This window comes from Pseudomonas yamanorum (genome assembly GCF_013386765.1).
GTDB lineage: Bacteria > Pseudomonadota > Gammaproteobacteria > Pseudomonadales > Pseudomonadaceae > Aquipseudomonas > Aquipseudomonas yamanorum_A.
The window spans coordinates 1-114274 of sequence record NZ_JACARE010000023.1 but is presented as its reverse complement, the minus strand read 5'-3'; the positions used below and the strand labels follow the sequence as shown (position 1 = coordinate 114274).

Sequence of the window (114274 nt, the reverse complement as noted above, 5' to 3'; positions counted from 1 at the left end):
AGGTATTCAATGACCCCGGTGGAGAGTTTGTCGTGGAGGTCGTGAAAGCAGGCGCCGTAGGGATGCAGGTCGGGCTCGACGCCTTTCCAGATGAAGTAGTCGTAGTCATAGGGCGTGGGTAATTCGTCCAGCAGCGTGAAACCCTCGGTGCCGGGCACGCAGTGGGCCACCCAGGTGACATCGGCATGCACCAAGCCGGTTGGTTGCAGCATCTCGCTGTGGTGCGAGACCACCCAGGGCGCGTGCGGGGTGTGGGCGTCCTTGCTGCCCACACGGCGCCCGGCGAGGCTGGCCATATAGTTGAGTTCACTACCGATCTGGTCGCCGCCGGCCACCGGCAGTTCAGCGGGGCACAGCGGCGTGAAACTCTTCTGGGCATCGACATCAAATGAGGCAACAGCGGTTTTCGGGACGGTCATTTTGGCGTTCTCCTCTGGCATGCGCACAAAAGCACAGGGCCGGCTGTAGGAGCAAGCTTGCTCGCGAAAAACCTGAGAGCACCGAGGAGTATCAGGCCTCCCGCGCTATCATTGACGACCACCGCAACGGACCAGTGCCATCAGTTCATCCAGTTACCACCGTCGACGTTATAGGTCTGTGCCACCACGTAATCGGCATCCTTTGACGCAAGAAAAACCGCCATCCCAGTCAAATCCTCAGCCGTGCCCATCCGCCCATAAGGCACCTCTGCCCCCACGCGCTTTTTCTTCTCACCCAGCGGTAGCCCTTCATGCCGGGCGAACATCGCATCCACCCCGTCCCAATGTTCACCGTCCACCACGCCCGGCGCGATGGCATTCACGTTGATGCCCTGCTTGATCAAATTCAGCCCCGCCGACTGCGTGAGGCTGATCACCGCCGCCTTGGTCGCGCAGTACACCGCCACCAGCGGCTCACCCCGGCGCCCGGCCTGGCTGGCCATGTTGATGATCTTGCCGCCATGGCCCTGCTTGATCATCTGCTTGGCAGCCGCCTGCAAGGTGAACAGCGTGCCGGCGACGTTGATCGAAAACAGCCGGTCAAAGCTGTCGCGGCTGATCTCGGTAATCGGGGCCAGGTCGAACAAGGCCGCGTTGTTGATCAGGATATCGAGCTTGCCGGCCTGCGCCACCACGGCGGCAATCGCGGCGTCGATGGAGGCCTGGTCGGTGACGTCCATCGCCACCGCGTAAGCCATCGGGCCCAGCTCGGCGGCGGTGGCCCGGGCCCGCTCCAGGTTGATGTCGGCGATGGCGACGGTGGCGCCTTCGTTGATGTAGGCCTGGGCAAACGCTCGGCCAATGCCCCGGGCGCTGCCGGTGACCAGCGCGCTTTTACCTTCCAGTCGTTTCATGAATACGGTGTCCATAAGGTGATTATTTCGGGTAGCCGGCGCGTTTCATTTCACGCTCGGTGGTGGACTGCGCCTCGGCCAGCGCCTTGTCGACGGTCATGCCGCCGGTGAGCGCCGCCGAAAACAGCTTGCCCACCGAGGTGCCGATGGCCTGGAACTCGGGGATCGTCACGTATTGGATGCCCACGTACGGCACGGGCTTGGCCGACGGGTGCGCAGGGTCGGCGTGTTGCATCATCTGCAAGGTCACCTTGGCGAACGGCGCCGCGGCCAGGTACGCCGCGTTGTAGGTGGACTGGCGCGTGCCCGGCGGCACGTTGGTGATGCCGTCCTTGTCCGCCACCAACTGGATGTATTCCTTGGAGGTGGCCCAGGTGATGAAGGCTTTGGCGGCGTCCTTGTGCTTGGAGGTGGCTGGGATCGCGAGGGACCAGGCGTACAGCCACGACGAGCCCTTGTCGGTGACCTCGGTGGGTGCGGCGGCAAAGCCCACGCTGTCGGCCACCTTGCTTTGGGTTTTGTCGGTGGTGAACGAGCCGGCGACGCTGGCGTCGACCCAGATCGCGCATTTGCCGCTGTTGAACAGCGCCAGGGTTTCGTTGAAACCGTTGCTGGAGACGCCCGGCGGGCCGTAGTTCTTCAGGGTGTTAACGTAGAAGTTGGCTGCCGCGGTCCACTCGGGGCTGGTCAGCTCGGGCTTCCATTGCTCGTCAAACCAGCGGGCGCCAAAGGCGTTGGCCATGGTGCTCAGCAGCGCGATGTTTTCACCCCAGCCAGCCTTGCCCCGCAGGCACATGCCGTATTGGTCCTTGGCGGGTTGGTTGAGCTTGGCGGCGAACTCGCCCAACTGGGTCCAGGTCGGATGCTCGGGCATCGTCAGGCCGGCCTGTTTGAACAGGTCGGTGCGGTAATAGGTGACGGTGCTTTCGCCATAGAACGGCAAGGCGTAGAGGGTGTTGTTCACCGACAGCCCCTGGCGCACGGCCGGGAAGATGTCGTCCACGTCGTAACCGGCAGGCAGTGGCGTGATCGGTTCCAGCCAGTGCTTGGCGCCCCACAGCGGGGTTTCGTAGGTGCCGATGGTCAGCACATCGAACTGGCCGCCCTGGGTGGCGATGTCGGTGGTGAGGCGTTGACGCAGGACGTTTTCTTCGAGCACCACCCAATTGAGTTTCACGTCGGGGTGTTGTTGCTCGAACACCTTGGACAGGCGTTGCATGCGGATCATGTCGCTGTTGTTGACGGTGGCGATGGTCACGGTTTCGGCCGCGTGGGCGGCGATTGCCAGCGTGAGGCCGGAGAGCAGGAACAGCGCTTTCGGAATCTTGAACATGGCGGTTTCCACTTATTGTTTTTGTTGTTGACGGCCCGATTACAGCAGCTTGCCCGGAACCGGACAAACGACTGGCGGATGCCCGGCTGATACTTTTTTAACCGCGCAGCCCAAATCAAAAAAGTATCAGTGGCGGGCAAAATCCGGGGTAGCGGCTGCCCGCGCAAAGGGCGTATTTTGGTCCCATTCCAAAAAGCCCAGAAGGGCCAAGCCCATGCCTGCAAGCCGCTCCGCCCTTTTCGAGCAACGCCCCGCCGAGCTGGAAGTGATTCTGGCCGAGCCCGAGCATGGCTTTCGCTGGTACGAACATGACTATCCATTCGAACTCGCGCGCTGGAACCATCACCCCGAATTCGAGATTCACCTGATCCGCCAGGGCAGCGGCAAGTTGGTGGCGGGCGACTATATCGGTGCGTTTGGCGCCGGCCATGTCGCACTGATCGGCCCCGACCTGCCCCACGACTGGATCGGCGACCTGGCGCCGGGCGAATACCTGACCGGGCGCGATGTGGTGTTGCAGTTCGACGGGGCCGCGCTGCTGGCCCTGCGCACCACCCTGCCCGAGCTGGGCGACCTGCAAAGCCTGTTTGACCGAGCCCGGCGCGGCCTGGAATTTACCGGCGAGACTGCCCTGAAGGCTGCGCAACTGCTGGAATCCATCGGCCCCGCCCAAGGCCTGGCGCGCCTGATCCTGTTCATCCAGTTGCTGCACACCTTGATGCAGGCGCCCTCCGGGGAAGCCCATTGCCTGGCCAGTGCCTGCTACACGCCGAGCCTGGATGCCCGCAGCTCGGAGCGAATCCACAAGGCTTTCGATTACCTGATGACGGAGTTGACCGGCGACCTGCGGCTGTCGGTGATCGCCCAGCGCCTGGACATGAGCGAGCCGGGCTTTTCGCGGTTCTTCAAGCGCGTCACCGGCCACGGCTTTATCGACCTTATGCGCAAGTTCCGGGTGCAGCGTGCCTGCCGCCTGTTACTGCAAAGCGAAATGTCCGTGGCGGATATCTGCTTTGAAGTGGGCTACGCCAACCTCTCCAACTTCAACCGGCACTTTCGTATCGAGATGAACCAGACTCCCAGCGAATATCGCCGGGAAACCGCAACGTATCTGTTCAACCGCAACGGTGATCAGGCGCTGCCGTTTACCAAGGCGCATTTCTGACCAAAAGGCCGACTATTTCCCACTTTTCTTAATTCGTTCATGCAATTGACACAAATTGGTACAACCTGTGCAAACGTTTGCGGAACGAACTTGGCAGCCAAGTTCACCTCAACCCGAAGAATCGGGCCACAACCGCGTACGAACAGGGATTTTCAATGCACCCCACTTCCAGACGACCCACGTCGGCCACTCCTTTTGCTGTTTCCCTGCTACTGGCTGCCGTTACGGGAGTACTCAGCGCACCCATTTTGGCGCAGCAAAAACCCGCCGATGACTCAGCACAGGGCGAAACCCTCGCCCCGCAAGACAGCCCCTCGAAAAAAGGCGTGTACCTCTCGGACTGGTTCAACCAGGACCTGACGGTAATCGGCAGCAAAGACATCAGCTTCGGCCCCAAACCCGCCGATGACGTTTACCTGGAATACGAATACTTTGGCCGCAAGGGCCCGTTCGAACTGTATGGCTACGTCGACATCCCGAAAATCTTCGGCATCGGCAACAGCAATGACAAAGGCGCCTGGGACCACGGCTCCCCGGTGTTCATGGAACACGAACCGCGTATCTCCATCGACTACCTCGCCGGTCGCAGCCTGGCCATCGGGCCGTTCAAGGAATGGTACGTGGCGTTCGACTGGATCTACGACCACGGCAGCAACAAGGCCAACCGCGCCAACACCTTGTACAGCGGCCTGGGCACCGACATCGAGACCCACTCGCGGGTCAACCTGTCGGCGAACTTCTATGGCCGCTACCAGTGGGAAAACTACGGCGCCAGCAACGAATATTCGTGGGACGGCTACCGGGCACAGATGAAATACATCGTGCCCATCGGCAGCTTCGACAACGGCGCGTCACTGACCTATATCGGCTTCACCAACTACGATTTCGGCTCGGACCTGCACAAAGACAACCCCGCGCGCACCGCCAACTCACTGGTTGCAACAAACGTGCTGTTGTATTCGTTCACTCACCTGCGCTTCACCCTGGTCGGCCGTTACTTCCATAACGGCGGCAACTGGGAAGACGGCAGCGAGCTGAACTTTGGCGACGGTAACTTCCGCGCCCGCTCCAACGGCTGGGGTTACTACGCCGGTGTGGGCTATCAATTCTGAGTGTGAACAAGGAGCAGTAGATGAAGACGTTTAGCCGCCTTTCCATCGCCATCGGCCTGGCCGCCGGGGCGCTGTTGCCGCAAGTCGTGTTGGCCGATACGCCGGCCCCGATCAAGCCCAAGGTGATGCTGATCACCATGTTCGCCCCCGAGGCGCAAAACTGGATCGATCGCCTGGAGCTTAAACAGGAAGTACGCGTACCGGGCCTGTCGGCCGAGTATCCGGTGATCCGCTGCAATACCCAGGACGTGTGCCTGCTGGTGACTGGCATGGGCCAGACCAACGCTGCCGCCTCGACCCTGGCACTGGCGTTGTCGCCCAAGTTCGACCTGCGCCAGAGCTACTTCCTGATTGCCGGGATTGCCGGGATCAACCCGCACCACGGCACCATCGGCACCGCCGCGTGGGCCCATTACCTGGTGGAGTTCGGCACCCAGTGGGAGCTGGATTCACGGGATGCGCCGAAGGATTGGCCGACCGGTTACATCGGCATCAATACCAAGGGGCCGAACGAGAAACCGCCGCTGGACTACAAGACCGAAGTCTTCGAGCTCAATCCCAAACTGCAGGCCAAGGCCTTTGCGCTGTCGCAGAAAGTCGAACTCAGCGAAAGCAAGGAGTCCGCGGCCTGGCGCAAACACTATCCGTACGCGCCGGCCAATCAGCCGCCGCAGGTCACCCGGTGCGACACCCTGGCGGGCAATACCTGGTTCTCCGGGACTCGCCTGAGTGAGCGCGCCGAGGTCTGGACCAAATTGCTGACGGACAATAAAGGCGTGTACTGCACCACCCAGCAGGAAGACAACTCCACCTATGAGGCGTTGTTGCGGGCCAGCCGTGAAGGTTTGGTGGATATCAATCGCCTGGCGGTGGTGCGGGCCGGTTCCGATTTTGATCGACCGTACCCGGGCTACAGCGAAGTGGATAACCTGTTGAAATACGCAGACCAGGGCGGTTTTGTGCCAGCACTGGAGAACCTGTACCGCACCGGTAACCCGCTGGTGCAGGCGATTCTGAAGAACTGGTCGGCGTGGGAGAAAGGCGTTCCGCAAGAGTAAAGACTGCGCAGCACGTCTGTAGGAGCAAGCTTGCTCGCGATGGTGGTTAACGATAACGCGGGGCATCGGGTACCCCGCGTCGTTCTCAGGCTTTTCGCGAGCAAGCTCGCTCCTACAGGGATTGATCAGGGCAGGAAGATAATCTTGTCTGCGCTGCCCTGGTTCACTTCCTCAAAGCACTGCACACCGTCGGCCAGGGACACTTCCCGCAAGCCGGTCGGCAACGGCAACAAATCCTCGTCAAAGAACCGCCCGAATTGCTCCAGCATCACGGCGCACTGTTCGCAGTTGTAGAGCAACGAATTGATCCCCACCACCGAACCGCCCTTGCGGTACAACGCCAGGGCCGGCAGTTGCACGTGCCCGTCCACCGGCGCGGCGATGATCGCGATACGACCGAAAGGCGCCAGCGCCGCCACGGCAGCCGGCAACCAGAAGCCGGTGGTGTCGAAAATCACATCGGCGCCCCCGCCGAACAAGGCATTGACCTGCCCGCCCAGCGCCTCCGGCTGCCCCAGTAAAATCCCCTCGAAACCCTGCTCGCGCAGTGCCTCGACCTGTTCCGGCCGACGCACGGCCCCCAACACCTGGGCCCCACGAATTTTCGCCAGGGCCAGGGCCGCACTGCCTACCGCCCCGTTGGCACCAATCACCAGCAAACGCGTACCTTTGCCGACACCGCTGCGCTCAAGGGCGTCCCACGCCGTGGTGTACGGCACGCCGAGGCTGGCGGCCTGGGCAAAGCTCAAATGGCTGGGCTTGTGGGCCACGCCCTTAGCCGACACGGTGAGGTACTGGGCGTGGGAACCGTCGGCAAAAAAGCCCAGGTCACGGCCGGTGCCCCAGACTTCCTGGCCGACCAGGTGCTGCGGGCCTTCAACCACGACCCCGGCAAAATCACGCCCGGGAATGCGTGGCAACGTGGTGTAAGGGAAACGCCCGAGTACGTTCTTGACGTCGCTGGGGTTCAGCCCGGCAGCCTTGATGTGCACCAGGACTTCACCCACTGCCGGCACCGGAGTGGGGACTTCGACGTAAGCAAGGGCAGCGAGATCGCCGGTGGCGGAAAATTGCAGTGCTTTCATGGCCAACATCCATCGAGGTTAAAAAGGGTTTCAGGACAACCAGCTGCTGATCAACTGCCGCCCCATGGGCCAGAGCTTCTCGCCCATCAACATGCCCATCAGCCCCACCAGGGCGATGGCGGGAGGCGCAGGCGAACGAAAGTCCAGGGCACCGTAAATCACGCCGACCAACAGGCCGATGGCCAAGGAAATCAGGTAATTCATGGAACGCTCCGCAGCAAGGGTTGATGCGGTCAGTGTAGGGGGCTCAAATCCGAAGCATCGGCCAAGTGCTTCAGGATTTCGGCCAAGCCTCAGACAGGATACTGCGACGGCGCCATCCCCAGTTCACGGCGAAACATGTCGCTGAAACTGCTGGGTGAATAACCCAGCGACCGGGCGATGGCACTGACCGACTGGCCCTGGATCAACTCGGCCACGGCGGTGGCCAGTTGCACCTGCCGACGCCACTCGGCAAAGCCCATGCCCAGGCTGTTCTGGAACAGCCGGGCCAGGGTGCGCACGCTGGCACCGGAGGCTTCGGCGTGCTGCTCGAAGGGAATGTCCAGGGACGGCGACGCCATCACCGCCTGGCACGCGCTCATCAGGCGGCGGTCGGCGCCCACGGGCAAGGCAATGCGAATCGGCGAACGCCGGGCCCGTTGCAGCTCCAGCAGGGCCAGGCCGACCACTGCCTCGTAGTAGGCCTGATCACCCTTGTCGCCCTGCTCTACCAACGCCACGATCAGTTCGCGCAGCAGCCCGCCGACCTCGATCACTTGCACCTGGCTGTCCAGGGTCGCGGCCAGTGCCGGGCGCAGGTAGATGTTGCGCATCTGCAGGTCGGACACCACGCGAATCCCGTGCTCCACACCCGGCGGCAGCCACACCGCGCGCTGGGGCGGCACCACCAGCGCTTCCTGGGGAGTCTCGACCCACATCACGCCACTCATCGCATACAGCAACTGGCCCCAATCATGTTGATGCGGCTCAACGTACAACCCACGCGGGTAGGTGCGCGCCAAGGGTTGCACGGGGACGGCGTGGTTACTGAGGTCGGGGGGCGCGGCAAGGGCCATGGAAGGCACATCGTTGAAGGATGGACAGCCATGGTAATGACCCGTGTCGGATAATCCGAGTGAATTTTTACCGCCTGGGGAGGGTCACTTAAAGACACAAGGAGGGTTAACGGATCCATGACTAACGCAAAACTTTTCGTGATCGACTACACGCTGCATGGCCAGCCCAAGTCATTCATCATCCGCCTGGAAAAACTCGACAACGCCGAAGCCTGGCATTGGGCAAGCTGCGACGCGGGCGTGGGTCGCATCGGGCGCTTTGCCCGGGAGCAGGTGAAGAAGACCAGCCAGCCCCAGGCCGAGAAATTCGGCATCGAAAACGTGCAATGGCGCCGCTCGGATGCGCGCTCCAGTGTCTGAAACCTGTAGGAGCGAGCTTGCTCGCGAAGGTCGTTAACGATGACGCGGGGCATCGGGTGCCCCGCGTCGCTCTCGGGTGTTTCGCGAGCAAGCTCGCTCCTACAGGAGGTGGCCTGCGTTAGCCATGGGCCGACTTGGCACATTCGCACCCGGTCGCCGAAGCACAAGGCTCACCATGGGCATGATGCTCGGCGCAGCCTTGGCAGCAATAGCCCTTACCATCCTTCATCACCGCGTTTTTCCCCAACTGGCAGTTGCAGTGAGGGCAGGCGCATGTTTTCTCTTGCATGGTCAGACTCCTTTTTCATGGTCGTCCAGGTGCGGCGAACGCCAGCACCTCAAGGAGTGACTATAGGCAATGATGCAAGGTTCAAAGGCCCGTCAGTCCGCCCGACGAGCGTTGCTGCGGTACATGAACACCAGGGCCAGCGCCAGGCAGAGCATCGCCACGATCCGGCTGCCGGACAGCTCGATGGCAGGGTTGCCGAGCCAGCCGAAGTTGTCGATCAGCATGCCCATGCCCAACTGGCCGACAATTACGGCCACCGTGGCCACCGCCGTGCCGACAATCGGTACCGCACCGACCATCACCATCATGTACACCACCCCGAACAACGCCCCGGTCAGTTGCCATTTCGGCACGTCCAGCAGGCTGACGGCATGGGCCGGTTCAAAGAACAGAATCAGCAAACCCGTACTGATTGCCCCCACCACAAACGTCAGCAGACTGCTGCGCAAAACGCCCACCGCCTGCCCGAGGCGGCCGTTGATGGCTGCCTGCACACTCAACACCGCACCGGCGGCCACCACCACTACCAACAATAGAATCAGATTCATCGCCTTAACCCCGTGCAATCAGAACAAGTGCCACCACAATCAACCCCAGTGCGATCCAACGCTCCACGTTGACCCGCTTGCGTGCAGTGCCGAACCAGCCAAAGTGGTCGATCAGCACGCTCTTGCCCACCTGGCCCGACAAGATCACGATCATGGTCATCGCGATGCCGATATGCGGTGTGGCCAGGGTCAGCACCACCACGTACATCGGCCCCAGGAAGCCACCAATCAATTGCCAGCGCGGCAGATCGGTCAACGCCGGGCCCTTTTGCGGACCGCTGAACAGCAGCAGCAAAAACAGGATCGCCGAGCCGACGCCGAAGATGCTCAAGGTCGCCCACAAATGCCCGACCTGCACACCCAGCGGGCCCAGCAACCCGGCCTCTACCGACAAGCCCATGCCGGCGAAAATCACCAGTGGCAGCAACAGCAACCGAAGAAACGTCTTGGGCCTGGCCTGAGCCACACCCGCCATTGAAGAAGCCTGCATACATCACCTGCGCGTTAGAGAGAGGAACAATGGCGCGCATTATCCGGTGGCACTGCTGTGCGATAAATGGGAGCATGCCGACAACACCTTTGCGTAAATCGCACAGAACGGAGTGATGATGCAGGGCTTGAACGAACTGAGTTTCAAGGCGCTTCGCCTGTTTGTCGCCGTGCTGGACTACGGCAGTTTCTCTGAAGTCGCACGCCGCGAGGGCCTGGCGCCCTCCTCCATTTCCCGGCAAATCCAACTGATGGAACAGGCCCTGGGCCAGCAGCTGTTGTATCGGCATACCCGTGCCGTCAGCCCTACCGAAGCCGGGCGCCTGCTGGGCCGTCATGCACGGTTGATGCTGGAGCAACTGGAAGCCGCCGGCCAGGCGCTGCAGGAACAGGAAAGCGAACCCAGTGGGCTGGTGCGCATCAACGCGCCCATGGTGTTTGGCCAGCGCCATCTGTCGCCGTGGCTGGGGGAGTTGTGCCGGCGTTATCCGAAGCTGCAACTGGATATCCAGCAAACCGACACCTACGTCGACCCGTTGCAAGACGGCACCGACCTGCTGTTTCGCATTGGCGTGCTGAACGATTCCGGCATGCAGGCGCGAATCTTCGCCCCCCAGCGCTTCCGCCTCGCCGCCAGTCCCGGCTATCTGGAGCGTTTCGGTACACCGCAACATCCCGACGAACTGGTCAACCACCAATGCCTGGCCTACAAGGGCGTTACCGGCCAGCAGCGCTGGTTCTTCCGCCGTGACCAGGGTGACTGGACGCCCTACAGCGTCAAAGGCCCGATCACCGGCAACCATGCCGACACCCTGACCCACGCCGCCGAACAAGGCCTTGGCCTGGTGGTGTTTCCATCGTGGCTGATCGGCGAAGGCCTGCGCGCCGGTACGCTGCAGGCGGTGCTGACCGACTATCAAGTGGCGACGACCCTGGAGCCGCAACAGATTGCCGCGTTGTGGCCGGGTAGTCGGCGGTTGTCGTTGAAGGTGCGCACCGTGATCGACTACTTCGTCGAGTGTTTTGGGACGGTGCCGTACTGGGACCGGTGAACGCTCAGTGCCCCTATTCGCCCCACCCTGTCAGAGAAAATTCTCCTTCGGGTAAGTCCAGTCTGTTTTTGCGAAACACTGGTCCAAAGTCTCTTGCACTCGGGCAGACTTCGATGAATTCCTTCAGGAGAGACGTCATGGATGCCAGTCATTACCCGTTCGGAAACACCCACTCACACGCGCAAAAATCACCCTCGACCAGCAGTCGGCTGACCTTTGCTTGGCTTCGAAATTTTGGCTATATTTGGCCAAAATCCGGGGAAGACCACATGATTACCGTACCGTTGGGCGAAGCAAAAAATAACCTGTCGAAACTGGTCGATGATGCCGCCGCCGGCCAAATCATCACCATCGCCAAGCATGGGCGCGCCATGGCCCGCCTTGTCCCCGTCGGGAAGCCGACAGGCCGGCGCATCGGCGCAATGAAAGGGAAACTGGTGCTACCGGATGACTTTGATGCGCCATTGCCAGACGACATGCTGGATGCGTTCGAGGGAAACCACCCATGAGGGTGTTGCTGGACACCCACATCCTGCTGTGGGCCCTGAGCGATGATCCAAAACTGTCCACCAAGGCCCGAAAGCTGATCGAGAACGCGGCAGAAATCTACGTCAGCGCTGCCACATTCTGGGAGCTGGCAATAAAGGTCGGGCTCGGCAAGCTCAACGTCAACCTGGAGGAAATTCGCGAATACTGCCTCGAAAGCGGTTACGTGGAATTACCCATCACCTCAGAACACGCCATCGCGGTGAAGGACCTCGAGCACCATCACCGGGACCCGTTTGACCGACTGATCATCGCGACGGCCATCATCGAACCGATGAAGCTGGTGACAGCCGATCCGATGGTGGCGAAATACACGTCATTGGCGGTTCTGACCTGAATGACCGGGTTCAAAAAAACACCCACTGCCCGATCAGCCAGGCATTTGCCGCGCTGATCACCACAAACAAGCCCCAAGCCAGCAGGCGCGTCGGCAAACGGTTAACGAACGGCCCCATCAGGCGCTTGTCACCCGTCATGCGGATCAGTGGGTACAGCGCAAACGGCAACTGCAGGCTCAACACCACCTGGCTGAGGATCAGCAACTTGCCGATGGCGTCGTCGCCCATCAGCCACACCCCGAGGAACGCCGGGATCAGCGCCAAGCCACGGGTGATCAGGCGCCGCTGCCAGCAGGGAATACGCAGGTTGAGGTAGCCCTCCATGATCACCTGCCCGGCGATGGTGCCGGTGAACGTCGAGCTCTGGCCGGACGCCAACAACGCAACACCGAACAGCACACTGGCGAAGGCGCCGCCCACCAGCGGGTCCAGCAAGTGGTAGGCGTCCTGGATTTCCACTACGTCCGTGTGACCGGTCTGGTGGAACGCCGCGGCGGCCAGTATCAGGATGGCCGCGTTGACCAGCAGGGCCAGGGCCAGGGAACCAATGGTGTCGATACGCGCCAGCTTGACCGCGTCCTGGCGGCTGGCCAGGTCCTTGCCGAACAGCCGGGTTTGCACAATGGAGGTGTGCAGGTACAGGTTATGGGGCATCACCGTGGCGCCCAGTATGCCGATGGCCAGGTACAACGGTGCGGCATCACTGATGGCCGACAGCGACGGCGTGAAACCACGGAACACGTCGGGCCAGTAAGGCTTGATCAGCACCAGCTCGATGAAGAAACACACGCCGATGGTCGCCACCAGCGCCAGCATGATCGCTTCCAGCCGGCGGAAACCGCGGTTTTGCAGGGCCAGGATCAACAGCGTATCGAAGGCGGTGATCACAATCCCGGTGGTCAGGGACACGCCCAGCAACAGGTGAAACGCCAGGGCGCAGCCGAGGACTTCGGCGAGGTCGGTGGCGATGATCGAGATTTCCGCGAGGACCCACTGCACGAACGACGAGCGCCGGCTGTAGCGCTCACGGCTCAATTGCGCCAGGTCCTTGCCGGTGGCGATGCCCAGCCGGGAGCACAGGCATTGCACCGCCATCCCGGCCAGGCTGGCCAACAGCACCACGAACAACAAGTTGTAGCCGTAGCGCGAACCGGCTTCGATGGCCGTGGCCCAGTTACCCGGGTCCATGTAGCCGATGGAAATCAGCAAGCCGGGGCCGGCAAATTTCAGTATGCGCTTGAAAAATGAAGCGCTGGGATCAACGACGATGGAGCCGGCGACTTCCGGCGGGCAGAACGGGGCGGTAGCGATTTTGGGCAGGCTGAATTTCACGCGGGGTACCAGGCATTCACACAAGACGTGAACGCAGCTTATCAGTCAGACGCGACGGTACGCATCACCGTCTCCCGGGGCAGATCAAACGCCTCTACCACCTGGACCACCAGATCCATCTCCTGGTTCAGCGCCTCGCGCTCCATGCGCTCTCGAATCACCCCGATCACCAGCACCGCCAAGGTAGTGATGGAGTACGCCGGGCCTGAAAATGCCCGCACCCCGGTCACCACCAGCATCGCGGCGGCCAGCGCCTGCCCAACCACCGGAATTGCCGAAGCAGCGCCCCGGCGCAGGATAAACCCGGTGAGCCCGGCCAGCGCGGTGCCACTCAGGGCGGTCGTCGCTGAACGCCCGACATCGAATCGATTGAAAAAGCCCTGCTCTTTCTGAGCTGCGGCCTTCAACTCGGCCTCGAACACTTGGCGATCGGCCTGGCTGAGCTTGTCCTTGTATTGCTCGATCAGCCGCTCGGCGACCTGCAGTTCCAGCTCCGCCAGTGCAACGGTCTCGATCGGCTCATCGAACTTGATGCCCACGCGCTGCGCCACATCCTGGGCGATTTCGCGATAGCTCACGCCATGGCCGCGGGCCAGGTTCATAAAGGTGTCGCCGCCCATGCGCTGCAACTCGATGGCCAGCTTCAACGGCTCACGCACCGTGGCATCGATAGACGCACTGCGCTTCTGCGCCATCAGCTCGGCGAAAAACTTCAACTCTTCCGGTCGCGCCTGCAGCAACAGCGGAAACAGGTCGACATCCTCTTCGGCAAACCGAACTTCGCTGCTGCGCTGATCGGCGCGGATCATGCCCCGGCGCTCCTGCAACAGGTCGGTGTACTGCACCACCGTCTTCAACTGCGGCCAGTAGGCGGCGTGGTCAAAGGTTGCCAAGTGGACATTCGCCACCTTGGCCTTGAGCGCAGGTGTTACCGGGATCGCATACCGGCCGATGCAGCGTTCAGTGTCGGGCTTGAGCGCCAGGGCCCAATCCTTGCTGGAGTGGCAATTGATCACGCGCCCCGTGAGTGGCGCCGACACCTGGTCCCACGGGCTGGACGTACAAATGGCGCCGCCCATCAACAACAGGTTGTTCAGCGGCAACTCACGGGCCACTTCAGGGCTGGCCAGCAGGCTCTTGACCAGGATCCGCGCGCCCAGGGAATGGCCGATCAGGTTGATCTGCCGCACCTTGATCGACTCGCCGTGCAGGTAGTTGGCCAGCTCGGGCAGCAGGCTTTTAGCCACCTCGTCCACCCGCGCCTCGACGCTCTTGTAGTGGTCAAGGAAATAGGCAATCGCCTTGCCCACCCCAATGGTCGCCGCCCCCAGGCTACCGCCGCCGAGCATCGAGGCGATCACGTCCTTGAACGGCGCAAACAGGTTTTCCAGGAAATGCCCGGCCGGCCAGAACAGCATCAGGTTGGTGGAGCCTTCGATGGTTGCCAGTTGCTGCGAAAAATTGCCCAACTGCTGCTGGTTGAAGAACGCCGAATAACCATGGACGTAGAGATTGAGCACCTCCCCCTGGGGCTCGCCACACAGCACAAACGTGGGCTTGCGGGTACGGTGCATTTCATCCCACTGGTGTTGCATGTGGCAGTGACTCCTGGTGACGACGGAGGGCGATAGTAACAAAGGGTGAGGCACGGGAATGTGAAAAACTGATACCCGGACTATCCACAGCCATGCACAGTGATGACAGAAAACACGGATTTTGTTCAGCTATTCAGTCCATTAGCCTTTGTCGGGTCAACTACTGGAACCGAGGAACACCATGAGCAAGCCCGAATTTTTCATCACCCCAGGTTATGGCGACATCGCACGCGAAACGCTGCATTACGCCCAAGCCGTAAAAATCGGCAACCGCGTTGAAACCTCAGGCCAGGGCGGCTGGGACGACGCATTCCAGATACCCGAGTCCCTCACCGACGAGATTGCCCTGGCCTTCCAGAACCTGGAACGCACCCTGGCGCAAGCCGGTGCCGGCTGGGAGCATGTGGTCCACGTCAACTCCTACCACGTGGGCGGTTTTCCTCCCGAAGTGAACCAGCAGATGGTCAAGTGGTACCGCCATTACATGCCCAATCACTCACCGATCTGGACCGAACTGGGGGTGGAGGCCCTGGGCCTGCCGGCGATGCGCATTGAAATCCGCGTGACGGCAATCATTGCCTGACGCCGAACCGCTCGATCACCCAGTCGATAAACACCTTCAACCGGGCGTTCTGATGCCGGTTGGGTGGGTAGATGATGTGCAGCGGCGTGGCGGGTCGGGTCCAGTCCGCCAACACCGGGACTAGCTGGCCGGTCTCAACGTAGTAGTCAACGATGGACTTGAAATGCTGCCCGACACCCAGGCCGGCGAGCAGCATTTCTTTAAGGCCATTGCCTTCGTTGGTCGAAAACGCACAGTTGCCTATTTCATGACGGGCGGCACCCTTCTCGAAAATCAACGGCTCCGGTTTACCCGACCCGGCAAAGAAATAGCCAGCCTTGAGGTGGTTTTGCTCGAGGTCTTCGGGAGAAGCGGGCGTGCCCATACGTTCCAGGTAGCCCGGTGCGGCGCAGGTGATGTACTCAAGGTCTGCGACCTTGCGACCAATCATGGCCATGTCATCCAGCTTGCCCACCCGCAGCACGCAATCCACCCCCTCCCCCACGATATTCACGGCGCGATCGCTGATGCCCAGGGCGATGGTGATGTCGGGATACTCACGATGAAAATCCACCAGCGCCGGGATCAGCAGGCAATTGGCAAAGGACGCCGGCGCATCCACCTTCAGGTGACCACCGGGCTTGAGCTTCTGCCCGCGCAGGGCGTTATCCAACTCGTCCAGTTCGGCCACCAGGCACAGCGCATGGTTGTAGTACGTAAGCCCTTCCGGAGTGGCCGCCAGCGCACGGGTAGTGCGATGCATCAGCTTGACGCCAAGGTGCTTCTCCAGGTCGGTGATGAGCTTGCTGACGGTGGAACGCGGCAGTGCCAGCTGGTCGGATGCGCGGCTGAAGGAGCCGGTTTCGACGACACGGACGAAGGCGCGCATGGCAAGGAGTTGGTTCACGATGATGTCCGATGGGGCGAGAACACCAAGTATTGTCCATAAATCTGCACAATGGCGACAACCGTTCACATAACAAAAAGCCCGGCGTATGGCCGGGCTTTGATGGAAAGAATGACTCAGTTGGCAAAGTTCTCAATCTTTACCTGGCCATCCGGAAACGTGGCGACAATCTCCAACTCTCCTCCCATGGCACGAATGAGGCACACAACCTCCCGTTCTTCCCTGGAAAGTGTTTGTAGGTTATTCCAGTATGATTATTAGCGGAGCGGAACGGGACGCAGAGCATCCTAGGCTGCATTCCTACGCAGAGGGTAGGAACGATCAAACTGCACGGTAGCGCCCATAAAAAAACCGCCCTTTCGGGCGGTTGAAGGGACCCGGCCTTGATCAGAAGCCGAGGGAGAAACTGATGGTCATCGCGTGGTCCTTGTCGTTGCGCGAGACTTGTCCGGAGTAACCCAGGCCAAGCTTGCCGTTGGGGCTGATCTGATAGTCGATGCCTGCTTCCAGCACGGCGCTGTCCTTGGCGATCGGTACGCCTTGGGTGCTGAATGAAGTTCCACCGCCGTTGATAAAGCTCAGGTCGGCATCCGGCTGGGTATCGCCGAAGGCATGACGCCAGCCGATGCTGCCCCGCGGGGTGATCTTCGAGCCGTTGCCCAGGGTGAGAGTCTGGCCGACACGCAGGCCCAACGTGGAGAAGGTAATGTCTTGATCGGCATCACCGCGCAGGGCCGCTGAGCCGCCCTTCTCCTTGATGGTGTCGCTGTCGTAGTTGACGTAGGCCAGGCCGGCGAACGGTTCCAGGGCAACACTGGCGGTTTGAATGGTGTAGCCGACTTCACCGAACACTTGCGCACTGCGAGCCTTGTAGTCGGCCTTCAGGCGTTGGCCTACATCACCAGCTGCCACATCGCGTTTGCTCTCGATGTCATGCCAGCTGTAGGCCACGCCCATACGTGCGGCAAAGGCTTCCTGCTGGTACGCGGTGTAGGCCATCAGGTGATAGCTGTCGACATCGGCGCTGGAGTTGCGGTGCTTGGCGTCGAGGTCGCTGCGGGTGTAGCCGGCGGCAACACCGGCGCGCCAGGCGTCGTCCAGTTGCTTGTCGGTGCCCAGCAGGAAGCCGCCGAGGTTGCGGTCCAGGTTGGCGGTGTTGCTGTCGCCGCCCATATGGCCCCAGGTGCCCAGGACACGTGCCCAGCCGACCATTTCGCCTTGGCAACCGGCGCTGCTCAACTGGTTTTCGCTCGGTGCCAGGCTGCTGCGTGGATCGTCCTGGCGGTAGCAACCCGGTTGGCGCAGGCGCTCATTGACCGCGTCACGGATGTAACGCGAGTCTTCGAGCAAAGCGCTGGCGGTGCTGGCGTGAATTTCCCCCGAGAGGTTATCGAAAGCGGCGCGGGCACTGGCTGCACTGCCGTTAAGCAGCGCGTTTTGCACCGCTGCACCGCCCACTGCTGCCCCGCTGCCCAGTGCCGCCGCGACCGCCCGCTGATTGCCGGTGGCTGCCACGCTGGCATAGCTGACGTTATTGCGGCTGACTGCCAGGGCGACCTCATTCGGGGTGTAGCTGAGGGCGGTATTGAGGAACGCCAGGTTCTCAAGGTTGGTGCTGGCAAACGTACCCGTTACCCCGCCACCCGCCGTCAATAAGGTGTAGGTGGTGGGGCCGGCATAAGGTGCCAGGTTAACCACGTTCAGCGTGCCCGCCAGGTTTGCCGTGCCGCCAACCGCCAGGGCGCCTGCGGCCGATGGAGTGATGACCAGGTTCAGCGCGCCATCGGCGGCATTGGTGAAGTTGCCGGCAACACTCAATTTGCCGCTGTCGGGCGTCACCGCACCGTGGTTGACCAGCGAGCCGACACTGCCATTACCTGTCAGCCCGGCACCGTTGGCCACGGTGACCTGCCCACCCAGGATGGCGTTGGGATTGGCCGCGTTGCCAACTTGCAACACGCCCTGATCCACCGCCACCGTTCCGCTGAACGACTGGTTGCCGGTGAGCAGCAGCGTCCCCGCGCCCTGCTTGACCAGCGCACCGGTGCCGCTCAGCACACCGTTGAATTGGCCACTGCTCAGTTGTGTGAACAGCAACCGCGCGTTGTTGAGGATATTGCCCCGCAGGCTGGTGGTGTTACCGGCCAGGGTCCCGCCACTGACGGTGGTGCCGCCGGTGTAGGTGTTGGCGCCCGTCAGCACCAGTGTGCCCGCATCCAGTTTGTTGATGCCGCCGGCGCCCACCAGTGGCGCATCAATCTGGGTGGTCACGCCGGCATTCACCCGCGCTGTGGCCAGGCTGCCGTCCGGAGCATTGGTCGGGCTCAGGCTGCCGCCTGCACCGGCCACCAGCGAGTAATTCGGGTCGAGGAATTGCACCCCGGTAAAGCCCTGGGTGCCCACCACTGTCACTGTCCCGCCCTGGCCGCCAAACACCGCGAACTGGTTGGTCGACGCCTCGCCCTGGGTGCCGTTCGGATCGGTCCAGTTGGTGCCTGGGCCCCACGTGCCGCTGCCGCCAGTGATGGTGCCATCAGGATTGGTGGTGCCGCCGTTCCAGAACTGGATTTGCCCCGGTGTGGTTTGCACCAACAGGTTGACCTGATTGGCCAGCGCCGTTTGCAAGGTCAGTGCCCCCGGCAGGATGCCCGACGGCAACGTGCCGTACGCCAGGCCGTTGTCGGTCAGGCTGCCGCCGTAGCGGAACAGCTGGTAAACCCCGGTACCGAAACCACCGGCGTCGGTAATGTTAAGTGTGCCGTCCAGGGTCAGGTTGCCCGCGACATTCACCACCGAGGTAGCAGCCCCCGGCGCGCCGAGGCTGAAGTCCAGGTTGGTGCCCGAGGACAGGTTGAGGCCGCCGACCGACAACGGCGTACCGCCGGTGCCTGCGGTCAGGGTCGAGCCGCTTGCCAGGGTCACCGTGCCCGCCAGTTGGCCTGAACCACCCAGGGACGCGCCACTGCCGACCAGCACGTTGGCACTGTTCAGGGTGCCGTTGACCAGCAGGCCGCCGGCATTGACGTTGGTATCGCCGGTAAAGGCGTTGTTGCCACTGAGCAGCAGGTCGCCCGTACCGTTTTTGTTCAGCACCCCGGCACCGGTGAGGTTGCCGGTGTAGGTGCCATCGGCCGCCTGTTCGAAGGTCAGGGTCGCATTGTTGGCGATCGCGCCCTGCAAGCTGCTGGTGTCACCCGTGGTGGTGCCGCCATTCAAGGTGGTGCCGCCGCTGTAGGTGTTGGCGCCGGTCAGCAGCAGTGCGCCGGTGCCGTTTTTCACCAGGCTGGCGGTGCCACTGATAACACCACCGAGGACGGTGTCTTGAGTCCCCGTGAGGGCCAGTTGCGCACCGAGGTTGATCGCGTTGTTGAGTTGCAGCGCCGCCGTGCTGTCGAGCACTGCATTGCCGGTAACGCCAAGGGTGCCGCTGCCCAGGGCATTGTTATTGCCGAGCACCAGCGTACCTGCCGCCAGCTGCGTCCCGCCGCTGTAGGTGTTGTTGCCATTGAGGGTCAGGCTGGCCGCGCCGCTCTTGACCAGGCTGCCGCTGCCACTGACCACGCCGCCCAGGGTCAAGGCGTTGGAACCGGCGACATTCAAGGCACCGTTCAGCACCACCGCATTGGCCAGGTTGACCGCTGTGTTGCTGTCCAGCGCCGTACCGTTGGCCGAGGTCAATACGCCGGTCCCCAGCGCACTGTCGTTGCCCACCACCAGCTTGCCGCCGTTGAGCGCCGTGCCGCCGGTGTAGCCATTGGTGCCATTGAGGACCAGGGTGCCGGTGTCGTATTTGCCCAGCGTACCGGCGCCGTTGATGGCCACACCGATTGTGGCGGTGTTGTTGGGGTCGACGCGAATTGCCGCATTCCCCGTGCCGCCATTGACCAGGTTCAACGCGCCTGCCGTGCCATTCACCAGGCTGTAGCCATCGGTGGCGAACTGCAGCCCGGTAATGCTCTGCGTGCCGTTGACCGTGACCGTGCCCGCCGTGCCCTGGAATACCGCAAAACTGTTGCCCCAGGCCTGGTTGACAGTGCCGTCCACACTGGTCCAGTTGGTGGTGCCGGTGCCCCAGGTGCCGCTGCCGCCGTTGATGCTGCCGTCGCCCACCAGTTGGCTGCCATCCCAGAACTGCACCGTGGTGTTCGGCGCCGTCACCAGCAGGTTGACTTGATTGGCCAGCGCCGTTTGCACTTGCAGATCCCCCGGCGTCACGCTGCCAGGCACGGTGCCGACCACCAGGCCGTTATCGGTCAAGCCGCCGGTGTAGTTGATGATGCGATACACACCGCTGCCAAAGCCGCCGATATCGCTGACGTTGAGGTTGCCGTCGAGGGTCAGGTTGCCGCCGACATTGATCAGCGCGTTGCCACCGCCGGCGACCGGTGTGCCCAACCCGACATCCAGGTTGGAATTACCCGACAGCACCAGCGAACCCACCGACAAGGTGCTGCCGGTCGCGCCCGCGAGGTGACCGCCATCAGCCACCGTGACGGCGCCTCCCAGGCTGCCAGTGCCCGTAAGCGTCGCGCCGCTGTTGACCGCGACGTTGCCGCTGGCCAGGGAGCCGCTGACATTCAGGGTGCCACCGTTGATGCTGGTGTCGCCGGCCAGGGTATTGATACCGCTGAGGGTCAACGTACCGGTGCCGAGTTTGCTCAGCTGCCCGGTACCGTCGAGCACACCGCCAAAGGTGCTGCTCAGGTTGCCACCGCCCAGGCTGAGGGTGTTCCCGGCGCCGATCAGTGCCGTGCCACTGCCGGTGAGGCTACCGAGGCTGCTGGAAGCGCCGAGGTTGAGTTGGGTACCGGTACCGAGGTTCAAGCCGGCGTTGTTGCCGAGGGCCGTGGCACTTGAGGTGGTCAGGCTGCCGCCCAGCACGTCGAAGTTGCCGCTGAAGGTGTTGTTGCCACCAAGGGTCAGGTCGGACGCGCCATTTTTCGTCAGGGTGCCCGCGCCATCCAGTACGCCGGTCAAGGTCAGGTTGTTGTTGCCGGCCACACTCAGGTTGTCGTTGACCGCGATGTTGTTGCCCAGCGCCAGCGCCGAACTGTTGTCCAGTGTGGAAGGCCCCGTCACCGTCAACGCCCCACTGCCGAGTGCTGCCGCGGTGCCGAGGGTCAGGGTGCCGGCGTTCAGGGTGGTACCGCCGGTATAGGTGTTGATGCCATTCAGTGTCAGGTTGGCGTTGCCATTTTTGCCCAAGCCTCCGGCGCCGCTGATCACACCCGCGAGCGTCAGGTTGTTGCTGCCGGCTACCGCCAGGTTCGCGTTGAGCACGACGTTATTGCCCAGGCTCACCACAGTACTGCTGTCCAGGCTGGAAGCGCCCCCCACCGTCAGGTTGCCCAGGCCCAGCGCCGAGTTGCTCCCGGCAGTCAAGGTGCCGGCGTTCAACGTGGTACCACCGAGAAAACTGTTGAAGCCGCTTAGCGTCAGGTTGGCCGCGCCGTTCTTGGTCAGGCCGCCCGCGCCGTTAACGACGCCGGCGAGGGTCAGGTCAGCCGTGCCGCCGATGCCCAGATTGCCCGCGAGGTTTACCGCGTTGTTAACGCTGACCGCAGAGGCCGCGTCCAGCGTGGTACCGCCCGCCACGTTAAGTGTGCCGCTGCCCAGTGCGGTATTGGACGCCAGGATCAGCCCGCCGGCATTCAGCGCCACCGGGCCGAGGAAGGCATTGTTGCCACCGAGGGTCAGGTTGGCTGCGCCGTTTTTCACCAGGCCACCGGTACCGGCAATCACGCCATTGAGGGTCAGCGCATTGCTGCCACCCACCGTCAGGTTGCCGCCCAGACTCACCCCGTTGGCCAGGGTGATGGCGGTGTTGCTGTCCAGCCTGGTGCCGGTCGAAGTGCTCAGTTGTCCGGTACCAAGGGCGGTGTTGCTGCCCACCACCAATGTACCGCCTTGCAGCTCGGTGCCTCCGGTGAAGGTGTTGGCGCCATTGAGCACCAGTGTGCCGCTGTCGAGTTTGGCCAGGGTACCAGTGCCGTCAATGCCAACGCCGAGGGTGGCGGTGGCGCCCGGGTCGACGCGAATCGCAGTGTTGCCGCCGGTGCCGTTCACCGCCGTCAACTGCCCTGCCGCTCCCGCCACCAGGTTGTAGCCATCGGTGACAAATTGCAGCCCGGTGAACGCTTGCGTGCCCGCCACCGTGACGGTGCCCGCCGCCCCCTGGAACACGCCGAAGTCGGCGGCCCACGGCTGGTTGACCAAGCCGTCGACCGAAGTCCAGTTGGTGCCGACCGCCGTCCAGGTGCCGGTGCCGCCGTCCACCACGCCGTTGGCGATGGTCTGGCTGCCGTCCCAGAAGCGGATGTTGGCGTTTGGTGCAGACACCAGCACGTTGACCTGATTGCCCACCGAGGTCTGCACCACCAGGTCGCCGAGGCCGAAGCCCACCGGCACACCGGTCACATTCAGCCCCAGGTCGGTAAGTGCACCGGTGTAGTTGATCAGGCGATACACGCCGACACCGAAGCCACCGGCATCGGTCACGTTGAGGTTGCCATCCAGGGTCAGGTTGCCGCCGACGTTGAGCAGTGAGTTGGTGGATGGCGCGCCGAGCGCCACGTCCAGGTTGCCGTTGCCGGCCATCACCAGCGAGCCGGCCGACAGCGTATTGCCGCTGCTCAGGGCCAGGTGGCCGCCGTTGTTGACGCTCAGCGTACCGAGCACCGAACCGGTACCAGTGAAGGTCCCGCCGGTATTGACGTTGACGTTGGCACTGCCCAGCGAGCCGCTGAGGTTCAGGGTGCCGGCATTCACGTTGGTGTCACCGGTGAGGCCATTGATGCCGGTGAGGTTGAGGGTACCGGTGCCGACCTTGGCCAGGGCACCGCTGCCGCTCAGGCCGCCGTCGAAGGTGCTGGTGGAATTGAGGCCACCCACCGACAGCGTGTTGCTCCCGCTGACCAGCACATCACCGCTGCCTGCAAGGGTCGCGAGGCTGGCATCACTGCCCATGATCAGCGACGCACCGGCGCTGACATTCGCGCCCGAGGTATTGCCCAACGCGCCTGCGCTGGCGGTGGTGACACTGCCGGACAGGACATTCAGGGCGCCGGTAAAGGTGTTGGTGCCGCTGAGCGTCAGGTCGGCCAGGCCATTTTTATTCAACGCAGCGGCGCCGCTGATCACGCCGCCGAGCGCCAGGTCATTGTTGCCGGCCACGTTCAAATCGGCATTGAGCACTATCCCGTTGTTCACGGTCATCGCCGCGCTGTTGTCCAGCGTCGAGGTGCCACCTACCGTCAGGCTGCCGGTGCCCAGCGCCGAGCCATTGCCCAGCGTCAGGGTGCCGGCGTTGAGGGTGCTGCCACCGCTATAGAGGTTGATACCGTTGAGGGTCAGGTTGGCCGCGCCGTTCTTGATCAGCTGGCCGCTGCCGCCGATGAGGCCGCCCAGCGTCAGGTCTTGGGTGCCGCCGACGGTGAGGTCGGCGTTGAGGGCGATGCTGTTGGCCAGCGCCACCGGGGCGTTGCTGTCCAGCGTCGCCGCGCCGTTGATTGCCAGGCTGCCGGTGCCGAGGGCCAGGTTGTTGCCGACGGTCAGGGTACCGGCATTCAATCCGGTGCCGTCGATAAACGTATTGGCGCCGTTGAGGATCAGGTTGGCCGCGCCGTTTTTCACCAGGTTACCGTTGCCGCTGATGACACCGCCCAAGGTCAGGTCGGCGCTACCGCCGATGGTCAGCGGGCCGGTCATGCTGATCTGGTTACCCAGGCTGACGGCGGTACTGGCGTCCAGGCTGGTATTGATCCCCGTACTCAGCACGCCCGAGCCCAACGCGTTATTGGCGCCGACGATAATCTTGCCGGTGTTGAGCGTCGTGTCGCCGAGGTAGTTGTTGGTCCCGTTGAGCGTCAGGTCGGCCGCGCCGTTCTTGGTCAAGCCACCGATGCCGTTGACGTTGCCGCCGAGGGTCAGTGCGTTGCTGCCCGCGATGGTCAGGTTGCCGCCGAGGTTGAGGGCATTGGCCAGGGTGATGGCAGCGTCGGCGTCCAGCGTGCTGCCGTTGGCCGCGTTCAACGCGCCCGTGCCCAGCGCGGTATTGGAACCGACAATCAAGGTTCCGGCATTGAGCGCCGTGGTGCCGGTATAGGTGTTGTTGCCATTGAGGGTCAGGCTCGAAGCGCCGGTCTTGATCAGGCCGCCGGTGCCGGCGATCACCCCACCGAGGGTCAACGGGTTGGCCCCGCCGGCAGTCAGGTTGGCATTGAGGTTGATCGCATTACTCAACACCAGCGCACCGGTGCCGTTGAGGCTGCTGGCGCCGCCCACGGTCAATGCTCCGGTGCCCAGCGCCGCGCCATTGCCCAACGTCAGGGTGCCGGCGTTAAGGGTACTGCCGCCGCTGTAGGTGTTCACACCGTTGAGGGTCAGGTTGGCCGCGCCGTTCTTGATCAACTGACCGGTGCCGGCCAGCACCCCACCCAGGGTCAAAGCGTTGCTGCCCGCCACGCTCAGGTCGGCATTCAGCGCAACGTTATTGCCCAGGGTCACATTGGTATTGCTGTCGAGGGTCGCGGCGCCGCTGACGGTCAGGTTGCCGACGCCCAGGGCTGCGTTATTGCCGGCGGTGAGCGTACCCGCGTTGAGTGTGACACCGCTGAGAAAGGTATTGGCACCATTGAGGATCAGCTTGGCCGTACCGTTCTTGGTCAGGCCTCCGCTGCCTCCGACCAGGCCGCCAAGGGTCAGGTCAGCGGTCCCGCCGATGTTCAGGTTACCGGTGATGTTGGCCGCATTGGCCAGGGTAACGGCAGTGCTTGCGTCCAGCGAGGTGCCGGCGGCGGTGTTCAAGGTTCCGCCCGCGCCCAGCGCGGTGTTGGACCCCACAATCAGCGAACCGGCGTTGAGTGAGGTGTTGCCGGTGTAGGTATTGGCGCCACCGAGGCTCAGTGCCGCCGTACCGTTCTTGATCAGGCCGGCGCCAAGACCGCTGACGATGCCATTGAGGCTCAGCGCCTGGGTGCCACCGATGATCAGGTCGGCGGCCATGTTGACAGCATTGGCCAGGGTCACCGCCGCCGTGGCGTCCAGCGTGGTGCCAGCGGCCGTATTGAGCGCGCCGGTCCCCAGTGCCGTGTTGCTGCCCACCTGCAGTGTGCCGGCATTGAGTGCGGTCGGCCCGAGTTGGGTGTTGTTGCCCGTCAGCGTCAGGGTCGCGCTGCCATTCTTGACCAGCCCGCTGGCCCCGGAGATCACGCCACCAAGGGTCAGGGCATTGCTGCCGAGCAGGGTCAAGTTACCGTTGAGCCCAATGTTGTTGGCGAGCGCCACGGCGCCGGTGCTGTCCAGGCTGGCAGCGGCGTTGACGTTCAGGGAACCGGAACCCAGGGAGTTGTTGTTGCTGACAATCAATGTGCCAGCGTTCAGATCGGTGCTGCCGGTGTAGCCGGTGTTGGCGGCGCTGAGGGTCAGGCTGCCACTGCCGTTCTTGGAGATCCCGCCGGCACCGCTGACGGCACCGGCCAGGGTGAGGCTGCCGACACCGCTGGTGCCAACGGCGGAATTCAGCACCAGCGCGTTGTTCAACGTGATGGTGCCCGGTGCCTGGAGCACCGTCGAGCCACCGACGGTCACGGTGCCGGTGCTGAAGGCCAGGTTATTGCCCAGTTGTACGGAGCCGCCATTGAGGCTGGTGTTGCCCAGGTAGGTGTTGGCGCCACTGAGCACCAACTGCCCGGTGCCGTTCTTGGTCAAGCCGCCCTGCCCCGAGACCACGTTGCCCAGGGTGATGGCATTGGTGCCTTGCAGGGTCAAGCCGCTGGCCCCAAGGTTGATCAGGTTGCTGAGGCTCAAGCCGCCGGTGCTCGCCTGCAGCGCGCCACCATTGGAGGTGAGTACGCCGCTGCCAAACGCCTGGCTATTGTTGAATTGGGCAACCCCGCCGTTGAGGGTCGTGCTGCCACTGACCACCGGCCCCTGGAGCGTCCAGGTGCCGCTGTTGAGCGTCAGGTTGTTGAAGTTGACGTAGTTGGCGCTGGACACCGTGCCCGTGCCGGACGTACCACCGCCGACCCCGATGGTGTTTTGCAGGATCAGCGAGTTGTTCCCGCCCGCGCCGCCATCCACCTGGCCCGTCGGCGCAAACGTCAGGTTGACACCGATGAGGCCACCAAGGCTGAGTCCGACGCCCCCCCCACTGGTGATGGTCGAACCGGTGACGGCGGTAAATGTGTTGCTGCTGGCGGCCCCCATGGAGACGCCGCCGGAAATGGCCCCCGTGTTGATGAAGGTGTTGCCGGTACTCGATGTTTCGAAGGCGACACGCCCGGTGAGCGTGCCATTGTTGACCATGTTGACTTGCGAGCCACCCTGTACAGCCACCACCGGAGTGTCTGAGGCAAACAGCGTCAGGTTAAGCAGTGCCGTGGAACCAATGGCACCATTGTTGGTGATGTTGGTGACCCCCCCGGCGCCATTGACCACGTCCATCGCCATGCCGGCAAGGGTCGTCAGGTTCAAACCCAACACATCACCGGTACCGCGAATGATCCCGGTCAAGGTGTTGTTGATGTTCACCGTCGAGGCGTTCCCGTTACCCACCATCAACCCGGTGCTCAACATCCCGAATGCCCCGAGCAGTGCAGGATCAACGGTGCCCGAGTTATTGAAGGTGAGGTTGTTGCCGATGAGATTGAGCGCCTGGCCGCCCAGGGTGGCATTCATCTGCGCACCGCTGTTGACGTTAACCGTCAGGTTGTTGACCGCGCTGGCAAAGGTATTCAAGAACAGCGGCAAAGTCGGCACGCCGGTGCACGTGACCGTGGCGCCGACCGAGGGACTTGCAGGCGTACAGGCAGCCAACGCGTCCGGGCTCGCCAAGCCAAGAACCAGGCCAGCAATACCCAGGCGAATAGCAAGATTCAGAGGAGAAATACGAGGTATAGCGGCAGTAGCAAGTCTTCTGTCCACGTGAAACTCCTTTGTGGTCAAAGCCTTTCATCCATGAATGCGTAGAAGCCCCAAATACAGATCCAAACACGCATCGACTTCGAAATACCTGACCGTGGTGACAACTGATCCTGTTTGTCAAAACGTTAGCCGGGTACATAAAAGCCATTGAAATAAATGGTATTAATACTTTCGCGATTGCCTCGTAAGAACCGGGCGCGCTCCAATGAACGCTGAAGCGAAAGCCTTCGACTCTGCAAAAATTCAGATTTCAAAACGTAAAAAAGCGCTCTAATAGCGCCCTGTGTTACCCCTGTAGGAGCGAGCTTGCTCGCGAAAAACGCTAAGGCACCGCGTGTATTCAGACAGTCAGCGTCATCGTTAACGACCCTCGCGAGCAAGCTCGCTCCTACAGTAAAACCTGTTGATTCAGCAAAAAGATCCTGGAGTCCCCAATGCCCCATGAAGGCAACCTGTTACAAGCGGCGGTTGTGTTCCTGTTCGCCGCCGTACTGACCGTGCCACTGGCCAAGCGCCTGCAACTGGGCGCCGTGCTGGGTTACTTGCTGGCCGGGGTGATCATCGGCCCGTCGGTGCTGGGCCTGGTGGGCAACCCGCAAAGCGTCAGCCAGTTTTCCGAGCTTGGGGTGGTGTTGCTGCTGTTCATCATTGGCCTGGAGTTATCGCCGAAACGCTTGTGGGTGATGCGCAAGGCGGTATTCGGTGTGGGTCTGGCGCAGGTGCTGTTGACGGGCACTGTGATCGGCGTGGTAGCGCTGTTCGTGTTTGGTCAATCCTGGAACAGCGCGATTGTGCTGGGCCTTGGCCTGGCGCTCTCCTCCACCGCATTCGGCCTGCAAAGCCTGGCCGAGCGCAAGGAACTCAACCAGCCCCACGGGCGCCTGGCCTTTGCCATCCTGTTGTTCCAGGACATCGCGGCCATCCCGCTGATTGCCATGGTGCCGCTGCTCGCCGGCAGCGATCACCCCACCACCACCTCCCAAGGCCTGCAACACGGCCTGGAAATATTGGGCAGTATCGCCGTGGTGATCATCGGCGGGCGCTATCTGTTGCGCCCGGTATTTCGCATCGTGGCCAAGACCGGCCTGCGGGAAGTCTCCACTGCTACGGCGTTGCTGGTAGTGATCGGCACTGCGTGGTTGATGGAGTTGGTGGGCGTGTCCATGGCCCTCGGCGCGTTCCTCGCAGGGCTGCTGCTGGCAGATTCCGAATACCGGCACGAGCTGGAGTCGCAGATCGAACCGTTCAAGGGCCTGCTGCTGGGGCTGTTTTTTATCAGCGTGGGCATGGGCGCCAATATCAGCCTGCTGTTCAGCGCGCCAGTGATCGTGCTGGGCCTGACCCTGCTGCTGATCGCCATCAAGCTGCCGCTGCTGTTTTGCGTGGGGCGCCTGGCCGGTGACCTGAACCGCGAAAGCGCACTGCGCCTGGGCGTGGTGCTGGCGGCCGGTGGTGAATTCGCCTTCGTGGTATTCAAGATCGGCCGCGACCAAGGGCTGTTCGAGCCGCACCTCTACGACATCCTGGTGCTGACCATCACCCTGTCCATGGCCGTGACGCCATTGCTGCTGTTGCTCTGCCCGAAGCTGTTCAAGCCCAAGGCCAAGCCGGTGGAAGTGCCCGAGGAATACCGCGCCATCGAAAGCGATGCGCCACGGGTGGTGATCGCCGGGATGGGCCGAATGGGGCAGATCGTGGCGCGGATCCTGCGGGCGCAGAATATCTCGTTTATCGCCCTCGACACCTCGGTGGAAACCATCGAGCTGACCCGCAGTTTCGGCGGCATGCCGGTGTTCTACGGCGACCCCCAGCGCCCGGAAATCCTCCACGCGGCGAAGGTCGACCAGGCCGAATTCTTCGTGATCGCCATGGACGACCCCGAAATCAACATCAAGACCGCCGAGTTGGTGCGCAGCCTCTACCCCCACATGAAAATCATCGCCCGCGCCCGTAACCGCCAACACGTGCACCGCCTGGTGGACCTCGACGCATCACCGGTGCGCGAGACGTTTTACTCCAGCCTGGAAATGAGCCGCCGCACCCTGGTGGGCCTTGGCTTGACCCAAGCCCAGGCCGATGCGCGCATCAGTCGCTTCAAAAACCATGACCTGCAATTGCTGGCGGCCCAACACGCGGTATACGACGATGCAGCCAAGGTGATGCAATCTGCCCAGGAAGCCCGGACAGAATTGGCGCGGTTGTTTGAGATGGACCGACTCGAGGAGGAGTCCGACAAGGTGTAGGGATGGAGATGAACGATCTTGCGAATTTTCTGACAGAATACGGCGCAATTTCGTTCATCCCTGGAGAGCTTCATGGCCACCCTCAGCAAGACCGCAGCCCTCTTGGCCCTCGCGCTGGCCGCCGGCTTCGGCGCCAGCCAAGTCCTCGCCGCCAGCAAGCCTGCAGCGCAGAAAACCGCCACCCAGACCATCTCCACCCTGGACGGCAAGTTCAGCTTCAACCTGCCAAAATCCTACCTGGCCGACCCGCTGCCAGCCGGTGATGCCGAACACGGCACCGCAGGCGCCACCGGCACGATGTACAGCGACCAGGCCACCAAAAGCGTGATCTTCGTTGTCGAAAAACCGAGTGCCGCCGGCCTGATCAAAGACAACGACCCGCAGTTCCTCGACGGCGCCGTGGCGGATTTCGTCAAGGAGCAAAGCGCTGCCCTGCCGGACTTCAAGAAAGGCGCCGAGAAGAAACTCACCGTCAAGGGCCTGGCCCTGCGCCAGGTGGACAGCACCGCGACCATGGGCGGCGGCAAGACACTGAGTTCCACCTTCCTCACCGGCTCCGGCAGCCACCAGCTGGTGGTGCAGGCGATTTCCCGGGCGGATGATGAGAAAGGCCATGCGCTGCTGGTGAAACAGATTATCGGCGGTAAATAACCCGATTTACCTGACAATAAAAATCTAATGTGGGAGCTGGCTTGCCTGCGATAGCGATTGACCAGTCACTGTTTTTGGCGACTGATACACCGCTATCGCAGGCAAGCCAGCTCCCACATTTTTATCGCAGGCTGTTTTCCAGCCAGTTTTTCAAGTCCAGCAATTCCGCCTCGCCGACGGTATGAATCATCCCGGGGTAGCCATGGAATTCCGGCTTGAGACCAATCCCCACCAACACCTCATTGGCCCGCGTGGCCGAGTAGTAAGGCAGCGCCTGGTCCAACGTCCCGTGGCCGATGAAAATCGCCAGCTTGCCCAGTCGCGCATCCGGCTTGAGCTCAGCCTTGAGCACCGGCAGCACGCTGCCACTCAATGCCGCAATCCCGCGCAGGGTTTCGGGGTGCCGTAATCCCACCTCATAGGACATGATTGCACCCTGGCTGAACCCCACCAGGAACACCCGCTCAGGTTGGGTGTGGTACTTGGTGGTGGCCTGTGCGACGAAGTCTTCGATCAGCTTGGCGCTGCTCTGCAGATCGGCGGTCTCGCCATCAAAGTCGCCGTCTCCCGGCTTCTTGCGAAACCAGCGATAACCGCCGCCTTCCACCGGCATCGGTGCCCGCGCAGACAGGTAGGTCCAGGTCGACGGCAAGCGGTCCTTGAGCCCGAACAAGTCCGCCTCATCACTGCCATAACCATGCAGGAAGATCACCAGTGGCTCGTTGCGCGCATCGCTCTGGGTCTGTTCCAGATACGGCAGCGGCAAGTCCGTATGCAATTCGGCTTCGGCATGGGCAGCACTGGCAAACAGCGCCAGCGTCAGGGCGATCAGTTTGAGCATGGGCATCAACCTCTAGGGTTTGCGTAACAGATAAGTGTCCATGATCCAGCCATTGGCCTGGCGCGCCGCCTTGCGCACCCGTTCGATCTCTTCGGCCACCTCGGCGACTTTGCCGCTGATCAGGATTTCATCCGGCGTGCCCAGGTAGGCGCCCCAGTAGATATCCAGGTCTTGATCGGCCACGGTGCGGTAGGAATCTTCGGCATCAAGCATGACAACCAGGGTATCGGCATCACTCGCCTGCCCCGCCGCCAACCGGCGCCCGGTGGTGATTTCGATGGAGCGCCCGATGCGGTTCAACGGCACCTTGTGCTGGGCCGCCAGGGCCTGGACGCTGGTAATCCCCGGGATCACCTCAAACTCGAACGTGCAACTGCCACTGGCGAGAATCGCCTGCAGGATCCGAATGGTGCTGTCGTACAGCGCCGGGTCGCCCCAGGCCAGGAACGCACCGACTTCGCCGTCAGCCATTTCTTCGTTGATCATCCGCTCGAAGGTCTGCTGCTTGTCGCGGTTCAGGTCCTTGACGGCGGTGGTGTAGTCGATGTCACCGCGCACCCGCTCGGGGCAATCGGCCTCGACAAAGCGGTAGGCATGATCGGTGATGTAGGTCTCGCAGATTTCCCGGCGCAGGTCGATCAGCTTGTCCTTGCTCTGGCCCTTGTCCATCAGGAAAAACACGTCGGTGCGGTTGAGCGCCTTGACCGCCTGCATCGTGATGTAGTCGGGGTTGCCGGCGCCAATGCCGATGATCAGGATGCGTTTCATGGGTAAGTCTTCATGGGTGTGCTCGGTGCGGGGAGCGGATTTTGCCATGTTCGGGGCGTCAGGCGTGAGTTTCCAGGCGCAGTCGCCAACGGCCGTTGAAGCGCAGTTCGGTGGATGACAGCGGCTCCACGTCGATCAGGTTGAACAGTGCGGGCGGGCATTGCATGACGTGCAACAGCGCCGCGCGGATGACGAATGGGTGGGTCACGGCCAGTACATGCCCGGGTGTTTGCTCAAGGGACTGCAACCACTGCCCTACCCGTTCACACAACTGCACCACCGACTCACCGCCGTGGGGCGCCGAGGTGCTGTCGGTCAGCCAGGCCTGCAGTGCCTGCGGTTCGGCCTGCTGGATCTCATCAATGGCCAGCCCTTGCCAGTGGCCGAAATCACAATCGCGCAGGGCTGTTTCAACCGAAGCGTCGGCGGCAAACAGCGTGGCCGTCTGCCGGGTTCGTGCCTCCGGGCCACACACCACAAGGGGCGCGCGCTTGAAACGCTGCGCCTGGGACAACGCGGCCTGCTGCCAGTCCATCTCCACCGGCTCATCCAGCGCAAAGCGTGCACGCTTCTGGGCACGGGTGCTGGCATGGGAAACTAGGGTCAAACGGGTGGCCTGCATGACAAATCGCTCTGGTTTTAAGGTGCAGTCAGCGTAGACTCGCGAAGTTGTTTCAATATGTTTCAACTATTCTGCAACAGGAAGCCGGTTCAATGCCGGCGCGGTCGCGCCACTGTATTCGGCCTGATAGCCGTAAGCCAGACCCTGTTTCAGCCAACTCGCTATCCATTTCGGGACGCGTCATCCCTGGAGGTTCTCATGGCTTATACCGCTGCAACTGATTCCGACGTTTCAATCCCGTCCATTCCCCTGGGCGAAATCCTGCCCTGGGCGATTTTCGGCGGCCTGCTGCTGTTGCTGGCGATTTACTTCGTCGGCGCCGAGCAAGGCGCAACCGCCGTGTTCAAAGGCATGTACGTGCATGAGTTTGTGCACGACGGTCGTCACCTGCTGGGTTTCCCCTGCCATTGATTGGAGCGTGACGACATGACAGGGCATTTACTCGTTCGCGGGATGCTGGTGGGCTTGCTCGCGGGCATCCTGGCCTTCGGTTTCGCCAAGACCTTTGGTGAGCCGCAGATCGACAAGGCCATCGCCTTCGAAGATCAGATGGCACAGATGCACGGCGACGCGCCGGAAGAAGAACTGGTGAGCCGCGAAGTACAAAGTACCTTTGGCCTGTTCACCGGTGTGGTGGTGTACAGCGTGTCCCTGGGCGGCATCTTCGCCCTGGTGTTCGCCTACTCCCTGGGCCGCATCGGCAAGGTTGGGCCCCGTGGCCTGGCGGCGCTGCTGGCCTTGGCGGCGTTTGTGACGATCATCGTGGTGCCCGGGCTGAAATACCCGGCCAACCCGCCATCGGTGGGTGACCCGGCGACCATCGCGCAACGCACCAAGCTGTTCTTCCTGATGCTGCTGGTGTCGGTGGCGGCTGCGGTGATTGCAATCAACGCTGCGCGCAAGTTGATTGCCAGTCGAGGCATATGGACCGGTGCGATTCTGGGTGTGGTGTTGTACATCGTGATCGTCTCGGTGGCCGGCAGCCTGTTCCCGACCATCAACGAAGTGCCGGAGCAATTCTCGGCCGTGTTGCTGTGGAAATTCCGCGTAGCCTCCCTGGGCATTCAACTGGTGCTGTGGACCACCCTGGGCCTGGTGTTCGGCGCCGTGGCCGAGCGCAAGCTGAGCCAGCCTCAGGCGCGCCTCAACTCCTGATGGCAGCGGTCGCCGCCGACGGATCGGCGGCTACCGGCAATCACACGCCTGGTCGCGCCAGGTAAAACACCTCGTAGCCGCTGCCCGGGTGATTCACATCCAGCGCCTTGCCCGACAAGGTAATCCGCACCAGCTTCCACGCCTGTACATCCAGCGCCAGAAACACCGCGAAGTTATCGCTGCTGTCCGCAATCTGCTGGTTGCGCGCCTTTTCTGCGGCCAGGACCTGCCCACGATCCGCTCCCGGCGCCAGCGCCCACTCCTCCCGATACAGGCTCAAGGCGGTTTGCGCCGGGCCTCGCTGCACATCCAGCGGCAACCAGGACTCAATGTGCGGCTGGCCAAAACTGTCGAGGACCTTCTGAAAGCGCTCGCCGAGTAAAAAGTCCGCAGCCTGCAACGGGTCCGACCAGAGATAAACCGACGAATACAGGTTGCCCACGCCCGGCGCCTGCCCTCGCTCCTGGGCGATAAACGCCTTGAACAGCAAACCCTCGGTGTGATCCCACAACGGCCCCAGGCGGGCGGCCCGCTCGCGGATGACACCCATGTCGTAATCGGCTGGCAAGCGGTGTGAATACTGTTTGGCAAACATCATGGCGCTCCTGTTCAGATGAGTGACCAGCTTGCGCAGCGGCCATGATTTCAGCAAGATATCACCCGATATAAGTGTGATAAGGAACTGAAATGAGCGACGCACTCAAACCGCTGGATATCGACACCGTGCATGCCTTTGTCCTGGTGGCTGATTTCGCCAGCTTCACCCGAGCGGCCCAGGCCCTGGATACTTCACAGGCCGCCATCAGCCTCAAGCTCAAGCGCCTGGAAGAGCGCCTCGGTTACCGCCTGCTGGTGCGCACGCCACGTCACGTACGGCTGTCGCCCCAGGGCGAGCAGTTCATCGTTGCCGCCCGTGCGCTGCTCAACGCTCACGAACGGGCATTGGGTGACATGGGCAACGGCGCACCGCGACGGCTGGTGATCGGCATCAGCGACCATGTGGCCGGGCCGGACCTGCCGCTGTGGCTCAGCCGCCTGGCGGCGTACGACCCGCTGGTGATCCTGGAGGTGCGGATTGCCTCGTCCCGGGACCTGGTCGCCGCGTTCGACCGCGACGAACTGGACGCCGTGATCGTGCGCAACGAAGGCGACCGCCAGGACGGTGAAGTGTTGGTGGTGGAGCGCTTTGGCTGGTTCGCCGCACCGACCTGGCAGCACACGCCCGGCGCGCCCCTGCGCATGGCGACCATGGCCTCGCCCTGCGGCGTGCGGCACCTGGCAGTGCGGGCGCTGGATGAGGCGCGGATTGACTGGACCGAAGTGTTTGTCGGCGGCGGCGTCATGGCCGTGGGTGCGGCAGTGAGTGCCGGCCTGGGCGTGGCCGCACTGGCCCGGCGGGTGGCACCCGCAGGTGCGGTAGACGTGAGTGAACAGTACGGATTACCGGCGTTGCCCGTCAGTGAAATCGTGCTGCATAGCCGGATCAGTGATGGCCGCTCTCGCGAGACGTTACGGGCCTTGAGTGCAACCTTCAGAGGGGTTCTGGAGCGCTAGGCTGCATCTGGTTATAGCGCCCGCGCACAAACCGCTCCAGTTCATCTCCTGGCAACGCCTTGCTGAAATACCAGCCCTGGATGATCAACTCCGAGCCCGATTGCAGAAACGCCAGTTGCTCGGCGGTTTCTACGCCTTCGACCACCACACCGAGGTTCAACGCCTCACAAAACCGCAGCATCCCGGTCAACACCTGGGCGCCCTTCGGATCATGCTGGGCCACCACGAAACTGCGATCGATCTTGATGAAATCCACCGGGAACTGATGCAGATAACTCAGCGCCGAAAACCCGGTGCCAAAGTCGTCGATGTAGACCTTGGCGCCAATCGCCTGCAGCTTCTCGATCATTTGCCGCGTGCCCTGGATATCTCCGATCAAGGCATCCTCGGTGATCTCCACCGAGATTTGTCCATGGGCCTGGGCCAGGATCTCCACCAGCCGGTCACCGTACGCCGGGGTGGTGAGCGTGGCGCTGGAGATATTGATCGTCATCGGCAACCCAAAGCCGACCTTCTGCCATTTCTGATACTGGCGCACCGCCTGGGACGCGACCCACACATCCACGTCGGGCATCAGCCGGGCATGAGCCAACCATTGCAGGAACTCCCACGGCGAATGCACCGTGCCCTCGGCATCCCGGGCGCGCATCAAGGCTTCGCAACCGGTGCAGAGCCCGGTCCGGGTCGAAATCTGCGGCTGGAATTCAAGGTAAAACTCATAGTCGCAGATCTGCTGGATGTGGCTCAACTCGCTGGCCTGGCGCGCCTGGGCCTTGTGGGAGGCCATCACCGGGTCCAGTTCCAGCAAGCGCCCTTTTTCTTCCAGGCCGCGAAAGGTCATGTCCAGCGACTTCAAATACACTGTGCCGCCTTCCGTAGCCTGGCGATGAATCGCCCGCACATAGGGCGCATAAATCAGCGTGCCAACCCCCAGCAACACCACCTGCAGCAACACCGCCGCCAGGTCACCATGGGTACTCAGGTAAGCGTTGAGCAACACCGGCGCGGTGAACGGCACGCTGACCACTGCGGGCGACACCCAGCCCAACTGCACCACCGTGATCGCCAGCATCGCGTTGGACGCCGGCACCAGCAGAAAGGGAATGAACAGGCGTGGGTTGAGGATAATCGGCAGGCCAAACAACAGCACTTCACTGACATTGAACAAGGACAGCGGCAGGCTGGCTATCGCCACCAATCGCATGGACTGGCTCCTGGAAAACACCAGGATCGCCAGCAGCAGGCTCAACGCACCGCCGGAGCCACCGATAAACGCAAAGCTGCCCAGCAAGCCGCCGTTCAACACATATTTGATCGGTTCGCCTGCCGCCAGCGCCGCGTTGTTGAGCACAACGGCCTGGTCCAGCACATCAAACAACGGCTGCATGGCGTAGACACCATGGATGCCGAAAAACCACAGCAGCGAATTCATCAGGGTCACAAACAGGCCGGTGCCATAGGGCGACTGCAGCGCATCGAGCACCTGTGGGCCCTGAAGCTGCGCCACCTGAGGAATCTGCAGCAGCAACGACAGCACAAGCACCAGCCCGAGCGCGGTGATCGCCCCCGGTACCACCATATTGATGGTGCCCTTGAGGTTGTGTCCCACCAGGTCTTCATTGACCAACCGGGTCCAGCGGCGCCGGTGCAGCCAGGCGATAACCGGCACGTTGAGCAGCGGCGAGGCAATCGCGATAAACAGCACGAAGGTCGCCGAGGCGCGGGGAAAATCCCGCAGCACATACGTCGCAATCACCACATGGGCCAGGCACAGAAACGCTACCGGCAACTGCGGCAGGCGGTATTGAATCGCGAGCATGTAACCGATGGAAGCGGCCACCAGCAACGGGATCACCGAGCTGATCTTATTGTGCAACCCGGCCAGGAAGGCCACCACCTGCGGGTCGAAACCCAGCACGCGGGCGCATTCGGACAAGATCAGGAAACCCGCCGACACCAACAGGCACGGCAGGATCCACAACAGCCCCTCGCGTATGGCCCGCAACGACTCGGTGCTGGCCAAAGCCGCCAGTCGCTGGGTGAAGAAAAGCTTGAACAGCGTTTGCGCCATCACCTGTCCCTCGGTCCCTGATGCCAGGGTCGCAAAATAACACCCGGCCGTAGCCTTTATCGCCGGGTTAACGCTACACGGCCTGATACCGCGAGCGAAAGGCTTTTGCTGCCACTGGCGCAATTATTCAGAATCCCCCCGTGGCGCTGCTTGTCGGTTGGAGCCGGTTGGCCCATCCTTTGGCACACTTGTCGTTATAGAAAGCCTTGATGAACAACCCGACTGATCAGCTCTTTTATCGTGGAGTAAACCTTTGTCCCAACCCGGCGAAAACCACCAGCTAGCCCTGGACAGATTCCTGACCGAGCACCCGGCCCTGGCCGCGGAACTGAATACGTTGAACCCCCTGGCGGCCCAGGCCAAAGGGGAAACACTCGAGCAGTATCGCGCCGAGCGGCTGCATGAAGCGTTTGAGGCCGAAGCCGAGCAGCAAGGGCTCTTCGCCTGGGAACTGACGCTGAAATTGACGGCGCATTCCCCTGCCGAGTTCGAGGCCCAGCGGCTGGAGGTGCACAAGGAAGTGGCGCAGATGGCAGGCCTGAGTTGGGCGGAGTATTGCCAGTTGCATGACTTGCCGGGTTAGAACCAGCGGCTCAGGCCCTGGCGGATATCGCCGATCACTGCCTGTAATTCATCAAGAGTGATGGTCCGGCGTTCAGGGTCTGGCGCCAAAGCCGTGCGTAAGGCAGGCCAGCAATGGCGAGGCAACTGCCGGGGGCGAGGCGGCCGCTCACCGGACGGGTGCCGTCCGTGTGCCAACTCGTAAAGCACACAGGCCACTGCGTAAAGATCGGTACTGGGCGACAGTGCGCCGCCGGCCAGCAACTCCGGTGCGGCGTACGTTGGCGTCCAGGCGTTGAAACGGCTGCGACTCAAGCCCGGCGGCCCCGCTGAAGCCTGGCCCAGGCCAAAATCAAACAGCCGCAATCCTGCCTCTTCCACCATGACATTGCCGGGTTTCACATCCCCGTGCAGCACCCCCTGCTGATGACAATGTCGCAATGCATCGAGCAGTTGCACGGCGATGCCTTGCAACTCTCGCCAGGGTAAGCCGCTCGGGCACTCCAGCAGCAACCGGTCCAGGGTCATGCCCTGGAGCAGCTCCATGGTGAAGAACGCCAGATGGGAGGGAGCGTCCACCTCAAACGAAAACACCCGCACCACCTGCTCATGCCGCAGGCTGCGCGTCAGGGCGAACTCGCTGTACAGCAGCACGTGGGCATCCGCAGACTCGCGGATGGCTTCGCCCAGTACCTTGATCGCCACACTGGAACGTGACTCGCCAAACTGTTCATGCAGCAGGTCCCGGGCGCGATAGACCACGCCCATGCCGCCAGCGCCCAGCACACGTTCGATCAGGTATCGCCCGGCCAGCAACTCGGGTGTGCTTCCACGCTGCAGGTTTGCCTGTGCCCTGGCAAAGGCAAAGTGAGTCACCTCACTCATGACTGCACCACCACAGCCGTCAGGTTGTCACCGGCGGTTCCCCGCAATACGCCTGCGAACAGTTGGTCCAGAATCCGCTGCGGGTTACCCAGGCTCAACGCCTGGCCCAATTCGCTATGGCTAAGCGCCTGGTACAGGCCATCGCTGCACAACAGAAAGACATCCCCCGCCAACGTCTCCAGCTCCAGTACCTGGGGACTCAAAGGAGCCCGTGAACCGATGGCCCGGGTCAAGGCCCGTGCATCAGGATGGGCCCTGGCCTGTTCCGGGTTTACCTGCTGGTCAATCAGTTGCTCGAACAACGAATGGTCCCGTGACAGCTGGTACAACATCTGCCCGCGCCACAGGTAACAACGGCTGTCACCGGCCCAGACACACGCGGCACGGTCGCCCTGGAGCAGCAATGCCACGACCGTGCTCCCCATGATGGCCTCGGCGCCGTGGGTGGCCAGTGTCAGCTCCTCCCCCAGCCGCCGGTTGAGCCATTGCAGGCAGCGGCGCGTCGCCTCGACCCGCTCGTCCAGGCTACCCTGGCCAGGCAACGACGCCAGGCTGTCGACCACCAACTGGCTGGCAACATCCCCCGCCTGGTGCCCGCCCATTCCGTCTGCCACAGCCCAGTAACCCTTCCAGGGGCAATCGAGAAAGGCGTCCTCGTTGCGCAACCGGACCTTTCCACGGTCTGTACGGCCAGCGCTGTGCCAGCGTTCGAGGGGTTGGGTCACAACTGCTCCGGCAGGCGGAAGGTACGCCACTGCGCCATCTGAAACGGGTTGGGCGTCCGCCGGCTGGTCAGCAGGTAGTTGGCGCGCAAGCCTGCCAGGTCAGCCTTGAGGATCAGCACATCCTGCCCGTCGGAAGCTTCGCTCTGCATCAGGTCGAACAAGCGGAACAGCGACCAGGCCCCGGTATTTTTTTCAAGCCCCAGCGCCCGCTCACTGCCCCGCTCCAGCACCAGGCTGCTGCGACCATTTTCCACCTCGGTTGGCCATTGCATCGCCATGGGCACGATTGGCCCATGGCGGTACTCGATTTGCTGGTCGCCAAAACGCAAGACCGCACGACTCACCGACGAGTCCAGGCTGTAGGGCGCCAACGTGAAACGAACCTGCAGGTCCCCCGGCTCATCGGCAAAGAAACCGCGCCTGATCACCTGCACCTTCTCTTGCTGATCGAGCAACGCCCGGGACATCGGCAAGCTTCGCCCGTCCAGGCTGCGCAGCCTGTAGCGGCCGGCATCACCGCTGACAAAAGGCCTTAGATAGCTGTCAAAAAATCGCGCCATGACCCCTTCCGGCTTGAAGAACTCCTGAAAATCATTGAGGGAAACGTCGCTGCTGGCATGGGCATTGAACGGAAAACGCTGCTTGATTGCCTTGGCGTAAAAACCATATACCTCGCTCTGATAGCACTGGTTCACATGGCGATAGGCCTGATCGAGCAGGCGACGCCAATGCTCGTCGGCCAGGCTTTCGAACCAGCCCGCCAACGGCAACGGCAACCGAGCAGCCACGTTCCGCAGGTTACCCAGGGCATCCTGCTGCCCCTGGATCCGGCGCTTGACCATCTCGAAGGCCACCGGCTCCGGCGAGCCGTCACGATTCAAGGTCGCCAGTTGCAGGTGCAAGTCGTTGAGTGCCTGCAACACCTGGGTCAACTCGGTGCCGGGGTTTTCCTGGCTGTCGAGCAACTGGTGCAAGGGTTCGAAGCGGCGTTGCATGGCGCGCCGTGCCGTGTCAGGCAATACATGGGTCAACCCGACTGCCGTCCGGGCAACCTGTACCCGCTCTGCCACAGGGCCGGGCAGTTTGGCAGCCACTTCATCCAGGCGCTCCGTGGCCGATGGCAAGCGCGTGTTATCACGCACCTGTTGTAACAACTGCAGCAACGGTGACTGGGCTGACGTCAGGCTGGCAAGTTGCTCGGCGCCCTGGCGGGAATTGTCAGTCTCCCGCAGGCTAATCCGCCCAAGCGCCTCGCTCCAGGCATTGGCATACTCGCTGAAATAGCGTTGCTCGAGTTCCACCATCAACCGCTGCAAGTCCATGGCGCTCAGGTCCGCACCCTCCCCCAGCACCCAGTTGTCCTGAACGATAGTGTTCACCAGGCGCGCGCCCTGCTCTTCGAAATGCCGCAGGTAGTTGCGGGTATAAAAACCCGGAATGGGACGGTCGCCCCCGTCAAACACCAGCCCCTGTGCAAGGCGGTAAGGCTCAAGAGCGCGGGCTTGCTCCCGCAGCACGCGGTACACCACATCGACCAATGACTCCCCTCGCAACACGTGCCGTGCCTGTGCCACCAGTTCGTTATCGAGCGACTGCACGAACGGCTGCTCAAGCAACCGTGCGAAGTGTTCATTCAAACGACTTTGCACAGAGGGCTCGCCGGCAAACCTTACAGACCAATGCCCCGCCACCCGCTCACGCAACCAGCCAACGTCTCGCCGCTCCCGCAGGTTAAGCATCAGGTAGGCGCGGAGGTTGTCCAGCAGCCGCTCGCGATCTTCCAGGCTGGCGCGCACCTGTTCCTGCAGCATCTCGTTGACCTGAGGCAACAGCAACTGCCCCAACGCCTGCTCATAGGCCTGCTCCAGCACTGGATGGCTGAGCGTGCCTTGATACAACCCCGCCCGTTCAACCAGCCGGGCTTCGCCCTGAACAGGAAAAACCCGCGTCGATGCCAGGCGCCTGTCCAGCAGGGGCAGGACCGCCAGGGTCGCGTCCAGGCCAGGTGGCGTGGTCGTTGGCTGCTGCACCAGTTCCCGCAGTTGCTCCAGACGTTGATGATTGGAAGAGTAACTGTGGGTCCAAAGCAAACCGGCCGCCCCGACCACCACCAGTGCACTCAGGCCCATCCCCCACTGGCGCCAGCGAATTCGACGCCGTTCCAGGCTATCGAGGCCCGCCAGGTCCGCTTCTGCCAGAATCAGGCTGAACAAGCCCTGGATAAAGCGTGGGCGAGGATCCAGTGCCTGTGGGCCACCGTCGGCACTGGTCAAGTAGAAGCCACGGAATCCGTTGGTGCGCTGATAACGCGGGCCGCAGAAAGCCACTTCGATGTACAGGCTCAGACGTTCGCCAATCCGGGCCGCCTGATGGGGGAAATCGAGCATCCGGCCCCGCAGGTCGCTGTTACGCTCCTGGTGCAGTCGCTGTACAAGCTCACCGCTCAGGCGCTGCAGCAGTGCTTCAAAGGCCTGGCGTACCTGGCCCATTTCAATACCGCCCTTGCCCGGAACGATGGGTTCGCCGAGCACCGCATCAGTGCCTTCACTCAGTGGACGGTCGAAGAATTCCGCAAACCCCGGCAGACGGTCGGCCTGGGTCACCACCAGGTAAATCGGCAGGTCCACATGCAGCGTCTGCCGGATTTCCTGCAGCCGGCTTTGGACTGCCCGCGCCTCATTCTCCAGATCACGCTCGCCGCCATGGAGCAAGGTATCCATCGAGAGAGCGACCACCACGCCATTGAGCGGACGTGTCCGGCGACGCGCCTTGAGCAGCCCCAACAGCGTCGACCAACCCGCGCCATCCACACCGCCGTCGGGCTGGGTAAGGTAGCGGCCCGCCGTGTCGAGCAACAGGCCGTCTTCGGCGAAATGCCAATCACAGTAGCCCGTCGTCGCCATCGGCTCGCCACGATCCTGGAGCAATTGCAACCCACTGGCGGCCAACAACCGGGACTTGCCGCTGCCCTCCTTGCCGATCAGCAGATACCACGGCAGCGCGTTGCGCCAACGCGGGCTGCGGTCGCCATAAATGCTCGAGTTTTTCAGGGTGTACAGGGCGTCCTTGAAACGACCGCGCAGTTGGCGCTGCTCGTTTTCGATCTGCCCTTTACCCGGGCGCTGCTCAACACTGTCGACGGTTTGTAGCCGGGTCATGCTGCGCCAATTGGCATACACCATCGCCAGGCCCCACAACAAAAACAGCCCGCTGATCGTCAGCAGCCGCGCCGCAGTTCCCTGCCAGAACCGATAGTCATCAACAGCCAGTAATGGCCCTAGGAACCACACGATCATCGCGATCGCGAGCACCAGCAACAGGCTCCAGACCCAAATCCTGGCCAGCACGGTGCCCGCGCTCCTGAAGAATGCGTTCATGAGTTGCTCCCTGCGTTAGAGGGGCGCCCGGGTAATGTCCGGCGCCGATAATTGATACCGTTGCAGCACCGTCTCGCGCTGCTCTCCCAACACCCAGGCAAACCCCGAATACAAGGCCAGCAGGCTGGCCACGACACACACTGCGATCCAGGTCGCCGGCACAACCCTCAGCCGTCTCTGGCGCTGCGCCCCCCGGCTGGGCGGCGGCGCGCACGCAGGCGGGGAATCGCCCCGCACATGCCGGATCTGCCGATACAGCGCATCCCGAACCTGCTCAAGCTGCAACAACCCACGCTCCATGACCCGGTACTTGCCCTCGAACCCCAGTGACAGGCACAGGTACATCAGCTCCAGCATCGCCAAGTGCTTGAAAGGGTCCCGCGACATTCGCTCAAGCAGCTGGAAAAACTTCTCGCCGCCGAAGGTTTCATTGTGAAAGCTGCTCAGCAGGCTCATCTTCGACCAATCGCTCTGGCTGCCCCATGAGGTGGTGAGTACCGCTTCGTCGATCACACTGCACAGTACATATCGCGCTGCCATGACCTCGCTGACCTGCGCGCCGTCGTGCCGGGCCCGGGTCTCGAAAAGCGTGACAGCGGATGACAGCCGTTCGTTGAGCCCGCGCAGGCTTTCCTGGGAGGTGCTGCGCTTGAGCTGCACCACCTCGGACAGCAGCGCCCAGGCAGGCGCAACCAAACTGTTCAAGCCAACGTTGAAATGCTCCGCGCCCTGCATTCGGGCGGCGTAAATCATCCGGTCTTCCAGTTGTTCGAAACGCGGTGGCGATGCGAAGTCAGTGACCGGCCCCTGCGCCGGCGTGCGCCCCTGTCGATCGAGCAGGATGGTTTTCTCGTCCTGCGGGTATTCCCTGTCCATGGTCTCAGTTCCTGATGGCCCAGAATTTCAGTTCCAGCTCGGCAAATTCGCCGCTGACATGGAAGGCAAACCCTCCCGATTGCTTCAACTGCTCAATGTCACGGGTACCGAGTTCGAGCATGAAATAGGTGTTTGCGGCATGAAACGGAATCTGCCGGGGAGCCACCGGCAGCGGCTTGACCCTGATGCCCGCCAACTGCAGGTTGACCAACTCGCGAATCCGCTCCACAGGGCCGACCTTGAGATGCGCCGGAAGCCGGTGGCGCAGCTCCTCGGAGTCACACTGGGCGCTGGCGGCCAGAATGAAGGTCGCCGCCCCCAACAGGTTGAGATCCCTGACCGGGCACACCAGTACCCCATACTGGCGAGGCTGTAGCACAAGCTCGACGGCGTGCTGCTCAAGCACCATCGACAGCAGGCTGCGAATCGGCTCCATCAATTCACGGAAGCTGGCCCCCTGTTCGCTGTGCCGGTAACACCCCTCGAAGTGCGCACGCTTGCTGTCGCTGGCAAACGTCGCCAGCTCACCCAGGATCGACAGCAGTGTTCGGTACAGGGTTTCCGGACTGACCTGGCTCAGGCCCAGGTAGTGACGCAAGACCAGTTCGCTGCGATTGATCAGTTGCAGCATCAGGAAGTCACCGACCTGCGCACCGGCTGCGGCGCCGTTAGTGCGGATCCGCTCGGCGATGGCATCCCCCCGGTAAGCGAGCAGGCTGATCACCTCCTTGAGGCAGGACAGCAGGTACCGCGAGCCCTGCAGGTGAATGAAGGTCGGGATGAAATCCGCGTCCAGGCTGACGCCCTCCTCGGTACAACCGAGCACTTGGGCAACCTTGAGCTTCACGTAATGCTGATCACTGTGCTGCTCCCCCAGCAGCAGGCGAAAATCCAGCTGCCCGCAATTGACCTGACGACGAGAATCCTCCCCGGCGTTGGAGTCACTGACGTCTACCGCCAGGGTCTTGTAACGCGCTACTACATCGACCTGCTCGGGTCGACGGGCTTCCACGCAGTTGCCGGTAGCCAGCGGCAAGGCCAGGTATACGGCCTGCTTCCCGGCATTTGCCGGAATCTCCAGTACCAGCGATTCCATGGCCCCGCCCAGTTCGAAAAGGCTGCCATCGGGCAATATCCCGCTGGCCTGGCTGATAACGACCTTGCCCATATTCAGGTATTGCACATCAATTTCCAGGGTCAGGAAGCCCCAGGCGTGGCGGCACAACAACTGAGTGCGGCGCATGAGTTGCTGATCGTGGTAACGGTCGTTTTGCTGAAAATGTTGAGGCCGCAGCAACATGCCTTCCTGCCAGATGACTTTTTGGCTGTGCATGTCAGTCGACCGCCTTGGCTGAGTGTGGATTCACCAGCCGGATACCGGCCTGATCAAGGACCAGTTCGGCGCGCGTCAATTGCTGCACCGTCACCGGCAACACGTAGCGCCATTGCGCGTGGGGCAAATCACGATAGGCCGCCAGCACGCCGACATAACGACTGCCCGGCTCAAGGCTGAGTTTGAGGGTGGTTTGATCCCCGGGGCGCAACTCCAACTCTTCGAGGTTCACCAGGTCTTTGGGCAGGGTCTGCGCCCCATGGCCGTAAAGGCTGAAAAAGTCTGCATTCTCAAAGGCCACGGGGTGTCGAAGCTCCATCAGGCGCACCACGATCGGCGACGGTCGGCCGTGAATATCCGGGTTGACTCGCTCGCTGGCGGTCAGCGTCAGGTCCAGCTTGGTCAGTGTCGAAAAGGGCGACAGGGAGCAACCACCCAGTAAACCGATCAGGGTGTACAACAATGCAACGGTGACTCGGGACATGAAGGTCATCCTGGATAACGGTGAAGGGTGGAGATCAGACGAATCTGCTCCTCGTAGGCCTTGGTGAAATCACTGCCCAACAAGCGTTCGCTCAGATGTTCGTCCTCAATCAGCGCCTCGTAGTGACGCTGATACGCCCGCCAGTGGGCGCCACCCCGGGGAATCAGCGGGGGCTTCGCCTGGCGCTCGAAGCACAGGAGCAAATGACTCGGTGCAAAGGCCGCCAGGGCTCCACGCACTGCTGCGCGGCAGGCCGCCAGCAACGCCACCTGGTGCGCCTGCAGGTCGCGGTAGGCCCGCGTGACCACCCTCTCGGCGGGCATCTGCCCCAACTGCCCGACGCCCAGCAGCAACCCCAGGGCCGCACCTGCATCAGCACTGTCGTTAAGCGGATCGGGACTCTGGAGCGCCGTGTGGGTGAGTGCCAGCTTCAGCTCATGCTTGAGCTCGTTGCGGGTGCTCAGGCTCTGTTGCAACCCTTCAGTCATTTGCCTGAGCAACCCGGCCGCCTTGATTGCCAGTACCTCTCTTCCCGGCCCGTCAAGGGTATCCAGGTCGATACCCAGGGCCTGGGCAAACGCCGACCAGAATGGCTCTGAACCTTGGTTTGAAAGCGCCGGCTCGGGGCCCGAGGCAGCCTTGCGCACGGGCTGGACGAGCCCGGGAACCTTCAAATGATCCCTGTCCGGCGGCCCGTGGTCCGTCCGCTGCATTGCTTCATGGGGGGGCATGCCCAGGGCGGCCAACTCTGGCGACTCGTCCTCGCGCTGCAGTTCGCGGGCCAATGCCCGCATCGGATCCAGGTCAAAAAATGCGCCATCGGGAATCAGCGTGTGCAATCCATCCTGGCCCGAAACCATCGCAGGGCTGACCAACCGTGCACGGATTTCCAGCGGCCCTAACTGAAATATCGCGCCGTCATCTATCGGATGCTCCTGGCCCTCCCGCAGACGCTCGCCACTGCCTGCCAGGCGGGTTCCATTGCTGCTGGTGTCCGTGAGGAAGTACCGGCCATCACGATAACTGATCACCGCATGACGACTGGAGACCTGACGGCTGGTGTCAGGAAGGCGCCAGTCACAACTGGCTCCCCGGCCGATGACGCCGCCGACACCGTTGAGCGTTTTGCGCAGGGCCGGCGCTGACGCTGCCTGCCCCGCAGGGCACACCTCTAACACGAGTTGCATATAGGGCTCCCGGGGGCTCACTGGCCACGACTGATGGACTGCGGATCACCCCGAGGGCGGTAGTCGCCGTCATCAAAGACGTGATTGGTGTTACAGCCACCCAGCACAAACAACACAAGCATCAGCGCTTGCCACTGACAAACAGGCATCAGGTATCTCCCGTTGAGGTAGGTGCGGAAGGTCGGCGGGACCTTCGCAGAATTTGAGGAACGCGCCATTCAGCACTCTCCCTTGGCGTCGCCAAAGGGAATGTCCAGGCGTGCAAGGCGGTACAGCAGCGTCCGCCGGGCAAGGCCCAGCTCGCGGGCAGTGCGGGTTCGATTGCCGCGGTTCTTGCGCAGGCAGTCGATGAGCACAACCCGCTCGACCCGCTCCATCCGCTGGCGCAGCGTCGCGTCAACCGCTGGCGCAGTGAGGCCGGACGACAACGACAGGTGCGCGGGCAGGATGACGTCGTCGTCGCACAGCAGCACCGCCCGCTCCACCATGCATTTGAGCTCGCGAACATTGCCGGGGAAGCTGTGGCTGGACAGTTGATCCAGCGCCGCACTCGACCAGCCCAGCGACGCCCGCCCGAGCATTGAGCAGGCCTTGTCGGCGAAATGCCGGGCCAGCTGCAACACATCACCGTCGCGCTGGCGCAGCGCCGGCAGCTCGATGGGGAACTGCGCCAACCGGTAATAAAGGTCCTCGCGAAAACTCCCGTCGGCCACCATGCTCGTGAGGTCCCGATGGGTCGCCGCGAGGATCCGCACATCGACCTTGTGGGCCGTATTGGCACCCAACGGCCGAATCTCGCCCTCCTGCAGCACCCGCAACAACTTGGCCTGCAGTGGCAGCGGCATATCACCGATTTCGTCCAGCAGCAGCGTGCCGCCGTGGGCGGTGTCAAACAGGCCGACGTAGTCTCTGTCAGCGCCCGTGAAAGCTCCTTTGCGGTAGCCGAACAATTCGCTTTCCAGCAGGCCTTCGGGAAACGCGGCGCAGTTTTGCACCACAAAGGCCTTGCTGCTGCGCGACCCGGCTGCGTGAATCGCCCGTGCGACCACTTCTTTTCCAGTGCCGGTCTCTCCCCGCAACAATACGGTGTAGGGGCTGTGCACCACCTTGCCGATCAGGCGGCACGTTTCATCCATCGCCGTGCTGTTACCGATCAAGCCGTAAGCACTGGCTCCCGGCGTGCTGCGAACCACCTTCAAGGCACCGGGAACCCGGCGCATTCGTCGCAACATGGCCAACTGGTTCAAGGCAAAGCTGCCCAACTGCCCAAGGGAAGCCCCGTAGCCAGCCAGCTCCGTCCCTCGCTGACTGGCACACAACAACACCCCGGACACCTGCTGGCGTGGCCCCGGCAATGGCACGCACAGCAGTGATTGCCAGGGCAACTCGAGCGCTGGCAGAAACGCCGTGTCATACACACTGCTGACCAGCTCAGTGAGGTTCAGTACACGGTTCTGTCCCAGAACGTACTGCAGCAGTTGCTCGTGCTTGAAGTCGGTTCCCGGGTTCGCAACGTCACCGGGCGGCAGTACACCCGGCAAGTGCTCGGCAGCCAGGTCGAGGCGGCCGGTGGCCTGGTCAAACAGGTACAACTGGCTTAGCTCGCACGCGCTCAACTGCGCGGCGCCTGCTGCGAAGTCCTCGGCCAGTGTCGATTCGTTGCTATGGGCACCCAGCCGGATGAACCACCCCAGCAAGGCACCGGCGTAGTCCAGCGGGTTTGGCAACCGGGCAAACAGTTCGTTCTTCATCAGTTGAACTCACAGTGAACAGTGCCGTTGGTGCCCAGCCTCGCGTGAACGGACTGCAGGGATTTGCCAACGGCCATCGCCTCCAGCAGCCGGTCCACCACCTGTGGCAACAGGTTCGCCTCGATCCATTGATCGACAAACCTCGCGCCACTCTCACTGTGGCTACAGCGCTCGGCCATATGGCCGACCAGTTCCCCTGCGTGACTGAATGTCAGCTTGCGTTGAAGCAGGCGCTGGCCCAGGCGCTGCAGCTTGTTTTCAATCAATTCATGCAGCACGGCACCCGCAACCGGGTAATACGGAACCACACGCATGCGAGCCAGCAGCGCCGGTTTGAAATGAGCGGTCAGGGCCGGCCGGAGAGCAGCATGCAGCACCTCGACATCCGGTCTTTGCCCATCGGCACACAACTCAGTGATACGGTCGCTGCCCAGGTTGGAAGTCATCAGGATCAGGGTGTTGCGAAAATCGATTTCACGCCCTTCACCGTCATTGGCCACACCTTTGTCGAACACCTGGTAAAACAGGTTCAACACATCTGGATCGGCCTTCTCCACCTCGTCGAGCAGCACCACTGAATAGGGCTTTTGTCGCACGGCCTCCGTCAGCACCCCGCCCTCCCCATAGCCGACGTAACCCGGTGGAGCACCGATCAACCGGGACAGGGAATGTTTCTCCTGGTACTCCGACATATTGACCGTGGTAAGAAAACGCTCGCCGCCGTACAGCAGGTCGGCCAAGGCGTGTGCGGTCTCGGTCTTGCCAACGCCACTGGGGCCCACCAACAGGAATACTCCTACGGGAGCATCAGGCCGGTTCACGCCGGCCGCGACAGCGCGCAGGCAACGATCCAGAACCTGCACGGCACATTCCTGGCCGAGAATACGGCCGCGCAGATCCCTGGCAACGCTCATGACCTTCGCGCTGTGTTCGCGGGCAAGCTGCTCCAGCGGGATGCCGGTCCAGGCGCTGATTACCTGGGCCACCAATCGCGGGCACACTTCGAAGCTGACCAGCCGTTGCTCGTGCGGTAGGGCCTGCAACCCGTGATGGGTTTCAGCAAGGTCCCGTTCAAGGGTTTCAATCCGGTCGCCCCGGCTGCGGGCCTCGGCCAGTTGCTGGCGCAACGAGAGCACCTTCTCGGCCAGGTCGCGCTGATGGCTCCAGCGCTGCTCAAGCTGTAACTGTGCGACCTCTGCGGCCTCCAGACGCAGGGTCAGTTGCTGCAACGCCAGTTCATCGATGGCCAGTCCCGCATCAGCGTCCCGGCGCACGGCGAGTTGCTGACGCGTACCCTCCGCCAGTTCGGCACGCAACCGCTGCAGTTCCTCTGGCGCCGTGACCAGGCTGATGCGCACACGGGCACATGCGGTGTCCAGCACGTCCACTGCCTTGTCAGGCAACTGGCGGCCGGTGAGGTAGCAAGCACTCAACTGCGCGGCGGCGACCACGGCATCATCACGTACGTAGACGCCGTGACTGGCCTCGTACACCGGGACCAATCCACGCAGAATCGTCACCGCATCCGCAACCCTCGGCTCGTGCACCTGCACCGGCTGGAAACGTCGCGCCAATGCCGGGTCTTTCTCGAAGTATTTCTTGTACTCCGACCAAGTCGTGGCGGCGATGGTGCGCAACTCTCCCCGCGCCAGCGCCGGCTTGAGCAGGTTGGCTGCATCGGAACCACCGGCCTGGCCGCCTGCACCTACCAGGGTGTGGGCCTCGTCGATAAACAGGATCACCGGTTGCAGCGATGCACTCACCTCGTCGATCAAGCCTTTCAAGCGTCGCTCAAACTCGCCCTTGATACTGGCCCCGGCTTGCAGCAAGCCCATGTCCAAGGTCAGCAGGCGCACGCTCCTGAGCACCTCTGGCACCTGCCCGGCCGCTATCTGCAGGGCCAGCCCCTCGACTATCGCGGTTTTCCCGACACCTGCCTCGCCCACCAGGATGGGGTTGTTCTTGCGACGCCGTGCGAGGGTATCGATCATTTGCCGGATTTCGTTATCGCGACACAGTACGGGGTCGAGTTTTCCGTCCCGAGCCTGGCGAGTCAGGTCATGGGTAAAGCGTTCCAGTAATGAACTCCCCACTTCACCGGGAGCCGTCTGCGGGCTTTCACTCAAGAGAAACCCCAGCACCCGCTGCGCATCAAGCTTGCTCAATACCGCCTGATACCGGCTGCCCGCGTGCTGCAGCGGGTTACGCAATAGAGCAAGCAGCAAGGCACCATGCTCCACGTCGCTTCGGCCCAGCTCCAGGTGGGCAACCAGCAAGGCCTGCTGCAACCATTGCACCAGCGCGGGTGAAAACACCGGATTGCGGGAGGCACTTTGTTCGGTGCGGGGTTGCAGCACCGCATGCAGTTCGCCGACATCGACGCCCGCATCCTGCAGCGCACGCATCAATATGCCATCGGGATGCTCCAGGAGGGTCAGCAGCAGGTCTTCCACCAGGACTTCGCCACCGCCACGGGTGACACACCGTTCGGCGCAGCGTTCCAGGTCGCGCCGCGTGTGCGCCGTCAATGCCTGGATAAGTTGTTGCAGATCCACATTCATCATATCCATCAGTCCCTAATGAGATTTACTGGCCAACGTGACCACGCCATCTGCCCGCTCATGCCCCAACCAACTGGTCCAGCCCAGGCGGCAGACGTTGTGCTCGCCGATGTGCAACGGCCGCACCTCACCCTCAGCCAGCACCAGCCGTACGTCATATTCCAAGGGGTCCCGGGCGGCGAAACGCACCAGTGCACACAGCGGCTCATACCCCGCCCCGGTGGGCAAGAATTCGTGAAAACGCGCCCAGTCGAGTGCCAGGACATGAACCCGGAACATGCCACTGCGGTCGACGATGCGATCCCCCAGCACCAGGTCAGAACCCAGCGAGCTATAGCGACGGCCCAGGTCATTACGCTGCTCGTGTGCAATCACTACCGTGCGTTTGACCCACTGCTCGATCACCAACCGGCTGTGCTTGAAGTAATAACGCAGCACCGTCTCGATCAGCGCCGCGGAGTGGGCACGCAGACTCAGCAACCCCAGGTAGGGCAACAGGCGCTTCCAGTCCAGTTGAGCGGCGTTGCGAATGGCACTGCCGCCCAGGCCCACCAACGCAAACATCTGCTCGGAAAATGGATCCCGGGCACCGGTTTGAAACCTCGCCTGGTAACGATATTTGCGCCAGATCGGTACCATCAGCCGGTGCAGGCGATGGTGAAAAAGATCCAGGAAATCACGCGTCGAGTTACCGCCCCTGACCTCGGCAAAGGCTTGCTCGCCATAGAACGCCGGCAGCGGTGACCCTGTACCAAACAGGCCCAGCACGTTGAGACGTAGTCGTGCCCGTAAATGGCCGTGCTCGACAAAAAACTCCACACGGTCAATATCGTTGCCTGGAAACCCGAAGCCTGGATTGGCCTGGAACTCCAACTGGTCGTAGAGCGCCTGCTCATCCAGCGAGGGGTGTGCCTCACGCAGACGCTCGATGATCTGCGTAACCGCCTGAAACACCGAGTACTCGCGAATCACTCGGGACAGAGCGGTTAAAGCAGGGGCTGCTGGCCCATCCGGGGTGGCCATAGGTACACGTCTCCTTGTGTGCTGATGACTCGCAGTTCGTGGTACGAGTTGAGGCTGGCGTAAAGCGCGAAGAACTCATTCAGTACCGAGGCAAAGACAAACACGTCGCCCTCCCCCAGGTAGCCCTCGGGGTCGATGGTGAGGTCAACCCGCAAGCCGCGAAATGGCAGGCCTCGGTGCAATCGATCCACTGGCTGGTGGCTGATGGACAGGAGTGCGCCGAGTCTTCTCCTGCTGACCTTCTCCACCTGGCGGTCGTGATAACGCGGCAGGTCATAGGTTTCGAGGATCACCCTCAAGGCATTGATATCGGTCAATGACAAATAGTTGAGCGACATATTGCTGATCAGCCGCCACAGGAAGTCGCTGTCCAGGGGTGGCGCAAAACTGGGGGTTGCCGGCGTGATGTTGCGGAACGCAAGAAACTCGGGGGTCTGCTCGCAAGCCTGGTTGATATCCCCCACCTGCAGCTGGCGCGGCAGGTTGTGGTTGGTGCAGGTCAGCTCCACCGACAGGGTTTCCTGATCCTGCACCCGACGCTGGCCGAAGCTCAGCCAGGTATCCAGGCCGGTATGTTGCAGTGATGGCCGCTGGCGAACAGCATAACTGGGCGCCCCGCTGCCAAAGTCGTGTTCAAACGACTCGAATGGCACATAGTCCTGGTAGCCCAGGCCTCCCGGCCGCCATCCCGTGACCTTGTCGACGGAAAACACGCCGCAGTTGTCCCGGGCATACTCGCCAGGCAACAACAGGTATTCGTCCTGCGTGCCATCCAGGCGAATCGGCACACCATCGTGCTTGAACAGATTGACTATGGGCGTGCAATACAGCTTCACGTTGTCCAGGGTCGGCATCAGTCGCTCAAGGCCACGCCCACGCAGGTTGAAGCGCAACGCCAGGCCATGTACCTGCTTGAGCACATCAACGGGCAGCCTGTTGAGCACATCAAGGCCACCCACCTCGACAAACAGGTATTTGTCCGGAAAGGCGAAGTACTCCTGGAGATGGCGATAGCCACGGAAGGTATTCAACGGATAAGGGATCAGTGCCTCATCCTCGGAAAAACCCACCGGACTGATCTCGTTACTCGGCAAGCGTAACGACATGACCTGCCCGTCACCGCCGACAATCGGTAGTCCATCGCTGCCCAAGGGCTGCAATTGGAACCCGTCCAAGTGACGCAAAAGGCCCAGGTAAAGCGCCTGGCTGACAGGTCGGTCCCCCGCGAGATGCAGGCGCAAGCGACCCAATGCCAGCTCACTGAAGTTGCCCTCCACCGTCATTTCCAGACGCAGGCACAGTAACGCACCCTCGCCCTGCGCCGAGTACTCCAGGGCGGCCAGTTGCAGGGGTAAAACTTCCGTGGGGTAGCAGGTACGAAAACGGCAACGCTCACCGTTGATCGCAACACTTTCCACCGGCGTATCCCGTTCGACTTGAATGGCAGGTCCTGCCCGCTTGAGCGGATCGAACTGCAGCATGCTGAACGAAGGCAGTGGCCGCATATAGTTGGGCCACAGCAAATGCATCAACGAGTGACTCAACTCCGGCAACTGGTCATCAAGCTTCTGGCGCAAGCGACCGGTGAGGAATGCAAACCCCTCAAGCAATCGCTCTACATCCGGGTCCTGGCCGGCACTCCCAAGGAACGGCGCAAGTGCCGGGTTGCGCTCGCAGAAGCGCCGCCCCAACTGTCGCAATGCACTCAGTTCACCCTGGTAGTAGCGGTTAAAGGACATCAGGCGTGACCTCAACCTGCGCCCCGTGAACCAGGCTTGCACAGAAGGTGACCGCTTGCGTCACCCCATCGATGTCCATTGCGCCCTCGATGGCGAAAGCCAGGGCCAGAGGATCGCGATCCTGGGGCAATACCTTGACACGTACATCCTTCAGACGCGGTTCATAGGCCTGGATAAAACGCTCAATCAGAAAGCGTGCCTGACTCACCGAGTCATGCAGGCTGAGGTGCATGGCGTTCAGGTCAGGCAACCCATAATCCGGTAGCGTCTGCACACTGCCCATACGGGTGCTGAGCATTTTCGCCAGATGGCGCGCCACGGACTCCACGATGCCGCCGTGGGGACGACGACCCGCACCGGACTCCAGGCGTTCGAAAAGGCTACAGTTTTGGGTTGTCACGTGTCTGAGGCTCATTCTTTATCGAGCTTACCGACGAGAGACAGCGTGAAATCCGCCCCCATGTATTTGAAATGCGGGCGAACGCTCAGGTTGACGCGGTACCAGCCAGGCTCACCGTCAACATCGCTGACCACAATGCGTGCTGCCCGCAACGGCCGCCGCCCACGCACTTCGGCGCTGGGGTTATCCTGGTCAGCTACGTACTGGCGAATCCATTTATTGAGTTCCAGCTCCAGGTCGGTCCGTTCCTTCCACGACCCCAACTGCTCACGCTGCAGTACCTTGAGGTAGTGAGCCAGGCGATTGACGATCATCATGTACGGCAACTGGGTGCCAAGCCGGTAATTCAGTTCGGCAGCCTTGCCCTCGGCGCTGATGCCAAAGGACTTGGGTTTCTGCACCGAACTGGCGGAAAAGAACGCCGCATTGTCGCTGCCCTTGCGCATGGTCAGCGCAATGAAACCCTCTTGCGCCAGTTCATATTCACGCCGGTCGGATACCAGTACCTCGGTGGGAATCTTGGTTTCGATCTCGCCCATGCTGTGAAAATGATGCAGCGGCAAGTCCTCCACCGCGCCTCCACTTTGCGGGCCGATAATGTTCGGGCACCAGCGAAACCGGGCAAAGCTGTCCGTCAAGCGGGTAGCAAAGGCATACGCCGTGTTGCCCCACAGATAGTGCTCATGGCTGTTGGCCACGTTTTCCTGGTAGGCGAAGGTCTTGACCGGGCAATCAACGGGATCGTAGGGCGTACGCAGCAAAAAGCGCGGAACGGTGAGGCCGATATATCGGGCGTCTTCGCTCTGGCGAAAGCTCTGCCATTTGGCAAACTGTGGCCCCTCGAAATGGTCTTTCAGGTCCTTCAGGTCAGGCAGGCCGGTGAAACTCTCCAGGCCAAAGAAGCCTGGGCCAGCGGCCGCAATGAACGGCGCATGGGCCATGCAGGCCACGCTGGAAACGTACTGCATCAGCCTGACGTCGGGGGCGCTGGGCGAAAGGAAATAGTTGGCGATGATTGCACCCACGGGCTGACCGCCGAACTGGCCGTATTCGGCACTGTAGATATGCTTGTAGAGCCCGGACTGGGTCACCTCAGGCGAGTCCTCAAAGTCATCCAGCAGGTCCTGCCGGGAGACGCTCAGCAATTCGATCTTGATGTTTTCACGGAAATTGGTGCGATCAACCAGCAACTGCAGGCCGCGCCAGGATGACTCCAGTGCCTGGAAATCGGCATGGTGAAGAATCTCGTCCATCTGCTGGCTGAGCCTTGCATCAATCTCGGCAATCATCCGGTCAACCAGGCGCTTCTTGACCGGTTCGCCCCTGTTTTGCGGTTTGATCAGTTCCTCGATAAATGCAGAGACCCCGCGCTTTGCGATGCCATAGGCCTCATCGTCAGCGCTGAGGCGGGTCTGGGCAATGATGTTGTCGAGAATGCTGTATTCATCCGTTGCCTGTGCATGCAACGGGCTTTGGCGGGTAGTCATGGGGTCAGTGTCCTTTTACTGAAAGATTCATACGGCGGAGCTGGTCAGCCCCAGTTCAGCCAGTACCCGGCTGCGGGACTCGTCATCTGCAAGGGCGTTTTCAATGGCTTTTCGAAAACTCGGTGTGTTGCCCAGGGGCCCCTTGAGCGCCACGAGTGCATCGCGCAGGTCCATCAGTTTCTTCAGCTCGGGTATTTGTTCGATCAGGTGCGCAGGGTTGAAGTCCTTCATCGAATTGATCCTGACCTGGACCGCCAGCTCGTCGGGTTCCGCAGAATCCTGGAGCCGATTGGGGACACTCAAGGTCAGGCTCAAGGCCTGTTTGGCCAGCACCTCATCCAGGCTGTTCTTGTCGATACCGACGGGCTTGCGGTCTTCGAGCTTGCGCAGGTCTTCACGCTGGGTGAAGTCGCCAAGCACCAGCAACTTCAACGGCAGTTCAACCTCTTCCTGTGCGCCGCCGACGGCGGGTTTGAACGTGATATTGATACGCTCCTTGGGGGCTACCGAACCTTCTTTGGCCATGGTGTTTCTCCTTTTTCGGGTGGCTCGAAAGCCTATTCAAGTACCGCTTCAAGATCGAAGTGGCACAGCCTGCGATGGACTTCTTCCTTGCGCTCACGCACGGAATGGCTTTGCGGCAACGCATCACAACAGCCATACAAGAGTTGCAGCACTTCAACCGCCAGTTCGGGCTCCCAACGCTGCAAGCCTGATTGCTGAAGTTCGTGGTCCAGGTGGTCGAGCTGGACTTTGGCCAGATCGTGCTTGCCCGCCAGCACACACAACCTGGCCAGGCCAAGCCGCCAATGGAATCGTGCACGCTCACCTGTTGCGGTTTGCATGCCTTGCTTGAGCGACCGGACGGCTGCCTTGACCCCGTCCTTGCGCAGCACGGGCATGATCTCGCTCAATGCGATGTCCCAGGGCGCAGCCTGGGTATCAAGCACTGACTTGGGGGATACCGGAGCTTGCAAATGACGGGCAACCTGGGTGTTGATCCAGCCTCGGGTAACGGGGTCGGCGAAGGGTGTGCCATCGTGAAAGCGCAACTGGACGAGCCCTGGCAATCGCTGGAGCAACAAGGCGAAGTGCACTTCCAGCTCGGTCATGGCCAAATCCGCCTGAAGTGCCTGCAGGCACTCCCAAACCCTGTACAAGCCGTCAAACCAGAAAGGTGCGCAGGCCAGGCTGGCCTCAAGCTCCAGCAACAGGTCGGCGTGCTGCCCCTGGGCAAGGCGCTCCTGGAAGCGCTTGAGCTTGTCCGGCGCGGGACCCCGCAACGGCGTGACCAGCTCCGCGTCACAGTCCGGCAGACTGGTGATCGTCAACCAGGTCAACGTTCGACTCAGGCGCAGCGCGCGCAGGTCGGTGGCGTTCTGGCGCTGCCACCAGGCACACAACGGCCGGGCACTCTCCTGCAGCGTGCGCAGCAGCTTATGGGCATCCTTTTCGTTATCCACCACCGGCTCAGGTGCCAGTAGCTGAGTCGCTACATGCCTGATCTGGGCGATCACACCTGCGGTACCGCCCGGCGGGGGATCGCTCTCGGTGACCTGCTGCAACCTGTCCGACAACTGCCTGCGAATCGGCAATAACAGTGGCGCGTCTGCACAGAGATGTTCGGTCCACAGCTCATCGAGCCGGGTCAGGTGCTCGAGCATGCAGTGGAACAAGGGCCGCTGATCCTTGAATGAAAGGTGTTGCCCAAGCACCTGCTCGAGGCGCGGGACCAGCCAGCCAAAGGCGGCACCGCGGGTGCGCAGCTTGCCCGGATACACAACTGCCCAATGATGCTCACAGAGGTAGCGCAACAACCCCAGGCCCGCGAGCAGCCCCGGGAAGGATTCGCGCTGATGCAATGCCCAGGTCAACCAGACAGCGACCCGCAAGTCCTTGGACTTATGACGCAACAGCGCTTCACTTTTTTCCACGACCCACTGCCAGTCAGGCTGACTGTTTCCGTGTATGGAATGCGCCTTTCCAAGTTCGACTTCAAGCGCCTCATACTCCGTAGAAAAACGCATATCAGCGCCCGCAAAACTCGCTTTCGAGTTGGGTGCCTGTGCAAGTTCCAGGTAATAATCGGAAATTCTGTCTGAATAAACCATTAAGGGCCGCGCTTTACTTTTCAGGGCATGTCCAGCGAACTAATAGCAATTCAAACCCGGATTAGAACACTGTTTTAAATTCGCCTTACCGGCGGGAAGAGCACGAACCTTATCCATGAAAAAAGCAATGTTCAAGCCACGAAACGAGAGTTAAGGAATATCCTACAAAAATACAAACCGAGGTAATGCGCAGTAATTTGCACAGTAAAATCAGAAACTAAAGTTACAGCAGAAGCAAACCCAACAAACAAAACCCGTATCGACATGAGCAACTAACTGCGCACCCCTGCGCAAACAAATACAACTAATTCAACCTACAAACAGACAACCCACTTTAAAACACAAACCCACAACACCTTAACTCGCTGTTTTTATTAACCCTTTAACTTTCCGGCACACTTCTTGATATCGAGCATTACCCGCTCGGCAGATCAGCCGACTGAGGCGACCTCATTTATCAGGCAAGGAAACCCGTCATGCCAACACCCGCGTATCTCTCCATTACCGGCACCAAGCAAGGCTTGATTACGGCAGGCACGTTCACCCAGGACTCGGTCGGCAACATTTATCAGGAAGGCCACGAGGACCAGATCCTGGTGGAAGCATTCCAGCATCAGGTGATCATTCCCCGCGACCCGCAATCCGGCCAGCCAACCGGTCAGCGCGTGCACAAACCCCTGATGATCAGCAAGGTGTTCGATAAGTCTTCGCCACTGCTGTTCAGCGCGTTGACCTCCGGGGAAATGGTCAAGTGCCGCCTTGAGTGGTACCGCACCTCTTCAGCCGGCACCCAGGAGCACTACTTCACCATTGAGTTGGAGGACGCGATCCTGGTGGACATCCAGTCACGGATGCCTAACTGCCAGGACCCGAACAACGCACACTTCACGCACCTGGAGGATGTGTATTTCACTTACCGGAAAATCGTCTGGACCCATGAGGTGTCCGGCACCTCGGGCTCTGATGACTGGCGCAGCCCGGTAGCAGGCTAAGCACAAACCGAACAGAAACGGCAACGCCATGGACGGCACCGTTCCTGTCAGGCGCTAGACCATCGCCAACGGATGCTTGCGCTTGGGCGCGCCAAATACCCGGTCGATCGCATCCAGGTCGTGCTCATCCAGCACAAGCTTTGCCGCCGCCGCATTGAGCCGCACATGCTCGGGCGTCACGGCCTTGGGGATGGCGATCACGCCGTCCTGGCGCAATACCCAGGCCAGGGAAACCTGGGCGGGTGTGACCTCGTGGCGACGGGCAATTTGTTTGAGGGTCGGGCTGGCCAGCAGCTCGCCGCCCTGGGCGATGGGACAGTAGGCCATCAAGGGCAGGTTATGTTGCTGCCACCACGGCAGCAGGTCGAATTCGATACCGCGCTCTTCGATGTTGTAGAGCACCTGATTGGTGGCGCAGGCCGGGGACGCCAGTTCCTGCAGGTCGGCCACATCAAAGTTGGACACGCCCCAACGGCCGATCTTGCCCGCCTCACGCAAGCGCTCGAAGGCTTCCACCGTTTCTTCAAGGGGATACTGCCCACGCCAATGCAGCAGATACAGGTCGATATAGTCGGTGCCCAGGCGCTGGAGACTGGCCTCACACGCACGTGGAACGCCTTTGTGGCTGGCATTGTGCGGGTACACCTTGCTCACCAGGAATACCTGGTCGCGTTTGCCGCGAATCGCCTCGCCGACGACTTCTTCGGCGCCGCCTTCGCCATACATCTCAGCGGTGTCGATCAGGGCCAGGCCCTCATCGATGCCCAATTGCAACGCGGCGACCTCGGCGCTGCGTTGGCCGGGATCCTCGCCCATGCGCCAGGTCCCCTGGCCGATGACAGGGACGGGTACGCCGGCCAGATCAATGGTACGCATGACAACCTCCTGATGAATTCGCCAATTAACAGTGTGGCACTGACTGGACAAAAGGGTTCAATCGAACGATGGTGGCACCTTCCATCCTGGCCTTAGAAAGGACGTGCAATGCTGTTTGTGGTCATGCTCGGGGGCAAACACCCTCGGGCAAAAATCGAAGTACACGACGTGGTGTTTGCCGTCGCCGACACCCTGGAAGCCGCCTACCCGCAACTGCGCGACGGCTGGTTCGGCAGCCAGAAAGGTGTGCATATCGATTCCTGGATGACGGTCGACGGCGTCGATGGCTGGAAAGTCCGGCTCAGCCCGCTGGCACCCGAAGCCGGGGCGCAGCGCCTGTACTTCATCAACCTGGGCGGTTATGAATCGAACGTCTTTGGCGAAGCCCACCACTACCTGCTGGTGGTGGCCCGCACTGCCAGGGAAGCCGCCATCCAAGGCAAACGGCAGATGCTCAGCCACTGGACACAATCCCACACCGACGGCGTGCTGGACATCGACGATTGCCTGCCCATCGACCTGGTAGACGGGCGCTACATCCACCTGGAACCCGGCGCCCACCGTCCGGTCACCACGCGAAACGACTACATCGTCCTGCCCTGACCGTCTCCTACCCGAACGGGGTATGGCGCCCACCCGCTACCTGCCTGAAAGTGCAATCAGCCCCTCGGCCTGACAACAAGCACAACATCAAGGTGGGTTCGCCATGCATAAAGCCGTTATCGCCCTGTTCAGCGCTGTCTTGCTTGCCTCAACGTCCTTCAGCCAGGCCGCTGACGACCCTGGCAACACCTTGCGCATCTACAACTGGGCCGATTACATCGGGGAACACACCCTCGCCGACTTCGAAAAGGCCACCGGCATCAAGGTGATCTACGACACCTACGATTCCTACGAAACCGTGCAAGGCAAGCTGCTCTCCGGGCGTTCGGGTTATGACCTGGTGGTGCTCAACGCTTCACTGGTGCCGCTGCTGATCAAGGCCAAGGCCTTCCAGCCCCTCAACAAAGCGCTGCTGCCCGACTGGAATAACCTCGACCCGCAAGTGCTGAAAAGCCTGGAGACCCATGACCCGGGCGTGACCTATTCGGCGCCCTACACCTGGGGCAGCAATGGCGTGACCTACAACATCGACAAGATCAAGGAACGCATGCCGGACGCGCCCATCGGCTCCCTGGCGATGATCTTCGACCCCAAGATCATTTCGCGCTTTGCCGATTGCGGCATCACTTTTATCGACTCCCCCACCGACATGATCCCGCTGGCCCTGACTTACCTGGGCCTGGACCCCAACAGTGTGGCGCCCAAAGACCTCAAGGCCGCCCAGGATGTGTTGATGGCCGTGCGGCCCTACATCCGTAAATTCGACTCCAGTGGCTTTATCAACGGCCTGGCCAACGGTGAGCTGTGCATGGCCACCACCTGGTCCGGCGATTACGCCACCTCCCAGGCCCGGGCGGCGGAAGCCGGGGCCAAGGTCAACCTGGGCTACTTCATTCCCAAGGAAGGCTCGCTGATCTGGTTCGATAACTTCTACATCCCGGCAGACGCGCCTCACGTGGCGAATGCCCACAAGTTCATCGAATTCCTCCTGCAACCCGAGGTTATCGCCGGCGTCAGCAACACCATTCACTACGCCAACAGCAACTTGGCCGCAAAGCCCCTGGTGAATGCTGACATACGCGACAACCCGGCCATCTACCCGGACGCGGCGACGATGCAGCGCCTGTTCACCCAGAAAAGCCAGTCCCAAGCCGCCGTGCGCCTGATCACCCGTACCTGGAATGCCGTGAAGACCGGCAAGTGAAACCCAGCCATTGAAGGTAAATGCCATGACTCTGCCAAATCCTGCCTTTTTCGCCCAGTTCGACCACGACCAACTGGACGCCGCCGACAAGGCCCATTACATGCACGGCTTCCACATGTTCGACGAGCACCGCGAACAAGGCTCGCTGAACATCGCAGCCGGTGACGGCGCCTACATCTACGACACTGCCGGCAACCGCTACCTGGATGCGGTCGGCGGCATGTGGTGCACGAATATCGGCCTGGGGCGCGAAGAAATGGCCGATGCCATCGCCAACCAGGTCCGCCAACTGGCGTACTCCAACCCGTTCTGCGACATGGCCAACGTCACCGCCATTGAACTGTGCGCCAAACTCGCCAGCCTGGCTCCCGGCGACCTCGACCATGTGTTCCTGACCACCGGTGGCTCCACCGCCGTCGATACCGCCTACCGCCTGGTGCAGTTCTATCAGAACAGTCGCGGCAAGCATGAGAAGAAACACATCATCTCGCGCTTCAGCGCGTACCACGGCTCCACGTTCCTGACGATGTCCATCGGCAACAAGGCCGCCGACCGCGCGCCGGAATTCGATTTCATGAGCGACCTGTTCCACCACATCTCGTGCCCCAACTATTACCGGGCGCCTGCGGGCATGAGCGAGGCGCAGTTCCTCGACTTCCTGGTGGATGAGTTCGAAGACAAGATCCTGACCATCGGCGCCGACAAGGTGGCGGCGTTCTTTGCCGAGCCGATCATGGGCTCGGGCGGCGTGATCATCCCGCCGAAGGGTTATCACCGGCGCATGTGGGAAATCTGCCAACGCTATGACCTGCTGTACGTGGCCGATGAAGTGGTGACCTCGTTCGGCCGGCTGGGAAAATTCTTCGCCTCCCAGGAGGTGTTCGACATGCAGCCGGACATCATCACCACCGCCAAGGGCCTGACCTCCGGCTACCTGCCCCTGGGCGCGTGTATTTTCTCGGATCGCATCTGGCAAGTGATCGGCGAACCGGGCAAGGGCCGCTGCTTTACCCACGGTTTCACCTACAGCGGCCACCCGGTCAGTTGCGTGGCGGCGCTGAAGAACATCGAGATCATCGAGCGGGAAAACCTGCTGGCCCATGTCGAGGACGTCGGTGTGTACCTTGAACAGCGCCTGCAAACCCTGGCCAGCCTGCCGCTGGTGGGCGACGTGCGCTGCCAGCGCCTGATGGCCTGCATTGAGTTTGTCGCCGACAAACACACCAAGGCGCTGCTGCCCGACGCGGTGAACATCGGCGAGAAAATCCACCTGCGAGCCCAGGCCAAAGGCTTGCTGGTGCGGCCCATCGGCCACCTGAATGTGATGTCGCCACCGCTGATCATCACCCACGCCCAGGTGGATGAGGTGGTGGAGATCCTGCGCCAGTGCATCCTCGACACCGCCCAAGAGCTGCGCCAAAGCGGCGAGTATCAAGGCCGATGAACCCCGGCGCCTCGGTGCTTTTGCCGGGGCCCTGGCCGGCGGGTAGACTGGCCGGCATGAACCAGAATGCCGATCACTGCCCTGCCCCGTCTTTCCAGGTGCTTGACGCCTGGAATGGCGCGTTGGCCCATGCCTTCGCCAGCGTTGACGAAGCGACCTTCCTTGAACACCTGGCCTGCGCCCTCAGCGCCCTGACCCCGATCGAATCGATGATGATCAGCCTGGAGCGCCAGGGCCAGGCGCCGCACTTGCTCTACCAGCAAGGCATCCCCCGGCCGCACTACGAAGAAATCATCAACCGCTACTTTTCCCGGGGCTACCTGCTGGACCCCTTCTGCCTCGCGGTAGACAAGGGCCTGGCCGAAGGCTTCTACCACCTGGCCCAGATTGCCCCGGACGACTTCTTCAACAGCGAGTACTACAAGACCTACTACCTGCGCAGCGGCGGCGCCCAGGAGAGCTACTACATCGTCGACCTGTGCCCCAACAGCAAGATTTCCCTGTGCATGTTCCAGGGCCTGAGTGCCGGCCAGTTCAGCGACGAACACCTGGCGCTGCAGCGAACCGCACAACCGATCGTGCGCGAACTGCTGCGCCGCTTCGGCACCACGGGCGGGCTGTGCAAGGTGATCAGCGACGAGGCCTTCACCCAGACCCAGGTGCATCAGCAGATTGAAGCGGCGTTCATGCATTTTGGCAGCGGCGTGTTGACGGTACGCGAGCGGGAAATTGCCCACCTGATCCTGCGCGGGCACTCGGTGAAATCCACCGCGCAGGTGCTGGGCATCTCCCCGGAGACCGTGCGCATGCACCGCAAGCATCTGTACACGAAGCTTGAGATCAATTCCCAGGCGGAGCTGTTTGCGCTGTTTATCGATTGGCTGACCCACAGCGGCGTAATGGCCCGCCACACCTGACCCACCCCCCCGTAGCAGCTGTCGAGCCCCAGCGAGGCTGGGTTGGTAGCGACCCGATCTCGTGCCTGGCGCAACAGCGGTGGTGCGGCTAACGCAGCCTCGCTGGGGCTCGACAGCTGCTACGGGGGGGCGCTCGTGAGGCTGCGGGTCATTCTTGGGGAACTTTGCCAGGAAATAACCACCTGAATCCGGTACGCTCAGCATTTTTACCCAAGGAGATACCCCTCATGGCCAAAGCCACCGCCCGTCACATCCTCGTTGCCACCGAAGACAAGTGCAACGAACTGAAAGCGCAAATCGAAGGCGGCGCCGACTTCGCCGAAGTTGCCAAAGCCAACTCGTCCTGCCCGTCCAGCCGTCAAGGCGGCGACCTGGGTTCGTTCGGCCCGGGCCAAATGGTCAAGGAATTCGACACCGTCGTGTTCAGCGCCCCGGTCAACACCGTGCAAGGCCCGGTGAAAACCCAGTTCGGTTATCACCTGCTGGAAGTGACCAGCCGTCAGGACTGATTCGGTCCGCGCTAATGTTTAAAACAACGGCCCGCCTTTTGGTGGGCCGTTGTGCATCCGAGACAGTGTGATGACTGGCGAGGCGTACGCGCTTAGCGTACAAATCCCTTTACCTCTTCACCCGGCGCCCAAGGCTGATAATGCGAGTCGCTTTTTCTACCCTGTTTTGCTCCACCCTGGCCCTGCTGCTGGCCAGCACCGCCGTGATCGCCGCGCCGCAATCGGCGCTGACCGTGTATGGCGAACCGGCCAAATACCAACCCGGCTTCACCCACTTCGACTACGCCAACCCCAACGCCCCCAAGGGCGGCAGCCTGCGACGCTCGGCCATCGAGATCGGGCGCTACGACCATGTGCTGCCCTATGGCGACAAAGGCATTGGCGTGAGCCAGGTCGACGGCTGGCTGTATTCGCCCCTGGCCCTGCGCTCGCTGGACGAGCCCTACACGGTCTACGGCCTGGTGGCGGAAAAGATGGAGCGGTCAGACGACGGTCTGTCCCTGCGTTTTTACCTGAACCCCAAGGCGCGCTTCGCCGATGGCCAGCCGATCACCGCCGAAGACGTGCGCTACAGCTTCGACCTGCTGATGACCCAGGGCAGCCTGCGCTACCGCACGCTGTTCGCCGACGTGAAACACGTCGAGGTCGAAGGCCCGCGCCAGGTGCGCTTCGATTTCGCAAGCAATGAAAACCGCACCCTGCCCCTGGACGTCGCCACCCTGCCGGTGTTTCCCGAGCATTGGTGGAAGACCCGCGACTTCGCCGACGGCGGCGGCTACGAGATTCCCCTAGGCAGCGGCCCCTACACCATCAGCAAGGTGGATGCCGGCAACACCATCACCTTCAAGCGCGACCCGAACTGGTGGGGCAAGGACCTGCCCATCAGCCGTGGCCTGTACAACTTCGATCACCTGAGCCTGGAATACTTCGGCGACACCGAGGTGGCGCGCCAGGTACTGCGGGGCGGTGCCTACGACTTCAACCGCGAATTCTCCGCCACCGGCTACTCCATCGGCTACAACGGCCCGGCCCTCGACGATGGCCGCCTGCAACGTGCGCACCTGGCCAAGGAGGCGCCGCAGCCGGCCCAGGGTTACGTGTTCAACGTGCAAAAACCGATGTTCAAGGACCGCCGCGTGCGCCAGGCGCTGGCGATGCTGTGGGACTTCGAGTGGGCCAACCGGCAGATGATGCGCAACATGTACATCCGCCAGCAGAGCTTTTTCTCCAACAGCCCACTGGCGGCAACCCAACTGCCGGACGCCCAGGAACTGGCGATCCTGGAACCCCTGCGCGGGCAGATTCCCGACGAAGTCTTCACCCAGGTATTCAAGGCCCCCACCACCGACGGCACCGGGATGATCCGCGACAAGCAGCTGCAAGCCCTGGCGCTGCTGGAGCAGGCCGGCTGGAAGCCCGACGGTGACAAGCTGGTGAATGCCGAGGGAGAGCCGCTGGAGTTCACCTTCCTCAACGCACAGAACGGCCTTGAGCGCCTGTTGTTGCCGTACAAGCGCAACCTGGCGCAGATCGGCATCACCCTCAACATCCGGCGTATCGACTCCTCGCAATACGTCAACCGCCTGATGACCCGGGACTACGACATGATCGTCACCGGCTTCCCGGTCACCACCTCGCCGGGGATGGAGCTGTACAACTACTTCGGTTCCGCCGCAGCGTTTGATACCGGCGCCAACAACTACATGGTGCTCAAGGACCCGGCCGTCGACAGCCTGATCAACGGCCTGGTGAAGGCCAACACCCAGTCGCAGATGCTCAGTTACGCCCATGCCCTGGACCGCGTACTGCAATGGAATTACCTGTGGATTCCCAACTACTACCCGCCCGGCACTTCCGCCGCGTGGTGGAACCGTTTCGGCCGCCCGGCCGTAGAAGCCAAGACCGATGAAGCCCTGGAAACCTGGTGGGAAATCAGCCCCACGCCGTTGACCAATGAACAGATGAAAGCCGAACTGACCAAACGCCCGGGAGCCCGCTGATGTTTGCCTATATCGTGCGGCGCTTGCTGCTGATCATTCCCACCCTGGTGATTATCCTGCTGGTGAACTTCGTCATCGTCCAGGCCGCGCCCGGCGGGCCGGTGGAACAAGCCATCGCCCACCTCCAGGGGATTGGCGGCGGTGGCATCGGTACGGGCGGCGGTGATGGTGCCGCCGTCGGCTCACGGGCCAGCCGTGGCCTGGACCCGAAACTGATCCAGGAAATCGAAAAACAATACGGCTTCGACAAGTCCGCCCCGGAACGCTTGTGGCTGATGCTCAAGAGCTACGCCCAACTGGATTTCGGCAACAGCTTCTTCCGTGGCAAAAGCGTGATCGACCTGATCCTGGAAAAGATGCCGGTGACCATTTCCCTCGGGCTGTGGGCCACCTTGATCACCTACCTGGTGTCGATCCCCCTGGGGATACGCAAGGCGGTGCGTCATGGCAGCAGTTTTGATGTGTGGAGCAGCACCGCGATCGTGATTGGTTATGCGATGCCGGCGTTCCTGTTTGCGATGTTCCTGATCGTGGTATTCGCCGGCGGCACCTCGCTGAACTGGTTCCCGGTGCGCGGGCTGGTCTCGGAAAACTTCGACCAGTTGAGCACCGTCGGCAAGATCGCCGACTACTTCTGGCACCTGGTGTTGCCGGTCAGCGCCCTGGTGATCGGCGGTTTCGCCACCTTGACCATTCTCACCAAAAACTCGTTCCTCAATGAAATCACCCGCCAATACGTGGTCACCGCCCGAGCCAAAGGCTTGAGCGAACGCCGGGTGCTGTACGGGCATGTGTTTCGCAACGCCATGCTGCTGGTGATCTCGGGGATTCCCCAAGCGTTTATCGCGGTGTTCTTTGCCGGTTCGTTGCTGATCGAGGTGATTTTCTCCCTCGATGGCCTCGGCCGCATGAGCTACGAAGCCGCAGTTTCACGGGACTATCCGGTGGTATTCGGTTCGTTGTTTATCTTCACGTTGTTTGGCCTCTTGATAAAACTCATCGGTGACCTCTGCTACACCCTGGTGGACCCGCGTATCGACTTCGCCGCGAGGAACGCCTGATGCTCAAGCTTTCTCCCGTGGCCCGTCGACGCTTTGAACGCTTCAAGAAAAACCGACGCGGCTGGTGGTCGCTGTGGCTGTTTATCGGCCTGTTTATCCTGACCCTCGGCGGCGAGTTGATCGCCAACGACAAACCCTTGGTGCTCAGCTACCAGAACGAACTGTATTTCCCGGTGTTCAAGCGCTACACCGAGCAGGAGTTCGGCGGGCAACTGCCGTTCCAGGCGGATTACCGCAGTGAGTACGTGCAGAACCTGATCAAGAAGGACGGCGGATGGATGCTGTTCCCGCCGATCCCGTTCAGCGACGACACGCCCAACTATGAACTGACCCGCCCTGCCCCCAGCCCGCCCTCGAGCGTGAACTGGCTGGGCACCGACGACCAGTCCCGCGACGTGCTGGCGCGGGTGATCTTCGGCGCACGGGTGTCGATCCTGTTTGCCCTGGCCCTCACCGCCATCAGCGCCGCCATCGGCATCGCCGCCGGGGCCTTGCAGGGTTACTACGGTGGCTGGGTCGACTTGCTCGGGCAACGCATCCTGGAAGTGTGGTCCGGGCTGCCGGTGCTGTATTTGCTGATCATCCTGTCGGGGTTTGTCGAGCCGAACTTCTGGTGGTTGCTGGGGATCATGGCGCTGTTTTCGTGGCTGGCGCTGGTGGACGTGGTGCGCGCCGAGTTCCTGCGGGGGCGCAACCTGGAGTACGTCAAGGCTGCGCGGGCGCTGGGCCTGGGGGACGGCAAGATCATCCGCCGGCACATCCTGCCGAACGCAATGACCGCCACCCTGAGCTACTTACCGTTCATTTTGACCGGGGCGATTTCCACCTTGAGCGCCCTGGACTTCCTTGGCTTCGGCATGCCCGCCGGCAGCGCGTCCCTGGGGGAACTGATCGCCCAGGGCAAGCAGAACCTGCAAGCGCCGTGGCTGGGGCTGACCGCGTTCTTCACCCTGGCGCTGATCCTGTCGTTGCTGGTGTTTATCGGCGAGGCGTTGCGTGACGCCTTCGATCCACGCTCATGAAGGGCTTTGAGATGACTGAAAACCTGATCGAGATTCGCGATCTGAGCGTCGCCTTCAATGGCCAGACCGTGGTGCGCAAGCTGTGCCTCGACGTACGCCCCGGCGAATGCCTGGCGCTGGTGGGCGAGTCGGGTTCGGGCAAGTCGGTGACCGCCCATTCGATCCTGCAACTGCTGCCCGAGGCCGGCACCGAAACCACCGGATCGGTGCGCTATCGCGGCCAGGAACTGCTCGGCGCCTCCCCCGCCACCCTGCAAAAACTGCGGGGCAACCGGATTGCGATGATCTTCCAGGAGCCGATGACCTCCCTCAATCCGCTGCACAGCATCGAGAAGCAGATCGGCGAAACCCTGCTGCTGCACAAGGGCCTGGGCGGCAAACAAGCCCAGGCGCGGATCCTTGAATTGCTGGAACTGGTGGGCATCCAGAAGCCCCGGGAACGCCTCAAGGCCTACCCTCATCAACTCTCCGGCGGCCAGCGCCAGCGGGTAATGATCGCCATGGCCCTGGCCTGCGAGCCGGAACTGTTGATTGCCGACGAACCCACCACCGCGCTGGATGTGACGGTGCAGCGCAAGATCCTGCTGCTGCTCAAGTCCCTGCAACAACGCCTGGGCATGTCGCTGCTGCTGATCAGCCACGACCTCAACCTGGTGCGCAGCATTGCCCAACGGGTGTGCGTGATGAAGGCCGGGGAGATTGTCGAGCAAGCCGAATGCGAGACCCTGTTCTGCGCCCCGCAGCACCCTTACAGCCGCCTTCTGCTGGATGCCGAGCCGGCAGGCATCGTCTTGAATCACGAGGTGCGCGAGACGGTGCTGCAGGTGGACGACCTGAGCGTGCAGTTCCCGCTGGGCGGCGGGCTGTTCCGGCGCAAACAGTACCTGCAGGCGGTGGACGGCATCAGCCTGACGGTGCAGCGCGGCAAGACGCTGGGGATTGTCGGCGAGTCCGGCTCGGGCAAGTCCACCCTGGGCCAGGCGATCTTGCGCCTGCTGGATGCCAGCGGCGCGATTCGCTTCCAGGGCGAAGCGCTCGAGGGCCTGACGCAAAAGCAGATGCAGCCGTGGCGCAAGCAGATGCAGGTGGTGTTCCAGGACCCGTTCGGCAGCCTCAGCCCGCGGATGTCGGTGGCGCAGATCATCAGCGAAGGCCTGGAAGTGCATGCCCCGTGCAGCCTCAAGGACCGCGAAGCCCAAGTGATCCGCGTGCTGGAGGATGTGGGCCTGGATCCCGCCAGCCGCCATCGCTACCCCCACGAATTCTCCGGCGGCCAGCGTCAGCGCATCGCCATCGCCCGCGCCCTGGTGCTCAAGCCGGCGCTGATCCTGCTGGACGAGCCCACCTCGGCGTTGGACCGTACCGTGCAGAAACAGGTAGTCGCCCTGCTGCTTGAGCTACAGGAAAAGTACGGCCTGACCTACCTGTTTATCAGCCATGACCTGGCCGTGGTGCGGGCCCTGGCCCACGACATGATCGTGATCAAGGACGGCAAGGTGGTGGAACGCGGGCCCAGCGATGAAGTGTTTGCCGCGCCTCAACACCCCTACACCCGGGAACTGCTGGCCGCAGCGCACATCCCCCTGTAGGAGCCGGCTTGCCGGCGATGGCGTCCTCAAGATTGCCATCGCCGGCAAGCCGGCTCCTACAGGGGCATATTCTCATCATTATTTTTAGCGGTCCCGCCCATGAACAACAGCGAAAGCCTCAAGGATTACCAGCACGTTCGTGGTCTGGCGATCCAGTCATTGTTCGAGATCATCGAGCAGTCCAGCGAAGGCACGGTGATTGTCGACGGCGACGCGAATATCGTCTGGATGAACGAGCGCTACGCCAAGCGCTTCGGCCTGAAAAGCGCCGACGAAGCCATCGGCCAACCCTGCGAGCAGGTGATTTCCAACAGCCTGCTGCGCCAGGTGGTGCGCAATGACCAGCCGATTCTGCTGGATATCCAGGACACCCCCAAGGGCCCGCTGGTGGTGATGCGCCTGCCGATCCACGACGATGGGGGCAAGGTGATCGGCGCCATCGGGTTTGCGCTGTTTGATGAGCTGCGCAACCTGTCGCCGCTGATCGAGCGCTACCTGAGCATGCAGCAGGAACTGGCCTCTACCCGTTCGCTGCTGAGGTCACGGCAGAGCAAATACAACTTCGCGCACTTTATCGGCACCAGCGCGGCCAGCCTGGAAGTCAAACGCCGGGCGCGGCGCAGTGCGAGTGCGGAGTCGCCGGTGTTGCTGCTGGGGGAAACCGGCACCGGCAAGGAATTGCTGGCCCAGGCGATTCACGGCGCCTCGCCCCGGGCGCACAAGGCGTTTGTGAGCATCAACAGCGCGGCGATTCCCCACGACCTGCTGGAAGCAGAATTCTTCGGTACCGCGCCGGGCGCGTTTACCGGGGCCGACCGCAAGGGTCGTCCCGGCAAGCTGCAGATTGCCCAGGGCGGCACGCTGTTTCTCGATGAGATCGGCGACATGCCCCTGCCGCTGCAAAGCAAGCTGCTGCGGGTGTTGCAGGAGAAAGAGTTCGAGCCGGTGGGCTCCAACGAGATGATCCACAGTGATGTGCGGGTGATTGCCGCCACGTCGATGGATCTTGAAGCGGCGATCAAGCGCGGCGAGTTTCGGGCAGACCTGTATTACCGGCTGAATGTGCTGCCGATCCAGGTGCCGCCGTTGCGCGCCCGGCTGGATGATTTGCCGGCGTTGAGTGAGGCGATCCTGGAGGAGTTGCGCAGCCAGCATGAGCTGGACCGCGAGGCCTTGGCGTTGTTGGCACAGCATGCGTGGCCGGGCAATATCCGCGAGCTGCGCAATGTGCTGGAGCGGGCGGCGTTGTTGAGTGACGGCCTGGTGCTGGATGCCAGTGAAATTCGCGCAGCCATTGGTACGTTCAGTCCGGTGGAGCACAGTTCGGTAGAGACCGTTGAGGGCGAGAGTTTCAGCGCGGCCCGGGAGCGGTTTGATCGGCAGGTGATTGGGGCGGCGTTGAAGCAGTGTGAGGGGAATGTGGTGGAGGCGGCGAAGCGGCTGGGGCTTGGCAGGTCTACCTTGTACAAGAAGATGGTTGCTCTGGGTATCGCCTAGTCTCAAAAAAGAGACACAAATCTCATATCAAAGACAATCTACTGTGGGAGCTGGCTTGCCTGCGATAGCGATGGGTCAGCCAACACATTCATCAAATGACAAACCGCCATCGCAGGCAAGCCAGCTCCCACATTTGATCACCGTCAGTCTCAAGTCAGAGACAAACTTCAGAACCCAAAACTCAAAAAACAATATTATCCATATATTTCAACAAGTTAACCACTTGGCACACATCTCGCTATAGCCCCTCCCCACAGCCTCACCCCCACAAAAATAACAATCAGATGGAGACACACCATGAGTGTGATCATTGCCCTCGCAGCCCTGGCGCTGCTGATGCTGGCTGCCTACCGTGGCTACAGCGTCATCCTGTTTGCCCCCATCGCCGCCCTCGGCGCCGTGCTGCTCACCGACCCGTCCGCCGTCGCCCCTGCCTTCACCGGGGTGTTCATGGAGAAAATGGTCGGCTTCCTCAAACTGTATTTCCCGGTGTTCCTGCTCGGCGCGGTGTTCGGCAAGCTGATCGAGATCTCCGGCTTCTCGCGCTCCATCGTCGCCGCTGCCATCCGCTTGCTCGGCACCCGCCAGGCGATGCTGGTGATCGTGCTGGTGTGCGCCCTGCTGACCTACGGCGGCGTGTCGCTGTTCGTCGTAGTGTTCGCGGTGTACCCGTTTGCCGCCGAGATGTTCCGCCAGAGCAATATCCCCAAGCGCCTGCTACCGGCCACCATCGCCCTCGGTGCGTTCTCGTTCACCATGGACGCCCTGCCCGGCACGCCGCAGATCCAGAACATCATCCCCAGCACCTTCTTCAACACCACCGCCTGGGCCGCACCGTGGTTGGGGCTGATCGGCACGATTTTCGTGTTTTGCGTCGGCATGCTGTACCTGGCCCGCCAGCGCAACAAGGCCCAGCGCGCCGGTGAAGGCTATGGCACCAACCTGCGCAACGAGCCGGAAACCGCCGAAGATATCCAGCTGCCCAACCCCTGGATCGCCCTGTCGCCGCTGTTGCTGGTGGGCATCATGAACCTGCTGTTCACCCACTGGATTCCGCTGTGGTACGGCAAGACCCACACCCTCAGCCTGCCGGGCATGAGCGCGCCGGTGCAGACCGAAGTCGCCAAGCTCACGGCGATCTGGGCGGTGCAGGCGGCCTTGCTGGTGGGGATCATCGTGGTGCTGGTGTTCGGCTTCTCGGCGATTCGCAGCAAGCTTGCCGAGGGCAGCAAGAGCGCGGTCAGCGGTGCACTGCTGGCGGCGATGAACACTGCGTCGGAATACGGCTTTGGGGCGGTGATCGCCTCGTTGCCGGGCTTCCTGGTACTGGCCGACTGGCTCAAGGGCATCCCCAACCCGCTGGTCAACGAAGCGATTACCGTGACCCTGCTGGCCGGTATCACCGGTTCCGCTTCGGGCGGCATGAGCATCGCGCTGGCGGCCATGTCGGAGAGCTTTATTTCAGCGGCCCATGCGGCCAATATCCCCCTTGAAGTACTGCACCGGGTCGCGGCCATGGCCAGTGGCGGCATGGACACCCTGCCCCACAACGGCGCCGTGATCACGCTGCTGGCGGTCACCGGGCTGACCCACCGCGAAGCCTATAAAGATATTTTCGGCATCACGATCATCAAGACCCTCGCGGTGTTCGTGGTGATTGGTACTTTCTACGCCACCGGCATTGTGTGAGGTTGATATGACGACATTGAACGGCAAGACCGCCCTGGTCACCGGCTCCACCAGCGGCATCGGCCTGGGCATCGCCCTGAGCCTGGCCAAGGCCGGCGCCAACCTGATCCTCAACGGCTTCGGCGACGCCAGCGCGGTGATCGCCCAGGTGCAGGCCTTCGGCGGCAAGGTCGGGCATCACCCGGCCGACGTCAGCGACCCGGCACAGATCGCCGAGATGATCGCCTACGCCGAGCGCGAGTTTGGTGGCGTGGACATCCTGGTGAACAACGCCGGGATCCAGCATGTGGCGCCGGTGGATGAGTTCCCGGTGGAGCGCTGGGATTCGATCATTGCGATCAACCTGTCGTCGGTGTTCCACAGCACCCGCCTGAGCTTGCCGGGCATGAAGGCCAGGGGCTGGGGGCGGATCGTCAACATCGCCTCGGTGCATGGGCTGGTGGGGTCGGTGGGCAAGGCGGCTTACGTCGCTGCCAAGCACGGGGTGATCGGGTTGACCAAGGTGGTGGGGCTGGAAACCGCCCAGAGTAATGTCACCTGCAACGCGATCTGCCCGGGGTGGGTGTTGACGCCGCTGGTGCAGAAGCAGATTGATGACCGCATCGCCACCGGGGTGGACCCGCAACAGGCGCAGCATGACTTGCTGGCGGAGAAGCAGCCGTCCCTGGAATTCGTGACGCCGCCGCAACTGGGGGAACTGGTGCTGTTCCTGTGCAGCGAAGCCGGCAGCCAGGTGCGGGGCGCGGCGTGGAATATCGACGGTGGCTGGCTGGCCCAATAAACGACGATCCCAAGACACCGGAGATCAAATGTGGGAGCTGGCTTGCCTGCGATAGCGGTGAGTCAGCTTGCATCACTGGCACCTGACACACCGCTATCGCAGGCAAGCCAGCTCCCACATTTTTGACCTGTGTTGTTTGGCAGATTTGACACAAGAACAAGAGATTTCCTTATGTCCGAAATACTCTGGCAACCCTCCCCCGAACGCATCCACGCCACCCGGATGGACCAGTTCCGGCGCTTCATCAATGATCGCCACGCCTTGCAGATCAGCGATTACCCGGCCCTGCACCAATGGAGCATCGACCAGCGCCCGGACTTCTGGCGGGCGATTGTCGAGTTCTTCGACGTGCAGTTCCGCACAGCGCCCAGCGCGGTGCTGATTGAAGACGCCGAGATGCCCAGCGCCCAGTGGTTTCCCGGCGCTACCCTGAACTTTGCCGAACACTTGCTGCGCCGCCGCGATGATCACCCCGCCGTGGTCGCCATTGGCGAAGACGGCCAGCGCGAACAACTGACCTACGCCGAACTCGCCCACCACGTCGCCGGCCTGCAACGCAGCCTGCGGGCCGCCGGGGTGGGCGTGGGTGATCGGGTGGCCGCGTGCATGCCCAACACCTGGCAAACCCTGGTGGGCATGCTCGCCACCACCAGCCTTGGAGCGATCTGGTCATGCTCCTCGCCGGATTTCGGTACCCAGGGCGTGATCGACCGCTTCGGCCAGATCGAACCCAAGGTGCTGATCACCTGCGCCGGCTACCGCTATGCCGGCAAGGTCATTGACCAGAGCAGCAAGCTCAATGAAATCCTCGAGCGGCTGCCGTCCCTGCAACAACTGATCATCGTGCCGTACGCCCGCCCGCAAGCGCGCCCCGAGGACTATCAAACCCAAGCCAGCGTCGCACTCTGGGACGACTTCTACACCCCCGGCGGTGAGCCCGACTTCGTCGCCGTACCTTTCGACCACCCGCTGTACATCCTGTATTCCAGCGGCACCACCGGCGTGCCCAAGTGCATCATCCATGGCACCGGCGGCGTGCTGCTCACCCACCTCAAGGAACACGGCCTGCACGCCGACCTGTCCCGCAACGACTGCCTGTTCTACTACACCACCTGCGGCTGGATGATGTGGAACTGGCTGGTGTCGGTGCTGGCCATCGGCGCCACGGCGGTGCTCTATGACGGCTCGCCGTTTCACCCGGGGCCGGAACGCCTGATGGACCTGATCGATCAGGAGAAAATCAGCGTATTCGGCACCAGCCCGAAATTCCTCGCGACCCTGGAAAAAGCCGGGCTGCAACCGCGCCTGAGCCATGACCTGGGCAGCCTCAAGGGCTTGATCTCCACCGGCTCGCCGCTGTCGCCCCAGAGCTACGATTACGTGTACCGCGAGATCAAGCCCGAGCTGTGCCTGTCGTCGATGTCGGGCGGCACCGACATCGTCTCCTGCTTTGTGATCGGCAACCCGGTGCTGCCGGTGCGCCGTGGCGAGATGCAGTGCAAGAGCCTGGCGATGGCCATCGAAGTGTGGGACGACCAGGGCCGGCCGCTGGTGGGCGAGAAAGGCGAGCTGGTGTGCACCCGACACTTCCCGGCGATGCCCATCGGCCTGTGGAATGACCCACATCAGGAAAAGCTGCGGGCCTCGTATTTCAGCCAGTTCCCCGGCGTATGGGCCCAGGGCGACTACGCCGAACAACGGCCCAATGGCAGCCTGCTGATCCACGGCCGTTCAGACGCGGTGCTCAACCCCGGCGGCGTGCGCATCGGTACCGCAGAGATTTATCGCCAGGTGGAAAAGGTGCCCCAGGTCCTGGAAAGCCTGGCCATCGGCCAACGCTGGCAGGACGATGTGCGGGTGGTGCTGTTTGTAAGGCTCGACGACGGCATCGAACTGGATGACGCCCTGGAGCAGCAGATCCGCCAGGTGATCCGCGCCAACACCACGCCGCGCCATGTGCCGGCGAAGATCCTCGCGGTGACGGACATCCCGCGCACCATCAGCGGCAAGATCGTCGAACTGGCGGTGCGCAACGTGGTGCACGGCGAGCCGGTCAAGAACACCGATGCCCTGGCCAACCCCGAAGCCCTGGAGCAATTTCGCGACCGTCGGGAGCTGGCAGAAAGATGAAACGTTTTAGCCCTTAGGCACTCATTTGAAGACAAACCCCTCAAGCATGCTATTTTTCGGGGGTGGAAAGCCGTTCCCCACTCACGGGATAATCGGCTTTTGTCATTCTTCAAGCGTTACGCGCAGGGCATTTACATGAACGTATCACCCACCGGCAGCGAGGCCGCGGCACTGATTGCGCGGCTGGACTGGGCACGAAGCCCCCTCGGTGACGCCATTGATTGGCCGCAAAGCCTCCGCACAGCCGTCGACATCGTGATCCATTCACCCATGCCGATGCTGTTGCTGTGGGGCGCCGAACTCACCCAGATCTACAACGACGGCTTCGCGATGCTGGCCGGCAACAAGCACCCTGCCGCCTTCGGCCAGCCCGCCGACCTGATCTGGCCGGAACTCAAGCCATTCACCGACCCGATCTACAGCGCCGTCCTCACCGGCCAGGTGCGCACCTTCACCGAGCAGCGATTTGTCCTGCAGCGCAACCACCGCGACACCGAGATCTGGCTCGACCTGACCTACAGTCCCATCCGGGACGAACGTGGCGAGGTCGCCGGGATCCTGATCACCGCCATCGAAACCAACGAGCGCCGGCGCATCGCCCTGGAACTGCAGCAGCGCACCGAAAACAGCCTCAAGGCCCAGCGCAACACCGAGCAGCGCCTGCAACTGGCCCTGGCCGCCACCGACGCCGTGGGCACCTGGGACTGGGACATTGGCGAAGACCGGTTTATCGCCGACGCGCATTTTGCCCAGTTGCACGGCGTTGATCCCTGCGACGCCGGCCTGCTGCCCATCAGCGACTACCTGCAAGGCGTGCACCCCGAAGACCGGGGCATGGTGGCCCGCAGCATCAAGCACTGCATCACCCACGGCACCGAATACGCCGAGGAATACCGCCTGCTGCAAGCCGATGGCGAAGTGCGCTGGGTGTTTGCCCGGGGCCGCTGCTACAAGGACCACCATGGCCGCCCGGCGCGCTTTCTCGGCGCGGCCCTCGACCTGACCGAACGCAAGCACACCGAGCAGGCCCTGCGCCAAAGCCAGACCGAGCTGCAGTTGATCATCAACGCCATGCCGGTGCTGATCGGCTATGTCGACCATGAGCAGCGCTTTCGCCTGAACAACAGCGCCTACCTGGACTGGTACGGCATGACCCCGCAGGAGCTGTATGGCAAGTCCATCCGCGAGGTGCTGGGGGATGAAGTCTATGCCGGGCGCGTCGACAAAATCGAAGCCGCGCTCAAGGGCAAGGCCTGCAGCTTTGTCACCGTCACGCCGCACCATGACGGGCGGCCGCGCCACGCGCTGATGAAGTACCTGCCGCGGTTCAGCGCCGATGGTTCGGTCAACGGCTTCTACATTTTTGTGATCGACGAGACCGAGCGCAAGCTCACCGAAGAAGCGCTGCGTCACCTCAATGAGAACCTCGAAGAGCGCGTCAGCCAGCGCACCCAGGCCCTGGCCGAAGCCAACCAGCGCCTGCAAAACGAGATGTTCGAACGCGAGCGTGCCGAAGACGCCCTGCGCCATGCCCAGAAAATGGAAGCGGTCGGCCAGCTCACCGGCGGCATCGCCCATGACTTCAACAACATGCTCACCGGAATCATCGGCAGCCTGGACCTGATGCAACGCTACATCGCCGCCGGGCGCAGCGACGAGATCGGCCGCTTCACCGATGCCGCCGTGTCCTCGGCCCATCGCGCCGCCGCGCTGACCCATCGCCTGCTGGCCTTCTCCCGGCGCCAGTCGCTGGACCGCAAGCCGGTGGACCCGAATCAGTTGGTGGCGTCCCTGGAAGACCTGTTCCGCCGCACCAAGGGCGCGCACATCGAACTCAAGGTGAACCTGGGCGCCGACGTGTGGCCGGTGAACACCGACGCCAGCCAGCTGGAAAATGCCCTGCTCAACCTGGTGATCAACGCCCGGGATGCGATGCCCGATGGCGGGCAACTGTGCATCGAGACCGCCAACAGCTACCTCGACGGCACGGATATCACCACCCTGGAGCCAGTCAAGGCCGGCGACTACGTGATGCTCGGCGTAAGCGACAACGGCGCCGGCATGACCGCGAAGATCCTCGCCAAGGCCTTCGACCCGTTCTTCACCACCAAGCCCATCGGCCAGGGCACGGGCCTTGGGTTGTCGATGATCTACGGGTTTGCCCAGCAATCCGGTGGCCACGTCACCATTGAAAGTGAACCCGGCCAAGGCACTTGCGTACGGCTGTATTTGCCGCGCCTGCATGGCACGGCGCTGGAACGGAGCGTGCCCGCCAGCCAGGGCGAAGCCCCGGTGGCGCTGGCGGGAGAAGCGGTGGTGGTGGTCGAAGACGACCCGGCGGTGCGCATGCTGGTGGTGAATGTACTGGATGAACTGGGCTACACCGCGCACCAGGCCGCCGATGCACGGGCGGCGTTGCCGTTGCTGGAGTCTGATTTGCGGGTGGATTTGCTGGTGACCGATGTGGGCTTGCCGGGGATGAATGGCCGGCAGTTGGCGGAGATCGCCCGGCAACACCGGCCGGAACTCAAGGTGCTGTTCATGACCGGTTATGCGGAGAAAGCCGCCGAACGCCAAGGGTTCCTGGAGGCAGGCATGGACATGGTAGCCAAGCCGTTTTCGATAGACCTGCTGGCTAACAAAATCCGCAGCATGATCAGCTCAGAGGCCTGACTTCAGGCATAATCGCGCGCCGTTTCACATCAGGACCGATCAATGAAAGCCCAAGCCCGTCACATTCTGGTGAAAACCAGCGAGGAAGCCGAACAGCTCAAGCAGCGTATTGCCAAGGGCGAAGCGTTTGATGTGCTGGCCAAGAAGTACTCCACCTGCCCGTCTGCCAAGCGCGGCGGTGATTTGGGTGAAGTGCGGCCGGGGCAGATGGTGGGGGTGATTGATGCGGTGATCTTCAAGAAGCCGGTGAAGGTGGTTCATGGGCCGATCAAGAGCAAGTTCGGGTATCACCTGGTGCAGGTGTTTTACCGAGATTGATGAGCTTGTAGTGGCGAGGGAGCTTGCTCCCGCTGGGCTGCGTAGCGGCCCCAAAAAGCCGGGAGCGCTTCGCACTCCAGCGGGAGCAAGCTCCCTCACCACAATGGATGGCGTCAATCTCGGGGAATCAGTGCACCGGGTACTTGAATGACCCGGCTCGCCAGGCGATGCCCGGCCAGTGCGGCCTCTTGCGGGGAACCACCTTTGAGCCGACTGGCCAGGTACGCCGCGCTGAACGAATCCCCCGCCGCCGTAGTGTCGATCACCTTCTCCACCACCAGCGCCGGCACCTCGAATCGCTCACCTTCGCAGCGAATCAAACACGCATCCGCGCCACGCTTGAGCACCACTTCGGCAATCGTCGGGTATGCCGCAAACACCTGTTCGCTGTCCTCATAACCAAACAACGCGCGCTCGTCATCTTCGGTCAGCAAGGCGATATCCACCTCGGCCAATACCGTGTGATATGCCGCGCGCGCGGCTTCCAGACTGGCCCACAAGCGTGGTCGGTAGTTGTTGTCAAACACCACCTTGCCACCGCGCTTACGGGTTTCGATCAGGGTTTTCAGCAACCGCTCACGGCCCACCTCACCCAATACCGCCAGGGTGATGCCGCTGAAATACACCACGTCGTAGGTCGGCAGTGCTGCCAGGATCGGCTCGGCCGCCGGTGTGGTGAAGCAGTCGCGTACCGCCGCTTCGTTGCGCCAGTAGAGGAATTTGCGTTCGCCCCTGGCATCGGTCTGGATGCAGTACAAGCCCGGCAGACGTCCGGGCAGGCGCTGGACCATGCCCAGGCCCAGGCCTTCTTCAGCCCAGTGCTTGCACATGGCGTCGCTGAAGCTGTCATCGCCCAGGGCGGTGACGTAGTCGACGGTGCTGGGCTCGCCCAGTTCGCGGCGCAGGTAGACGGCGGCGTTCAGGGTGTCGCCGCCGAAGCTTTGTTGCAGGCTGCCATCGGCGCCGTGTTGGAGTTCGATCATGCATTCGCCGATGAGGGCGATGCGGGGTTTTGTGTTCATGGCTGGGGATTCTCGGGGGTGCTTGAGGGCCTCATCGCGGGCAAGCCCGGCTCCCACAGTTGACCGGGTTGTACCTGAAGGAACACGGTCAATGTGGGAGCTGGCTTGCCTGCGATGGGCGCGACTCGGTCTAGAAGCAGGTATGCAGGCTTTCGATCACTTGCAGTTGCTCATCCACCAAATTACCCACTTGCCACTTGTCGAACGTCAGGCACGGGTGGGAAGTACCAAAGGAGATGATGTCGCCGATACGTAACTCAACCCCCGGCGCCACCACCATGAACGCATGCTGGTCCATCACCGCGGTGACCTTGCACGCGCTCACGTCATCACCCACCGCCGGCAGCACGCCGGCCTTGTAGCGTTTGAGCGGCACCGGCAGGCCGGCGTCGTAGGCAACATCACGCTTGCCGAGGGCGATCACGGCAAAGCCCGGCTCCGGCAAGGATTGCACATGGGCCCAGACTTCCAGCGCCGGGCGCAGGCCTTCGTTGAGGTCGCTGCGACGGTCGAGTACGCAGCACTGCGCTTCTTTGTAGATGCCGTGGTCGTGGGCCACGTAGCTGCCCGGGCGCAATACGCTGAGGAAGCGGCCGGCGGCATTCTGGGCTTCGAAGGATTCGGCGATCAGGTCGTACCAGGCCGAGCCCGAGGCGGTGATGATGGGTTTGCCGAGGTCGAAGGCGCCGCTGTTTTGCAGGTCGACGGCCAGGCGCACCAGGGACGCGGCGAAGTCGCGGATGCCGCTGATGGCGTGTTCGCCGTGGATCACCCCTTCGTAGCCTTCAATGCCGGTGAGGGCCAGCGCAGGCTGGGCCTTGATCGCCTTGGCCAGGTCGAGCACCTGCTGTTCAGTGCGGCAACCGCAACGCCCGCCGACCACACCGTATTCGATCATCACGTTCAAGCGCAGGCCGCGGGCGGCGAAGAATGCACCCAGGTCGGCGACGTTGTCCGGGTGGTCGACCATGCAGTGGAAGTCGAATTCCGGGTCGGCCAGCAGGTCGGCGATCAACGCCATGTTCGGCGCGCCCACCAGCTGGTTGGCCATCAACACCCGGCGAACACCACCGGCGTACGCAGCGCGGGTCTGCACGGCGTTGGCCAGGGTGATGCCCCAGGCGCCCTGCTCGATCTGCCGCTGGAACAGCGCCGGCATCATGCTGGTCTTGCCGTGGGGCGCCAGTTGCGCGCCGCTGTTGCTGACGAAATCCTGCATCCAGCGGATGTTGTGCTCCAGGGCATCGCGGTGCAGCACCAGGGCCGGCAGGCTGACATCACGGACCAGATGTGCACCGACTTCGGCGGCGCCTTTTTCAACGGCATTGAAGGCAGACATAAGGGTTTCCTATTCGTTGATGCGACGGGCCAGGTTGTTCGCGCTGTCGATCAGCACCCGGCGATAGTCGTTGTAGTGTGTGATGGCATCGGCCCGTGGGGCGACGATGCACAGGGTCGCAATGCTGATGCCTTGGGCGTCCCGCACCGGGGCGGCAAAGCAATGGGTAAAGGTGTCGGCGACGCTGTCGAAGGAGAAAAATCCGTCGAGGGTGGCCTGGCGGATTTGCCCGAGGAAGGTTTCCAGGGGCAGGCGCTGACCGTCCGGGAGGATGAAGTCGTCGTAGTCGATCAGGTCGATGATTTGCTGGTCGCTCAGGTGGCCCAGCAGCAGGCGGCCGGAGGCGGTCCAGGGGATTGGGGCGTTTTCGCCGATGTCTGAGGAGATGCGGAAATGCCGCTCGCCTTCGCGCATCAGGGCCACGGTGTATTTGCGCCCATTGAGCAGGCACATCTGGGCGGTTTCGTGGGTCTGGCTGACGATTTCCTGCAGGGCGTGGTCGGCTTCGCGGGTCAGGTCGAAGTGACGCAGGTGGGCCTGGCCGAGGAAGTACAGTTGGCGGCCGAGGTAGACGTGACCGTCCTTGCCGACGGTTTCGAGGATGCGCCGTTCCAGCAGCGAGGCCACCAGTTCGTAGACCGTGGACTTGGGGCTGCCGATGCCGCTGGCGATATCATTCGGGCGCAGGGGCTGGCCGATTTCCTTGAGGAAATCGAGGATATCGAACGCCCGGTCGAGGCCTTTGGCGCGGCGTTTGATGGTGTCTTCGGTCATGGCAGTTTCGGGTCCCGTCAAAGGCTTAAAATCGCAGCAGATAAGTTCTCTGTGGCGAGGGAGCTTGCTCCCGCTGGGCTGCGTAGCGGCCCCAAAAAACGGGAGCGCTTCGCACTCCAGCGGGAGCAAGCTCCCTCGCCACAACGAGTTTCATCACTGCAAGTTGCGGTCGGGCATTTAGCCCTTTTTCTTGTAGGCCACGCAATCAATCTCAACCTTGCAATCGACCATCATGTTCGCCTGCACACAGGCCCGCGCCGGGGCGTGTTCCGGGTTGAAGTATTCGCCGAATACCTTGTTGAAGCTCCAGAAATCCCGTGGGTCTTCCAGCCATACGCCAACGCGCACCACGTCTTCAAGGGCATAGCCGGCTTCTTCGAGAATCGCTACCACGTTGCGCATGGTCTGGTGCGTCTGCTCGACGATCCCGCCGGTGATGATTTCACCGTCCACCGCCGGCACCTGGCCCGACACGTACAACCAGCCATCCGCTTCCACCGCGCGGGCGAAAGGACGAGGCTGGCCGCCGCCTGCAGTGGCGCCGGTGCCGTAACGAGTAATGCTCATAATGGATCTCCTGAAACGAGTGAATTAAAAACGAATGTTCTTGAGAAATTCCGCCAGTCGCGGCGATTGCGGGCGCTCGAAAATGTCTTTCGGCGGCCCCTGTTCTTCAATGCGGCCCTGGTTCATGAAGACGATCTTGTCCGAGACTTCATAGGCAAAACGCATTTCGTGGGTGACCAGCAGCATGGTCATGCCCTCTTCCGCCAAACCCTTGATCACGCTGAGCACTTCGCCCACCAATTCCGGGTCGAGGGCCGAGGTGACTTCGTCGAACAGCATCAGGCTGGGGTTCATCGCAATCGCCCGGGCAATCGCCACGCGCTGTTGCTGCCCGCCCGACAACTGGCCCGGGAAGTGATTGCGGCGCTCCAGCAGGCCGACACGGTCCAGCCATTTTTCCGCCAGCGCCACCGCCTCGTCCTTGCCCATTTTCTTGACCTTGAGCAGGCCCAGGGTGACGTTCTGCAACGCGGTGAGGTGCGGGAACAAGTTGAATTGCTGGAACGCCATGCCGGTCATCGCACGGTGCTGGGAAATCACGCGCTCAGGGTGGCGCACGCGCTTGCCGCCGACTTCGCTGTAGCCGATGGACTCACCGTCGAGGGTGATCTGGCCCCCCTGGAACTCTTCCAGCAGGTTGACGCAACGCAGCAGTGTGGTCTTGCCCGAGCCGCTGGAGCCGATCAACGTCACGACGTTGCCGCGCTGCATGCTCAGGTCGACGCCCTTGAGCACTTCCACCGGGCCGTACTGTTTACGCAGGCCGCGAATGTTCAGCAGTGGCTGGCTTTCTTTTGAGAGTTGGTTCATGGCAAAGCCACCCGCTTTTCAATGTAACGCCCCAACAATTCGATGGCGTAGTTGATGACAAAAAACATAAAGCCTGCGAACAGGTAGAACTCCAGGGTCATGAACGTCCGGGCGATGACCTGTTGGGTGCTGAGGAGCAATTCGGCCACGCCGATCACCGACAGCAAGGTGGATGCCTTGACGATTTCCGTGGACGAGTTGACCCAGGTCGGCAGGATCTGCCGCAGCGCCTGGGGCAACAGCACGTAGCCCAGGGACTGGTAGAACGTCAGGCCGATGGCCTTGCCGGCTTCCAGTTGCCCTTTGGGAATGGCTTGCAGCGCACCGCGCACGATCTCGGACACGTGGGAGCCGCAAAACAGTGTCAAGCCCACGGCACCGGCCTGGAACGCGGTGATCTGCCAGCCAAGCGCCGGCAGCATGTAGAAGCAGGCCAACACCAGCACAAACACCGGCGTACCGCGGATCAGGTCGACGTACAGGCGAAACGGTGCCCGCATCCAGAATTTGCCGTAGGTCAGGACCAACCCGGCAACGATGCCGATCAGGGTGCCGAAGATAATCGCCAGGGCCGAGCAGTAGACGCTGGTCTGGAACCCCGCCCAGAGGGTTTCCCGGGCGATCCACAACTCATGCAGCCAGCTGGGGGATTCGTACATGGGCGCTCCTTAGCGGCGAATCGCCAAACGCTGTTCCAGGTAACGGAGCAGCATGGCAATGAGGTAACAGGCAGCCACGTAGAGCGCGGTCGTGACCATCCAGGTTTCAATCACCCGGTAGCTTTCGACGTTGATCTTGCGGGCGTAATAGGTCAGCTCCGGCACCGCGATGGCGGCCGCCAGGGAGGTGTCCTTGAACAGCGAGATGAAGTTGTTCGACAGCGCCGGCAGGACGTTGCGCAGCATCACCGGCACGGTGATGTACGCGCGGATGCGCCATTCGCCAAGACCAATGGCCAGGCCCGCTTCACGCAACCCCTTGGGAATGTTCAAGAGGCCTGCGCGGAATACTTCGGTCAGGTAGGCACCGGCGTACAGCGACAGGGTGATGATGAACGAGGGGATCTTGTCCAGCCGGATACCGAGGCTGGGCAAGGCGAAGTAGATCAACAGGATCAGTACCAGGATCGGGGTGTTGCGGATCACCGTCACATACACCGAGGCCAGGATGCGCAGCGCACGGTGTTTGGACAGCATGGCAAACGCCATCAACAGGCCGATCACGCAGCCGATGGCGATGGACAGCAGTGCCAGTTCAAGGCCGAGGCCGAGCCCCGCCAGCAAGCTGGGGAAGTCGCGCCACACAGCGGCAAAGTTCAACTGATAGTTCATGGTCGGCAGTACCTGATTGGGGCGCCGTACGCGACGCCCCAGGGTTTACGAATTACTTGAACTCAACCGGGAAACCGATCGCCGGCTCTGGCAGATCCACACCGAACCATTGCTTGAACGAGGCCTTGTACATCGGGAATTCCACGCCGGTCATGGCTTCATGCAGCGCGGTGTTGACGAAGTTCAGCCAGTCCTGGTCGCCACGCTTGACGGCGCACGCGTAGGTCTGCGGGCTCCAGGCGTAGCTCGGGCTGCGGTAGCGGCCCGGGTTTTGCACCATCAGGTACTTGACCGAGGACTGGTCGGTGGCGGCGGTGTCGGCACGGCCGGAGTTCACGGCCTGGTACATCAGGTCGACGCTGTCGTACTGGTCGACCTTGGCTTTAGGCAGTGCCTGGTGCACCAGTTCTTCGGCGTAGACGTTTTGCAGCACGGCCACGGTGACGCCGTCGCCGGCCGCCTGCAGGTCTTCGATTTCCTTGTACTTGCTGTTGGCCGGCAGCAGCAGGCCCACGCCTTCGCGGTAGTACGGCAGGGTGAAGGCCACTTGCTGCGCACGGCTGGCGGTGACGGTGATGAACTGGCAGCTCATGTCGACCTTGTCGGTCAACAGGTTGGGAATCCGCGCATCGGAGGACTGCACCACGTATTCGACTTTGCTCGGGTCGTTGAACAGACCCTTGGCCACGATGTGGCCGATGTCGATATCAAAACCCTGCAACTTGCCATCCGCTCCCTGGAAGTGCCACGGCGCATTGGTACTGCCTGTACCCACGATCAGGTGCCCACGCTTGAGCACCGTATCGAGCTTGCTGTCCGCCGCGTGCACTACGCTTGCGAGGGAAGCCGATGCGGCGAAGAGAAAAACACACGCTTTGAACACGGAAGGTCGGTGATGCATGACAAGCACTCCAGGGATTGTGTATTCCGCTATACCGGAACTTAGTATGTAACAACGGAATAGACAGCAGAAAGTGTGCCACACGCGGTAACAGAAAAATATTGCGGGATTAATTTCTTTTTAAATCAACGGGATAAATTTTTGTTGCCGGGAAGGCGGCTGGCCAGTCGTTGCAATCAGATTGCTACCGTTGGCCACACACCGGGGTGACAGGCCACATTTGGGTGCGGGGGCGGGTCGTTACCGTGCACCTCTGCGGTGCAGTGGCAGAATGGAAAAATCCCGTGGCTGGACTAGCCTTTGCAGGAGATCGACCCCCAAGGAATGCGCTCAGATGAAGATCAGCCTTGTTTTTATGTTGCTGTCGCTGGTGTGTGCCACCCAGGTGTTCGCCAAGGATGACCGTCGTGAATGCAAGGCCGAGCTGGTCAAGCTGAAGGCGGCGTTCAGTACGAACTACACCACGCAGAATCATCATGGTTATCGTCGGGCCAAGGATGCCAAGGATCAGGGCGATTATAAGCAGTGTGTGGGGTTGGCGAAGAAGGCTCGGGAACGGGCGGAGCGTTGAAGCTATTGGGACTGCTGCGCAGTCCAGCGGGAGCAAGCTCCCTCGCCACGAAAAGCAACTTGCTGGGGGACCTGTTAGTTTTGACAGTAGACCGTTTTGATCGGCTGGCTTAGCGTGTGCTATGCCCTTTTGCCAAGGAGATCATCATGGGAATTGCGACGGCGGTGATTGCCAATGCCGAGGAATACCAGCAGGTGCTGAAGGCGCACAAAACGGTATTCATGCTTTTTGTCTCACGGCATTGTTCGGCATGCCGCGAGGCGCCCGTGATCTTTAATCGTATTGCCAGCCACTATGCCGGCACCGTAACCAGCCTGGTCCTCGACACCGCCCACACCCCTCGCCACCCAGAGGTGATCAGCACGCCTACCCTGCTGGCGTTCCAGGACGGCAAGCTGGTTGAGAAACTGCACGGCATTGGCTCCTGGCGTGGACGGGAGCCCATCGTCGAGGAGCTATTCAGCCGCTACAGCCAGCCAGCAATCAATCCTCCAACATCAACCGCGCCGTCCCCGACACCCGAATCGAGGCGCCCTTCTCATCGCTGATCTGCGCCTGCAAGCGTGAACGGCTGCCCATGTCCTCGCCCTGGATGATGTCGATGCAGCCGTTGTGCGGCCAGCCCAGGTCCCGCAGGTAGCCGGCAAATGCGGCAGTCGCGGCGCCGGTGGCCGGGTCTTCGTACACGCCGCCCACCGCAAACGGGTTGCGGGTGTGGAACAGCGTCGGGCTTTCGGCAAACACCAGCACCACGGTACCCAGGCGAGCGTCGGTCATGTAGCGGCGACCGGCTTCCAGTTCATAGTGCATCTGGCTCAGCTTGGCGCGGCTGTCGAGGGCCAGCACCAGGTGGTCGATACCGCCATGGATGATCGCCGGCGGGATACTCGGGTCCAGGTCGTTACGGGTGTAACCGAACAACGTCAGGCCCGCGTCCACCAGCGCATCGTCTGCCGGTGCACTGCGGGTGGGCGGGGATTGCAGGGCGGCCTCGATCAGCTCGCCTTCGCTGCGGCCACTGACGGAAATATCGCCATTGTTCAACGTCAGGTGGAATTCACCGTCGCCCAGCGCCAGGCTCAAAGCGGCGCCCAGGGCGATGGTGGCGTGGCCGCAAAAGGCGACTTCGGCATCTGGCGCGAAGTAGCGCACACGCCAGCCATCGTCCTGCGGGCAGGCGAATACGGTTTCCGAAAACCCGACTTCGTGGGCAATGCGTTGCATCTCTGCGGCTTCCGGCAAGTTGTCGCCGATCCATACGCCTGCCGGATTACCGCCCTGGTTACCGTCACAAAATGCAGAAATCTTAAGCACGTCCAAAGTCATTCGGGTAACCCTTCCTTAACGGTTCAGTGAGCGGCGATGCTATCCAGCTACAGAGGCGCCAGCAACACCTGCGTGACCCGCCGCTCCTCAACCGCAGCCACGGTCAGGCGCCAGCCTTCATGTTCCAGGCTATCGCCCACCACCGGCAGGCGATCCAGCAGGCTCATCACCAGCCCGGCGAGCGTCTGGTAATCCTCCGTCGCCACCGCCTTGAAACCGGTACGCTGACGGATCAGGTTGAGGTTCAAGGCACCGTTGACCCGGAAACCGCCCGCTTCCTCGACGATATCCGGCCCTTCGACTTCACTCGCATCCGGCAACTCACCGGCGATGGACTCCAGGATGTCAGTCATGCTCAACACCCCGATAAAGTCGCCAAATTCGTTGATCACGAAGGCAATGTGAGTGGACTCCTGGCGCATCTGCTCCAGGGCGTTGAGGATCGAAAAACTCTCCAGCAGGTTGATCGCCCGGCGCGCCAGGTGCTCCAGGTTCGGCTCGTTGCCGGCCAGGTATTCCTTGAGCAACTCCTTCTTGTGCACGAAACCCAATGGCTCGTCGACAGCACCGTTGCGGATCAAGGGCAGCCGCGAGTAAGACGAATGCATCAGTTTCAGGCGGATAGTGTCGGGATCGTCCGACAGATCTATATAGTCCACCTTGGCCCGGGGCGTCATCAGTGTGCGGATCGGGCGTTCAGCCAGTTGCAGCACCCCACTGATCATCACCCGCTCACGCCGGTCAAACAGCGGCCCGCCGTTGGCATCGGGGTTGTCCAGCAGGTCGGCCACCTCTTCGCCCACCTCCTCCACCGCCAGGTTGCGACCGCCGAGCAAACGCATCACGGCATGGGCCGTACGCTCACGCATCGGCCGCGTGCCTTGCGCCGACTTCTTGCGGCGCGCCCGGGCGATCTGGTTGAACACCTCGATCAGAATCGAGAAACCAATGGCCGCGTACAGGTAGCCTTTAGGGATATGGAAACCCAGGCCTTCAGCGGTCAGGGCAAAACCGATCATCATCAGGAAGCCCAGGCACAGCATGATCACTGTCGGGTGCGCGTTGACGAAACGGGTCAGCGGCTTGCTGGCAATGATCATCAGGCCGATGGAAATGATCACCGCGATCATCATCACCGCCAGCTCATCCACCATGCCCACGGCGGTGATCACCGCGTCGAGGGAGAACACCGCATCCAGCACCACAATCTGCGCAACGATCGGCCAGAACATCGCATAAGCCACGTTGCCGGTACGTTGGGCGACATGCCCTTCAAGGCGCTCATGCAACTCCATGGTGGCCTTGAACAACAGGAACACACCACCAAACAGCATGATCAGGTCACGGCCCGAGAAGCTCTTGTCGAACACCTCGAACAGCGGCTGGGTCAGCGTCACCAACCACGAAATACTCGCCAGCAAGCCCAGGCGCATCAGCAAGGCCAGGGACAAACCAATCAGGCGCGCCCGGTCACGCTGCTCCGGCGGCAACTTGTCCGCCAGGATCGCAATAAACACCAGGTTGTCGATGCCGAGCACCAGCTCCAGCACAATCAAAGTCAACAGGCCGAGCCAGGCCGTTGGATCCGCTAACCATTCCATTTTTCAGTATCTCTTCAAGTTTTTCAGAATGCCGGGCACGGCAACGCACGGTCGGGGGACCGGGTAAGGGTAGGCAATCGGAATACGGGGTGCTTGGCCTGAAGGCAGGCGATCAACGGGAACGGCGGCAGCGAATGTCTTGGGGAAAGACGACTGGGAGGCTCCGAGAGGGTGTTCATGTAGGTCCTGTTGTAGAAAAAGGACTTGAATCGTACAGGCGAAACGGTAATTTCCTACAATGCAAAACTATTACAAAATCTGTAATAGATGACATGTCGACATGGATTGAAGGGCACCGCTGCCGGATCCAGCCTGGCGACACCTGCTTCTGTAGGAGCGAGCTTGCTCGCGATGGACGTCAACGATAACTCGGGAAGCCTGACACCCAACGGTGCTCTCAGGTTCTTCGCGAGCAAGCTCGCTCCTACAGTAAGCCGTCGTAGTAAGCCGCCGCAGTAAACGGCCGTTCAGAACGGCCCCTTCGTCATCACCCGCTCATCAATAAAGCTACGCAACATCGCAATACGCTGCGTATACGCTTTGCTCAGACAACTCACTTGCGCCCCGCACGTATGCCGTTGCTTGAGCCACACAGCCTGATCATCCATCAACGAACCGCGCCCGCCCATGGCCATAAAGTGTCGGTTCAGGTCATAAAGCAGCGCCATGGTCACGTCCTGATCATTAAGCGAACGCGTGGCACAAATGGTTTTCTCGTCAGCCGCCTTCGCCCGGTCACAGTCAAAACTGGCCGCCAGGCTTACAGGGCTTACCCACAACACGGAAAACCCCGCGAGCACCGCAAATACCGCCGGTTTAATCAAACGAACCACCATGAAAATATCCTCCTGTAGGAGCAAGCTTGCTCGCGATGGACGTCAACGATAACGCGGGAAACCTGACACCCAATCCTACAGAGAGCTAATCAGTGGACTGAGTTTTTAAACTTCGCAAACGCATCCAGATAAGCGGCCTTCAACCCCATGCTGACTGCATCAAGCGTGGCTGAATTGAAAGCCACCTTATCCCGCTGAAGCACCTTCTGGCCTGCGCCTTTTATCTTGATACGTGAATGCCCGGCATATTTGACACCGCCGATATAGACCGAAAGTTCTACATCAGCCGCATAGTATTCGGGATCACTCCAGGTTTTTACGAAGACCCGATCAATCTCGACCCGGGCTTTAATGGACGATGTCGAATCAGACCCTATCGCCTGCCTGGTAAAGCCAACCCAATCATCAACAGGGACATTGGCCATCCCCTCGTAAAGGCTGACCATTTCGTGGTTCGCGGCATGCCATACAATCTTGCTGCGCTCGGTACAAGGCCCACAACGTTCGTAACCCGACACCCCGACAATATCCGACTGAACAGCACTATTCTTAATGCTGGCCAACTCCGCATCAGAAGTATACGAAGCGAAATGCAGCTGATTGGTAACACAACCACCCAGCATCAATAAAACAGCGAACAGCAACCCTGCTTTCATACTAAATCCCTGGAAAAATACACTGCATCAAGAATACCGCGCCTAAAGAGGGCTACGCGCCACACCCTGCCCAAACCGATAAATCGCCAGGCAATACCCGATCAACGCCACCGCCGCCAACAACCCGCCCGCCGCACCAATCCAGGCAAACCCAAAGTGGCTGCCCACCCAACTGCCCATCAACGCCCCACCGCCAATCCCAATGTTGTAGATCCCGGAAAACATCGCCATGGCCACGTCGGTAGCATCCGGCGCCAGCACCAGTACCTTGGATTGCAACGCCAGGCCAAAACCCATGATCGCCATGCCCCAGAACACACTCAGGGTCACCAGGTACGAGACCTCGCCACTCAACGGCAGCAACAACGCCAGGCACAGCGCCAGGATAGTCACCGCAGTGATCAGGAAACGATGGGGGTTAAAGCGGTGCACCAGACTGAACAGCAGCGAACCAATGATCCCCGCACCACCGAACACCAACAGGATCAGGGTCACGGTATTGCCACTCATACCCGCGACGCCTTCAACAAACGGCTCAACGTAGCTATAGGCGGTGAACTGCGCCGTCACCACCATCGCCGTCAGCACGTACAACGCCACCAGCGCCGGGCGCTTGAACAGCAGCGGCAGGCTGCGCAACGAGCCGGAGTTCTGGCTCGGCAACAGCGGCAAGGTGCGCGCCAGCCAGAACACCAGCCCGGCCGCAAACGCGCCAATCACCAGAAACGTGGTGCGCCAGCCCATGGCTTCGCCCAGCAGGCGGCCCAGCGGAATACCCAACACCATCGCCAGGGACGTGCCGGTGGCCAGCAACCCGAGGGCCTGCACCTGCTTGCCCTCCGGCGCCAGGCGCACCGCGAGGGAGGCGGTGATCGACCAGAACAACGCATGGGACAACGCAATGCCCACCCGGCTGAGCATCAAAATGCCAAAACTGGTGGCCACACTGGACAGGATATGGCTGGCGATAAACATGCCGAACAGCACGATCAACAGCTTGCGCCGCTCGACGTTACGGGTCAGCAGCATCACCGGCAGCGAGGTCAGGGACACGATCCACGCATAGATGGTCAGCATCAGGCCGACGCTGGCGATGGGCATGTCGAAGCTCGCGCCGATGGCACTCAGCAGGCCGACCGGCACAAATTCGGTGGTATTGAAAACAAAAGCGGCCAACGCGAGGGCGAAGACCGGTTGCCAGTTGGCTTGAGGTGTTGCGGCGGAAATGCTCATTTACAGGTCGTCGTACTCATGTGCACGCAGATCAAGCCGGCCCGATGCCGGCCCTTGAGCTGCGCGCAAAAAATAGTAACACGACGGTTCAGGGATCGACTTGCCCCATCAACTCCGGAATCGATTCCGGACGCTTGGCATAACGCTGGGCCAAGGCCGCACACACCATCAGCTGGATCTGGTGAAACAGCATCAGCGGCAGGATCAACACGCCCATGCTCGCCCCGGCAAACAACACCTGGGCCATGGGTACACCAGTGGCCAGGCTCTTTTTGGAGCCACAGAACAGAATGGTAATGCGGTCTTCCTGGCTGAACCCAAACACCTTGCCCAGCACCGTGGAGGCCACCAGCACCAGCGCCAGCAGCACACAGCACGCCACCACCAGGCCGCCCAGCTCCCACAACGGAATCTGGTGCCAGATGCCTTCATTGACCGCTTCGCTGAACGCACCGTAGACCACCAACAGGATCGAACCCTGGTCGACGAATTTCAGCCAGGATTTGTTGCGCCCTACCCACTCGCCGATCCAGCGGCGAGCGATTTGCCCGGCGATGAACGGTAGCAGCAGTTGCACGCTGATCTTCAGGATCGCATCAACAGTGGAGCCGCCGTCGCCATGCACGTTAAGCAGCAAGGTCACCAGCAACGGCGTGAGGAAGATCCCGAACAGGCTGGAAGCCGCCGCACTGCAGATCGCCGCCGGGATATTGCCCCGGGCCAGCGAAGTAAAGGCAATCGCCGACTGCACGGTGGCGGGCAACGCACACAAATAGAGCATGCCCATGTACAGGTCTTTGCCGATCAGCGGCGACAGCACCGGCTTGAGCGCCAGGCCCAGCAGCGGGAACAACACAAAGGTCAGGCTGAACACCAGCAGGTGCAAGCGCCAGTGGCCGGCACCGGCGACGATGGCCTGGCGCGACAGCTTGGCGCCGTGCAGGAAAAACAGCAGCGCGATGGCCAGGTTGGTCACCCAGCCGAAGGCCACGGCGGTCTGGCCGCTGGCGGGCAGCAGGGACGCGAGGATCACCGTGGCCACCAGGGTCAGGGTGAAGTTGTCAGGTAAAAAGCGTGGGCGGGTCATAGGCCAATCTTCCAGGGGTTGCCAAGAGCATCGTCGCGACTCTAACGTAACGGCTTGTTACCGACTAACGCCAATGAGCCAGTAAATGCCGCCTAAAGGACATGACAAAACCGTACGCCGCAGCGTGCCCGGGCTTTCCAGCCTGCCGAGGCCGGTGTACGGGCGCACCGAGTCCCTGCCCAACCGCGCACTCACGCGGCGCCATAGTCACCCGTGGGTGCAGTTGTCCTATGCGATTTCCGGGGTATTGGAGATCCAGACCAGCGCCGGCCGCTTCGTCGCGCCCCCCCAGCGAGCCGTATGGATCCCCGCCGGCATGCCGCACCGGGTGTTCAGCTCGCCCCATACGGAGATGCGCAGCTTGTACCTCGATTGCAGCGTCACCGGCTGGGCGGCCGACCGCTGCCAGGTGCTGGCGGTCAACAGCCTGTTGCGGGAGTTGATCCGCAGCTTCAGTGAGTTGCCGGTGGAATATGCCGAGGACGGCCCGGACGGGCGGCTGGCCCAAGTGGTGCTGGACCAACTGGCCGCGGCGCCCAAGGTCGACCTGATGCTGCCGCTGCCCGCCGACAGCCGCTTGCGCCAGATTTACCGCAGCCTGAACCTGCACCCCGAGCAGCCAACCACCCTGCGGCAGTGGAGCGAGAAACTGGCAGTGAGCGAAAAAACCCTCAGCCGGCTATTCCTGAGCGAAACCGGCCTGACCTTCCGCGCCTGGCGCCAGCGCCTGCGACTGCTGAGTGCCCTGCCCGCGCTGGAACAAGGCGAGCGGGTGACCGACGTGGCATTGGCCTGCGGCTACGAATCCACCTCAGCCTTCATCAACGCCTTCCGCCAGCAATTCGACGCCACACCCGGCGAATTCTTCCGCTGACCACCAGACAACAAAGACCCAAAATGAGAACCGGGTCCCCTGTGAGAACCGGGTCCCCTGTGAGAACCTGATCCCCTGTGAGAACCTGATCCCCTGTGAGAACCTGACCCCCTGTAAGAACCTGGCCCCCTGTGAGAACCTGGCCCCCTGTAAGAACCTGGCCCCCTGTGAGAACCTGGTCCCCTGTGAGGACTTGGTCCCCTGTGGGAGCTGTCGAGCTTTAGCGAGGCTGCGATGAGGCCCTGTCAGGCAATAGAGATGTCGACAGTCGGTCCGCCATCGCAGCCTCGCTAAAGCTCGACAGCTCCCACAGGGAATACAGTTGAACCGTTGAATCGCGCTCGCTCACTCCCCCGCCTTGGCCAACACCGCCTGCAACAACACATCCGCCCCCGCCGTCGACCATTGCGGATAAATCTCCTCCGCCTCGTTATGGCTCAGCCCATCCACACACGGCACAAAAATCATCGCCGTCGGCGCCACCCGGTTCAGGTAGCAGGCGTCATGCCCGGCCCCGGAAATCATGTCGCGATGGCTATACCCCAGCACTTGCGCCGAAGCCCGCACCACGTCCACGCACCCGCTGTCGAAGGCAATCGGCGCGTACTGGAAAATCTGCTTCACGCTGTACTGCAAGCCAATCCCCTCGGCAATCCGCGCCACCGCCGCGTACAGCTGCTGGTCCTGATACCCCAGCACCGCTTCATCCGGGTGCCGGAACTCAACACTGAAAAACACCCGCCCCGGCACCACGTTGCGTGAATTGGGGAAGATATTCGCCATGCCCACCGTCGCCCGCCCTTCGGCGCCCTGCTCCAGGCCAATCTGGTTGACCGCCTCCACCACCCGGGCAAACCCGAGCAACGCATCCAGGCGATGATCCATCGGCGTGGTACCGGCATGGGCACTGCGCCCGCTCAGTTCCACTTCATACCAGCGCTGGCCCTGGGCACCGGTGACCACGCCGATGGTCAGGTCCTGGGCCTCAAGAATCGGCCCCTGCTCGATATGCAGCTCAAACGCGGCATGCACCGCCTGACCACCCACCGGGTGCGTGCCGGCATAACCAATCTGCTGCAACGCCCGGCCGATGGTGACGCCGGCCTTGTCCTCCCGGGACAGGCCATATTCCAGGTCAAACACCCCGGCATACACCCCCGAAGAAATCATCGCCGGGGCGAACCGCGAGCCTTCTTCATTGGTCCAGTTCACCACTTCTATAGGCCGCTCGGTCTCGATCCCCAGGTCATTCAAGGTGCGCAGCACTTCCAGCCCGGCCAGCACCCCATAGATGCCATCGTACTTGCCGCCCGCCGGCTGGGAGTCGCCATGGGAACCGGTCAACACCGGCGCCAGGTGATCCTGCCGCCCGGCGCGACGGGCAAAGATATTGCCCATGGCATCCACCCGGATGCTGCAACCCGCCGCCTCGCACCATTGCACAAACAGGTCACGACCCCGGCGGTCCTCATCGGTGAGGGCCAGGCGCGAAACCCCGCCCTTTTCCGTGCCGCCGATCTGCGCCATTTCCATCAGCGAGTCCCACAGGCGCTCGCCATTGACCCGTGCCAAGTCGCTCATGAACGCGGCTCCTGAGGCTTGGCCCGGTAGCGAAAGTCACAGTGATGGGCGCCGCCCATGATGGTCTGGGTGCGCGTCAGCTTGATGTCCGGGTTGTAGCCGACGATAAACAACTCGTCGCGATTGCAGGACAGCAGGTGCCCGATCTCGCCCAGGCCCATCTCGTGGTACATCTCGGCGTAGCGGCAGCGCTTCACGTCATAGTCATAGTGCTCGGCGTCGCTGGCGATGATCTCGACCTTCAGCGCATCGTCCTTTTCCCAGAGCACTTGCAGCTCGACGAAACTCTCGAGGTCGGCGCCCTGCTCTTCCAGTTCGGCAAAGTGTTTGCCGGCCTGGATCGCCGCGTTGCCCACCGCTTCGCCGATCACCGCCGCCGCAAACTCCTTGCCCTGCTCGCGCACCAAGATCTCGTAGATCGGCTTGATGATTTCGGCTTCGATCCGCCGCCGGGCCAGGATGCCCAGTTCACCTTCCAGCTTGCTCATTGTGTGCCTCCGTAAAACCTGTAGGAGCGAGCTTGCTCGCGAAGATATTTCAGGCGCATCGCTGCGTTGACTGAACGTTTTTCGCGAGCAAGCTCGCTCCTACAAGGGTGGTTGTTACTTGCCGCCTGCCACGCTGACGGGCTGCCACTGATTACCCTTGACCTGATACACGGTGAACGACGGTTTCTTCAGATTGCCCTCGGCATCGAACGCGATAGTCCCGGTCACGCCCTGGTAGCTGATGGCGCGCAGCACCGGCAGGTACTTTTGCGGGTCCACCGAATCGGCCTTTTCAATCGCCGCCACCAACACCCCGACGCCGTCATAGGCAAACGGCGCATGCAGTTCGATCGGCGCCTTGTAGCGATCCTTGTAAGCCTGTTCAAACGCCTTGCCGCCTGGCATCTGCGAAACCGCCAAACCCGGTTCCAGGGCAATCACGCCCTCGCCTTCGTTCTGCGCCAGTTGCAGGAACGTCTGGCTGACAAACCCGCCAGCGCCCATCAACGGTGCCTTGATGCCCAACTGCTTGATGCGACGGGCCAACGGTGCGGCCTGGGAATCAACGCCGCCGAAGAAAATCAGGTCCGGGTTCTGGCTGCGGATATTGGTCAACACCGCGCTGAAGTCGATGGTCTTGTCGTCGACGTATTCACGGGACACCACCTTGGCGCCGCCGGCCTCGATGGATTTGACGAACTGGTCCGCCAGGCCCTGGCCGAACGCGGTACGGTCGTCGATCACCGCAATGCGTCGCGCCTTGAGGGTGTTCAAAGCATAGTCGCCGGCCACCTGGCCGCCATCATCGTCATGGCCCATGATCCGGAAGCTGGTGTCGAAGCCCTGCTGGGTATAGGCATGCCCGGTGGCCACCGGTGCGACCTGGGCGATGCCCGCATCGTGGTAAACCCGCGCCGCCGGAATGCTGGTGCCGGTGTTCCAGTGGCCAACCACGCCCACCACGCCTTCGTCCACCAGGCGCTGGGCCACGGTGACGGCGGTGCGCGGGTCGGACTGGTCATCCTCGGACAACAGCTTGAATGTCACCGCCTCGCCGTTGATTTTCGGGTGCCTGGCGTTGGCCGCATCGATGGCCAGTTGCGCGCCGTTTTCCAGGTCCTTGCCGATCCGTGCCGACGGGCCGGTCAAGGGTCCGGCCAGGCCGATCAGTACGGTCTGGTCGGCCTGGGCCACGGCGCTCGCCAGGCTGCTCAAGGCCAGGCCGATCAATAAGGTGTGCTTGAAAGTCTTCATCAGTGGTTCCTGTTTCTTTACGGGCTGGTCGGAACACGCCGGGCGTCCGGTAGCGTCAGGGGTTAATTCATTCGCCGAGGTAGGCACTGCGCACCTCGGGGTGGTCAAGCAATTCATGGGACGGGCCGCTGAGGCTGATGCGCCCGGTGTCCATCACATAGGCGCGGTCGGTGACCTGCAGTGCCAGCCGGGCGTTCTGCTCCACCAGCAGCAGGGTCATGCCCTGGCGGCACACGTCGTCGATCACCTGGAAGATCTTCTCCACCATGATCGGCGCCAGGCCCATGGACGGTTCGTCCAGCACCAGCAAGCGCGGTTTGGACAGCAGCGCCCGGGCCAGGGCGAGCATTTGTTGCTCGCCGCCGGACAGCAGGCCGGCGGACTGGTGCAGGCGTTCTTCCAGACGCGGGAAGTGTTCGAACAACTGGCGGATCTCGCGGTTGACCTGTTCGGTGTCGCGGCGCAGGAAGGCACCGGCCTGGAGGTTTTCCAGCACGCTCATGCGCGCAAAGATGCCGCGCCCTTCCGGCACCATCGCGATGCCCTGGCGCAGCAATTGGTCCGGCGCCTGGCCGAGGATCGAACGCCCGGCAAACTGGATCTGCCCCGCCGTTGCCGGCAACAATCCGGTCAGGGCCTTGAGGCTGGAGGTCTTGCCGGCACCGTTGGCGCCGATCAGGGTCACGCGCTCGCCTTCGCCGATGTGCAAATCCAGGGACTTGACCGCTTCAATGGCGCCGTAGCGCACCTGCAAGCCGGAGACTTTCAATAGCGGGTCAGACATGCGCGCTGGCTCCCAGATAGGCCTGGATCACGGCCGGGTCGCGGCGCACCTCGGCGGGCGCACCCACGGCAATCACCTGGCCGTAATCCAGCACGCTGATGCGGTCGCAAACGCCCATCACCAGCTTTACGTCGTGCTCGATCAGCAGCAGCGTGTGGCCGTCGTCGCGGATCTTTTCCAGCAGGCCGCGCAGTTGCACTTTCTCGCTGGCATTCATCCCGGCTGCAGGCTCGTCGAGGGCCAGCAGCCGTGGTTCGGTGGCCAATGCCCGGGCGATTTCCAGGCGACGTTGATGGCCGTAGGACAGGCTGTCGGCGCGGTAATTGGCGAACCCCGCCAGCCCCACATACGCCAACAGGCGATGGGCATGGGCGCGGGTTTGCGCTTCTTCTTCCCGGGCCCGGCGATGGCGGCTCAAGGCGGCCCATAAGCCATTGCGGGTGCGCACATGGCGGCCGACCATGACGTTTTCCAGGGCGCTCATGGCGTTGAACAGGCGGATGTTCTGGAAGGTCCGGGCAATGCCGGCCTGGGCCACCTGATGCACGCTGGCCGGTTTGTAGTCCTGGCCGTCGAGCTGGAAGCGCCCGGAATCCGGGGTGTACAGGCCGGTCATCACGTTGAAGAAGGTGGTTTTGCCGGCGCCATTGGGGCCGATCAATCCATAGATCTCTCCGGGCTGGATACTCAGGCTCACGTCGGTGAGCGCCGCCACGCCGCCGAAATGCTTGTTCACCTGGTCGATCTGCAACAACGGCTGATTCATCGCGCCACTCCTTTTGGCCACAGGCCTGCCGGGCGATAGAGCATCGCCAGGATCAGCGCCAACCCGTAGAACAACTGACGGATGATTTCCGGGTCCACCAGCACCTGGCCGAACAGCGCCTGCTGCAACGGCCCCATGCTTGCGCGCAGCGCTTCGGGCAATGCCGCCAGCAATACGCAGCCAAGAATCACCCCCGGGATGTGCCCCATGCCGCCGAGCACCACCATCGCCAGCACCGCAATGGACTCGTTGAGGGTGAAGGATTCCGGCGAGACAAAGCCCTGGAACGAAGCAAATAACGCCCCACTCACCCCGCCAAACCCGGCGCCGATGGCGAACGCCAACAGCTTCAAACGCAGCGTGTTGACGCCCATGGCCTGGGCCGCTTCTTCGTCCTCGCGGATCGCCACCCAGGCCCGGCCGATGCGCGAACGCTCAAGGCGAATGCAGGCAAACAGGATCAGCACCACCAGCGCAGCGAACAGGTAGTAATACAGATAGACCGAAGGCAGGCGCAGGCCGAACAGCTCCTGGGTGCGCCCGAGGTTGATCCCCAGCAGGTTCACCGGGTCGACCTGGGCAATGCCTTTGGGACCGTTGGTGATGTTCACCGGGCGGTCGAGGTTGCGCAGCAGGATGCGGATGATTTCACCAAAGCCCAGGGTGACGATGGCCAGGTAATCGCCGCGCAGGCGCAAGGTGGGGGCCCCCAGCAATACGCCGAAACCCGCCGCCAGCAATGCTGCCAATGGCAGGATCAGCCAGATCGAGGTGTGCATGCCCGCCGGCAACAACGCCATCAGCGCCGGGAATTGCTGCAGCAGGTGCGGCGACGACAGCAAGGCCGCGAGGTAGGCGCCCACCGCGTAGAACGCGATAAAGCCCATGTCCAGCAACCCGGCGTAGCCCACGACGATGTTCAGGCCCAGGGCCAACATGATGTACAGCAAGGCGAAATCGAGGGTACGCACCCAGGTGTTGCCACCGGCATGCCCGACAATCCACGGCGCCAGCACCAGCGCCACGGCAAACAGCACAAAGCCGAGGCTGGCGCGCTGGCTGGCAGTATTCAGGACACTCATGCGCGGGTCGCCAGTCGTTCGCCCAACAGCCCCGAAGGACGAAACACCAGCACCGCGATCAACACGATAAAGGCAAACACATCCTGGTAATTGCTGCCGAACACACCGTTAGTGGCGGCGCCCAGATAGCCAGTGCCCAAGGCCTCGATCAAACCCAGCAGCAGGCCGCCGAGCATCGCGCCCTTGAGGTTGCCGATGCCGCCCAGCACCGCTGCGGTAAAGGCTTTGATGCCCGGCAGGAAGCCCATGTAGAAATGCGCGCTGCCGTAGTTGCTCGCCATCATGATCCCGGCCAGCGCCGCCAGGGCGCCGCCGATGGCGAAGGTCAGCACGATGATGCGGTTCGGGTTGATGCCCATCAGGCTCGCTACCTGCGGGTTCTCGGCCACGGCGCGCATGGCCCGGCCAAAGCGGGTGCGTTCCACCAGCACCAGCAACGCGACCATCACTGACAGCGCGACGGCAATGGTGGTCAGGGCCGTGGCATTGGTGATCGCCGGATGCGCCGAAGCGCCGGCAAGCACTTCAATCGGTTCCAGCGGCAGCAGTTGCGGGAACATCTGCGGGTTGCGCGTCCACACCAGCATTGCGATGGTTTGCAGCAACAACGACACCCCGATGCCGCTGATCAACGGCGCCAGGCGCGGCGCGTTGCGCAGGCGTCGATAGGCGACGCGCTCAATCAGCACCGCAAGTACCGCGCAGAACGCCATGGCGATCACGGTGGCCACCAGCAGCACCAGCACCGGCGGCATCGCCGGCCATGTCGCCTGCAACAGGCGAATCACCGAGAGGCCCACCAGAGCGCCAATCATCAACACATCGCCATGGGCAAAGTTGATGATCCGCAAAATGCCGTAGACCATGGTGTAACCCAAGGCCACTAGCGCGTAGAGACTGCCCGTCATCAAACCATTGAGCAGTTGCTGGATAAACGCATCCATGGAAACCATCGACCTCACTACTGACGAGGGCGGCACACTAAGCATCTATTCTGTTTTTATCAAATATCAGAAATTCATATGGTTATGCCAAACGAATAAAGCGCTATAAACGCCATTAATACGGCATTTATGGCTCTTTATTTACCAACTCACTTGGTATTTAATTCAATACATGAATAATTTAGAACAGTTAGCCAATGACCCACCGCTGCGTGCCGTGCGCACCTTCGAAGCGTTTGCCCGCCATGGCGGGGTGAATTCCGCCGCCCGCGAGCTGGATGTGTCGCCCTCGGCCGTGAGCCATCAACTGCACCTGCTGGAAAGCTTTTTGCAGCAGCCGTTGACCTTGCGTCAGGGCCGCAACCTGGTGCTGACCGAAGAAGGCCGCGAGTATTACCGCGCGATCCGCTCGGCCTTTGCCGTATTGCGCAGCGCCACCGAACACGTGCGGGAAAAAAGCGCCACGCGCCAGGTCACCATCAGCCTGATCCCGCTGTTCGGCATCAACCTGTTCATCCCGCGCCTGGCGCAGTTCCTCAAGGACCATCCGGCGCTGGACATCAACGTCACCTACGCCAACCACCGCAGCTACCCCAGCGACGCGGCCGACCTGTCGATCCGCTTCGGCACCGGGCACTGGCCGGGGTACCACAGCGAGCCGTTGATCTCGGGAGCGGTGACGCCCTATTGCAGCCGGGCATTCCTGGAGCAACACGGCCCGATCGACTCGCCCGAAGCCCTGAGCGAGTTGCCGTTGTTGCACGACGAAGAGCGCGGCACCTGGAGCCAATGGTTCCAGGCGGCAGAGGTGCATCACGGCACGGCGTTGAATGGTTTGCTGCTGGAGGATGGTCAGTTGGCGCTGACGGCGACGCTGACCGGGCTGGGTTGCTCACTGCTGCGCGAGCCTTTGGTGGCGCCGCATGTGGCGAATGGGGAGTTGGTGAAGCTGTTTGATTTGCAGGTCGATGATGGCCGCCAGTACTACCTGTGCCGGCGGGCCAACAGCGAGTTGTCGAGTGAGGGGAATCACTTGTATGACTGGATCAAAACCAGTCTTGCAGGGACCTGAAAACACCTCAGATCAAATGTAGGAGCTGGCTTGCCTGCGATGGCGGTGGGTCAGCCAACACATGTATTGACTGATCCACCGCCATCGCAGGCAAGCCAGCTCCTACATTTTTGTGCGCGTTTCAATCCGGGACGGTGTCAGCTCCCGTCACCGCCATGGGCCTCTTCAAAAAAGTAATCCTTCCAGCTCCCCGCCTTGTTTTTCAGCACCCCAAGCTCCTGCAATTTCTCGGCATAGATGTAGGTACGCTGCGGCACGATGGTGAAGTCGATCTCCGGGTCCTGGACGATCTTCTCCACCAGCGCCAGCGGTAGCTTCGACTGCTCTACACGAATATAAGCCTGGGCCGCAGCCGGCTTGTCGGCCTTGATGATTTTCTCGGCCTCGGCCAGCGCGTCATAGAACGCCTTGTAGGTCTTGGGGTTTTCGTCGTGGAATTTTTCGGTGGTGTACAGCACGTTAAACGTGGCCGGGCCGCCGAGAATGTCGTAGGAACTCAGCACCTTGTGCACCTTGGGATTCAACAGCTCCTGGTACTGGAACGGCGGGCTGGAAAAGTGCGCGTTGATCTCCGAGCCGCCGGCAATCAGCGCGGCGGTGGCGTCCGGGTGCGCCAGGCTGATGGAGATGTCGTCGAACTTCTTGTAGTTGTCATTCCCGAACTGCTTGGCCGTTTCAATCTGCAAGGTGCGCGACTGGAAGCCCACCCCCGCCGCCGGCACCGCGATGCGGTCTTTTTCACTGAAGTCCTTGAGGGTCTTCACGTCCGGGTTATTGGTCAGCAGGTAGTTGGGCATCGAGCCCAGCGAGGCGATAGCCTTGACGTTCTGCTTGCCCTTGGTGCGGTCCCACAGCGTGAGCATCGGCGGCACACCCGCCGATACCACGTCCAGCGCACCGGCCAGCAGCGACTCGTTCATCGCCGTGGCGCCGGAAATGCTGTTCCACTCCACCTTGATGTCCAGGCCCTGCTCCTTGCCGTGTTTCTCGATCAGGTTCTGGTCGCGCACCACGTCGAGGATCAAATAGCCGATGCCGAATTGCTGGGCGATGCTGATCTTGCCTTCGGCCTGGGCGCCCGGGCTGAGCAGTGCAGTGGCGGCCGCGAGGGATGCGGCGAGCACGGTGAACGGGGGACGAATACGCATGAAAAAATACCTCCTTGTGGATGGGGTTAAAGCGTCTTGTGCTTACGGTTGAAACACACCAGGTCAATCTCCACCAACGCCTGGCGACCCAACCGGGTAACGCCGACGGTGGTGCGTGACGGGAGCTTTTGCGGGTTGTTGAAATGCTGGACGTACACGCTGTTGAACAGCGCGAAATCGTTGTCGTAGTCGCTCAGGTAGATGCGTACGAACAGCGTGTCATCCAGGCTGTAACCGGCGTGGTCGACGATGCGCCGCAGGTTCTCGAAACACAGCTGCGCCTGAGCTTCGATGCCCTCGCGCAACTCGGCGCTGGGCGCATCCGGGTCAGTGGGCAATTGCCCGGTGACGTACAGCCAGCCATCGGCCTGCACCGCGTGGGAGTACATGGCCGAAGGCGGCGGCGGGCTGGCATTCGGTACAAAGTGATGCACGGTGTCTTGGGACATTTGGAAAATCCTCAAACAGAAAATTAGAGCGCTGCGAGCGCCTTCTGGAAACACTCCACCGGCGCCAGGGCCACGCCGATGCCGACCCAGCCGGTCACGCCATCGCGGTGGGCAATGCCGGTATGAATCCGCACGGGTTCGCCCGCAGCTACTACCGCGCGAGCATCGAGACCCGCGCCAACCCCACGACTGCCTGCAAGGGCCGGGGCAATCAACGAGTGCTGGCCGACAAACAACTCGCGCATGCGCCGCCCGGCGGCCCTGGCCTGCGGCCAATCCTGAACCATCAACTGCGCCAGCTCAGGCGCTGCGTGCGCGATGGTGCCACCCAGGCCATAGGCTTCTACGATGGCGCTGTCACCCAGGTCGGCCTGGCCGTCGCCGGACAGGTGCGGTGGAAAAAAGTAGCCCTGAGGCGCAGTGGCCGCATGGGTAAACCAGCGCCGCCCTGCCCCGGCAATACGCACGCCGCAGTGCACGCCGTTGCGCGCAATCGCGGTGATGATCGACGAGCCTTCAATACCGCTGGCACGGTCCAGGGCCAGCTTGGCAGCGGCCATGGCGTAATTCAGAAAGTGCTGCGGATTGCCCAGCAACCATTGGCGCACCTCGGTTTCAAGGCCCGGCAAGTCCTGCGTGAAGGCATACATCCCGCCGACATTGCGTTGATGGGTGTCATCCCCCAACGCCACGCCTTGGGCAATCAACGGCAACAGCGGCAGACCGGCGGCAGGCAACGCCTTGACGATCGCCGGGCCAATCACCCGATCCAGATAGTCGAGTTGCGCGGCGATCTGTTCGTCGTAGCAACCAAACCGCAGTGCCCGGCGCCCGGATTCGGCGAGGGTGGCGTGAACCACTTCATCGCCCGCACGGTGCTCGATGCGCATCAGCAACTGGCCAGGGCGCACCACGCCCGCCATGGGCGAAACGGTGCCGAGGTCATGGTTGGCGTGCAGAGTGATTTTGCCTTCGAGAATCAGCCGCCGGGCGCCGTCGAGGTCACCCGCCCAGCCTTCGTGCACAGTCGCGCCCGCCAGGGCATTGAGTACCACGGCGGGAATCTCGCCGGTATGGGCGAACGGCGGGCCGGCATGCCCCAGGTGCCCGGCTTCAAGCCCGAGGGCAGACGACGCGGTTTGCGCGCCAACCAGCACCGGCTCGGTGGCGAGAATGCGCGCCAGCGCCAGGGTATTGGGATGAGTGTCAGACATGTTGGGCGACCGCCTCCGGGTGGCGATGCGAAAGAAATTCCTGAGCCCGCCGGGTTTGCGGCGCACTGAAAAATGCCGCCGGGGTGGCCGTCTCGACAATCCGCCCGTGATCCATGAATACAATGCGGTCGGCACTGCGCCGGGCGAACTCCATCTCGTGGGTGACCACCACCATGGTCATGCCCGCCTGGGCGAGGGATTGCATGATCGACAGCACCTCGCTGACGCGCTCCGGGTCAAGGGCGCTGGTGGGCTCATCGAACAACAGCAGTTGCGGACGGCTGGCCAATGCGCGGGCAATACCCACCCGTTGTTTTTGCCCACCGGACAAGGTCGCCGGGTACACGTCTGCCTTGTCACTCAAACCGACCTTTGCCAGCAATTCCAGGGCTTCGGCCTGCACTTCAAGTTTGGGCCGACGCTGCACATGCAGCGGCGCTTCCATGATGTTCTGCAACACCGTCAAGTGCGGCCACAAGGCGAAGTTCTGGAACACCATGCCGGTTTGGGTGCGGATGTGGGCGATATTGCGCTCCGACATTTTGCTGCCGTCGGCATTCATACCGATGCGCTGCCCGGCGATGTGGATGCTGCCGCTGTCGGGCACTTCCAGCCAGTTCAGGCAGCGCAGCAGGGTCGATTTGCCGGCACCTGAAGGGCCGAGCAAACACACGGTCTCACCCACCGCCACTTGCAGGTCAATGCCATGCAACACCGGGCGCCCGGCAAAGCTTTTGTTCAGCCCGGCCACCTGCAAGGCAACCGGGGTCGGGCTATTCAGGGAAGTCATTGGAAACGCTCCGCCTTGCGCCGCAGCATCGACACACCCAGCTCGATGACGACGCAAATCAGCCAGTAGAAAAACACCGCCGAGAACAACGCGGCGAAGGGAATGTAGTAGTTCGATTCCAGGCTGTTGGCGGCCGAGGTCAGCTCGGGCACGGCGATGATGGTCAGGAACGAGGTGTCCTTGACCACCTGGATCATCTGGTTACCCAGTGCCGGCGCGCAGCTGGTCCACAGGTTCGGCAGGATCAGCCGCCGCGCCAGCAACACACCGCGAAACCCGAACGCCAAGCCGGCCTCGATTTCTTCACGGGGCCGCGCCAGCCAACCGGCCCGCAGGATCTCCGCGACATACGCGCCGTGGTACAGCAGCAACGCCAGCAACCCGGACTGGATATTGCTCAGGCGCAGCCCGAAAGACGGCAAGCCGTAGTACACCAGGTAGGCCAGCAACAGGAACGGCGTGCAGCGCATCAGCTCGATAAAGCCACGCAGTACCGACGCCAGGCGGCGCTGGCGGCTCATCAACACCAGGGTCAGGCCGCAGCCGAGCAACAATGACGAGACCCCCGCCGCCACCGACAACATCACCGTCAGCGCGGCACCGTCGAGCAGGTCGCCGACATGTTCCCAGGCCACAGCCAGTTCATGGGCGATCATGCGAGGCGCGCCTTGTAGTGACGTTCGAGGTAACGCTGCGCCGCCACCACCAGCCAGATAATCAGGATGTACAGCACCAGTGCCGCGATCAGCGGCGGCAATGGCCGGTAGGTATTCGCGCCGATACGCACGGCGGTGCGCGTCAGCTCGACGATGCCGATCACCGCCACAGCCGGGCTGTTCTTGATCAGGATGGTCATTTCATTCACCAGCAACGGCAGCACCTGGCGGCCAACCTGAGGCAACACAATGCGCCGTAGCCGCAACGTCGCCCCCATGCCGCCCGCCTTGGACGCATCCAGCTGGTCACGGGGAAATTGCGCAAAACCGCCGCGCCAGATTTCGCAGTTGAACGCCGAGGTGTTGATGGTCATGGCGAGGATGGCGGCCGCCGGCGCCGAGATGTCATACCCCAACGCCGGGGTGATGAAGAACACCGCCAGGGCCAGGGTCAGCAGCGGCGTGGCGCGGATCACGCTGATGTACGCCGCCAACAGCGGGCCCAGCAACGGCCATTGCTGGCGCCGCAACAACGCCAGACCCAGGCCGACAACCTGGCCCAGGGCAATCGAGATTGCCGTCAGCCCCAGCGTTACCAGCGCGCCCAGCAACAAGGGGCCCGGTTCGAGGCCCCATTGAGTGAAGTTCATGTGGGTTCAATCAATATTCGGAGACGAAATGCGCCGGTGGCTCGGGGAATACCGTGCCAAACCACTTTTGCTGGAGTTGCGCGATATCGCCGTTCTTGCGTTCCTGGGCGAGGAAATTGTTCAGGTAATCCAGCACGCTTTGATTACCCTTGGCCACGCCCCAGGCAACATAGGTCTTGCTCGACACCGCCTGGCCCAGTTCAAACACACCCGGCTTTTCCTTGAGCAAGGCGTTCAGCCCCACGATGTTGTTGACCACGTAGTCGGTGCGGCCCAACGCCAGGTCCTGATAGGCCTCGGGATAGGAGGTGTACTGCACGATCTTGCCGAGTTTGCCGCCACTGGCCCCGAGCAGTTTCTCAAGCTCCGGCAGGCGCTGATACATCGCACTGCCCGCCTGGATGCCGAGGGTCAGGCCGTTGAGGTCGGCCACGTTCTTGATCCGGTCATCGCCCTGGCGCTTGAGGTAAAACACCGTGGCCTCGGCAATCGGCGTGGTGAAATCCAGCGACTGCTGGCGTTCACGGGTGATCAGCAAACCGGTAATGGCCGCGTCGTACTTGCCACTGACCACACCTGCCAACAGCCCGGTGAACGGCATGATTTGCTGGTGCACATCCAGCGGGCCGGCGGCCTTGAGCTTTTGCACCAGTTCGTTATCGAAGCCGCTGGGCTTGCCGTCGTCAACGAACTCGAAGGGGCGGAATTCATCTTCCGTGGCCACCGACAGGTAACCGCGTTGCTTGACTTCATCCAGGGTCGCCGCATGCGTCAGCAACGGGGCCAGAAGAGTGGTGAGCGCCAAAACCATGCGCAAGGAACGTCCATGACCAGGCTTGCGGCCTGCGTGAGCGAAAGAGAACACTGTCATGAGGGGTCGACCTGTGGAGGGTGCTGCCATGTGGGGGAATGGCAGCGAGCGTAGCGGTGATTTCTAAGTCCGGAAAAGAATATCGGGGTCTATTGATATGCGAAAAAAGCTTGTCATTCGCCTGCCTGATCGTACGCAGCCAGATGCCCACGTCTTCCAGTAGCAGCACTGTTATATTGCCCGCCCTGCCCTTTTCCCTGCGCCCGGAGCTCTGTGCATGCTGCGCACCAACCTCAACGAGATATTGATCTTCATGGCGGTGGTCGATGGCGCCAGCTTCGTCGCTGGCGGCCAGGCCATGGGGCTGACCCGTTCAGCCGCCGGCAAGGCCGTGGCGCGCCTGGAAGACAGCTTGGGCGTGCGGCTGCTGAACCGCACCACCCGCACCTTGAGCCTCACCGACGAAGGCCGCGCGCTGTATGACCAGGGGCTGGAAATCCTCGCGGCGGTGGACAATGCCCAAAGCCGCATCGGCCAACCCACCGGCGTACCGCGCGGCTTGTTGCGGCTCACAGTGCCGGACGCCTTCGGGCGCAAGGTGTTGCTGCCATTGTTGAAAAAGTACCTGCAGGCGTGGCCCGAGGTGCAGGTGGAAGTCAGCTTCAGCGACCGCACGGCCGATATCGTCGAGGACGGTTTCGACCTGGCCATCCGCATCGGCAGCGCCAACACCGACCGCCAACTGGTGTCCCGCGTGGTCGCGCGTTATCAGGCACTGCTGTGCGCCGCGCCGGCCTATCTCGCCGAGCACGGCACACCCCGGGACATGGACGCCCTCGCCCAGCACGACTGCCTGTATTTCAGCAGCCGCACGCGCAAGCAAAGCTGGCGCTTTCGCGAAGCGGACGGCACCTGGGTCAAGGCTTACGGGCGCAGCCGCCTGCGCCTGGACAGCGGCGAAGCGCTGCGTGACGCCGCCGTGTCCGGGCTGGGCATCGCCTTGCTGCCAGATTTCGTGGTGGCCGAGGACCTGGCCGCCGGGCGCCTGATGCAGGTGCTGCCCGACCTGGACCCCGGGGATGTGGAGATTCTGGCGATGTACCCGAGCAAACGTTTTCTGGAACCCCGGGTACGGCGCTTTATCGACCTGATGGTGGATGAACTGGCCGGCTGATCAGTCTGCGTGGGCGATCACCTTGATCTCGACGATCTGCGCATCCGACGCCAGGTAGTTCACGCCAACCAGGGTCGCAGCCGGGCGATGGTCGCCGATGTATTCCTTCCACACATTCACCACCGCGTCAAAATCGCGCTTGGCATGCACCAGGAAGAAATCCACCGCGGCAATGTTCGAGCGCCCGACGCCAAAGCCTGCCAGCACGCGGTCGAGATTCTCCAGGGTCTGGCGCGTCTGCACGGCGGCGTCACCGTCAACGAATTCGCCGTCGAGGGTGTGAGAAAACTGCCCGGCAATATAGATCATGCCGTTGACGCGGTAGCCCTGGCTGACGCTGTTGCCCTCTTCCCATGAAACGCCATGGTTGTAGATGCTGGGTGTGCTGCTCATGTCGGTTTCCTCGGGGATGATTTAAGGAAACTCTAACAAGGGCATTGGCGAATGGACGTCCCCACTGAAGCGACCAAAAATTACCCGCCCACGGCCTTCGGCTGGTATCGTGCCGCCCTTGAAAAAACCGCTGCGAGGAAATGGACCTTGAACACAGACGAAAAAATGACCGGCGACCTGTTCGAGGTGGACAAGCGCCTGTCACTCAAGCCCGTGGTGGACTTCAACAGCTACCTGCGCAGCGCCTTCGGCGATGGCCGCTGCACCTGCATCCGCTGCGTCGCCAGTGAAGGCAACGAGGCGGGTTACGAGTTCCAGCACACCTTCGAGTTCGACGGCAAGAAACTCCACCGCCGCTTCGCCTCCACCGCCGGCAGCGACGTGCTGTTGATGCTGAAAAAGGCCTGGCTGTCCTACACCAAGGCCGAGCTGCCGCTGAGCGGCGCGCTGGCCCTGGACACGGTGAAGGAGTTTGTCGAGCCACAGCTGCACAAACGCGTAGCGCCGTTGTTGCTGACCAGCGGGTTGGTCAAGGATGTGGAAGGTGAGTTGAGGATGCAGCCGCAGGCCGCGGGCTGATCGCCTCCCTCTCCGACAGCTGCTACGACTGGGCGTGCTGCCAGTTCTTGTAGACGAATTCGAGGCTATAGCCGTCAGGGTCCAGCACGTTGGCGGCGTAGTAGTTCGGGTCATAGTGCAAACGCGCGCCCGGGGCGCCGTTGTCGACGGCGCCAGCACTCATCGCCGCCTGGTAGGCCGCATCAACCTCGGCGCGGCTGCTGGCGACGAAACCCACGTGCACCGCCCTGCCCTCAACCACGCCCTCGCGCAACCAGAAGAATATGCGTCCGTTGGCGCCGAACCCCTTGAGGTCCGGATGGCCCGGCGGACCGTCCTTGCCGGCGTAGTCGTGGCGCGTGGTGATGCCCAGTGGGGTCAGTACGGCCTGGTAGAAATCGATGGCGCGTTGAATGTCGCTGACCGACAAAAAGATATGATCCAGCATGCTGTAGCCTCGCTCTTCAGATGATGTAACCGCCCGCGACCTCGATCGTCTGGGCATTGATCCAGCGGCCTTCGTCCGACAGCAACATGGCGATCACACGCGCCACGTCCTCAGGTTCGCCCACTCGGCCCAGGGCCGTTTGTGACGCCAGCAGCGCTTCAAACTCATCATTGAGCCCGCCGCCCAGCTCAGTGCGGATCGCCCCCGGAGACACGGCATTGGCGCGGATCTGCCGCTCGCCAAACTCCTTGGCCATGTAGCGGGTGAGCACATCCAGCGCGCCCTTGAAGGCGGCGTAAGGCGCGACGCCGGCGGTAGCCACGCGGGTGGTCGCGCTGGTCAGGTTGACGATGCAGGCGTGTGCCTGCAGCAACGGCAGCAAGGCTTGAGTCAGGAAAAACGGGCCTTTGAGGTGCACATTCAGCAGACCGTCGAACTGGGCCTCGGTGACCGATTCCAGGGGGTTGAACAGGCCGAAACCTGCGTTGTTCACCAGGCCACTCAAGCCGCTCTCACCAAAGGTTGCCGACAGCGCCTGTTTTACCGCCTCGCCAAAACCCTCGAAGGAACTGACGTCAGCCACGTCCAATGGCAGCGCGACGGCCTTGCCGCCGGCCGTCTCAATCCGCTGCACCACCGCCTGGGCGGCTTGCGGATGACTGTTGTAGGTCAGGATCACACCCATGCCTTTACGGGCACACAACTCTGCAGTGCTGGCACCAATGCCACGGCTGCCGCCGGTAATGAGGATAACGCCCATGTGTGGCTCCACTGCTTACTCAAATGAGTCACCACAGTAGGCTTGCCCGCCTGCACCGGCGCAGCCGTTCCTGCTCGAAACCTGCCTGTTTCTGCTTTTTGCTTGCACAGGCAACCCCTCGGCGCTCAGCATGGCCGCCATGAACACACAACTGATCGAACTGCGCGCCCTGGCTGCCAAGGCCGAAAACCGCCGGACTGAAACGGGTATCCCGCGCGTGGCCATGGTCCAGGGCGCGATTCCCGAGCACATGCTGGCTGCCGTGTATGACCCGATGATCAACCTGATCCTGCAGGGCAGCAAATCCATGACCGTAGGCGACCGCACGCTGCGCTACGACCCGGCGACGTATTTTGTGATGTCCATCGAGTTGCCCGCCGTGGGCACCGTGCACCCGGCGGCCACCGGTGAACCTTACCTGGCGGTCAGCCTGACACTGGACCCGGCGATACTCGCGACGCTGCTCGGCGACTTGCCCAAACCTGCCGGGCGCTACGACCACGAGGCGGGGTTTTCGGTGGCCGCCGTTACGCCCGAACTGATGGACGCCTGGCTGCGCCTGCTGCGGCTGATGGGCAACCCTGAGGCAATCGCAGCCCTCGCCCCGGTTTACGAGCGCGAGATTCTCTACCGCGTGCTGCAAGGCCCCCACGGCTGGATGCTGCGGGAGATAGCCGCGCCGGACACCGCCATGGCCCGGGTGAGCCAGGCCATCCAGTGGATTCGCCGGGACTTCGCCGAGCCCATCCGGGTGGAAGCCCTGGCGCAGAAAGCCGCAATGAGCGTGTCGGCCTTCCACCGCCACTTCAAGGCCGTCACCAACCTGAGCCCGTTGCAGTACCAAAAACGCGTGCGCCTGCTGCAGGCCCGCACGCTGATGGTAGCCGGCGCCAAAAACGTCACCAGCGCCGCCTTTGAGGTCGGCTATGAAAGCCCGACCCAGTTCAGCCGGGATTACGCCCGGGTGTTCGGCCTGCCGCCGGCGCGGGACGCGGCGCGAATCCTGGGTGAAAACCGCGGCCCGAAGGCGAAGTGACCACCGCGTGCTAGCCTGCCATCGCACGCCCCCACGACCAGGAGTTGCCGATGGCCGAACCACGCAAGAAGATGAGCCTTTTAGGCCTGACCACTCTGGTGGCGATCAACATGATGGGCTCCGGCATCATCATGTTGCCGGCCAGCATGGCGCAATTGGGCGCGATCTCGCTGCTGTCGTGGGTGATCACCGCCGTGGGCTCGATGGCGATCGCGTATTGCTTTGCCCAATGCGGCCTCTTCTGTACGCGCACGGGCGGCATGTCGGCCTATACCGAAGAGGCCCACGGCAAGTCGGGGTTCTTCCTGTGTTCGTTCCTGTATTTCCTGTCGCTGATCATCGCCAATGTGGCGATCGCGATTTCGGCGGTGGGCTATCTGTCGTCCTTTATCCCGTGGTTGGGCAGCGGGCCGATCCCGTTGTTTATCGGTACCCTCGGGCTGATCTGGCTGACCACCGTGGCCAACTTCGGCGGCCCGCGCCTGACCGGCCGGATCGGCGTAGTCACGGTGTGGGGCGTGATCATTCCCGTGGCGGGTTTGAGTGTGATCGGCTGGTTCTATTTCAAGACCGAGGTGTTCAGCGCCGCCTGGAACCCCAACCAACTGCAACTGTGGGACGCCGTTGGCGCGAGTATTCCGCTGACGCTCTGGGCGTTCCTGGGCATGGAGTCCGCCGCCCAGGGCTATGACGCCGTGGAAGACCCCAGGCGCACCGTGCCGCTGGCCTGCCTGCTGGGTACCCTGGGTGCGGCGCTGGTGTATGTGCTGTCCACCAGCGTGATCCAGGGCATCGTGCCCAATGCCGAGCTGGCCGAGTCTTCAGCGCCGTTTGCCCTGGTGTATGCGCAGATCTTCACGCCATTGGTGGGCGACATCATCATGGCGCTGGCCGTGGTGGCGTGTATTGGTTCGCTGCTGGGTTGGCAGTTCACCCTGGCGCAGACGGCCAAGATGTCGGCGGACCAGCGCCTGTTTCCGCGCTTCTTCAGCCGGGTGAGCGGCGCGCAGGCGCCCGTTTTGGGGCTGATCGCGTGCGGGGCGTTGCAGAGCCTGATTGCCTTGTCGACCATCTCGCCCACCGCCAGCGCCCAGTTCAGCAAGCTGGTGAACCTGGCGGTGGTGACCAATTTGATCCCCTACGTCACCGCGCTTACCGGGTTGTTGGTGATCATGCACAAGGCGCGGGTGGCTGCATCGATTTATGCGCGTAATACGGCGGTGATGCTGATTGCCGTGGGGTATTCGCTGTATGCGATTTATGCCTGCGGGGAGGAAGCGGTGTTTGGCGCGATGCTGGTGTTGGCGTTTGGTTATCTGCTGTATGGGTTTCTGGCTCGGCGATTTATCACCGCGGCTGATATGGGCTGATAACGCCGCCTGCAGCCCGGCAGGTATAGGCTAAGGCGTTCATCTCCCTTGTGCGCGAGGCCGTCATGGCGCTGCTTGATTATCAGGATCTTCAGGTTCAGGACGTCCCCACCTGCCTCGGCCGCTTGCGCGTGCGCAGTGTCGGCGAGGGCCCGGCGATGGTGTTCTGGTCCAGCCTGTTGATGGATGCGCGCATGTGGATGGCCCAGGCGCGGTATTTCAGCCCGCGCTATCGGGTGGTGCTGATCAACCCGCCGGGGCATGGTGACAGTGAGGCGCTGAGCCGCGCGTTTACCTTTGCCGAGTGTGCGCGGTGTGTGAGTGAGGTGTTGGATGGGATGGGGATTGAGCGCTGCACCTTCGTGGGGAACTCCTGGGGCGGGATGATTGGCGGGACGTTTGCAGCAATGTATCCGACGCGGGTCGAGGCGGCGGTGTTGATGAACTGTACGGCGTCGCCGGCGGGGTTGCGGCATCGCCTTGAGTTTCCGCTGCTGGCGGTGGTTATTCGGCTGTTGGGTGGGTTTCGGCTGGGGATGGTGGGTACGGCGACCCGCGCTTTTGTCGGGCCGACTACCGAGCGGCAACGGCCTGAGGCGATCGCCCGGATTCATCAGGCATTGGCGGAATGTGATGTGGATTCGGTCGCCTGGGCGGTGGACAGCGTGGTGCCCAAGCGGCCGGATCAGAGGGCGTTGCTGGCGGCGATTCGTGCGCCGGTGTTGGTGGTGGCGGGTGAAGAAGATCGCACGTTTGCCGTGGTGGAAACCCGGGCCATGGCACAGGTGATTCCCGGGGCGGAGTTTGTGGTGATGGCGCGGACTGCGCATCTCGCAGCGCTGGAGAATCCGGATGAGGTGAATGGGTTGATTGAGGGGTTTTTAGGGCGGGTGCGGTGATTGGGGGCATATCCGTTTCTTCGGTTACGGCTTCGATTGGTTCCGCTCTTACAGCGGCTCACTTTTGAAAAGCGCAAAAGTAAGCAAAACGCTCTTGCCCCACCACTCGGCACCTCGCCTAGGCTCGGTGTGCCCGCACTCCGGCATTACTCCGCGGGCCGCCGCGACGGGGCGTCCCTGCCCCGTCGCGGCTAAACCGGCGTCCTGCCGGTTTACCCGCTCCG

104 protein-coding genes and 3 pseudogenes (1 of these 107 cut by a window edge) are annotated in these 114274 nt (G+C 62.0%); 40 read left to right on the top strand and 67 right to left on the bottom strand.

What is annotated here, in order from left to right; translation table 11 throughout:
• The 3 genes from HX875_RS19075 to HX875_RS19065 form a co-directional block, all read right to left on the bottom strand.
• Positions 1–419, bottom strand: partial view of a nicotinamidase gene (locus HX875_RS19075; protein WP_177044616.1) — the 5' portion only. The gene continues 241 nt to the left of window position 1, outside the view; only the first 419 of its 660 coding nucleotides appear in the window; its start codon is at positions 417–419; its stop codon lies beyond the left edge, outside the window.
• Between the two features lie 140 nt (positions 420–559).
• Positions 560–1333: an L-iditol 2-dehydrogenase gene (locus HX875_RS19070; protein WP_177044614.1), complete on the bottom strand. Its 774-nt coding sequence runs from the start codon at positions 1331–1333 to the stop codon at positions 560–562.
• A 22-nt stretch (positions 1334–1355) separates the two neighbouring features.
• Positions 1356–2666 (bottom strand): ABC transporter substrate-binding protein, encoded by a 1311-nt coding sequence (locus HX875_RS19065; protein ID WP_177044612.1) that lies wholly within the window; start codon positions 2664–2666, stop codon positions 1356–1358.
• A 214-nt stretch (positions 2667–2880) separates the two neighbouring features.
• On the opposite strand from HX875_RS19065, the gene HX875_RS19060 reads away from it, so the two are divergent.
• The 3 genes from HX875_RS19060 (at position 2881) to HX875_RS19050 (ending at position 6001) form a co-directional block, all read left to right on the top strand.
• Entirely contained in the window at positions 2881–3831 is a 951-nt protein-coding gene (locus HX875_RS19060) for a helix-turn-helix domain-containing protein (RefSeq protein WP_177044611.1), read from the top strand.
• Positions 3832–3986: 155 nt separating this feature from the next.
• On the top strand, positions 3987–4943 hold the full coding sequence (locus tag HX875_RS19055; protein WP_177044609.1) for a nucleoside-specific channel-forming protein Tsx: 957 nt from the start codon (positions 3987–3989) through the stop codon (positions 4941–4943).
• Positions 4944–4963: 20 nt separating this feature from the next.
• Entirely contained in the window at positions 4964–6001 is a 1038-nt protein-coding gene (locus HX875_RS19050) for a purine-nucleoside phosphorylase (protein WP_177044600.1), read from the top strand.
• Between the two features lie 125 nt (positions 6002–6126).
• Here the strand turns inward: HX875_RS19050 and HX875_RS19045 are convergent, their stop codons facing one another.
• The 3 genes from HX875_RS19045 to HX875_RS19035 all read right to left on the bottom strand — a co-directional run bounded on the left by HX875_RS19045 (position 6127) and on the right by HX875_RS19035 (position 8144).
• Positions 6127–7086: a quinone oxidoreductase family protein gene (locus tag HX875_RS19045; protein ID WP_177044592.1), complete on the bottom strand. Its 960-nt coding sequence runs from the start codon at positions 7084–7086 to the stop codon at positions 6127–6129.
• Between the two features lie 30 nt (positions 7087–7116).
• Complete coding sequence (locus HX875_RS19040; protein ID WP_177044590.1) at positions 7117–7290, bottom strand: DUF1427 family protein; 174 nt, start codon at positions 7288–7290, stop codon at positions 7117–7119.
• 89 nt (positions 7291–7379) lie between these two features.
• Positions 7380–8144: an AraC family transcriptional regulator gene (locus HX875_RS19035; protein WP_177044588.1), complete on the bottom strand. Its 765-nt coding sequence runs from the start codon at positions 8142–8144 to the stop codon at positions 7380–7382.
• A 117-nt stretch (positions 8145–8261) separates the two neighbouring features.
• Between HX875_RS19035 and HX875_RS19030 the strand changes: the two genes are divergently transcribed.
• Positions 8262–8504 (top strand): DUF6555 family protein, encoded by a 243-nt coding sequence (locus HX875_RS19030; RefSeq protein ID WP_177044585.1) that lies wholly within the window; start codon positions 8262–8264, stop codon positions 8502–8504.
• A gap of 118 nt (positions 8505–8622) precedes the next feature.
• Here the strand turns inward: HX875_RS19030 and HX875_RS19025 are convergent, their stop codons facing one another.
• From HX875_RS19025 to HX875_RS19015, 3 genes are all read right to left on the bottom strand, one after another.
• A complete protein-coding gene (locus tag HX875_RS19025) occupies positions 8623–8793 on the bottom strand; it encodes a metallothionein (RefSeq protein WP_008437063.1) in 171 nt (56 codons plus the stop codon).
• Between the two features lie 92 nt (positions 8794–8885).
• Positions 8886–9341 (bottom strand): DMT family transporter, encoded by a 456-nt coding sequence (locus HX875_RS19020; RefSeq protein ID WP_088425290.1) that lies wholly within the window; start codon positions 9339–9341, stop codon positions 8886–8888.
• A gap of 4 nt (positions 9342–9345) precedes the next feature.
• Positions 9346–9831 (bottom strand): DMT family transporter, encoded by a 486-nt coding sequence (locus HX875_RS19015; RefSeq protein ID WP_177044583.1) that lies wholly within the window; start codon positions 9829–9831, stop codon positions 9346–9348.
• Positions 9832–9949: 118 nt separating this feature from the next.
• On the opposite strand from HX875_RS19015, the gene HX875_RS19010 reads away from it, so the two are divergent.
• From HX875_RS19010 to HX875_RS19000, 3 genes are all read left to right on the top strand, one after another.
• Positions 9950–10882: a LysR family transcriptional regulator gene (locus HX875_RS19010; RefSeq protein ID WP_177044581.1), complete on the top strand. Its 933-nt coding sequence runs from the start codon at positions 9950–9952 to the stop codon at positions 10880–10882.
• Positions 10883–11019: 137 nt separating this feature from the next.
• Positions 11020–11391, top strand: coding sequence for a type II toxin-antitoxin system Phd/YefM family antitoxin (locus HX875_RS32795; RefSeq protein WP_256348136.1), 372 nt, complete (start codon positions 11020–11022; stop codon positions 11389–11391).
• A complete protein-coding gene (locus HX875_RS19000; protein WP_177044580.1) occupies positions 11388–11765 on the top strand; it encodes a type II toxin-antitoxin system VapC family toxin in 378 nt (125 codons plus the stop codon). Before HX875_RS32795 ends, HX875_RS19000 begins: the two co-directional genes overlap by 4 nt.
• A gap of 10 nt (positions 11766–11775) precedes the next feature.
• Here the strand turns inward: HX875_RS19000 and HX875_RS18995 are convergent, their stop codons facing one another.
• Together HX875_RS18995 and HX875_RS18990 are read right to left on the bottom strand one after the other, a co-directional pair.
• Positions 11776–13098, bottom strand: coding sequence for an Nramp family divalent metal transporter (locus HX875_RS18995; protein WP_177044578.1), 1323 nt, complete (start codon positions 13096–13098; stop codon positions 11776–11778).
• 41 nt (positions 13099–13139) lie between these two features.
• Entirely contained in the window at positions 13140–14693 is a 1554-nt protein-coding gene (locus tag HX875_RS18990) for a DUF726 domain-containing protein (protein ID WP_177044576.1), read from the bottom strand.
• Between the two features lie 181 nt (positions 14694–14874).
• Between HX875_RS18990 and HX875_RS18985 the strand changes: the two genes are divergently transcribed.
• Positions 14875–15276, top strand: a complete 402-nt coding sequence (locus tag HX875_RS18985) for a RidA family protein (protein ID WP_177044574.1) — start codon at positions 14875–14877, stop codon at positions 15274–15276.
• On the opposite strand, the gene HX875_RS18980 is transcribed toward HX875_RS18985, so the two are convergent.
• From HX875_RS18980 to HX875_RS18975, 3 genes and pseudogenes are all read right to left on the bottom strand, one after another.
• Positions 15266–16162, bottom strand: coding sequence for a LysR substrate-binding domain-containing protein (locus tag HX875_RS18980; RefSeq protein WP_371321487.1), 897 nt, complete (start codon positions 16160–16162; stop codon positions 15266–15268). The two genes, HX875_RS18985 and HX875_RS18980, sit on opposite strands and share 11 nt — an antisense overlap.
• A 116-nt stretch (positions 16163–16278) precedes the next feature.
• Positions 16279–16359: pseudogene (locus HX875_RS32790) on the bottom strand (transcriptional regulator); the annotation flags it as partial.
• 190 nt (positions 16360–16549) lie between these two features.
• Positions 16550–27085 carry an autotransporter-associated beta strand repeat-containing protein gene (locus HX875_RS18975; RefSeq protein WP_177044572.1) on the bottom strand — a complete coding sequence of 3512 codons (10536 nt, stop codon included), beginning with the start codon at positions 27083–27085 and terminating at the stop codon, positions 16550–16552.
• A 434-nt stretch (positions 27086–27519) separates the two neighbouring features.
• Here HX875_RS18975 and HX875_RS18970 point away from each other — a divergent pair, with 434 nt between their 5' ends.
• Positions 27520–29328, top strand: a complete 1809-nt coding sequence (locus HX875_RS18970) for a monovalent cation:proton antiporter-2 (CPA2) family protein (protein WP_177044570.1) — start codon at positions 27520–27522, stop codon at positions 29326–29328.
• 72 nt (positions 29329–29400) lie between these two features.
• Entirely contained in the window at positions 29401–29979 is a 579-nt protein-coding gene (locus HX875_RS18965) for a hypothetical protein (protein ID WP_177044568.1), read from the top strand.
• A 121-nt stretch (positions 29980–30100) separates the two neighbouring features.
• On the opposite strand, the gene HX875_RS18960 is transcribed toward HX875_RS18965, so the two are convergent.
• Genes HX875_RS18960 through HX875_RS18950 form a run of 3 tightly spaced genes read right to left on the bottom strand, consistent with a single transcriptional unit; the run spans position 30101 to position 32210 of the window.
• Positions 30101–30820 (bottom strand): alpha/beta hydrolase, encoded by a 720-nt coding sequence (locus tag HX875_RS18960; protein WP_177044566.1) that lies wholly within the window; start codon positions 30818–30820, stop codon positions 30101–30103.
• A 12-nt stretch (positions 30821–30832) separates the two neighbouring features.
• Positions 30833–31588 carry a precorrin-6A synthase (deacetylating) gene (gene cobF / locus HX875_RS18955; protein WP_177044564.1) on the bottom strand — a complete coding sequence of 252 codons (756 nt, stop codon included), beginning with the start codon at positions 31586–31588 and terminating at the stop codon, positions 30833–30835.
• 58 nt (positions 31589–31646) lie between these two features.
• The gene (locus HX875_RS18950) at positions 31647–32210 is read right to left on the bottom strand and encodes a histidine phosphatase family protein (protein ID WP_177044562.1); all 564 of its coding nucleotides are present in this window, start codon (positions 32208–32210) and stop codon (positions 31647–31649) included.
• Between the two features lie 198 nt (positions 32211–32408).
• Here HX875_RS18950 and HX875_RS18945 point away from each other — a divergent pair, with 198 nt between their 5' ends.
• Positions 32409–32621, top strand: a complete 213-nt coding sequence (locus HX875_RS18945; protein WP_169388061.1) for a CbtB domain-containing protein — start codon at positions 32409–32411, stop codon at positions 32619–32621.
• Between the two features lie 15 nt (positions 32622–32636).
• Positions 32637–33365, top strand: a complete 729-nt coding sequence (locus HX875_RS18940) for a CbtA family protein (protein WP_177044560.1) — start codon at positions 32637–32639, stop codon at positions 33363–33365.
• A gap of 40 nt (positions 33366–33405) precedes the next feature.
• Here HX875_RS18940 and HX875_RS18935 read toward each other — a convergent pair whose 3' ends face one another.
• Positions 33406–33960, bottom strand: coding sequence for a DUF4865 family protein (locus tag HX875_RS18935; RefSeq protein ID WP_177044717.1), 555 nt, complete (start codon positions 33958–33960; stop codon positions 33406–33408).
• Between the two features lie 92 nt (positions 33961–34052).
• Here HX875_RS18935 and HX875_RS18930 point away from each other — a divergent pair, with 92 nt between their 5' ends.
• Positions 34053–34919: a LysR family transcriptional regulator gene (locus tag HX875_RS18930; protein WP_177044559.1), complete on the top strand. Its 867-nt coding sequence runs from the start codon at positions 34053–34055 to the stop codon at positions 34917–34919.
• On the opposite strand, the gene HX875_RS18925 is transcribed toward HX875_RS18930, so the two are convergent.
• On the bottom strand, positions 34897–36990 hold the full coding sequence (locus tag HX875_RS18925; RefSeq protein ID WP_177044557.1) for a PTS sugar transporter subunit IIC/EAL domain-containing protein: 2094 nt from the start codon (positions 36988–36990) through the stop codon (positions 34897–34899). The two genes, HX875_RS18930 and HX875_RS18925, sit on opposite strands and share 23 nt — an antisense overlap.
• 253 nt (positions 36991–37243) lie before the next feature.
• Here HX875_RS18925 and HX875_RS18920 point away from each other — a divergent pair, with 253 nt between their 5' ends.
• On the top strand, positions 37244–37573 hold the full coding sequence (locus HX875_RS18920) for a DUF6388 family protein (protein ID WP_177044555.1): 330 nt from the start codon (positions 37244–37246) through the stop codon (positions 37571–37573).
• Here the strand turns inward: HX875_RS18920 and HX875_RS18915 are convergent.
• The 16 genes from HX875_RS18915 to tssA form a co-directional block, all read right to left on the bottom strand.
• The gene (locus HX875_RS18915; RefSeq protein ID WP_177044553.1) at positions 37570–38436 is read right to left on the bottom strand and encodes a serine/threonine-protein kinase; all 867 of its coding nucleotides are present in this window, start codon (positions 38434–38436) and stop codon (positions 37570–37572) included. The two genes, HX875_RS18920 and HX875_RS18915, sit on opposite strands and share 4 nt — an antisense overlap.
• Positions 38433–39161: a PP2C family protein-serine/threonine phosphatase gene (locus tag HX875_RS18910; RefSeq protein ID WP_177044551.1), complete on the bottom strand. Its 729-nt coding sequence runs from the start codon at positions 39159–39161 to the stop codon at positions 38433–38435. Before HX875_RS18910 ends, HX875_RS18915 begins: the two co-directional genes overlap by 4 nt.
• Complete coding sequence (gene tssM / locus HX875_RS18905; protein ID WP_177044549.1) at positions 39158–42538, bottom strand: type VI secretion system membrane subunit TssM; 3381 nt, start codon at positions 42536–42538, stop codon at positions 39158–39160. Before tssM ends, HX875_RS18910 begins: the two co-directional genes overlap by 4 nt.
• Before the next feature lie 15 nt (positions 42539–42553).
• Entirely contained in the window at positions 42554–43414 is an 861-nt protein-coding gene (icmH, locus tag HX875_RS18900) for a type IVB secretion system protein IcmH/DotU (RefSeq protein ID WP_177044546.1), read from the bottom strand.
• A gap of 4 nt (positions 43415–43418) precedes the next feature.
• On the bottom strand, positions 43419–44747 hold the full coding sequence (gene tssK, locus HX875_RS18895; RefSeq protein WP_177044544.1) for a type VI secretion system baseplate subunit TssK: 1329 nt from the start codon (positions 44745–44747) through the stop codon (positions 43419–43421).
• Position 44748: 1 nt separating this feature from the next.
• Positions 44749–45231 carry a type VI secretion system lipoprotein TssJ gene (gene tssJ, locus HX875_RS18890; RefSeq protein WP_177044538.1) on the bottom strand — a complete coding sequence of 161 codons (483 nt, stop codon included), beginning with the start codon at positions 45229–45231 and terminating at the stop codon, positions 44749–44751.
• A 5-nt stretch (positions 45232–45236) separates the two neighbouring features.
• A complete protein-coding gene (gene tagH, locus HX875_RS18885; RefSeq protein WP_177044536.1) occupies positions 45237–46418 on the bottom strand; it encodes a type VI secretion system-associated FHA domain protein TagH in 1182 nt (393 codons plus the stop codon).
• Positions 46419–46435: 17 nt separating this feature from the next.
• Positions 46436–46567 (bottom strand): type VI secretion protein TagU, encoded by a 132-nt coding sequence (locus HX875_RS18880; protein ID WP_177044534.1) that lies wholly within the window; start codon positions 46565–46567, stop codon positions 46436–46438.
• A 69-nt stretch (positions 46568–46636) separates the two neighbouring features.
• Complete coding sequence (locus HX875_RS18875) at positions 46637–48169, bottom strand: sigma-54 interaction domain-containing protein (protein ID WP_177044533.1); 1533 nt, start codon at positions 48167–48169, stop codon at positions 46637–46639.
• Positions 48169–50739, bottom strand: a complete 2571-nt coding sequence (gene tssH / locus HX875_RS18870) for a type VI secretion system ATPase TssH (RefSeq protein WP_371321486.1) — start codon at positions 50737–50739, stop codon at positions 48169–48171. Before tssH ends, HX875_RS18875 begins: the two co-directional genes overlap by 1 nt.
• A gap of 6 nt (positions 50740–50745) precedes the next feature.
• Positions 50746–51753 (bottom strand): type VI secretion system baseplate subunit TssG, encoded by a 1008-nt coding sequence (tssG, locus tag HX875_RS18865; protein ID WP_177044523.1) that lies wholly within the window; start codon positions 51751–51753, stop codon positions 50746–50748.
• A complete protein-coding gene (tssF, locus tag HX875_RS18860) occupies positions 51717–53492 on the bottom strand; it encodes a type VI secretion system baseplate subunit TssF (RefSeq protein WP_177044515.1) in 1776 nt (591 codons plus the stop codon). Before tssF ends, tssG begins: the two co-directional genes overlap by 37 nt.
• Positions 53482–53907 (bottom strand): type VI secretion system baseplate subunit TssE, encoded by a 426-nt coding sequence (tssE, locus tag HX875_RS18855; RefSeq protein WP_177044506.1) that lies wholly within the window; start codon positions 53905–53907, stop codon positions 53482–53484. Before tssE ends, tssF begins: the two co-directional genes overlap by 11 nt.
• Positions 53904–55379: a type VI secretion system contractile sheath large subunit gene (gene tssC, locus HX875_RS18850; RefSeq protein ID WP_177044504.1), complete on the bottom strand. Its 1476-nt coding sequence runs from the start codon at positions 55377–55379 to the stop codon at positions 53904–53906. Before tssC ends, tssE begins: the two co-directional genes overlap by 4 nt.
• 27 nt (positions 55380–55406) lie before the next feature.
• On the bottom strand, positions 55407–55904 hold the full coding sequence (tssB, locus tag HX875_RS18845) for a type VI secretion system contractile sheath small subunit (RefSeq protein WP_177044496.1): 498 nt from the start codon (positions 55902–55904) through the stop codon (positions 55407–55409).
• Between the two features lie 32 nt (positions 55905–55936).
• Positions 55937–57490 carry a type VI secretion system protein TssA gene (gene tssA / locus HX875_RS18840; RefSeq protein WP_177044487.1) on the bottom strand — a complete coding sequence of 518 codons (1554 nt, stop codon included), beginning with the start codon at positions 57488–57490 and terminating at the stop codon, positions 55937–55939.
• A gap of 476 nt (positions 57491–57966) precedes the next feature.
• Here tssA and HX875_RS18835 point away from each other — a divergent pair, with 476 nt between their 5' ends.
• Positions 57967–58482 carry an Hcp family type VI secretion system effector gene (locus HX875_RS18835; protein WP_003208034.1) on the top strand — a complete coding sequence of 172 codons (516 nt, stop codon included), beginning with the start codon at positions 57967–57969 and terminating at the stop codon, positions 58480–58482.
• 54 nt (positions 58483–58536) lie between these two features.
• Here the strand turns inward: HX875_RS18835 and HX875_RS18830 are convergent, their stop codons facing one another.
• Positions 58537–59358: an aldo/keto reductase gene (locus HX875_RS18830; protein WP_177044478.1), complete on the bottom strand. Its 822-nt coding sequence runs from the start codon at positions 59356–59358 to the stop codon at positions 58537–58539.
• 108 nt (positions 59359–59466) lie between these two features.
• Here HX875_RS18830 and HX875_RS18825 point away from each other — a divergent pair, with 108 nt between their 5' ends.
• The 15 genes and pseudogenes from HX875_RS18825 to HX875_RS18755 form a co-directional block, all read left to right on the top strand.
• Entirely contained in the window at positions 59467–59961 is a 495-nt protein-coding gene (locus HX875_RS18825; RefSeq protein WP_177044476.1) for a DUF1543 domain-containing protein, read from the top strand.
• A 103-nt stretch (positions 59962–60064) separates the two neighbouring features.
• Positions 60065–61165 (top strand): polyamine ABC transporter substrate-binding protein, encoded by a 1101-nt coding sequence (locus HX875_RS18820; protein ID WP_177044474.1) that lies wholly within the window; start codon positions 60065–60067, stop codon positions 61163–61165.
• Positions 61166–61190: 25 nt separating this feature from the next.
• Complete coding sequence (locus tag HX875_RS18815) at positions 61191–62609, top strand: aminotransferase (protein WP_177044472.1); 1419 nt, start codon at positions 61191–61193, stop codon at positions 62607–62609.
• 56 nt (positions 62610–62665) lie between these two features.
• Positions 62666–63526 (top strand): response regulator transcription factor, encoded by an 861-nt coding sequence (locus HX875_RS18810; RefSeq protein WP_177044470.1) that lies wholly within the window; start codon positions 62666–62668, stop codon positions 63524–63526.
• Positions 63527–63753: 227 nt separating this feature from the next.
• Entirely contained in the window at positions 63754–64035 is a 282-nt protein-coding gene (locus HX875_RS18805) for a peptidylprolyl isomerase (RefSeq protein ID WP_003208024.1), read from the top strand.
• A 140-nt stretch (positions 64036–64175) separates the two neighbouring features.
• The gene (locus HX875_RS18800) at positions 64176–66035 is read left to right on the top strand and encodes an extracellular solute-binding protein (protein ID WP_177044468.1); all 1860 of its coding nucleotides are present in this window, start codon (positions 64176–64178) and stop codon (positions 66033–66035) included.
• Positions 66035–67096: a microcin C ABC transporter permease YejB gene (locus HX875_RS18795; RefSeq protein WP_177044466.1), complete on the top strand. Its 1062-nt coding sequence runs from the start codon at positions 66035–66037 to the stop codon at positions 67094–67096. The genes HX875_RS18800 and HX875_RS18795 overlap by 1 nt, the downstream gene beginning before the upstream one ends.
• Positions 67096–68118 (top strand): ABC transporter permease, encoded by a 1023-nt coding sequence (locus HX875_RS18790; protein ID WP_003208019.1) that lies wholly within the window; start codon positions 67096–67098, stop codon positions 68116–68118. Before HX875_RS18795 ends, HX875_RS18790 begins: the two co-directional genes overlap by 1 nt.
• A gap of 11 nt (positions 68119–68129) precedes the next feature.
• Entirely contained in the window at positions 68130–69707 is a 1578-nt protein-coding gene (locus tag HX875_RS18785) for an ABC transporter ATP-binding protein (protein ID WP_177044464.1), read from the top strand.
• A 99-nt stretch (positions 69708–69806) separates the two neighbouring features.
• A complete protein-coding gene (locus HX875_RS18780; protein ID WP_177044462.1) occupies positions 69807–71204 on the top strand; it encodes a sigma-54 interaction domain-containing protein in 1398 nt (465 codons plus the stop codon).
• 297 nt (positions 71205–71501) lie between these two features.
• The gene (locus HX875_RS18775) at positions 71502–72893 is read left to right on the top strand and encodes a GntP family permease (RefSeq protein WP_177044460.1); all 1392 of its coding nucleotides are present in this window, start codon (positions 71502–71504) and stop codon (positions 72891–72893) included.
• A 7-nt stretch (positions 72894–72900) separates the two neighbouring features.
• Positions 72901–73674 carry a 3-hydroxybutyrate dehydrogenase gene (locus tag HX875_RS18770; protein ID WP_177044457.1) on the top strand — a complete coding sequence of 258 codons (774 nt, stop codon included), beginning with the start codon at positions 72901–72903 and terminating at the stop codon, positions 73672–73674.
• A gap of 171 nt (positions 73675–73845) precedes the next feature.
• On the top strand, positions 73846–75804 hold the full coding sequence (locus HX875_RS18765) for an acetoacetate--CoA ligase (protein ID WP_177044455.1): 1959 nt from the start codon (positions 73846–73848) through the stop codon (positions 75802–75804).
• A gap of 135 nt (positions 75805–75939) precedes the next feature.
• Entirely contained in the window at positions 75940–78477 is a 2538-nt protein-coding gene (locus HX875_RS18760; RefSeq protein ID WP_177044453.1) for a PAS domain-containing hybrid sensor histidine kinase/response regulator, read from the top strand.
• Positions 78478–78504: 27 nt separating this feature from the next.
• Positions 78505–78795 (top strand): annotated as a pseudogene (locus HX875_RS18755) (peptidylprolyl isomerase); the annotation flags it as partial.
• A 113-nt stretch (positions 78796–78908) separates the two neighbouring features.
• Here the strand turns inward: HX875_RS18755 and HX875_RS18750 are convergent.
• The 8 genes from HX875_RS18750 to HX875_RS18715 all read right to left on the bottom strand — a co-directional run bounded on the left by HX875_RS18750 (position 78909) and on the right by HX875_RS18715 (position 85539).
• Entirely contained in the window at positions 78909–79817 is a 909-nt protein-coding gene (locus HX875_RS18750; RefSeq protein WP_177044443.1) for a sugar kinase, read from the bottom strand.
• Positions 79818–79947: 130 nt separating this feature from the next.
• Positions 79948–81156, bottom strand: a complete 1209-nt coding sequence (locus HX875_RS18745; RefSeq protein WP_177044442.1) for an amino acid deaminase — start codon at positions 81154–81156, stop codon at positions 79948–79950.
• Between the two features lie 9 nt (positions 81157–81165).
• The gene (locus tag HX875_RS18740) at positions 81166–81930 is read right to left on the bottom strand and encodes an IclR family transcriptional regulator (protein WP_177044440.1); all 765 of its coding nucleotides are present in this window, start codon (positions 81928–81930) and stop codon (positions 81166–81168) included.
• A 177-nt stretch (positions 81931–82107) separates the two neighbouring features.
• Positions 82108–82497 carry a RidA family protein gene (locus tag HX875_RS18735; RefSeq protein WP_003208000.1) on the bottom strand — a complete coding sequence of 130 codons (390 nt, stop codon included), beginning with the start codon at positions 82495–82497 and terminating at the stop codon, positions 82108–82110.
• 24 nt (positions 82498–82521) lie between these two features.
• Positions 82522–83307: an amino acid ABC transporter ATP-binding protein gene (locus tag HX875_RS18730; protein ID WP_003207998.1), complete on the bottom strand. Its 786-nt coding sequence runs from the start codon at positions 83305–83307 to the stop codon at positions 82522–82524.
• Positions 83304–83966, bottom strand: coding sequence for an amino acid ABC transporter permease (locus HX875_RS18725; protein WP_003207996.1), 663 nt, complete (start codon positions 83964–83966; stop codon positions 83304–83306). Before HX875_RS18725 ends, HX875_RS18730 begins: the two co-directional genes overlap by 4 nt.
• Positions 83967–83975: 9 nt before the next feature.
• Positions 83976–84638, bottom strand: coding sequence for an amino acid ABC transporter permease (locus tag HX875_RS18720; protein WP_177044438.1), 663 nt, complete (start codon positions 84636–84638; stop codon positions 83976–83978).
• A gap of 52 nt (positions 84639–84690) precedes the next feature.
• Complete coding sequence (locus HX875_RS18715) at positions 84691–85539, bottom strand: transporter substrate-binding domain-containing protein (protein WP_177044435.1); 849 nt, start codon at positions 85537–85539, stop codon at positions 84691–84693.
• A gap of 334 nt (positions 85540–85873) precedes the next feature.
• On the opposite strand from HX875_RS18715, the gene HX875_RS18710 reads away from it, so the two are divergent.
• Both HX875_RS18710 and HX875_RS18705 read left to right on the top strand, forming a co-directional pair.
• Positions 85874–86110 (top strand): hypothetical protein, encoded by a 237-nt coding sequence (locus HX875_RS18710; RefSeq protein WP_177044433.1) that lies wholly within the window; start codon positions 85874–85876, stop codon positions 86108–86110.
• 146 nt (positions 86111–86256) lie between these two features.
• Complete coding sequence (locus HX875_RS18705; RefSeq protein WP_177044431.1) at positions 86257–86658, top strand: thioredoxin family protein; 402 nt, start codon at positions 86257–86259, stop codon at positions 86656–86658.
• On the opposite strand, the gene HX875_RS18700 is transcribed toward HX875_RS18705, so the two are convergent.
• Positions 86594–87436 (bottom strand): PhzF family phenazine biosynthesis protein, encoded by an 843-nt coding sequence (locus tag HX875_RS18700; RefSeq protein ID WP_177044429.1) that lies wholly within the window; start codon positions 87434–87436, stop codon positions 86594–86596. The genes HX875_RS18705 and HX875_RS18700 overlap by 65 nt on opposite strands.
• 47 nt (positions 87437–87483) lie before the next feature.
• On the bottom strand, positions 87484–89037 hold the full coding sequence (locus tag HX875_RS18695) for a TerC family protein (RefSeq protein ID WP_177044427.1): 1554 nt from the start codon (positions 89035–89037) through the stop codon (positions 87484–87486).
• A 351-nt stretch (positions 89038–89388) separates the two neighbouring features.
• On the opposite strand from HX875_RS18695, the pseudogene HX875_RS32785 reads away from it, so the two are divergent.
• Positions 89389–89469, top strand: a pseudogene (locus tag HX875_RS32785) (outer membrane lipoprotein carrier protein LolA); the annotation flags it as partial.
• Between the two features lie 35 nt (positions 89470–89504).
• Here HX875_RS32785 and HX875_RS18690 read toward each other — a convergent pair.
• The 4 genes from HX875_RS18690 to HX875_RS18675 all read right to left on the bottom strand — a co-directional run bounded on the left by HX875_RS18690 (position 89505) and on the right by HX875_RS18675 (position 92849).
• A complete protein-coding gene (locus tag HX875_RS18690; RefSeq protein WP_177044425.1) occupies positions 89505–89873 on the bottom strand; it encodes a lysozyme inhibitor LprI family protein in 369 nt (122 codons plus the stop codon).
• Positions 89874–89962: 89 nt separating this feature from the next.
• A complete protein-coding gene (locus HX875_RS18685) occupies positions 89963–90529 on the bottom strand; it encodes a hypothetical protein (RefSeq protein WP_177044424.1) in 567 nt (188 codons plus the stop codon).
• Between the two features lie 42 nt (positions 90530–90571).
• Positions 90572–91762 carry a sugar transporter gene (locus tag HX875_RS18680; protein ID WP_177044421.1) on the bottom strand — a complete coding sequence of 397 codons (1191 nt, stop codon included), beginning with the start codon at positions 91760–91762 and terminating at the stop codon, positions 90572–90574.
• Positions 91763–91850: 88 nt separating this feature from the next.
• Positions 91851–92849: a bile acid:sodium symporter family protein gene (locus HX875_RS18675; protein WP_177044419.1), complete on the bottom strand. Its 999-nt coding sequence runs from the start codon at positions 92847–92849 to the stop codon at positions 91851–91853.
• A gap of 85 nt (positions 92850–92934) precedes the next feature.
• Between HX875_RS18675 and HX875_RS18670 the strand changes: the two genes are divergently transcribed.
• On the top strand, positions 92935–93723 hold the full coding sequence (locus HX875_RS18670; protein ID WP_177044417.1) for an AraC family transcriptional regulator: 789 nt from the start codon (positions 92935–92937) through the stop codon (positions 93721–93723).
• A gap of 345 nt (positions 93724–94068) precedes the next feature.
• Here HX875_RS18670 and HX875_RS18665 read toward each other — a convergent pair whose 3' ends face one another.
• From HX875_RS18665 to HX875_RS18635, 7 genes are all read right to left on the bottom strand, one after another.
• The gene (locus HX875_RS18665) at positions 94069–95304 is read right to left on the bottom strand and encodes a Zn-dependent hydrolase (RefSeq protein WP_177044415.1); all 1236 of its coding nucleotides are present in this window, start codon (positions 95302–95304) and stop codon (positions 94069–94071) included.
• The gene (locus tag HX875_RS18660; RefSeq protein ID WP_177044413.1) at positions 95301–95792 is read right to left on the bottom strand and encodes an L-2-amino-thiazoline-4-carboxylic acid hydrolase; all 492 of its coding nucleotides are present in this window, start codon (positions 95790–95792) and stop codon (positions 95301–95303) included. The genes HX875_RS18665 and HX875_RS18660 overlap by 4 nt, the downstream gene beginning before the upstream one ends.
• A 114-nt stretch (positions 95793–95906) precedes the next feature.
• Complete coding sequence (locus tag HX875_RS18655) at positions 95907–97046, bottom strand: branched-chain amino acid ABC transporter substrate-binding protein (RefSeq protein ID WP_177044411.1); 1140 nt, start codon at positions 97044–97046, stop codon at positions 95907–95909.
• Between the two features lie 67 nt (positions 97047–97113).
• Entirely contained in the window at positions 97114–97830 is a 717-nt protein-coding gene (locus HX875_RS18650; RefSeq protein ID WP_177044409.1) for an ABC transporter ATP-binding protein, read from the bottom strand.
• Entirely contained in the window at positions 97823–98596 is a 774-nt protein-coding gene (locus HX875_RS18645; RefSeq protein ID WP_177044407.1) for an ABC transporter ATP-binding protein, read from the bottom strand. Before HX875_RS18645 ends, HX875_RS18650 begins: the two co-directional genes overlap by 8 nt.
• Complete coding sequence (locus HX875_RS18640) at positions 98593–99678, bottom strand: ABC transporter permease subunit (RefSeq protein WP_177044405.1); 1086 nt, start codon at positions 99676–99678, stop codon at positions 98593–98595. Before HX875_RS18640 ends, HX875_RS18645 begins: the two co-directional genes overlap by 4 nt.
• Positions 99675–100622: a branched-chain amino acid ABC transporter permease gene (locus tag HX875_RS18635; protein ID WP_010173388.1), complete on the bottom strand. Its 948-nt coding sequence runs from the start codon at positions 100620–100622 to the stop codon at positions 99675–99677. The genes HX875_RS18640 and HX875_RS18635 overlap by 4 nt, the downstream gene beginning before the upstream one ends.
• A 172-nt stretch (positions 100623–100794) precedes the next feature.
• Between HX875_RS18635 and HX875_RS18630 the strand changes: the two genes are divergently transcribed.
• Positions 100795–101694, top strand: a complete 900-nt coding sequence (locus HX875_RS18630; protein WP_177044404.1) for a LysR substrate-binding domain-containing protein — start codon at positions 100795–100797, stop codon at positions 101692–101694.
• A gap of 137 nt (positions 101695–101831) precedes the next feature.
• Here HX875_RS18630 and HX875_RS18625 read toward each other — a convergent pair whose 3' ends face one another.
• The 7 genes from HX875_RS18625 to HX875_RS18595 are packed head-to-tail and all read right to left on the bottom strand — an operon-like array spanning position 101832 to position 107412.
• Entirely contained in the window at positions 101832–102842 is a 1011-nt protein-coding gene (locus HX875_RS18625; RefSeq protein ID WP_177044402.1) for an ABC transporter substrate-binding protein, read from the bottom strand.
• 26 nt (positions 102843–102868) lie between these two features.
• Positions 102869–103291: a RidA family protein gene (locus HX875_RS18620; RefSeq protein WP_177044400.1), complete on the bottom strand. Its 423-nt coding sequence runs from the start codon at positions 103289–103291 to the stop codon at positions 102869–102871.
• A 23-nt stretch (positions 103292–103314) separates the two neighbouring features.
• The gene (locus HX875_RS18615) at positions 103315–104505 is read right to left on the bottom strand and encodes an oxamate carbamoyltransferase subunit AllG family protein (RefSeq protein ID WP_177044398.1); all 1191 of its coding nucleotides are present in this window, start codon (positions 104503–104505) and stop codon (positions 103315–103317) included.
• Positions 104498–105295, bottom strand: coding sequence for an amino acid ABC transporter ATP-binding protein (locus HX875_RS18610; RefSeq protein ID WP_177044396.1), 798 nt, complete (start codon positions 105293–105295; stop codon positions 104498–104500). The genes HX875_RS18615 and HX875_RS18610 overlap by 8 nt, the downstream gene beginning before the upstream one ends.
• A complete protein-coding gene (locus HX875_RS18605) occupies positions 105292–105951 on the bottom strand; it encodes an amino acid ABC transporter permease (protein ID WP_177044394.1) in 660 nt (219 codons plus the stop codon). The genes HX875_RS18610 and HX875_RS18605 overlap by 4 nt, the downstream gene beginning before the upstream one ends.
• Complete coding sequence (locus HX875_RS18600; RefSeq protein WP_177044392.1) at positions 105948–106601, bottom strand: amino acid ABC transporter permease; 654 nt, start codon at positions 106599–106601, stop codon at positions 105948–105950. Before HX875_RS18600 ends, HX875_RS18605 begins: the two co-directional genes overlap by 4 nt.
• Positions 106602–106611: 10 nt before the next feature.
• Positions 106612–107412, bottom strand: coding sequence for a transporter substrate-binding domain-containing protein (locus tag HX875_RS18595; RefSeq protein ID WP_177044715.1), 801 nt, complete (start codon positions 107410–107412; stop codon positions 106612–106614).
• A 277-nt stretch (positions 107413–107689) separates the two neighbouring features.
• On the opposite strand from HX875_RS18595, the gene HX875_RS18590 reads away from it, so the two are divergent.
• Positions 107690–108586 carry a LysR family transcriptional regulator gene (locus tag HX875_RS18590; protein ID WP_177044390.1) on the top strand — a complete coding sequence of 299 codons (897 nt, stop codon included), beginning with the start codon at positions 107690–107692 and terminating at the stop codon, positions 108584–108586.
• Here the strand turns inward: HX875_RS18590 and HX875_RS18585 are convergent, their stop codons facing one another.
• Positions 108587–108979, bottom strand: coding sequence for a RidA family protein (locus HX875_RS18585; protein WP_177044388.1), 393 nt, complete (start codon positions 108977–108979; stop codon positions 108587–108589).
• 147 nt (positions 108980–109126) lie between these two features.
• On the opposite strand from HX875_RS18585, the gene HX875_RS18580 reads away from it, so the two are divergent.
• Positions 109127–109558: a hypothetical protein gene (locus HX875_RS18580; protein ID WP_177044386.1), complete on the top strand. Its 432-nt coding sequence runs from the start codon at positions 109127–109129 to the stop codon at positions 109556–109558.
• A gap of 22 nt (positions 109559–109580) precedes the next feature.
• On the opposite strand, the gene HX875_RS18575 is transcribed toward HX875_RS18580, so the two are convergent.
• Positions 109581–109985 carry a VOC family protein gene (locus HX875_RS18575; RefSeq protein WP_010173396.1) on the bottom strand — a complete coding sequence of 135 codons (405 nt, stop codon included), beginning with the start codon at positions 109983–109985 and terminating at the stop codon, positions 109581–109583.
• 16 nt (positions 109986–110001) lie between these two features.
• Positions 110002–110745, bottom strand: coding sequence for an SDR family NAD(P)-dependent oxidoreductase (locus HX875_RS18570; RefSeq protein WP_177044384.1), 744 nt, complete (start codon positions 110743–110745; stop codon positions 110002–110004).
• A 139-nt stretch (positions 110746–110884) separates the two neighbouring features.
• On the opposite strand from HX875_RS18570, the gene HX875_RS18565 reads away from it, so the two are divergent.
• The 3 genes from HX875_RS18565 (at position 110885) to HX875_RS18555 (ending at position 114050) form a co-directional block, all read left to right on the top strand.
• Positions 110885–111781: an AraC family transcriptional regulator gene (locus HX875_RS18565; RefSeq protein ID WP_177044382.1), complete on the top strand. Its 897-nt coding sequence runs from the start codon at positions 110885–110887 to the stop codon at positions 111779–111781.
• A 50-nt stretch (positions 111782–111831) separates the two neighbouring features.
• Complete coding sequence (gene potE / locus HX875_RS18560) at positions 111832–113151, top strand: putrescine-ornithine antiporter (RefSeq protein WP_177044379.1); 1320 nt, start codon at positions 111832–111834, stop codon at positions 113149–113151.
• Between the two features lie 65 nt (positions 113152–113216).
• Positions 113217–114050, top strand: a complete 834-nt coding sequence (locus HX875_RS18555) for an alpha/beta fold hydrolase (RefSeq protein WP_218171967.1) — start codon at positions 113217–113219, stop codon at positions 114048–114050.
• Positions 114051–114274: the final 224 nt, after the last annotated feature.

Bases quoted from the DNA above. Each gene is read 5' to 3' on its own strand.
- HX875_RS18710 (WP_177044433.1), top strand. From the start codon at position 85,874: ATGAAGATCAGCCTTGTTTTTATGTTGCTGTCGCTGGTGTGTGCCACC.
- HX875_RS18965 (WP_177044568.1), top strand. From the start codon at position 29,401: ATGGCCACCCTCAGCAAGACCGCAGCCCTCTTGGCCCTCGCGCTGGCC.
- HX875_RS19000 (WP_177044580.1), top strand. From the start codon at position 11,388: ATGAGGGTGTTGCTGGACACCCACATCCTGCTGTGGGCCCTGAGCGAT.
- HX875_RS18790 (WP_003208019.1), top strand. From the start codon at position 67,096: ATGCTCAAGCTTTCTCCCGTGGCCCGTCGACGCTTTGAACGCTTCAAG.
- HX875_RS18815 (WP_177044472.1), top strand. From the start codon at position 61,191: ATGACTCTGCCAAATCCTGCCTTTTTCGCCCAGTTCGACCACGACCAA.
- HX875_RS18685 (WP_177044424.1), bottom strand. From the start codon at position 90,529: ATGAAAGCAGGGTTGCTGTTCGCTGTTTTATTGATGCTGGGTGGTTGT.
- HX875_RS18930 (WP_177044559.1), top strand. From the start codon at position 34,053: ATGAGCGACGCACTCAAACCGCTGGATATCGACACCGTGCATGCCTTT.
- HX875_RS18690 (WP_177044425.1), bottom strand. From the start codon at position 89,873: ATGGTGGTTCGTTTGATTAAACCGGCGGTATTTGCGGTGCTCGCGGGG.
- HX875_RS18825 (WP_177044476.1), top strand. From the start codon at position 59,467: ATGCTGTTTGTGGTCATGCTCGGGGGCAAACACCCTCGGGCAAAAATC.
- HX875_RS18820 (WP_177044474.1), top strand. From the start codon at position 60,065: ATGCATAAAGCCGTTATCGCCCTGTTCAGCGCTGTCTTGCTTGCCTCA.
- tssF (WP_177044515.1), bottom strand. From the start codon at position 53,492: ATGTCCTTTAACCGCTACTACCAGGGTGAACTGAGTGCATTGCGACAG.
- HX875_RS18875 (WP_177044533.1), bottom strand. From the start codon at position 48,169: ATGAAGAACGAACTGTTTGCCCGGTTGCCAAACCCGCTGGACTACGCC.
- HX875_RS18810 (WP_177044470.1), top strand. From the start codon at position 62,666: ATGAACCAGAATGCCGATCACTGCCCTGCCCCGTCTTTCCAGGTGCTT.
- HX875_RS18985 (WP_177044574.1), top strand. From the start codon at position 14,875: ATGAGCAAGCCCGAATTTTTCATCACCCCAGGTTATGGCGACATCGCA.
- HX875_RS18960 (WP_177044566.1), bottom strand. From the start codon at position 30,820: ATGCTCAAACTGATCGCCCTGACGCTGGCGCTGTTTGCCAGTGCTGCC.
- HX875_RS18655 (WP_177044411.1), bottom strand. From the start codon at position 97,046: ATGAAGACTTTCAAGCACACCTTATTGATCGGCCTGGCCTTGAGCAGC.
- HX875_RS18940 (WP_177044560.1), top strand. From the start codon at position 32,637: ATGACAGGGCATTTACTCGTTCGCGGGATGCTGGTGGGCTTGCTCGCG.
- HX875_RS18765 (WP_177044455.1), top strand. From the start codon at position 73,846: ATGTCCGAAATACTCTGGCAACCCTCCCCCGAACGCATCCACGCCACC.
- HX875_RS18695 (WP_177044427.1), bottom strand. From the start codon at position 89,037: ATGGAATGGTTAGCGGATCCAACGGCCTGGCTCGGCCTGTTGACTTTG.
- tssJ (WP_177044538.1), bottom strand. From the start codon at position 45,231: ATGTCCCGAGTCACCGTTGCATTGTTGTACACCCTGATCGGTTTACTG.
- tssE (WP_177044506.1), bottom strand. From the start codon at position 53,907: ATGAGCCTCAGACACGTGACAACCCAAAACTGTAGCCTTTTCGAACGC.
- HX875_RS19040 (WP_177044590.1), bottom strand. From the start codon at position 7,290: ATGAATTACCTGATTTCCTTGGCCATCGGCCTGTTGGTCGGCGTGATT.
- HX875_RS19035 (WP_177044588.1), bottom strand. From the start codon at position 8,144: ATGGCCCTTGCCGCGCCCCCCGACCTCAGTAACCACGCCGTCCCCGTG.
- HX875_RS18585 (WP_177044388.1), bottom strand. From the start codon at position 108,979: ATGAGCAGCACACCCAGCATCTACAACCATGGCGTTTCATGGGAAGAG.
- HX875_RS18970 (WP_177044570.1), top strand. From the start codon at position 27,520: ATGCCCCATGAAGGCAACCTGTTACAAGCGGCGGTTGTGTTCCTGTTC.
- potE (WP_177044379.1), top strand. From the start codon at position 111,832: ATGGCCGAACCACGCAAGAAGATGAGCCTTTTAGGCCTGACCACTCTG.
- HX875_RS18680 (WP_177044421.1), bottom strand. From the start codon at position 91,762: ATGAGCATTTCCGCCGCAACACCTCAAGCCAACTGGCAACCGGTCTTC.
- tssB (WP_177044496.1), bottom strand. From the start codon at position 55,904: ATGGCCAAAGAAGGTTCGGTAGCCCCCAAGGAGCGTATCAATATCACG.
- HX875_RS18600 (WP_177044392.1), bottom strand. From the start codon at position 106,601: ATGAACTTCACTCAATGGGGCCTCGAACCGGGCCCCTTGTTGCTGGGC.
- HX875_RS18785 (WP_177044464.1), top strand. From the start codon at position 68,130: ATGACTGAAAACCTGATCGAGATTCGCGATCTGAGCGTCGCCTTCAAT.
- HX875_RS18605 (WP_177044394.1), bottom strand. From the start codon at position 105,951: ATGATCGCCCATGAACTGGCTGTGGCCTGGGAACATGTCGGCGACCTG.
- HX875_RS19050 (WP_177044600.1), top strand. From the start codon at position 4,964: ATGAAGACGTTTAGCCGCCTTTCCATCGCCATCGGCCTGGCCGCCGGG.
- HX875_RS19065 (WP_177044612.1), bottom strand. From the start codon at position 2,666: ATGTTCAAGATTCCGAAAGCGCTGTTCCTGCTCTCCGGCCTCACGCTG.
- tssH (WP_371321486.1), bottom strand. From the start codon at position 50,739: ATGGATATGATGAATGTGGATCTGCAACAACTTATCCAGGCATTGACG.
- tssG (WP_177044523.1), bottom strand. From the start codon at position 51,753: ATGGCCACCCCGGATGGGCCAGCAGCCCCTGCTTTAACCGCTCTGTCC.
- HX875_RS32795 (WP_256348136.1), top strand. From the start codon at position 11,020: ATGGATGCCAGTCATTACCCGTTCGGAAACACCCACTCACACGCGCAA.
- HX875_RS19025 (WP_008437063.1), bottom strand. From the start codon at position 8,793: ATGCAAGAGAAAACATGCGCCTGCCCTCACTGCAACTGCCAGTTGGGG.
- tssM (WP_177044549.1), bottom strand. From the start codon at position 42,538: ATGAACGCATTCTTCAGGAGCGCGGGCACCGTGCTGGCCAGGATTTGG.
- HX875_RS19070 (WP_177044614.1), bottom strand. From the start codon at position 1,333: ATGAAACGACTGGAAGGTAAAAGCGCGCTGGTCACCGGCAGCGCCCGG.
- HX875_RS18945 (WP_169388061.1), top strand. From the start codon at position 32,409: ATGGCTTATACCGCTGCAACTGATTCCGACGTTTCAATCCCGTCCATT.
- HX875_RS18805 (WP_003208024.1), top strand. From the start codon at position 63,754: ATGGCCAAAGCCACCGCCCGTCACATCCTCGTTGCCACCGAAGACAAG.
- HX875_RS19020 (WP_088425290.1), bottom strand. From the start codon at position 9,341: ATGAATCTGATTCTATTGTTGGTAGTGGTGGTGGCCGCCGGTGCGGTG.
- tssA (WP_177044487.1), bottom strand. From the start codon at position 57,490: ATGGTTTATTCAGACAGAATTTCCGATTATTACCTGGAACTTGCACAG.
- HX875_RS18675 (WP_177044419.1), bottom strand. From the start codon at position 92,849: ATGACCCGCCCACGCTTTTTACCTGACAACTTCACCCTGACCCTGGTG.
- HX875_RS18650 (WP_177044409.1), bottom strand. From the start codon at position 97,830: ATGTCTGACCCGCTATTGAAAGTCTCCGGCTTGCAGGTGCGCTACGGC.
- HX875_RS19045 (WP_177044592.1), bottom strand. From the start codon at position 7,086: ATGAAAGCACTGCAATTTTCCGCCACCGGCGATCTCGCTGCCCTTGCT.
- HX875_RS18645 (WP_177044407.1), bottom strand. From the start codon at position 98,596: ATGAATCAGCCGTTGTTGCAGATCGACCAGGTGAACAAGCATTTCGGC.
- HX875_RS18740 (WP_177044440.1), bottom strand. From the start codon at position 81,930: ATGACCGAAGACACCATCAAACGCCGCGCCAAAGGCCTCGACCGGGCG.
- HX875_RS18715 (WP_177044435.1), bottom strand. From the start codon at position 85,539: ATGCATCACCGACCTTCCGTGTTCAAAGCGTGTGTTTTTCTCTTCGCC.
- HX875_RS18770 (WP_177044457.1), top strand. From the start codon at position 72,901: ATGACGACATTGAACGGCAAGACCGCCCTGGTCACCGGCTCCACCAGC.
- HX875_RS18915 (WP_177044553.1), bottom strand. From the start codon at position 38,436: ATGAGTGAGGTGACTCACTTTGCCTTTGCCAGGGCACAGGCAAACCTG.
- HX875_RS19015 (WP_177044583.1), bottom strand. From the start codon at position 9,831: ATGCAGGCTTCTTCAATGGCGGGTGTGGCTCAGGCCAGGCCCAAGACG.
- HX875_RS18725 (WP_003207996.1), bottom strand. From the start codon at position 83,966: ATGTACGAATCCCCCAGCTGGCTGCATGAGTTGTGGATCGCCCGGGAA.
- HX875_RS18595 (WP_177044715.1), bottom strand. From the start codon at position 107,412: ATGGTTTTGGCGCTCACCACTCTTCTGGCCCCGTTGCTGACGCATGCG.
- HX875_RS18750 (WP_177044443.1), bottom strand. From the start codon at position 79,817: ATGAACACAAAACCCCGCATCGCCCTCATCGGCGAATGCATGATCGAA.
- HX875_RS18700 (WP_177044429.1), bottom strand. From the start codon at position 87,436: ATGACTTTGGACGTGCTTAAGATTTCTGCATTTTGTGACGGTAACCAG.
- HX875_RS18620 (WP_177044400.1), bottom strand. From the start codon at position 103,291: ATGTCCCAAGACACCGTGCATCACTTTGTACCGAATGCCAGCCCGCCG.
- HX875_RS18610 (WP_177044396.1), bottom strand. From the start codon at position 105,295: ATGACTTCCCTGAATAGCCCGACCCCGGTTGCCTTGCAGGTGGCCGGG.
- HX875_RS18795 (WP_177044466.1), top strand. From the start codon at position 66,035: ATGTTTGCCTATATCGTGCGGCGCTTGCTGCTGATCATTCCCACCCTG.
- HX875_RS18565 (WP_177044382.1), top strand. From the start codon at position 110,885: ATGAACACACAACTGATCGAACTGCGCGCCCTGGCTGCCAAGGCCGAA.
- HX875_RS18760 (WP_177044453.1), top strand. From the start codon at position 75,940: ATGAACGTATCACCCACCGGCAGCGAGGCCGCGGCACTGATTGCGCGG.
- HX875_RS18950 (WP_177044562.1), bottom strand. From the start codon at position 32,210: ATGCAGGCCACCCGTTTGACCCTAGTTTCCCATGCCAGCACCCGTGCC.
- HX875_RS18660 (WP_177044413.1), bottom strand. From the start codon at position 95,792: ATGAGCAAGCTGGAAGGTGAACTGGGCATCCTGGCCCGGCGGCGGATC.
- tagH (WP_177044536.1), bottom strand. From the start codon at position 46,418: ATGCAACTCGTGTTAGAGGTGTGCCCTGCGGGGCAGGCAGCGTCAGCG.
- HX875_RS18625 (WP_177044402.1), bottom strand. From the start codon at position 102,842: ATGCGTATTCGTCCCCCGTTCACCGTGCTCGCCGCATCCCTCGCGGCC.
- HX875_RS18835 (WP_003208034.1), top strand. From the start codon at position 57,967: ATGCCAACACCCGCGTATCTCTCCATTACCGGCACCAAGCAAGGCTTG.
- HX875_RS18730 (WP_003207998.1), bottom strand. From the start codon at position 83,307: ATGAACCAACTCTCAAAAGAAAGCCAGCCACTGCTGAACATTCGCGGC.
- HX875_RS18590 (WP_177044390.1), top strand. From the start codon at position 107,690: ATGCTGCGCACCAACCTCAACGAGATATTGATCTTCATGGCGGTGGTC.
- tssK (WP_177044544.1), bottom strand. From the start codon at position 44,747: ATGCACAGCCAAAAAGTCATCTGGCAGGAAGGCATGTTGCTGCGGCCT.
- HX875_RS19010 (WP_177044581.1), top strand. From the start codon at position 9,950: ATGCAGGGCTTGAACGAACTGAGTTTCAAGGCGCTTCGCCTGTTTGTC.
- HX875_RS18800 (WP_177044468.1), top strand. From the start codon at position 64,176: ATGCGAGTCGCTTTTTCTACCCTGTTTTGCTCCACCCTGGCCCTGCTG.
- HX875_RS18670 (WP_177044417.1), top strand. From the start codon at position 92,935: ATGCCGCCTAAAGGACATGACAAAACCGTACGCCGCAGCGTGCCCGGG.
- HX875_RS18925 (WP_177044557.1), bottom strand. From the start codon at position 36,990: ATGGCGCAAACGCTGTTCAAGCTTTTCTTCACCCAGCGACTGGCGGCT.
- HX875_RS18630 (WP_177044404.1), top strand. From the start codon at position 100,795: ATGAATAATTTAGAACAGTTAGCCAATGACCCACCGCTGCGTGCCGTG.
- HX875_RS18880 (WP_177044534.1), bottom strand. From the start codon at position 46,567: ATGCCTGTTTGTCAGTGGCAAGCGCTGATGCTTGTGTTGTTTGTGCTG.
- HX875_RS19030 (WP_177044585.1), top strand. From the start codon at position 8,262: ATGACTAACGCAAAACTTTTCGTGATCGACTACACGCTGCATGGCCAG.
- HX875_RS18935 (WP_177044717.1), bottom strand. From the start codon at position 33,960: ATGTTTGCCAAACAGTATTCACACCGCTTGCCAGCCGATTACGACATG.
- HX875_RS18635 (WP_010173388.1), bottom strand. From the start codon at position 100,622: ATGGATGCGTTTATCCAGCAACTGCTCAATGGTTTGATGACGGGCAGT.
- HX875_RS18615 (WP_177044398.1), bottom strand. From the start codon at position 104,505: ATGTCTGACACTCATCCCAATACCCTGGCGCTGGCGCGCATTCTCGCC.
- HX875_RS18830 (WP_177044478.1), bottom strand. From the start codon at position 59,358: ATGCGTACCATTGATCTGGCCGGCGTACCCGTCCCTGTCATCGGCCAG.
- HX875_RS18555 (WP_218171967.1), top strand. From the start codon at position 113,217: ATGGCGCTGCTTGATTATCAGGATCTTCAGGTTCAGGACGTCCCCACC.
- HX875_RS18990 (WP_177044576.1), bottom strand. From the start codon at position 14,693: ATGCAACACCAGTGGGATGAAATGCACCGTACCCGCAAGCCCACGTTT.
- HX875_RS18640 (WP_177044405.1), bottom strand. From the start codon at position 99,678: ATGAGTGTCCTGAATACTGCCAGCCAGCGCGCCAGCCTCGGCTTTGTG.
- HX875_RS18720 (WP_177044438.1), bottom strand. From the start codon at position 84,638: ATGAACTATCAGTTGAACTTTGCCGCTGTGTGGCGCGACTTCCCCAGC.
- HX875_RS18780 (WP_177044462.1), top strand. From the start codon at position 69,807: ATGAACAACAGCGAAAGCCTCAAGGATTACCAGCACGTTCGTGGTCTG.
- HX875_RS18575 (WP_010173396.1), bottom strand. From the start codon at position 109,985: ATGCTGGATCATATCTTTTTGTCGGTCAGCGACATTCAACGCGCCATC.
- HX875_RS19060 (WP_177044611.1), top strand. From the start codon at position 2,881: ATGCCTGCAAGCCGCTCCGCCCTTTTCGAGCAACGCCCCGCCGAGCTG.
- icmH (WP_177044546.1), bottom strand. From the start codon at position 43,414: ATGGACAGGGAATACCCGCAGGACGAGAAAACCATCCTGCTCGATCGA.
- HX875_RS18735 (WP_003208000.1), bottom strand. From the start codon at position 82,497: ATGAGCATTACTCGTTACGGCACCGGCGCCACTGCAGGCGGCGGCCAG.
- HX875_RS19055 (WP_177044609.1), top strand. From the start codon at position 3,987: ATGCACCCCACTTCCAGACGACCCACGTCGGCCACTCCTTTTGCTGTT.
- HX875_RS18665 (WP_177044415.1), bottom strand. From the start codon at position 95,304: ATGAGCGACTTGGCACGGGTCAATGGCGAGCGCCTGTGGGACTCGCTG.
- HX875_RS18745 (WP_177044442.1), bottom strand. From the start codon at position 81,156: ATGTCTGCCTTCAATGCCGTTGAAAAAGGCGCCGCCGAAGTCGGTGCA.
- HX875_RS18705 (WP_177044431.1), top strand. From the start codon at position 86,257: ATGGGAATTGCGACGGCGGTGATTGCCAATGCCGAGGAATACCAGCAG.
- HX875_RS18775 (WP_177044460.1), top strand. From the start codon at position 71,502: ATGAGTGTGATCATTGCCCTCGCAGCCCTGGCGCTGCTGATGCTGGCT.
- tssC (WP_177044504.1), bottom strand. From the start codon at position 55,379: ATGACTACCCGCCAAAGCCCGTTGCATGCACAGGCAACGGATGAATAC.
- cobF (WP_177044564.1), bottom strand. From the start codon at position 31,588: ATGAAACGCATCCTGATCATCGGCATTGGCGCCGGCAACCCCGACTAC.
- HX875_RS18570 (WP_177044384.1), bottom strand. From the start codon at position 110,745: ATGGGCGTTATCCTCATTACCGGCGGCAGCCGTGGCATTGGTGCCAGC.